104 protein-coding genes and 1 tRNA gene (2 of these 105 running past the window's edge) are annotated in these 113,437 nt (G+C 61.7%); 35 read left to right on the forward strand and 70 right to left on the reverse strand.

Annotated features, from left to right (window positions below):
• Positions 1–602, forward strand: partial view of an urease accessory protein UreG gene (gene ureG, locus BSY240_RS20545; protein WP_069043549.1) — the 3' portion only. 10 nt of this gene lie to the left of the window's left edge; 602 of the gene's 612 nt are visible here — the last part of the coding sequence; the start codon falls outside the window, past its left edge; its stop codon occupies positions 600–602.
• A gap of 32 nt (positions 603–634) precedes the next feature.
• Here ureG and BSY240_RS20550 read toward each other — a convergent pair whose 3' ends face one another.
• The 8 genes from BSY240_RS20550 to BSY240_RS20585 all read right to left on the reverse strand — a co-directional run bounded on the left by BSY240_RS20550 (position 635) and on the right by BSY240_RS20585 (position 10,360).
• Positions 635–1,318 carry a Crp/Fnr family transcriptional regulator gene (locus tag BSY240_RS20550; RefSeq protein ID WP_054148531.1) on the reverse strand — a complete coding sequence of 228 codons (684 nt, stop codon included), beginning with the start codon at positions 1,316–1,318 and terminating at the stop codon, positions 635–637.
• 276 nt (positions 1,319–1,594) lie between these two features.
• Positions 1,595–4,918 carry an efflux RND transporter permease subunit gene (locus BSY240_RS20555; protein ID WP_069043550.1) on the reverse strand — a complete coding sequence of 1,108 codons (3,324 nt, stop codon included), beginning with the start codon at positions 4,916–4,918 and terminating at the stop codon, positions 1,595–1,597.
• Between the two features lie 14 nt (positions 4,919–4,932).
• Positions 4,933–6,117: an efflux RND transporter periplasmic adaptor subunit gene (locus BSY240_RS20560; RefSeq protein ID WP_069043551.1), complete on the reverse strand. Its 1,185-nt coding sequence runs from the start codon at positions 6,115–6,117 to the stop codon at positions 4,933–4,935.
• A gap of 322 nt (positions 6,118–6,439) precedes the next feature.
• Positions 6,440–7,432: an ABC transporter substrate-binding protein gene (locus BSY240_RS20565; protein WP_069043552.1), complete on the reverse strand. Its 993-nt coding sequence runs from the start codon at positions 7,430–7,432 to the stop codon at positions 6,440–6,442.
• A gap of 29 nt (positions 7,433–7,461) precedes the next feature.
• Entirely contained in the window at positions 7,462–8,328 is an 867-nt protein-coding gene (locus BSY240_RS20570) for an ABC transporter permease (RefSeq protein ID WP_069043553.1), read from the reverse strand.
• Positions 8,325–9,212, reverse strand: a complete 888-nt coding sequence (locus BSY240_RS20575) for an ABC transporter permease (RefSeq protein ID WP_069043554.1) — start codon at positions 9,210–9,212, stop codon at positions 8,325–8,327. The genes BSY240_RS20570 and BSY240_RS20575 overlap by 4 nt, the downstream gene beginning before the upstream one ends.
• Positions 9,212–9,547, reverse strand: a complete 336-nt coding sequence (locus tag BSY240_RS20580) for a hypothetical protein (RefSeq protein ID WP_069043555.1) — start codon at positions 9,545–9,547, stop codon at positions 9,212–9,214. Before BSY240_RS20580 ends, BSY240_RS20575 begins: the two co-directional genes overlap by 1 nt.
• A 24-nt stretch (positions 9,548–9,571) precedes the next feature.
• Positions 9,572–10,360, reverse strand: coding sequence for an ABC transporter ATP-binding protein (locus BSY240_RS20585; protein ID WP_054148384.1), 789 nt, complete (start codon positions 10,358–10,360; stop codon positions 9,572–9,574).
• 124 nt (positions 10,361–10,484) lie between these two features.
• Between BSY240_RS20585 and BSY240_RS20590 the strand changes: the two genes are divergently transcribed.
• Positions 10,485–10,898, forward strand: a complete 414-nt coding sequence (locus tag BSY240_RS20590) for a cupin domain-containing protein (protein ID WP_069043556.1) — start codon at positions 10,485–10,487, stop codon at positions 10,896–10,898.
• 8 nt (positions 10,899–10,906) lie between these two features.
• Here the strand turns inward: BSY240_RS20590 and BSY240_RS20595 are convergent, their stop codons facing one another.
• The 3 genes from BSY240_RS20595 to BSY240_RS20605 all read right to left on the reverse strand — a co-directional run bounded on the left by BSY240_RS20595 (position 10,907) and on the right by BSY240_RS20605 (position 14,383).
• On the reverse strand, positions 10,907–11,347 hold the full coding sequence (locus BSY240_RS20595; RefSeq protein ID WP_069043557.1) for a hypothetical protein: 441 nt from the start codon (positions 11,345–11,347) through the stop codon (positions 10,907–10,909).
• A 26-nt stretch (positions 11,348–11,373) separates the two neighbouring features.
• Entirely contained in the window at positions 11,374–12,831 is a 1,458-nt protein-coding gene (gene hydA, locus BSY240_RS20600) for a dihydropyrimidinase (RefSeq protein WP_069043558.1), read from the reverse strand.
• Between the two features lie 298 nt (positions 12,832–13,129).
• A complete protein-coding gene (locus BSY240_RS20605) occupies positions 13,130–14,383 on the reverse strand; it encodes a Zn-dependent hydrolase (RefSeq protein WP_069043559.1) in 1,254 nt (417 codons plus the stop codon).
• Positions 14,384–14,668: 285 nt separating this feature from the next.
• Between BSY240_RS20605 and BSY240_RS20610 the strand changes: the two genes are divergently transcribed.
• Positions 14,669–15,322: a TetR family transcriptional regulator C-terminal domain-containing protein gene (locus BSY240_RS20610; protein ID WP_069043560.1), complete on the forward strand. Its 654-nt coding sequence runs from the start codon at positions 14,669–14,671 to the stop codon at positions 15,320–15,322.
• Here the strand turns inward: BSY240_RS20610 and BSY240_RS20615 are convergent.
• A complete protein-coding gene (locus tag BSY240_RS20615) occupies positions 15,312–16,253 on the reverse strand; it encodes a DMT family transporter (RefSeq protein WP_054148392.1) in 942 nt (313 codons plus the stop codon). The two genes, BSY240_RS20610 and BSY240_RS20615, sit on opposite strands and share 11 nt — an antisense overlap.
• A gap of 139 nt (positions 16,254–16,392) precedes the next feature.
• Between BSY240_RS20615 and BSY240_RS20620 the strand changes: the two genes are divergently transcribed.
• Positions 16,393–17,025 (forward strand): exopolysaccharide biosynthesis protein, encoded by a 633-nt coding sequence (locus BSY240_RS20620; RefSeq protein ID WP_069043561.1) that lies wholly within the window; start codon positions 16,393–16,395, stop codon positions 17,023–17,025.
• Between the two features lie 19 nt (positions 17,026–17,044).
• On the opposite strand, the gene BSY240_RS20625 is transcribed toward BSY240_RS20620, so the two are convergent.
• The 3 genes from BSY240_RS20625 to BSY240_RS20635 all read right to left on the reverse strand — a co-directional run bounded on the left by BSY240_RS20625 (position 17,045) and on the right by BSY240_RS20635 (position 22,608).
• The gene (locus BSY240_RS20625; RefSeq protein WP_083229688.1) at positions 17,045–19,738 is read right to left on the reverse strand and encodes a bifunctional diguanylate cyclase/phosphodiesterase; all 2,694 of its coding nucleotides are present in this window, start codon (positions 19,736–19,738) and stop codon (positions 17,045–17,047) included.
• A gap of 167 nt (positions 19,739–19,905) precedes the next feature.
• Entirely contained in the window at positions 19,906–21,219 is a 1,314-nt protein-coding gene (preA, locus tag BSY240_RS20630) for an NAD-dependent dihydropyrimidine dehydrogenase subunit PreA (RefSeq protein WP_069043562.1), read from the reverse strand.
• 27 nt (positions 21,220–21,246) lie between these two features.
• On the reverse strand, positions 21,247–22,608 hold the full coding sequence (locus BSY240_RS20635; RefSeq protein WP_069043563.1) for an NAD(P)-dependent oxidoreductase: 1,362 nt from the start codon (positions 22,606–22,608) through the stop codon (positions 21,247–21,249).
• Between the two features lie 289 nt (positions 22,609–22,897).
• Here BSY240_RS20635 and BSY240_RS20640 point away from each other — a divergent pair, with 289 nt between their 5' ends.
• Positions 22,898–23,293: a DUF2325 domain-containing protein gene (locus BSY240_RS20640; protein WP_054148397.1), complete on the forward strand. Its 396-nt coding sequence runs from the start codon at positions 22,898–22,900 to the stop codon at positions 23,291–23,293.
• Positions 23,294–23,601: 308 nt separating this feature from the next.
• Positions 23,602–23,997, forward strand: coding sequence for a glyoxalase (locus BSY240_RS20650; protein WP_054148399.1), 396 nt, complete (start codon positions 23,602–23,604; stop codon positions 23,995–23,997).
• A 65-nt stretch (positions 23,998–24,062) separates the two neighbouring features.
• On the opposite strand, the gene BSY240_RS20655 is transcribed toward BSY240_RS20650, so the two are convergent.
• Positions 24,063–24,428: a DUF423 domain-containing protein gene (locus tag BSY240_RS20655; RefSeq protein WP_069043565.1), complete on the reverse strand. Its 366-nt coding sequence runs from the start codon at positions 24,426–24,428 to the stop codon at positions 24,063–24,065.
• A 5-nt stretch (positions 24,429–24,433) separates the two neighbouring features.
• Positions 24,434–24,823 carry a globin domain-containing protein gene (locus BSY240_RS20660; protein WP_069043566.1) on the reverse strand — a complete coding sequence of 130 codons (390 nt, stop codon included), beginning with the start codon at positions 24,821–24,823 and terminating at the stop codon, positions 24,434–24,436.
• 170 nt (positions 24,824–24,993) lie between these two features.
• On the opposite strand from BSY240_RS20660, the gene BSY240_RS20665 reads away from it, so the two are divergent.
• Positions 24,994–26,616 (forward strand): ABC-F family ATP-binding cassette domain-containing protein, encoded by a 1,623-nt coding sequence (locus tag BSY240_RS20665; RefSeq protein ID WP_069043567.1) that lies wholly within the window; start codon positions 24,994–24,996, stop codon positions 26,614–26,616.
• A gap of 27 nt (positions 26,617–26,643) precedes the next feature.
• Here BSY240_RS20665 and BSY240_RS20670 read toward each other — a convergent pair whose 3' ends face one another.
• The 5 genes from BSY240_RS20670 to BSY240_RS20690 all read right to left on the reverse strand — a co-directional run bounded on the left by BSY240_RS20670 (position 26,644) and on the right by BSY240_RS20690 (position 33,188).
• A complete protein-coding gene (locus tag BSY240_RS20670; RefSeq protein ID WP_069043568.1) occupies positions 26,644–27,444 on the reverse strand; it encodes an ion transporter in 801 nt (266 codons plus the stop codon).
• Positions 27,445–27,573: 129 nt separating this feature from the next.
• Positions 27,574–28,563: a UDP-glucose 4-epimerase GalE gene (galE, locus tag BSY240_RS20675; protein ID WP_069044078.1), complete on the reverse strand. Its 990-nt coding sequence runs from the start codon at positions 28,561–28,563 to the stop codon at positions 27,574–27,576.
• 13 nt (positions 28,564–28,576) lie between these two features.
• Entirely contained in the window at positions 28,577–29,734 is a 1,158-nt protein-coding gene (glf, locus tag BSY240_RS20680; protein WP_069043569.1) for a UDP-galactopyranose mutase, read from the reverse strand.
• A 114-nt stretch (positions 29,735–29,848) separates the two neighbouring features.
• The gene (locus BSY240_RS20685; protein ID WP_083229689.1) at positions 29,849–31,057 is read right to left on the reverse strand and encodes a hypothetical protein; all 1,209 of its coding nucleotides are present in this window, start codon (positions 31,055–31,057) and stop codon (positions 29,849–29,851) included.
• A gap of 97 nt (positions 31,058–31,154) precedes the next feature.
• A complete protein-coding gene (locus BSY240_RS20690) occupies positions 31,155–33,188 on the reverse strand; it encodes an O-linked N-acetylglucosamine transferase, SPINDLY family protein (RefSeq protein WP_069044079.1) in 2,034 nt (677 codons plus the stop codon).
• 599 nt (positions 33,189–33,787) lie between these two features.
• Here BSY240_RS20690 and BSY240_RS20695 point away from each other — a divergent pair.
• Positions 33,788–38,923 (forward strand): beta strand repeat-containing protein, encoded by a 5,136-nt coding sequence (locus BSY240_RS20695; RefSeq protein ID WP_069043571.1) that lies wholly within the window; start codon positions 33,788–33,790, stop codon positions 38,921–38,923.
• A gap of 262 nt (positions 38,924–39,185) precedes the next feature.
• On the opposite strand, the gene BSY240_RS20700 is transcribed toward BSY240_RS20695, so the two are convergent.
• From BSY240_RS20700 to BSY240_RS20710, 3 genes are all read right to left on the reverse strand, one after another.
• Positions 39,186–40,085: a bile acid:sodium symporter family protein gene (locus BSY240_RS20700; RefSeq protein WP_069043572.1), complete on the reverse strand. Its 900-nt coding sequence runs from the start codon at positions 40,083–40,085 to the stop codon at positions 39,186–39,188.
• A gap of 12 nt (positions 40,086–40,097) precedes the next feature.
• Complete coding sequence (locus BSY240_RS20705; protein WP_069043573.1) at positions 40,098–41,834, reverse strand: AMP-binding protein; 1,737 nt, start codon at positions 41,832–41,834, stop codon at positions 40,098–40,100.
• 264 nt (positions 41,835–42,098) lie between these two features.
• A tRNA-Arg gene (locus tag BSY240_RS20710) sits at positions 42,099–42,175 on the reverse strand.
• A 398-nt stretch (positions 42,176–42,573) separates the two neighbouring features.
• Between BSY240_RS20710 and BSY240_RS20715 the strand changes: the two genes are divergently transcribed.
• Complete coding sequence (locus tag BSY240_RS20715) at positions 42,574–42,981, forward strand: MarR family winged helix-turn-helix transcriptional regulator (RefSeq protein ID WP_054148408.1); 408 nt, start codon at positions 42,574–42,576, stop codon at positions 42,979–42,981.
• Positions 42,982–42,984: 3 nt separating this feature from the next.
• On the opposite strand, the gene BSY240_RS20720 is transcribed toward BSY240_RS20715, so the two are convergent.
• The 4 genes from BSY240_RS20720 to BSY240_RS20735 form a co-directional block, all read right to left on the reverse strand.
• Positions 42,985–43,485: a J domain-containing protein gene (locus tag BSY240_RS20720; protein ID WP_069043575.1), complete on the reverse strand. Its 501-nt coding sequence runs from the start codon at positions 43,483–43,485 to the stop codon at positions 42,985–42,987.
• A gap of 112 nt (positions 43,486–43,597) precedes the next feature.
• The gene (locus BSY240_RS20725; RefSeq protein WP_069043576.1) at positions 43,598–44,419 is read right to left on the reverse strand and encodes a transglutaminase family protein; all 822 of its coding nucleotides are present in this window, start codon (positions 44,417–44,419) and stop codon (positions 43,598–43,600) included.
• A gap of 14 nt (positions 44,420–44,433) precedes the next feature.
• Positions 44,434–45,375, reverse strand: a complete 942-nt coding sequence (locus BSY240_RS20730; RefSeq protein ID WP_054148535.1) for an alpha-E domain-containing protein — start codon at positions 45,373–45,375, stop codon at positions 44,434–44,436.
• Between the two features lie 7 nt (positions 45,376–45,382).
• On the reverse strand, positions 45,383–46,792 hold the full coding sequence (locus BSY240_RS20735; protein ID WP_054148536.1) for a circularly permuted type 2 ATP-grasp protein: 1,410 nt from the start codon (positions 46,790–46,792) through the stop codon (positions 45,383–45,385).
• Between the two features lie 381 nt (positions 46,793–47,173).
• On the opposite strand from BSY240_RS20735, the gene BSY240_RS20740 reads away from it, so the two are divergent.
• Complete coding sequence (locus BSY240_RS20740) at positions 47,174–48,070, forward strand: DMT family transporter (protein WP_054148411.1); 897 nt, start codon at positions 47,174–47,176, stop codon at positions 48,068–48,070.
• A gap of 64 nt (positions 48,071–48,134) precedes the next feature.
• On the opposite strand, the gene BSY240_RS20745 is transcribed toward BSY240_RS20740, so the two are convergent.
• From BSY240_RS20745 to BSY240_RS20760, 4 genes are all read right to left on the reverse strand, one after another.
• The gene (locus tag BSY240_RS20745) at positions 48,135–49,541 is read right to left on the reverse strand and encodes a DEAD/DEAH box helicase (RefSeq protein WP_083229761.1); all 1,407 of its coding nucleotides are present in this window, start codon (positions 49,539–49,541) and stop codon (positions 48,135–48,137) included.
• 300 nt (positions 49,542–49,841) lie between these two features.
• Positions 49,842–50,144 carry a DUF1905 domain-containing protein gene (locus BSY240_RS20750; RefSeq protein ID WP_054148413.1) on the reverse strand — a complete coding sequence of 101 codons (303 nt, stop codon included), beginning with the start codon at positions 50,142–50,144 and terminating at the stop codon, positions 49,842–49,844.
• Positions 50,141–51,256, reverse strand: a complete 1,116-nt coding sequence (locus tag BSY240_RS20755; protein ID WP_069043577.1) for a DNA alkylation repair protein — start codon at positions 51,254–51,256, stop codon at positions 50,141–50,143. The genes BSY240_RS20750 and BSY240_RS20755 overlap by 4 nt, the downstream gene beginning before the upstream one ends.
• 6 nt (positions 51,257–51,262) lie before the next feature.
• Positions 51,263–51,562, reverse strand: a complete 300-nt coding sequence (locus tag BSY240_RS20760) for a hypothetical protein (RefSeq protein WP_069043578.1) — start codon at positions 51,560–51,562, stop codon at positions 51,263–51,265.
• 85 nt (positions 51,563–51,647) lie between these two features.
• Here BSY240_RS20760 and BSY240_RS20765 point away from each other — a divergent pair, with 85 nt between their 5' ends.
• Positions 51,648–52,325, forward strand: coding sequence for a helix-turn-helix transcriptional regulator (locus BSY240_RS20765; protein WP_069043579.1), 678 nt, complete (start codon positions 51,648–51,650; stop codon positions 52,323–52,325).
• Between the two features lie 107 nt (positions 52,326–52,432).
• Complete coding sequence (locus BSY240_RS20770; RefSeq protein ID WP_069043580.1) at positions 52,433–54,256, forward strand: methyl-accepting chemotaxis protein; 1,824 nt, start codon at positions 52,433–52,435, stop codon at positions 54,254–54,256.
• A gap of 124 nt (positions 54,257–54,380) precedes the next feature.
• Here the strand turns inward: BSY240_RS20770 and BSY240_RS20775 are convergent, their stop codons facing one another.
• Positions 54,381–55,967 (reverse strand): trimethylamine methyltransferase family protein, encoded by a 1,587-nt coding sequence (locus BSY240_RS20775; RefSeq protein WP_069043581.1) that lies wholly within the window; start codon positions 55,965–55,967, stop codon positions 54,381–54,383.
• A 242-nt stretch (positions 55,968–56,209) separates the two neighbouring features.
• Between BSY240_RS20775 and BSY240_RS20780 the strand changes: the two genes are divergently transcribed.
• Positions 56,210–60,196 carry a PAS domain-containing protein gene (locus BSY240_RS20780; RefSeq protein ID WP_171901603.1) on the forward strand — a complete coding sequence of 1,329 codons (3,987 nt, stop codon included), beginning with the start codon at positions 56,210–56,212 and terminating at the stop codon, positions 60,194–60,196.
• Here BSY240_RS20780 and mnmD read toward each other — a convergent pair whose 3' ends face one another.
• Entirely contained in the window at positions 60,197–60,922 is a 726-nt protein-coding gene (gene mnmD, locus BSY240_RS20785; protein WP_069043583.1) for a tRNA (5-methylaminomethyl-2-thiouridine)(34)-methyltransferase MnmD, read from the reverse strand.
• Between mnmD and BSY240_RS20790 the strand changes: the two genes are divergently transcribed.
• From BSY240_RS20790 to puuE, 3 genes are all read left to right on the forward strand, one after another.
• A complete protein-coding gene (locus tag BSY240_RS20790) occupies positions 60,921–62,111 on the forward strand; it encodes an NAD(P)/FAD-dependent oxidoreductase (RefSeq protein ID WP_069043584.1) in 1,191 nt (396 codons plus the stop codon). The two genes, mnmD and BSY240_RS20790, sit on opposite strands and share 2 nt — an antisense overlap.
• A gap of 155 nt (positions 62,112–62,266) precedes the next feature.
• The gene (locus tag BSY240_RS20795) at positions 62,267–62,974 is read left to right on the forward strand and encodes a DUF1045 domain-containing protein (RefSeq protein WP_054148422.1); all 708 of its coding nucleotides are present in this window, start codon (positions 62,267–62,269) and stop codon (positions 62,972–62,974) included.
• A gap of 91 nt (positions 62,975–63,065) precedes the next feature.
• Positions 63,066–63,986, forward strand: a complete 921-nt coding sequence (gene puuE / locus BSY240_RS20800; RefSeq protein ID WP_069043585.1) for an allantoinase PuuE — start codon at positions 63,066–63,068, stop codon at positions 63,984–63,986.
• Positions 63,987–64,076: 90 nt separating this feature from the next.
• On the opposite strand, the gene BSY240_RS20805 is transcribed toward puuE, so the two are convergent.
• Positions 64,077–64,955: a LysR substrate-binding domain-containing protein gene (locus BSY240_RS20805; RefSeq protein WP_069043586.1), complete on the reverse strand. Its 879-nt coding sequence runs from the start codon at positions 64,953–64,955 to the stop codon at positions 64,077–64,079.
• A gap of 117 nt (positions 64,956–65,072) precedes the next feature.
• Here BSY240_RS20805 and BSY240_RS20810 point away from each other — a divergent pair, with 117 nt between their 5' ends.
• The gene (locus tag BSY240_RS20810) at positions 65,073–65,930 is read left to right on the forward strand and encodes an urea carboxylase-associated family protein (RefSeq protein ID WP_069043587.1); all 858 of its coding nucleotides are present in this window, start codon (positions 65,073–65,075) and stop codon (positions 65,928–65,930) included.
• A 207-nt stretch (positions 65,931–66,137) separates the two neighbouring features.
• Here the strand turns inward: BSY240_RS20810 and BSY240_RS20815 are convergent, their stop codons facing one another.
• Positions 66,138–67,184 carry an NAD(P)-dependent alcohol dehydrogenase gene (locus BSY240_RS20815; RefSeq protein WP_069043588.1) on the reverse strand — a complete coding sequence of 349 codons (1,047 nt, stop codon included), beginning with the start codon at positions 67,182–67,184 and terminating at the stop codon, positions 66,138–66,140.
• 233 nt (positions 67,185–67,417) lie between these two features.
• Between BSY240_RS20815 and uraD the strand changes: the two genes are divergently transcribed.
• A complete protein-coding gene (gene uraD, locus BSY240_RS20820) occupies positions 67,418–67,915 on the forward strand; it encodes a 2-oxo-4-hydroxy-4-carboxy-5-ureidoimidazoline decarboxylase (RefSeq protein ID WP_069043589.1) in 498 nt (165 codons plus the stop codon).
• Positions 67,916–68,099: 184 nt separating this feature from the next.
• Here uraD and BSY240_RS20825 read toward each other — a convergent pair whose 3' ends face one another.
• Positions 68,100–68,279, reverse strand: coding sequence for a DUF2735 domain-containing protein (locus BSY240_RS20825; RefSeq protein WP_054148428.1), 180 nt, complete (start codon positions 68,277–68,279; stop codon positions 68,100–68,102).
• 395 nt (positions 68,280–68,674) lie between these two features.
• Between BSY240_RS20825 and BSY240_RS20830 the strand changes: the two genes are divergently transcribed.
• The 6 genes from BSY240_RS20830 (at position 68,675) to BSY240_RS20855 (ending at position 73,341) form a co-directional block, all read left to right on the forward strand.
• A complete protein-coding gene (locus BSY240_RS20830; RefSeq protein WP_054148429.1) occupies positions 68,675–69,715 on the forward strand; it encodes a glutamine synthetase beta-grasp domain-containing protein in 1,041 nt (346 codons plus the stop codon).
• 233 nt (positions 69,716–69,948) lie between these two features.
• Positions 69,949–70,293 carry a MarR family winged helix-turn-helix transcriptional regulator gene (locus BSY240_RS20835; protein WP_197277983.1) on the forward strand — a complete coding sequence of 115 codons (345 nt, stop codon included), beginning with the start codon at positions 69,949–69,951 and terminating at the stop codon, positions 70,291–70,293.
• Positions 70,294–70,312: 19 nt separating this feature from the next.
• Positions 70,313–71,638, forward strand: a complete 1,326-nt coding sequence (locus BSY240_RS20840; RefSeq protein ID WP_069043590.1) for an MATE family efflux transporter — start codon at positions 70,313–70,315, stop codon at positions 71,636–71,638.
• A 97-nt stretch (positions 71,639–71,735) separates the two neighbouring features.
• On the forward strand, positions 71,736–72,245 hold the full coding sequence (locus tag BSY240_RS20845; RefSeq protein ID WP_171901604.1) for an ureidoglycolate lyase: 510 nt from the start codon (positions 71,736–71,738) through the stop codon (positions 72,243–72,245).
• Complete coding sequence (gene uraH / locus BSY240_RS20850) at positions 72,242–72,598, forward strand: hydroxyisourate hydrolase (RefSeq protein ID WP_069043592.1); 357 nt, start codon at positions 72,242–72,244, stop codon at positions 72,596–72,598. Before BSY240_RS20845 ends, uraH begins: the two co-directional genes overlap by 4 nt.
• Before the next feature lie 2 nt (positions 72,599–72,600).
• Positions 72,601–73,341: a metallophosphoesterase family protein gene (locus tag BSY240_RS20855; RefSeq protein ID WP_069043593.1), complete on the forward strand. Its 741-nt coding sequence runs from the start codon at positions 72,601–72,603 to the stop codon at positions 73,339–73,341.
• A 6-nt stretch (positions 73,342–73,347) separates the two neighbouring features.
• Here the strand turns inward: BSY240_RS20855 and BSY240_RS20860 are convergent, their stop codons facing one another.
• From BSY240_RS20860 to xdhC, 6 genes are all read right to left on the reverse strand, one after another.
• Positions 73,348–74,493 carry an alpha-hydroxy acid oxidase gene (locus BSY240_RS20860; RefSeq protein WP_069043594.1) on the reverse strand — a complete coding sequence of 382 codons (1,146 nt, stop codon included), beginning with the start codon at positions 74,491–74,493 and terminating at the stop codon, positions 73,348–73,350.
• 36 nt (positions 74,494–74,529) lie between these two features.
• Entirely contained in the window at positions 74,530–74,964 is a 435-nt protein-coding gene (locus tag BSY240_RS20865; protein WP_069043595.1) for a potassium channel family protein, read from the reverse strand.
• Between the two features lie 27 nt (positions 74,965–74,991).
• Positions 74,992–76,308 (reverse strand): guanine deaminase, encoded by a 1,317-nt coding sequence (guaD, locus tag BSY240_RS20870; RefSeq protein WP_069044080.1) that lies wholly within the window; start codon positions 76,306–76,308, stop codon positions 74,992–74,994.
• On the reverse strand, positions 76,308–77,540 hold the full coding sequence (gene puuD / locus BSY240_RS20875; protein WP_069043596.1) for a urate hydroxylase PuuD: 1,233 nt from the start codon (positions 77,538–77,540) through the stop codon (positions 76,308–76,310). The genes guaD and puuD overlap by 1 nt, the downstream gene beginning before the upstream one ends.
• A 137-nt stretch (positions 77,541–77,677) precedes the next feature.
• Positions 77,678–78,577 (reverse strand): LysR substrate-binding domain-containing protein, encoded by a 900-nt coding sequence (locus BSY240_RS20880; protein WP_069043597.1) that lies wholly within the window; start codon positions 78,575–78,577, stop codon positions 77,678–77,680.
• Between the two features lie 404 nt (positions 78,578–78,981).
• The gene (gene xdhC / locus BSY240_RS20890) at positions 78,982–79,779 is read right to left on the reverse strand and encodes a xanthine dehydrogenase accessory protein XdhC (protein ID WP_069044081.1); all 798 of its coding nucleotides are present in this window, start codon (positions 79,777–79,779) and stop codon (positions 78,982–78,984) included.
• Positions 79,780–79,909: 130 nt separating this feature from the next.
• Here xdhC and BSY240_RS20895 point away from each other — a divergent pair, with 130 nt between their 5' ends.
• The gene (locus tag BSY240_RS20895) at positions 79,910–80,794 is read left to right on the forward strand and encodes a hypothetical protein (protein WP_069043599.1); all 885 of its coding nucleotides are present in this window, start codon (positions 79,910–79,912) and stop codon (positions 80,792–80,794) included.
• 4 nt (positions 80,795–80,798) lie between these two features.
• Here BSY240_RS20895 and xdhB read toward each other — a convergent pair whose 3' ends face one another.
• The 3 genes from xdhB to BSY240_RS20910 form a co-directional block, all read right to left on the reverse strand.
• The gene (xdhB, locus tag BSY240_RS20900) at positions 80,799–83,135 is read right to left on the reverse strand and encodes a xanthine dehydrogenase molybdopterin binding subunit (protein ID WP_069043600.1); all 2,337 of its coding nucleotides are present in this window, start codon (positions 83,133–83,135) and stop codon (positions 80,799–80,801) included.
• 2 nt (positions 83,136–83,137) lie between these two features.
• Positions 83,138–84,610: a xanthine dehydrogenase small subunit gene (gene xdhA, locus BSY240_RS20905; RefSeq protein ID WP_069043601.1), complete on the reverse strand. Its 1,473-nt coding sequence runs from the start codon at positions 84,608–84,610 to the stop codon at positions 83,138–83,140.
• Between the two features lie 98 nt (positions 84,611–84,708).
• Positions 84,709–85,482, reverse strand: a complete 774-nt coding sequence (locus tag BSY240_RS20910; RefSeq protein WP_054148445.1) for a 3-hydroxybutyrate dehydrogenase — start codon at positions 85,480–85,482, stop codon at positions 84,709–84,711.
• Between the two features lie 231 nt (positions 85,483–85,713).
• Here BSY240_RS20910 and BSY240_RS20915 point away from each other — a divergent pair, with 231 nt between their 5' ends.
• Both BSY240_RS20915 and map read left to right on the forward strand, forming a co-directional pair.
• A complete protein-coding gene (locus BSY240_RS20915) occupies positions 85,714–86,760 on the forward strand; it encodes an LLM class flavin-dependent oxidoreductase (protein ID WP_069043602.1) in 1,047 nt (348 codons plus the stop codon).
• Between the two features lie 41 nt (positions 86,761–86,801).
• Positions 86,802–87,554 carry a type I methionyl aminopeptidase gene (map, locus tag BSY240_RS20920; protein ID WP_054148447.1) on the forward strand — a complete coding sequence of 251 codons (753 nt, stop codon included), beginning with the start codon at positions 86,802–86,804 and terminating at the stop codon, positions 87,552–87,554.
• A 27-nt stretch (positions 87,555–87,581) separates the two neighbouring features.
• Here the strand turns inward: map and BSY240_RS20925 are convergent, their stop codons facing one another.
• Positions 87,582–87,818: a hypothetical protein gene (locus BSY240_RS20925; protein ID WP_069043603.1), complete on the reverse strand. Its 237-nt coding sequence runs from the start codon at positions 87,816–87,818 to the stop codon at positions 87,582–87,584.
• Positions 87,819–88,033: 215 nt separating this feature from the next.
• Between BSY240_RS20925 and sbmA the strand changes: the two genes are divergently transcribed.
• On the forward strand, positions 88,034–89,314 hold the full coding sequence (gene sbmA, locus BSY240_RS20930; protein ID WP_054148448.1) for a peptide antibiotic transporter SbmA: 1,281 nt from the start codon (positions 88,034–88,036) through the stop codon (positions 89,312–89,314).
• A gap of 79 nt (positions 89,315–89,393) precedes the next feature.
• Here sbmA and BSY240_RS24230 read toward each other — a convergent pair whose 3' ends face one another.
• Both BSY240_RS24230 and BSY240_RS20935 read right to left on the reverse strand, forming a co-directional pair.
• The gene (locus tag BSY240_RS24230) at positions 89,394–89,549 is read right to left on the reverse strand and encodes a hypothetical protein (protein WP_156322722.1); all 156 of its coding nucleotides are present in this window, start codon (positions 89,547–89,549) and stop codon (positions 89,394–89,396) included.
• A 101-nt stretch (positions 89,550–89,650) separates the two neighbouring features.
• Positions 89,651–90,667, reverse strand: a complete 1,017-nt coding sequence (locus tag BSY240_RS20935; protein ID WP_069043604.1) for a polysaccharide deacetylase family protein — start codon at positions 90,665–90,667, stop codon at positions 89,651–89,653.
• Positions 90,668–90,796: 129 nt separating this feature from the next.
• Between BSY240_RS20935 and BSY240_RS20940 the strand changes: the two genes are divergently transcribed.
• The 3 genes from BSY240_RS20940 to der all read left to right on the forward strand — a co-directional run bounded on the left by BSY240_RS20940 (position 90,797) and on the right by der (position 93,619).
• The gene (locus BSY240_RS20940) at positions 90,797–91,375 is read left to right on the forward strand and encodes an NnrU family protein (protein WP_069043605.1); all 579 of its coding nucleotides are present in this window, start codon (positions 90,797–90,799) and stop codon (positions 91,373–91,375) included.
• Positions 91,376–91,485: 110 nt separating this feature from the next.
• Positions 91,486–92,157 (forward strand): tetratricopeptide repeat protein, encoded by a 672-nt coding sequence (locus BSY240_RS20945; RefSeq protein WP_054148451.1) that lies wholly within the window; start codon positions 91,486–91,488, stop codon positions 92,155–92,157.
• 40 nt (positions 92,158–92,197) lie between these two features.
• Positions 92,198–93,619, forward strand: a complete 1,422-nt coding sequence (gene der, locus BSY240_RS20950; RefSeq protein ID WP_054148452.1) for a ribosome biogenesis GTPase Der — start codon at positions 92,198–92,200, stop codon at positions 93,617–93,619.
• Positions 93,620–93,628: 9 nt separating this feature from the next.
• Here the strand turns inward: der and BSY240_RS20955 are convergent, their stop codons facing one another.
• Positions 93,629–94,723, reverse strand: a complete 1,095-nt coding sequence (locus BSY240_RS20955; protein WP_054148453.1) for a glycosyltransferase family 4 protein — start codon at positions 94,721–94,723, stop codon at positions 93,629–93,631.
• A gap of 180 nt (positions 94,724–94,903) precedes the next feature.
• Here BSY240_RS20955 and bglA point away from each other — a divergent pair, with 180 nt between their 5' ends.
• On the forward strand, positions 94,904–96,565 hold the full coding sequence (gene bglA, locus BSY240_RS20960) for a beta-galactosidase BglA (RefSeq protein WP_069043606.1): 1,662 nt from the start codon (positions 94,904–94,906) through the stop codon (positions 96,563–96,565).
• The gene (aac(6'), locus tag BSY240_RS20965) at positions 96,562–97,014 is read left to right on the forward strand and encodes an aminoglycoside 6'-N-acetyltransferase (RefSeq protein ID WP_069044082.1); all 453 of its coding nucleotides are present in this window, start codon (positions 96,562–96,564) and stop codon (positions 97,012–97,014) included. Before bglA ends, aac(6') begins: the two co-directional genes overlap by 4 nt.
• Before the next feature lie 3 nt (positions 97,015–97,017).
• Here the strand turns inward: aac(6') and BSY240_RS20970 are convergent, their stop codons facing one another.
• The 10 genes from BSY240_RS20970 to BSY240_RS21015 all read right to left on the reverse strand — a co-directional run bounded on the left by BSY240_RS20970 (position 97,018) and on the right by BSY240_RS21015 (position 103,537).
• Positions 97,018–97,809, reverse strand: coding sequence for an ion channel (locus tag BSY240_RS20970; protein ID WP_054148456.1), 792 nt, complete (start codon positions 97,807–97,809; stop codon positions 97,018–97,020).
• 9 nt (positions 97,810–97,818) lie between these two features.
• Positions 97,819–97,923 (reverse strand): type II toxin-antitoxin system YoeB family toxin, encoded by a 105-nt coding sequence (locus BSY240_RS20975; RefSeq protein ID WP_083229690.1) that lies wholly within the window; start codon positions 97,921–97,923, stop codon positions 97,819–97,821.
• 18 nt (positions 97,924–97,941) lie between these two features.
• Complete coding sequence (locus BSY240_RS20980) at positions 97,942–98,187, reverse strand: hypothetical protein (protein WP_069043607.1); 246 nt, start codon at positions 98,185–98,187, stop codon at positions 97,942–97,944.
• On the reverse strand, positions 98,184–98,390 hold the full coding sequence (locus tag BSY240_RS20985) for a hypothetical protein (protein WP_069043608.1): 207 nt from the start codon (positions 98,388–98,390) through the stop codon (positions 98,184–98,186). Before BSY240_RS20985 ends, BSY240_RS20980 begins: the two co-directional genes overlap by 4 nt.
• Before the next feature lie 50 nt (positions 98,391–98,440).
• Complete coding sequence (ade, locus tag BSY240_RS20990; protein WP_069043609.1) at positions 98,441–100,135, reverse strand: adenine deaminase; 1,695 nt, start codon at positions 100,133–100,135, stop codon at positions 98,441–98,443.
• 90 nt (positions 100,136–100,225) lie between these two features.
• Entirely contained in the window at positions 100,226–100,642 is a 417-nt protein-coding gene (locus tag BSY240_RS20995) for a carboxymuconolactone decarboxylase family protein (protein WP_069043610.1), read from the reverse strand.
• A gap of 10 nt (positions 100,643–100,652) precedes the next feature.
• The gene (locus BSY240_RS21000) at positions 100,653–101,465 is read right to left on the reverse strand and encodes a cyclase family protein (RefSeq protein WP_069043611.1); all 813 of its coding nucleotides are present in this window, start codon (positions 101,463–101,465) and stop codon (positions 100,653–100,655) included.
• Positions 101,466–101,639: 174 nt separating this feature from the next.
• Positions 101,640–102,506, reverse strand: coding sequence for an aldose 1-epimerase family protein (locus tag BSY240_RS21005; protein WP_069043612.1), 867 nt, complete (start codon positions 102,504–102,506; stop codon positions 101,640–101,642).
• Positions 102,507–102,636: 130 nt separating this feature from the next.
• The gene (locus BSY240_RS21010) at positions 102,637–102,936 is read right to left on the reverse strand and encodes a hypothetical protein (RefSeq protein WP_069044083.1); all 300 of its coding nucleotides are present in this window, start codon (positions 102,934–102,936) and stop codon (positions 102,637–102,639) included.
• Positions 102,937–103,135: 199 nt separating this feature from the next.
• A complete protein-coding gene (locus tag BSY240_RS21015) occupies positions 103,136–103,537 on the reverse strand; it encodes a rhodanese-like domain-containing protein (RefSeq protein WP_069044084.1) in 402 nt (133 codons plus the stop codon).
• Between the two features lie 140 nt (positions 103,538–103,677).
• Here BSY240_RS21015 and BSY240_RS21020 point away from each other — a divergent pair, with 140 nt between their 5' ends.
• Both BSY240_RS21020 and BSY240_RS21025 read left to right on the forward strand, forming a co-directional pair.
• Entirely contained in the window at positions 103,678–104,088 is a 411-nt protein-coding gene (locus tag BSY240_RS21020; RefSeq protein WP_069043613.1) for a thiol-disulfide oxidoreductase DCC family protein, read from the forward strand.
• Between the two features lie 52 nt (positions 104,089–104,140).
• Positions 104,141–104,818 carry an SDR family oxidoreductase gene (locus tag BSY240_RS21025; RefSeq protein WP_069043614.1) on the forward strand — a complete coding sequence of 226 codons (678 nt, stop codon included), beginning with the start codon at positions 104,141–104,143 and terminating at the stop codon, positions 104,816–104,818.
• A gap of 114 nt (positions 104,819–104,932) precedes the next feature.
• Here BSY240_RS21025 and BSY240_RS21030 read toward each other — a convergent pair whose 3' ends face one another.
• The 9 genes from BSY240_RS21030 to BSY240_RS21070 form a co-directional block, all read right to left on the reverse strand.
• Positions 104,933–106,186, reverse strand: coding sequence for a hypothetical protein (locus tag BSY240_RS21030; RefSeq protein ID WP_069043615.1), 1,254 nt, complete (start codon positions 106,184–106,186; stop codon positions 104,933–104,935).
• Between the two features lie 247 nt (positions 106,187–106,433).
• Positions 106,434–107,540: a branched-chain amino acid ABC transporter substrate-binding protein gene (locus tag BSY240_RS21035; RefSeq protein ID WP_069043616.1), complete on the reverse strand. Its 1,107-nt coding sequence runs from the start codon at positions 107,538–107,540 to the stop codon at positions 106,434–106,436.
• Between the two features lie 181 nt (positions 107,541–107,721).
• Positions 107,722–107,991 (reverse strand): hypothetical protein, encoded by a 270-nt coding sequence (locus BSY240_RS21040; RefSeq protein WP_069043617.1) that lies wholly within the window; start codon positions 107,989–107,991, stop codon positions 107,722–107,724.
• A 255-nt stretch (positions 107,992–108,246) separates the two neighbouring features.
• Positions 108,247–109,575 carry an aspartate aminotransferase family protein gene (locus BSY240_RS21045; protein WP_054148537.1) on the reverse strand — a complete coding sequence of 443 codons (1,329 nt, stop codon included), beginning with the start codon at positions 109,573–109,575 and terminating at the stop codon, positions 108,247–108,249.
• Between the two features lie 351 nt (positions 109,576–109,926).
• Positions 109,927–110,244 carry an ArsR/SmtB family transcription factor gene (locus tag BSY240_RS21050; protein WP_006725707.1) on the reverse strand — a complete coding sequence of 106 codons (318 nt, stop codon included), beginning with the start codon at positions 110,242–110,244 and terminating at the stop codon, positions 109,927–109,929.
• Positions 110,245–110,360: 116 nt separating this feature from the next.
• Positions 110,361–111,107: a HugZ family pyridoxamine 5'-phosphate oxidase gene (locus BSY240_RS21055; RefSeq protein WP_069043618.1), complete on the reverse strand. Its 747-nt coding sequence runs from the start codon at positions 111,105–111,107 to the stop codon at positions 110,361–110,363.
• A 45-nt stretch (positions 111,108–111,152) separates the two neighbouring features.
• Positions 111,153–112,196: a choline ABC transporter ATP-binding protein gene (choV, locus tag BSY240_RS21060; protein ID WP_054148471.1), complete on the reverse strand. Its 1,044-nt coding sequence runs from the start codon at positions 112,194–112,196 to the stop codon at positions 111,153–111,155.
• Positions 112,193–113,062, reverse strand: a complete 870-nt coding sequence (gene choW / locus BSY240_RS21065; RefSeq protein WP_054148472.1) for a choline ABC transporter permease subunit — start codon at positions 113,060–113,062, stop codon at positions 112,193–112,195. The genes choV and choW overlap by 4 nt, the downstream gene beginning before the upstream one ends.
• 94 nt (positions 113,063–113,156) lie before the next feature.
• Positions 113,157–113,437, reverse strand: partial view of a choline ABC transporter substrate-binding protein gene (locus tag BSY240_RS21070; RefSeq protein WP_371418488.1) — the 3' end only. The gene runs 610 nt beyond the window's last position; only the last 281 of its 891 coding nucleotides appear in the window; its start codon lies beyond the right edge, outside the window; the stop codon is at positions 113,157–113,159.

The raw sequence follows: 113,437 nt of genomic DNA on the forward strand, positions 1-113,437 counted from the left end.
AGAATGGTCCTCTCCGCGTCGGTATCGGCGGGCCTGTCGGATCCGGCAAGACGGCGCTCACCGAAAAACTCTGCAAGGCCATGCGTGACGACTATTCGGTCGCGGTGGTGACCAACGATATCTATACGCGCGAGGATGCCGATGCGTTGATCCGCATGCAGGCTCTGAGTTCGGATCGCGTCGTCGGCGTCGAAACCGGGGGATGTCCGCATACGGCAATCCGTGAGGATGCCTCGATCAACCTGAAAGCCATTGCCGATCTCAATGCACGCATCCCGGATCTCGAGGTGGTCTTCATCGAATCGGGCGGCGACAATCTCGCGGCGACTTTCTCCCCTGACCTCGCCGACATCACCCTTTATGTGATCTCGGTCTGCCAGGGCGAGGAAATCCCGCGCAAGGGCGGACCTGGCATCACGCGCTCGGATCTGCTCATCATCAACAAGACGGATCTCGCGCCGCATGTCGGTGTCGATCTCGAGGTGATGGAGCGGGATGCTGGAAAGATGCGCTCTGAGCGCCCCTTCGTCTTCACCGATCTGAAGCGGGGTGCCGGTGTCGAACAGATCGTCAGCTTCCTGCAGCAGAGTGGGGGGCTCTGAGCAGAAGCCAAGGGGCCAGAGTGCCGATGCCCTCAGATCTGTCTGAGGGCGTTGACGTCGCTGATCTGGATCGTGCGTCCGCGCACCACGACGCCGACGCGCTTGAGCGTCGAGAAGGCTCGTGACAGTGCTTCGGGTGCCAGACCGAGCTTGCCCGCGAGCAGGCTCTTCTGGAAGGGCAGGCGAATAGAGGCTGGGCCGCCCTCAGCTTCACAATGGGTCAGGAGATAATGCGCGACGCGCTGCGGGGCGGTCTGCAGGCGGTCATTGGCAATGCAGTCCATTGTCGTGCGCAGATGGTCGGAGAGGCAGCGGATGACCGCCTTTGCGACATCCTTCTCCTGTTCGGAGAGTGCCCGGACGCGCTGCAGGTCGAAGCGTGCGAGCGTCACCGTTTCAGCCGCCTGGGCGTTGTAGAGATACTTGTCGCCGATCGCCAGCAGGCATTCGGCAAAGGTATCTCCGGGACCGCAGATTCGGATATCGGCTTCGCGACCGTCCTTGTTCAGGCGGTAAAGGCGCACATAGCCGCTCAGCACGCTGTAGAAGCTGTCGGCGGGCTCTCCTTCGCGGAACAGGACTTCGCGCGCCTCGTAGGTGGAGATGTTGGCGATTTCCATCATCGAGGCCATCGCCGTGGGGCCCAATTGTGACAAGAACGACGTCCGCAATAGCGTGTTCTTGTCGCGCGGGTTCAGTCTCAGGATCTTGTTCACGGTCTTCACGGCTCCCCATCCATCGCGGTATCAGGGCATGCACCGCTGCCGTCGTCGTGCTCAAGTCCGCCTCGTGGGATGTGCACGCCGCCTGCAGGTCCGGGTGGTCGTGCCCTTTCCATTGGTAGTCACAATATCGCGAGCGGGGGCAGATCCGATTGATTTCGATCAATCGCGCAACGGCAAATCAGGTTTGTCTAATCTGATCCGGCGGCTTGCAAAAACGCGAAAGGCCGGGCGCTGGGCCCGGCCTTTCGTGATCACCCAGCGTCGGTCCTACTCTGCGGCGAGCGGCGGCAGGTTGATGACGTTGCCGTTGCCATCGCCCTTGCGCGTAACCGGCTGGCTGCGTTCGACAGCCGCGACACGGCGATCTATGGCTTCCAGCGCCTGAACGTTCTGACGCGCCAGGAAGGAAAGGACTTCCGGTGTCAACGGCTCTTCCTCTTCTTCCTTCTTGCCGACGAAACGGCTGAAGATCCAGCCCAAGAGGCGGGAGACGTCGTCGAGGATCAGGAAGAAGGCCGGCACAACCACAAGGCTCAATACCGTCGAAACGATGATGCCGCCGATGACGGCGATCGCCATCGGCGCGCGGAACGAGCCGCCTTCGCCGACACCGAGCGCCGAGGGCAACATGCCCGCCGACATGGCGATAGAGGTCATGATGATCGGCCGGGCGCGCTTGCGGCCCGCTTCAACCATGGCCTCAAGCCGGTGCATGCCCTGACGACGCATTTCGATGGCGAAGTCCACGAGCAGGATGGCGTTCTTCGTCACGATGCCCATCAGCATCAGGATGCCGATCAGGACCGGCATGGAGAGCGCGTTGTTGGTGATGATCAGCGCGACCGCCACGCCGCCGATTGCGAGCGGCAGCGAGAACAGGATGGTGAAGGGCTGGATCACGTCCTTGAAGAGCAGGATCAGCACCGTCAGCACCAGCAGCAGGCCGAGGATCATGGCGTTGACGAAGCTCTGCTGCATCTCGGCCTGGATCTTGGCATCACCGCTTTCGGCCAGACGGACGCTTGCGGGGATCTCGGCATTCTCGACCGTCGTGCGGAAAGCGGCCGTCGCGGTATCGAGTGCAACACCCTGAGGCAGGCCGGCACCGATCGAGACGACACGGTTGCGGTCGTTGCGCTTGATCGAAGAGACGCCTTCTGCGTAGTCGATGTCGGCGACGCTGGAGAGCGGAACGGTGGCGCCGCTTGCCGTGCGCACCTTCAGCGACCGGATGGCGGCGAGATCCGTGCGCAGGTCCAGTGAAGCCTGGACGCGGATTGGGATCTGGCGGTTGTCGAGCGAGATCTTCGGCAGGGCTGCATCGACGTCGCCTATGGTGGCGACGCGAACCGTCTGGGCGATCTGCTGCGCGGTGATGCCGAGGCGGGCTGCCTCATCGGCGCGAGGGCGGATCTGCAGCTCCGGACGGGGCAGGGCGCCGTCGGCGCTGACATTGGCGAGTTCCGGCACCTGGCGAAGCTTGGCTTCGAGGATGCCGACAGCCTGGTTCAACTCCTCCTCGTTCTTGGAGAGAAAGTTGAAGGTGATGTCGCGCTCACCCCGGTCATTGAGCTTGGTGACCCGGATATCCGGAATGCCGGCAAGCTTGGCGAAGACCTCTTCCTCGACATCCCATTGCGGACGGATACGGCCGTTTTCGGGAAGCTTCGGCATATATTGGCCGATCAGCGGAATGTTGCCGAGACCGCCATTGACGAGGGTCTTGGCAAGCGAATGCTCGATCCGGTCGAGGTTCATCGTCACGCTGGCACGGCGCAGCTCCAGATCGCCGCGCGGCGAGGAGCCGCCCAGGATGAAGATGCTGGCGACATCGGGCACGTCCTGGATGGCCGCGTAGATCTCGTCCGTCTTGCGTTCTGTTTCGTCGAGCGTCGCATTTGGCGGAAGCTCGACGGAAAGCACGATACGGCCTGCATCTTCCGGCGGAATGAAGCTGCCGGGGACGCCTGCGAGAAGCATGATCGAGCCGATCAGAAAGGCGATGGCAGCAGCCAGCGTGCCAAGGCGCGAATACCAGCGGCGCGTCGTGAAACGCACGAGCTTGGTATACATCTTGAGGGGCAGACTGTCGTTATCGTGATGGTCGTCCATCGCGTCTTCCGGCCGCATGAGATAGGCGGCCATCATCGGCGTGATGAGACGCGCCACAAGCAGCGAGAAGAAGACGGAGAAGGCCACCGTCAGGCCGAACTGGATGAAGTACTGGCCCGGGATGCCCGGCATGAAGGACACCGGCACGAAGACCGCGATGATCGTAAACGTCGTCGCGATGACCGCGAGGCCGATTTCGTCCGCCGCCTCGATGGCCGCGCGATAGGGCGTCTTGCCCATCTTGATGTGGCGGGCGATGTTTTCCACCTCGACGATCGCGTCGTCGACGAGAATGCCGGTGGCCAGCGTCAGCGCCAGGAAGGACACGAGGTTCAGCGAGAAGCCCATCATGTCCATGACCCAGAAGGTCGGGATGGCCGAGAGGGGCAGTGCTACGGCAGAGATCAGTGTTGCACGCCAGTTGCGCAGGAAGAGCAGAACGACGATGACGGCGAGGATTGCACCCTCGACGAGGGTATGCATCGCGGCTTCATAGTTGCCGTAGGTGAAGTAGACCGAGTCGTCGATCATCTCGATCTGGACGTTCGGGTTCTCGGCGCGAACCGTGGCGAGGCTCTCGGCCACGGTTTCTGCCACCGTCACTTCACTCGCCCCCTTGGCGCGGAAGACGGCGAAGGACACGACCGGCTTGCCGTCGTGACGGGCGAAGGATCTCTGTTCCTCGTACGTGTCGTAGACACGACCGAGGTCGGAAAGCTTGACGAAACGGCCGCCGGGGAGCGCGATTGTGGTGTTGGCAAGGCTCTCGACGTCGCGATTGTCACCGAGCGTGCGGATCGACTGCTCGGCGCCGGCCACCTGGCCGCGGCCCGAGCCCAGATCGACGTTCGTGCCCTTCAACTGGCCCGATATGTCGGAGGCGGTGACGCCCAGGGCATCGAGACGGTTGGGATCGAGCTCGACGCGCACCTCGCGATCGGCGCCGCCATAGCGGTCGACGCGACCGATGCCGGGCTGGCCCTGCAGGGCGCGCTTGACGCTGTCATCGACGAACCAGGAAAGTTCGGCAAGGTTCATGTTCGGCGAGGAGACGGCGAAGCTCTGGATTGCCTGACCCTCGACGTCGATCTTGGTGACGATCGGCTCCTCGACGGAGGCCGGAAGATCGCCACGGATCTGATCGATTGCGTCCTTGACGTCCTGCACCGCCTGTTCGGTGGGCACTTCCATGCGGAACATGACGACCGTCTGGGACATCCCGTCGGTGACGGTCGAATTGATTTCGTCGACGCCGGTGATCGAGGCCACCGCGTCTTCGACTTCCTTCGTCACCTGGCTTTCGAGTTCAGCCGGGGAGGCACCACTCTGGCCCACGGTGATTGCCACAAGCGGCACGTCGATGTTCGGGAAGCGGGTGATCGGCAGCGCATAAAACGACTGGATGCCGACGACCATCAGCAGGAAGAAGCCCAGGATCGGCGCAATCGGATTGCGGATGGACCATGCGGAGAAGTTCATGGCGTCGTCGCCTCTCAGTTGGAAACGCTGCTGGTTTCTTCCACGGGATTGATGCGGTCGCCGTCACGGACGAAGACGCCCGCCTTGGCAACCACCTTGTCCCCTTCGCTCAGGCCTTCGGTCACCTCGACATAAGCGCCGTCCTGAATGCCGGTGCGGATCTCCACCATCTGGACGGTGCCATCGGAAACCTTGCGCACCGTCGTCTTGCCGCCTTCGGTGGTGATCGCGGACAGCGGAAGGGCGATCCCCTTTGCTTCGCTGACAATGATCGCCGCACTGCCATACATGCCCGACCGGGCGGCCAGATCGTCGTCGAGTGCGATATGAACCGCGCCCAAACGGGTGACGGGATCAACGACCGGAGAGATCAGGCGCACGGAACCCGTCAGGGGTTCGGTGCTGCCGGCAATCACAACGGCCGCCTTCTGGCCCGGCTTGAGGCGCAGGATATCACTTTCCGTGACATCCGCCACCAGTTCGATCTGCCCATCGCGGATGACCGTGAACAGCGGCTGACCGGCGCCGGATGCGATGGCGCCGATCCGGGCATTGCGAACGGAGATCGTGCCTGTGACGGGCGACTTGATCTCTGTGCGGGCAAGCCGAAGGTCGGTGTCTGCAATCTGGGTGTCGACAACCTTGATGTCGGCTTCCGCCACGGTGATTGCCTGGCGGGCAGTCTCGACCCGGGCCGTGGCGCTGGCGAGCGCTGTTTCCGCCTGCTCTTTTTGTGACGTTGATACGGAACCTGATGAGACCAAGCGCGTTGCACGTTCAAATTGGCGCTGGGCGTCGTTCAGGCTCGCTTCGGCTTCCACCAGCTGCGCCTGATACTGGGCAAGGGCGGCTTCTGCCTTCGCACGGTTGGCGAGAGACTGGCTGCGCTGAAGCAGGAGAATGTCTTCGCTCAGTTTCGCGACGACCGCGTCAGCCTGGACCGTGTCGCCCACATCGACGTTCAGGGACTGGATCTGCAGACCCTCAACCTGAGGCTGGATCTGCACCTCTTCCTCGGCGCGGAGCGTGCCGGTTGAGACGACCCTGTCGACGAGGTCACGGCTCTCAGCCGTCGTGACGATGATGGCAGGAAGGTTCTGCGCTGGTGCTGCTGGCTGTTCCTGGCCAATGGCAACAGAGGCCGCCAATGACAGAGTGGCAGCCATCAGCACGGACTTCGCGCTCGCGTTTCGAAACATGAGACCCTTCCCAGAGGATGATAAAAGCAACTATCAGAGCATTACGTTTTGTCAGCCGGATCGGCTCACAGCGTCGATGCTACCGACATTCATACGCTGTTTTCAACTTTTCGGCATCTGAACCCAGATGAAGAGGTGGGGGATCGCAAAACCCCTTGCAAGAGCCTTAAAGGCCAATTGCGATATGGGCGTGAAAATAGTTCAATATAGAACGATGGTGTTGCCGATTTGCCAGTTTCGGCCGCTGAAATTGATCAGTAAAACCTACAAATAGACACGGGGATTGCTCCCCGTGTCCTTTATTCGCTGTGGTCCGCCAAGACTATTTCAGGGCCGCGTCGGTGATCTCGGTCGTGAAGGCACCGGTCGGTTCCTTGGTGATGACAGGATCCGAGCCGCCACCGAGCAGGGTCTTGACCGTGCGGTCGTAGTCGGCCTGATCGAGCGCGCCGTTGGAGCCGGCCGTCAGCTTGGCGACTTCGCTCATCATGCGCTTCTGATGGGCTTCGGTCTGAGCGCCGGAAGCGTCGTTTTCGAGCACGATTTCAGCCGCTTCGTCGGAGTTCTCCTCGGCATACTTCCAGCCCTTCATCGAAGCGCGGACAAACTTGACCATCTTTTCCTTGAAGGCTGGGTCGGCAAGCTTGTCTTCGAGCACGTAGAGGCCGTCTTCGAGGGTGGCCACGCCTTCGTCTTCATACTTGAAGGTCACCAGCTCCTCCGGCTTGATGCCGGCGTCGATGACCTGCCAGTATTCGTTGTAGGTCATGGTAGAGATGCAGGCGGCCTGCTTCTGGAGCAGCGGGTCGACGTTGAAGCCCTGCTTCAGGACGGTGACGCCACCTTCCGAACCGTCGGTCTTGATGCCGAGCGTGCTCATCCAGGACAGGAACGGGTATTCGTTGCCGAAGAACCAGACGCCGAGCGTCTTGCCCTTGAAATCCTCAGGCTTGGTAATGCCGGTTTCCTTGAGGCAGGTCAGCATCATGCCCGAGGACTTGAAGGGCTGGGCGATGTTGACGAGCGGAACGCCCTTTTCGCGGGTTGCGAGCGCCGACGGCATCCAGTCGACGATCACGTCTGCGCCGCCGCCAGCCAGTACCTGCGGAGGAGCAATATCCGGGCCGCCCGGCTTGATTTCGACGTCGAGGCCTTCTTCTTCGTAGAATCCCTTGTCTTTGGCGACGTAATAGCCGGCGAACTGGGCCTGGGTTACCCATTTCAGCTGGAGGGTCACCTTGTCGGCAGCGGCGGCCTGCATGGCGGTCAGCGAGACCGCAGCAGCCAGCAGCATGGATGCGAGTTTGACAGTCATTTCAGTTCCCTCTTTTTTGTTGGTTCAGTTCACGCCCGTCCACCACGGACGGACGGATGCCAGAAGGTGACCCGGCGTTCTGCCAGTGCCACCAATCCGTAGAAGACCGAGCCGGCGAGTGCGGCAACCGCAATCTCGGCCCAGACCATGTCGACATTCGAGCGTCCGACCTCTGTCGAGATACGGAAGCCCATGCCGACAATCGGGGTGCCGAAGAATTCTGCCACGATCGCACCGATCAGCGCGAGGGTGGAATTGATCTTCAGCGCATTGAAGATGAAAGGCCAGGCGGCGGGAAGCCTGAGCCGCACCAGCGTCTGCCACCAGGAAGCGGCATAGGTGTGCATCAGGTCGCGTTCCATATGGCTGGCGGCGGCCAGTCCCTGCACGGTGTTCACCAGCATCGGGAAGAAGGTCATGATGACGACGACCGCGACCTTGGACTGCCAGTCGAAGCCGAACCACATGACCATGATCGGGGCGATGCCGACAACCGGGAGTGCGGACACGAAATTGCCGATCGGTAGCAGGCCCTTCTGCAGGAAGGGCGAGCGGTCGATCAGGATCGCGACGAGGAAGCCGAGGCCGCAGCCGGCGACATAACCTGTTATCACCGACTTCAGGAAGGTCTGCTGGAAATCCGCCCAGAGGATATGGGTGGAGGTGAGGATACGGGCCCAGATCATCGAGGGGGCTGGGAGCAGGATCGAGGGGATCTCGAAGCCGCGCACCATGCATTCCCAGATGACCAGCAGGGTCACGCCGAAGATCAGGGGTACGGCCAGGCCGATCGCGCGTTTCGTCGTCTGGTCCTTTGGACGGCGGCGGACAAGCCACTCGTTGAGACCCCAGGCGCCGAGCCAGAAGAGGATAGCGAAGACGAGATAACCGTTCATGGCTTGACCCCCATGCGTGCCAGCACCCGTGTGTGGGCCATGCCGACGATCGAGACGAGCAGGGCAGCCAGCCCCGCCGCCATGAAGAGCGCTGCCCAGATCTGGATGGTCTGGCCGTAATAGGAACCAGACAGCAGTCGGGCACCGAGACCGGCGACGGCACCTGTCGGCAGCTCTCCGACGATGGCTCCGACCAGCGAAATGGCGATTGCCACCTTCAGCGAGGTGAAGAGGTAGGGCATCGACGCCGGCCAGCGGAGCTTCCAGAAGGTCTGAGACTGGCTGGCATTATAGGTGTGCATCAGGTCGAGGAGCAGGATGTCCGGACTGCGCAGGCCCTTCACCATGCCGACGACGATCGGGAAGAAGGAAAGATAGGTGGAAATCAGCGCCTTGGGCATGAGGCCTGAGATGCCGATGGAATTCAGAACGACGATAATCATCGGCGCAATGGCGAGGATCGGGATCGTCTGGGAGGCGATGACCCAGGGCATCAGCGACTTGTCCATAGCCCTGTTATGAACGATGGCGATGGCAAGTACGATTCCAAGCACGGTGCCCATGGCAAAGCCGGCAAGCGTCGCCGAAAGCGTGATCCAGGCGTGGTAAACGAGGCTGCGCTTGGAGGTGACGGACTTGTTGAACACCGTATCCCAGAGTTCGGCGACGATCTGGTGCGGAGCCGGCAGGACCGGGCGCTCCTGCGCGAAGGTTCGCTCGACGATCTGGGAGAAGGTTATCGTCTCGCCGGCACGTGCCGCCTGGTCGCGCACGAAGGGCGCGTTCAGATAGACGACGAAGACATGCCAGATCACGAGGATCGCCAGGAGGACCGTCAGGACCGGCAGGATTCGATCTCGGAAGGCGGAAGGAGCCGAGGTCATCAGGCGCCTCCTTTTGCAGGAAAGAGCATCAGGGCCATGGAGACGACACCGAGCGCAACGCCCGCCATCTGAACTGCGCTCAGCCGTTCACCGAAGAGGAGAAAGGCGATGACATTGATGAGTACCAGCTGGGCCACGGCGGACGCGGAGATCGCAAGGCCAAGGCCACCCTCACGCATTAGTTTCACCATCATCAGATTGCCGACGCAGTAGAGGGCGAGAGAGGCCACGAGTACCCAGAGCTTGCCGTTGTCGACATAGGCGCGGCTGACGGCGGCGGCACCCAGGAAGGTCGCCATGGCAGCACCGAGCCAGAGGAGGAAGGTGGGGTTCATGGGGTGTTCCCCTTATTCACGGAACTATTCCTCATAGCTGTGCCCCGCCTTCAGGCCCTCGCGCACCCGGTGCGCGATCTCGAGAAACTCCGGTGTCTCGCGGATGTCGAGCGGGCGTTCCTTGGGCAACGTCGACTCGATGATATCGGTAACCCGGCCAGGCCGCGGGCTCATGACGACGATCTTGGTCGAGAGGTAGACGGCCTCGGGGATCGAATGGGTGACGAAGCATATCGTCTTGTTGGTGCGGTCCCAGAGCTTCAGGAGCTCGGAGTTCAGGTGGTCGCGGACGATTTCGTCGAGCGCGCCAAAGGGTTCGTCCATCAAGAGCAGGTCGGCGTCGAAGGCGAGCGCGCGGGCGATCGAGGCGCGCTGCTGCATCCCGCCTGACAGCTGCCAGGGATATTTCTTGGCAAAGCCCGAGAGGTTGACCAGTTCCAGCGTCTGTTCGATGCGCTTCTTCTTTTCTGCCGCACTGTAGCCCATGATTTCGAGCGGGAGCGCGATGTTGTTTTCGATCGTGCGCCAGGGATAGAGGGCCGCTGCCTGGAAGACATAGCCGTAGGAGCGCGCCTTGCGTGCTTCTTCCGGTGTCATGCCATTGACCGTGATCTCGCCGGCGGTGTGCTTTTCGAGATCGGCGATAACGCGCAGGAAGGTGGTCTTGCCGCAGCCGGAGGGGCCGATGAAGGAGACGAAATCGCCCTTCTTCACCTCGAGATCGACATTCGACAGGGCGTGGACGGGGCCGTCATTGGTCTCGAAGGTGAGGCTCAGGTTCCTGGCCGAGACAACGGAGTAGGGTGCATTCATGCGCTAGGACCAATCGGGTTTGTTGCAAAGGCAGCCTGCCTCTTGCATTCTTTTGACATGCGGCCGCTCGGGAGCAGCGGAGAAGGAGGGGCGGCCTCGCCGCAGAAGGGATGAGGATCAGACCATGGACACATCAGCAAAGCCCACCTGCCGGATCGTGAAGCCCGGCCATACCTATGAGGGCAAGCAGGGACTGAGTTATTTCGAGGGCATTGCCGCCGAGACGGTCGGCGCCAAGGGCATCTGCATGCATGTGCTGACCATGCCGCCCGGCGCGCGCGCCAAGGCGCATCTGCACGAGAGCCACGAGACGGCGATCTATATGCTCTCCGGTCAGGCGCATACCTGGTATGGCGACCGGCTGGAGAACCATGTGGTGGTTCACGCGGGCGAGCTGTTTTACATTCCGGCCGGCGTGCCGCATCTGCCGGCGAACCTGTCGAACGCGCCCTGCACGGCGATCATTGCGCGCACCGACCCGAACGAGCAGGAAAGCGTCGTGCTGCTGCCGGAGCTGGATGGCTTGGTCGAGGTGTAGCGCAGGGTTCATCTGGCCAGACCTTCTGTCTGGGGCCGGGCGATCCACCTGTAGATGATCGCGCAGATCATGCCTGTCGGAGCGAGCGACATCGCCATTGATGCCTCGTTCTGATTGAAGAAGCGGCCCCAGGTTGCCAGTTGCAAAAGGGCGATGCCGGAGAGGGGGCAGGCGGCACCCGCGATGGCGAAATGCCACCAGCGGTTCCAACGCATTCGCAGCAGCACCCAGGTCGCGAGCAAGGTGAAGGGGGCAGCCAGCAACAAGGCAACCGGCAGGATCTCCAGGGTCAGCCTAATGACCGGCAGTATCGAACCCGGAAAGAGCATGAAGCGCGGCAGGCGGCCATAAGTGAACGCATCTGTCACTTCAAATGTTGCCCAGATGCCCATGACGCCGACAAAAACGGCGGCTGCATAGCCTGCGCCGAAGCGGGCAGTCTTAAGCAACCATGTCCTGTTTGCTGGCCTCACCCTCACACCCCCGTCGCCGGAATGCCCGTGCGTTCCACCTTGCGCGGCGCCACGAGTTCCTTCCAGGTCGACAGTGCCTTGGATACGGCGGGGAAGGGCTCGCGTTTGACGAACTTTCCGTGGCCCTCGCGGGTCTTCACTGCATTTTCCTCGATCGCGACATAACCGCGGGTCAGCGTGTAGCGCGGCAGGCCAGTGACGGTCTTGCCCTCGAAGACATTGTAATCGATCGAGGACTGCTGGGTCTTGGCGGAGATGGTTTTGGAGCGCTTGGGATCCCAGACCACGAGGTCGGCATCGGCGCCGACAAGGACGGCGCCCTTCTTCGGGTAGATGTTGAGGATCTTGGCAATGTTGGTCGAGGTGACCGCGACGAATTCGTTCATCGTCAGGCGACCGGTCGCAACACCATAGGTCCAGAGCATCGGCATGCGGTCTTCGAGACCCCCGGTGCCGTTCGGGATCTTGGCGAAGTTGCCGACGCCGAAGCGCTTCTGTTCGCTGGTAAAGGCGCAGTGGTCGGTGGCGACAACCGAGAGCGAACCGGACTGCAGGCCCGCCCAGAGACTGTCCTGGTGCTGCTTGTTGCGGAAGGGGGGCGACATGACGCGGCGGGCGGCGTGGTCCCAGTCCTTGTTGAAGTATTCGCTTTCGTCGAGCGTCAGGTGCTGGATCAGCGGCTCGCCATAGACGCGCATGCCCTTCTGCCGGGCGCGGCGGATGGCCTCATGCGCCTGTTCGCATGACGTGTGCACGACATAAAGGGGAACACCGGCCATGTCGGCCAGCATGATCGCGCGGTTGGTGGCCTCGCCCTCGACCTCAGGCGGACGGGAATAGGCATGGGCCTCGGGACCGTTATTGCCTTCGGCGAGGAGCTTTGCGGTCATCGAGGCGACGACGTCACCGTTCTCGGCATGCACCATCGGCAGGGCGCCAAGCTCGGCGCAGCGCTGGAAGGAGGCGAACATCTCGTCGTCATTCACCATCAGTGCGCCCTTGTAGGCCATGAAGTGCTTGAAGGTGTTGATGCCGCGATCCTGGACGACCGTTTTCATCTCGTCGAAGATACGTTCGTTCCAGCCGGTGATCGCCATGTGGAAAGAATAGTCAGCCGTGGCGCGCGAGGTCTTGTTGTCCCACATCTGGAGCGCTTCGAGCAGCGACTGATCCGGGCCCGGCAGACAGAAATCGACGACCATGGTCGTGCCGCCGGAGAGGCCGGCGCGCGTGCCGCTTTCGAAATCATCCGCCGAGTAGGTGCCCATGAAGGGCATTTCCAGATGCACGTGCGGGTCGATGCCGCCGGGCATAACATAACAGCCGGCCGCATCCAGCACGGTGTCCCCGGAGAGGTTCTGCCCGATCTCGACGATCACGCCCCCCTCGATCTTGACGTCGGCCTTATAGGTCAGATCGGCGGTGACGATCGTGCCGCCCTTGATGACTGTGGTGGTCATTTGCTCTCTCCCCGTGTCGTGTTCTTGATGGTTGTTTCAACGAGCTCTCCGGCAAGCTTGGTTGCCCAGTGCGCTGCGTTCGCCTCCGGCGCCCCCTCATCCGGCGCTACGCGCCACCTTCTCCCCGCTGAGGAGAAGAGGTCACGCTGGCGTTGTGCGCCCTCATTTCCTCTAGCTACGCTGCGGCGACCGGAGTGCTTCCTGTGGTACGGCGAGGTCCCCGCACGCTCCCTCTTCTCCCCAGCGGGGAGACGGTGGCACGAAGGGCCGGATGAGGGGGCGCGGAGCGAGGGCATCATCACCCGACAATCTCCGCCGTCTCCAGAACCGCCCTGAGCAGCACGTCGCAGCCAGCACTTGCCCATTCCTTGGAAATCTCCTCCGCCTCATTGTGGCTCAAGCCGCCGACGCAAGGGCACATGATCATGGTCGAGGGCGCGACCTTCGCCGCCCAGCAGGCATCGTGGCCGGCGCCGGAGATGATGTTCATGTGGGAATAACCGAGATCTTCGGCCGCCTTGCGGACGGAGGCGACGAGTTTCGGATCGAAGGTCACCGGATCGAAATGGCCGACGGCCTCGACCGCGCAGCCGACGCCCAGCGCCGCGCAGATCTCGGCGGCCTTGGCCTCGATCGTCGCGCGCATGCGGTCGAGCTTCTCCTGGCTCGGCGTGCGAATGTCTACGGTGAAGACGACGGTGCCGGGCAGGACGTTGCGGGAATTGGGCGAGAACTTCACCTGGCCGACACCGCCGACGGCACCGGGCTGTTCACTCATCGCGACGTTCTGGACCATCTCCATGATCCGGGCCATGGCAAGGCCGGCATTGACGCGCAGGTTCATCGGTGTGGAGCCGGTATGGGCTTCGCGGCCGGTCAGGGTAAATTCCAGCCACCACAGGCCCTGACAGTGTGTGACGACGCCGATCTGCTTGTCCTCTGCTTCGAGGATGGGACCCTGTTCGATATGGTATTCGAAATAGGCGTGCATCTTTCTGGCGCCGACCACTTCGTCGCCCAGCCAGCCGATGCGCTTCAGCTCGTCGCCGAAGGTCTTGCCGTCCATGTCCTTGCGGGCATAGGCGTAATCCTGGGTGAGCACGCCGGCAAACACGCCGGATGCCAACATGGCGGGAGCGAAGCGGGCGCCTTCCTCGTTCGTCCAGTTGGTAACGACGATGGGGTGCTTCGTCTTGATGTTGAGGTCGTTCATCGACCTGATCACTTCCAGACCGGCGAGGACGCCGAGCACGCCGTCATACTTGCCGCCGGTCGGCTGGGTGTCGAGATGGCTGCCGATATAAACGGGCAGGGCGTCGGCGTCGGTGCCGGGGCGGGTCATGAACATGTTGCCCATGGTATCGACGCCCATGGTGAGGCCAGCGTCTTCGCACCAGCGCTGAAAGAGGCGACGGCCTTCCGCGTCCTCGTCCGTCAGGGTCTGGCGATTGTTGCCGCCGGCAATGCCGGGGCCGATCTTCGCCATCTCCATGAGCATGTCCCACAGACGATCGCCGTTCACGCGAAGGTTGTTGCCGGGTTGCGCCGTCATTGCAGATCCTCACCTGTTTGTCAGAACCGGATCTTCCGCCCGATTCCCATGTTCCCCGGGTCAGCAGCAGCGGCTTGTGTTGTTTTTTCCGCTGTCGTATCGGCAGTTGCCTTTATTTGACATCTGTCCAATAATTTGACCGACTGGTAAAACATTACAACTTCCATCACGGCACTCAAGACGAAATCGGCAAAATTCTGCGACAAAAATTCAAGCAGATGCCCAGATTTTGGGCTTCAATATTGCTGAGTGAGTTCAGTATCTTAGGCGGGGAACAACTCTAAGATGGCAATATCGAGAGCGGCGCAAACCCAGAGGCGGACGCGGATCCAGGAGGAGAAGGAGGAGCTCATCCTGGAGGCGGCGCTGGAGGTGTTCTCGCAGCGGGGATTCCATGGCTCGACGATCGACCAGATCGCCGAGGTCGCGGGCATGTCGAAGCCCAATCTGCTCTACTATTTCCGCACCAAGGAAGCCATGCACCGGGCCTTGATCGACCGAGTGCTGGAGAACTGGCTCGAGCCACTGCAGGCCTTCGACGCGGATGGCGATCCCGAACACGAGATCAGGTCCTACATACGCCGCAAGCTGGAGATGGCGCGGGAGTTTCCGCGCGAAAGCCGGCTGTTTGCCAACGAGATCCTGCAGGGTGCGCCGCATATCGCCGGCGTGCTCGAAGGACCGCTAAAGGAGCTTGTGGACGAGAAGGCCGAGGTCATCAGGGCCTGGATCGCTGCGGCCAAGATCCGGGAATGCGACCCGCATCACATGATCTTCTCGATCTGGTCGACCACACAGCACTATGCCGACTTCGACGTCCAGGTCCGTTCCGTGCTGGGGGCGAGCCGAGAAGGCGAGGATCGCTTCGAGGCGGCCGCGTCCTTCCTCGAAGGTCTTTTCGTGCATGGCCTGATTGTGAAGCCGGTCGTCAGTCCCTGAGCAGACCCATCACCAGAAGACCGGCGGCCGTGACGAGCGCACCGAGAAAAACGGCCGGGCTTGCCCAGCCGTGGCCGAGCATGCCTTCCAGGAGGATGATGAAGGTCGGCGTCAGATAGCCGTAGCCCAGCACCTTGGGTGCTGGCAGGCGCATCGAGGCGTATTGCAGCAACATGAAGGTGAGTGCTGTCGTCACGATCGAGAGATAGGCGATCGTCGCCCAGACCATGGGTGGTAGGCTCGCAAAATCCGTAATCGCGAGCGGGACAGCGCCGGTCGGCAGGAGCCAGGGGATGGTGAAGACCACAACCCAGAAACCGAAGGCGACCGGGTTGTCTCCCTGATTGAACTTGCGGATCAGCGGCACGTAGGCGCCGTGGCAGATGACGCCAATGAAATAGATCAGTTCCCCACGCCCAACGTCGAAGGAGAGGATCGCCTGGATGTCGGCGCGGAAGATGACCCAAATTGCGCCAAGGGCTGCAATCACGAGTGCAATGAACACATCCGGGCGGGTTTTCTGCCCGATGAAGACGAGCGCAAAGCCGGCGCTGATCAATGGCATCAGGGTGAAGACGGCGCCCGTCTGCACAGGGCTGGTGAATTCCAACGCCACGAACATGGTCAGCATGTAGACGGCGATCAGCCCGCCGAGCAGGGCAAAGCGCCAGATCCGCTGGGGAGCCCGGAAAGGAACGCGCAGGATGCCGAAGGTCAGGACACCCATCACGACCACGGTCATCAGGTAGCGCCACAGTGTCAGTGGGCCGGCATCCATGTGCTGTGCCGCCATGCCGCCAAAGGAGAAGGAGCCGGCGATCAGGGCGGCAAAGAGCAGCATTGCCGCATGCGCCTTCAGCTTTTCACGACCCTTGGCATGCACCGTATGCTGATTGACGGGCCTGTCTGCTGTTGACGCTTGCTCTGTCATGGCATGTCTTTCGACCGGAACTGGTCTCTCCGTTCGCGTCACTTGACCCGACCGGCTTTCTCATTCATCTGCGATCCGGGACGCGCGTCACTGCGTCGTCCGAGGACATTCTTCCGGCAGTTAATCGAAAGCGGACCTGATGACAACGACGATCGGCTTCAGTGATACCGACAAGAGCACAAGTGCGGTGCTGCAGGATGTGATCGACTCGATGGATGAGGATCACGTAACGCTGCGGCAGATCCTTCAGAAGATGGGTGAAAGCGGGCTACTGCTGCTTTGCGGCCTGTTGTCTCTACCCTTCCTGGTGCCGGTTTCGATTCCGGGTGTCTCTACCGTCTTCGGTGCCGGCATCGTGCTGATCGGGATTGCGATTACCTTCAACCGCTTTCCGTGGTTGCCGGAGAAGGTGGCCGACCGCAAGCTCGAACGGGCGCGCCTTGTCCCGGTTCTGGAACGAGGTCTCAAGATCCTGAGAAAGGTCGACCGTTATGTCCGTCCCCGCTTGCTGGGCCTGACGCACGGGGCGCTGGTCAACCGTATCAACGGTGTCGTTCTGACGGCCGCCGGCGTGCTCTTGATGATGCCGCTTGGCTTCATTCCGTTCTCGAACACGCTGCCCGGTGTGGCGATCCTGCTTCTGTCGACCGGTATTTCCCAAAGGGACGGCATGGTCGTTGCGATGGGACACCTGATGGTGCTGCTGACGCTCGTCTATTTCTCGGCGCTGGCCTATGCCGGGTTCGCCGCTGGCCAGAGCCTGCTCAGCTGATCCATCTCCGAAGCGCGGTTCAGGCGCTCCGCCGCAGCAGGTCTTCGCGCTGCAAGGCATGTTTCCTTGCAAAATCGATGAAATTGTCCGGGCTCATCGGCCGCGCCAGCGCGTAGCCCTGCAGCGTCTGGCAACCGAGATCGCGCAGGATCGCCGCATGCTCCATGGTTTCCACGCCCTCTGCGACGATGCCGATCCCGTAAGAGCGGCCGATATCGACGATCGAGCTGATCAGCTTGCGCTGAGCAGGGCTTGTGACGATCGGGGCCACCAGTTGCCGATCGATCTTCAAGCGGCTCGGCGATAGCTTGATCAGCGAGAGGATCGAGGCGTAACCGGTGCCGAAATCGTCGATTTCGATGGCAATGCCCTGAGTGCGGATGCGCTCGAGGCTTTCCGCCACGGCATCAGCCTTGTCGTCGAAGGAAATCGATTCCAGCAACTCGAATGAAAGGCTGCCCGGCTTGAAGTCGAGCTTGGCCAGGTGGTCGAGCAGCTTGTCCTCGAACAACCTCTGGGCAGAAATGTTGACTGAGACATGCTCGATGCCGAGACCCTCGGTCTTCCAGCGAGCCAGTTGCTCGAGTGCCTGATCGAGAATGCTCGCGTCGATCTGGGACACGACATTCAGGTTTTCGGCCGTTTCGAGGAATGCGTTGGGTGCGAGGATGCCCTTTTGCGGATGGTGCCAGCGCGCGAGCGCCTCCACACCGTTGATCGCAAGCGTTCGGGCATCGAATTGCGGCTGATACCAGGCGATGAAATCGTCGTCGCCCAAAGACCGAAGAATGGCGTCGGCGGTGCGCTTGATGTTGATCGTGCGAGCGCGCAGCTGGTCGTTGAAACGCTCGACGCGGTTTCGGCCACGGCGTTTTGCCTCGTAGAGGGCGATGTCCGCATTGACGAGGAGCTGTTCGGCGGTCAGTTCGGGCTCGATTCTGTCGGCGATACCGATCGATGCGCCGACACGGCATTCGTGTCCATTGTAGACGATGGGCCGGTTGACGGCCGAGATCAGGTTCGAGCCCATGGCCTCGTAGCCTTCGGAGATATCGCAGCCCTGGCAGACGATGACGAATTCATCGCCGCCGATCCGGGCGACGAAATCGCATTCACCGACCATGCTTTGCAGTTCCTGCGCGACATGGCGAAGAATGGCGTCGCCGGCACCATGGCCAAGCGTGTCGTTGATTTCCTTGAAGCGGTCCAGATCCATGTGGAGTACGGTCAGCCTTGCCTCGGGCCGATCGGGGGCTGCAGCCAGTGCCTCGAGGCGCTGGTCCAGATAGCGGCGATTGGGCAGGCCGGTCAGCGCATCGTGCAGCGAATTGTACTCCATGCGCTGCCGTGCGGTTTCCAGCTCCTCGTTGCGCTGTGCCGTCTCGCGCTGTGCTTGGCTGAGTTCTTCCTGCAGAAGCACGTCAGCGCTGACATCCCAGTTGACGCCGAGCAAGAGCATCTTGTTTTTCTGGTCGCCGAAGGCAGTGCCGACCGTGCGGAAATGCACGATTTTCCCGTCCGGGCGGATGACCCGGAAGCGGCCCGTATAGGAGGATTGGTTTTCGATGGCTTGCCGCATGCCCTCCTCGATGGCATCGACATCTTCGGGATCGACCATTGACCGCCAGGTTTCGCCGGTAATCGGTGTGTCAGGTGTCAGTCCGTAGAGATTATAGAGACGTTCGTCCCAGATGAGGTGATCGCTGCCGACATCCATCTCCCAGACGCCAATGCGGGAGGATTCGAGTGCGACGCCAAGACGATACGACATGGCGAGAAGCTCTTCCTCGCGTTGCCGGAGAGCCGCATAGTTACGCTGCCGCTCCCGCATCAGCCCGGCGACCCAGATGACGCTTCCGGCGATCAGCGCGGACATGGCGGCGATCATGCTGCGGATCAGGACGTCGGGGCGGCTCATCGCGTGCCAGCCACCCTTGGGCACCGCCGAAATGGCCCATTTCTCGTTGCCGAGATCCACAATCATGGTGACCGGGTCGTCGGTCAGGACGTGACTGTCGCCGTAGATCACGGCCTGGTTTCCCGTCTGTTGACTGTCGTCGGTAATGGTGATGGCGAGCGGCGAATCCGGGGCTCGCAGGCCGCTGTCGTCATAGAGCCTCGTGACGTCGACGACCCCCGCCAAGCCACCCCAAAAGACCCGCTTGCCGTCGTCATTGGTCATCTCCACGGGCAGCGTGATGATCAGGCCCATGGCGCCATTCTTGAGCGGCAACGGGCCGCTGATGATTGTCTTGCCCTCTTCGCGCAACTGGCGCACCGCTTCCTCGCCATTCGGTGGCGGGAGTATCCAGTTCCCGATGAAGGACTTGTTGTCCTCGTAGGGGTGGACGAAACTCGTGATGAGATTGGGTGCTGCAACGATGTTGCCGATCTGGGAGGGCGTCGACAGGAGGCTTGATGCCAACGCCTCGAAACGCTTCTGCGTGACATAGGGCTCGGTCCCGATCACCGCGACCATGCCCTGCAAAAGCTTGATATTGGCGTTGATGTTGGCTTCGAGCTTGGTGCGGATCAGGCCAAGGTTTTCCCCGACCGCATTGCGGGCCGCCTCGCGGCTCAATCGTTGCTGCTGAAGGTCGGCATATAAGGCGGAGACGGCAACACCTGCCAGAACGATGGCGCTCGGAATGAGGATCTGCAGGCGCGATCGCAGGCTCGATCCACCATCCGTATTCTTGCTCTTTATCGCCATGGTCTCCTTGCCCGGCTGGCCCGGCCTGACGAAAATGCTGTCAGTCCCGATGGCGGGATGGTGGAGTATAGCGCTGAATAATTTCTGAAGGTGTGGGCGAAAATTCGAGTTTTTCTTGTGCTGCAAGGTATCCGGCCCGCAAGCGGGCCGGACTTGCTTGACCGAGACTATTCTGCCGCCTGCACAGCCATAGGATTGTTCGGATGGGTCGTCCAGTTGGCGTAATTCGGGTCGACAGGCCGGCCGGTCCGCTGGTCGAGAGCGCCGGTTGGCAGTTCGACCATGGTGATGCAGTTCTCGACGGGACAGACGTTGACGCAGAGATTGCAGCCGACGCATTCGTCTTCCATCACCTCGAACTTCCTGATGCCATCGACCATGCTGGTGATCGCCTGGTGGGACGTATCCTCGCAGGCGATGTGGCAGCGACCGCATTTGATGCAAGCATCCTGATCGATATGGGCCTTGGCGATGTAGTTGAGGTTGAGATACTGCCAGTCGGTAACGTTCGGCACCGCGCGACCGCAGATGTCGTCAAGGCTCTGGTGACCCTTGGCATCCATCCAGTCGTTCAGGCCCGAGATCATCTCCTGGACGATCTTGAAGCCATAGGTCATGGCGGCGGTGCATACCTGCACATTGCCGGCCCCGAGTGTCAGGAATTCAGCCGCATCGCGCCAGGTGGTGACACCGCCGATACCGGAGATCGGCAGACCATAGGTTTCCGGATCGCGGGCGATCTCGGCGACCATGTTAAGCGCGATCGGCTTGACGGCCGGGCCGCAATAGCCGCCATGGGTGCCCTTGCCGCCGACGGTGGGCGAGGGGGCAAAGCTGTCCAGATCCACCGAGACTATCGAGTTGATCGTGTTGATCAGCGAGACGGCATCCGTGCCGCCGGCTTTTGCGGCGCGGGCCGGCTTGCGGATGTCGGCGATATTCGGTGTCAGCTTGGTGATGACGGGCATGCGGGTATATTGCTTGCACCAGCGCACGACCATTTCAATGTATTCCGGCACCTGCCCGACGGCAGCCCCCATGCCGCGCTCCGACATGCCGTGCGGACAGCCGAAGTTGAGCTCGATGCCATCAGCCCCGGTTTCTTCGACCAGCGGCAGGATCGCCTTCCACTCTTCCTCGACGCAAGGCACCATGATCGAGGCGACGAGCGCCCGGTCCGGCCAGTTCATCTTGACCTGTTTCATCTCCTGCAGGTTCACCTGCAGAGGACGGTCGGTGATCAGTTCGATGTTGTTGAGGCCCAGAAGCCTGCGGTCGGCGCCCCAGATTGCGCCATAGCGCGGGCCGTTGACGTTGACGACCGGTGGCCCCTCGGAGCCGAGTGTTTTCCAGACAACGCCGCCCCAGCCCGCCTTGAAGGCGCGCTCGACATTGTAGGCCTTGTCGGTCGGCGGGGCAGAGGCCAGCCAGAAGGGGTTGGGCGATTTGATGCCGACGAAGTTATTGCGAAGATCAGCCATGTTTCAAATCCTCTCGAGAGCGGTGCGTCATGCGACTGCGGTTGCGCCCGCCGTCATGACGGCGAGAGAGCGGTTGATGCTTTCGGCCGCGTCGCGGCCCATGGCGACGGCGGAGACCGTCAGGTCCTGGCCACCGAAGGCACAGTCGCCGCCGGCCCAGACACCCGGGATCGTTGTCCGACCCTCGGCGTCAATGGCGATCTTGCCGCCTTCGAGCTTCAGGCCGTCCAGACCCTGGCCATCGAGCTTCTGGCCGATCGCGACGAGGATCTGGTCGGCCCTGATTTCGGTCGTGTGGCCGGTGCCTTTCATCATGCCGTTTTCGAGATGAGTGTATTCGAAGGTGATCGACGAACAGTGACCCGCATGGTGGGCGACTTCCTTCGGCTGGAGCCAGTGGCGGATGTGGACGCCCTTGGAGGTCGCGAGATCCTGCTCGAACACCGAGGCGTTCATGTGCTCCTTGCCGCGGCGGTAGCAGATCGTGACGTTTTCCGCCCCGAGAAGCTTGGCCTGGACGGCAGCATCGATTGCGGTCATGCCGCCACCGATGACGACGATGTCACGGCCGACGGGCACGTCGGCCTTCTCGTCGGCCTGGCGCAGGTTGGCGATGAACTCGACGGCGTCGAGCACACCATTGATCCCTGCGCCGGGGATGTTCAGCCCGTTGACGTTGCCGAGACCGGCACCGAGGAAGACGGCGTCGTGTTTCGCCTGGAGGTCGGCGAGGGTGAAATCGCGGCCCATCATCTGGCCGTCCAGCACATCGATATTGCCGAGCGACAGGATGTAATCGACTTCCTTCTGGGCGAAGTCGTTGGGGGTCTTGTAGGCCGCGATGCCGTATTCGTTCAGACCGCCGGCCTTTTCCTTCGCTTCGTAGATGGTGACCTGGTGGCCCTGCATGGCGAGGCGATGAGCAGCGGCGAGGCCTGCGGGGCCGGCGCCAACGATGCCCACCGTGTGGCCGGAGGACGCTGCCGGGGAATAGAACTGGCGGCCTTCTTCGATCGCGATGTCGGTGGCGTAACGTTGCAGGCGGCCGATTTCGACCGGGCGCTCCTCGGCCGTGTTGCGCACACAGGCTTCCTCGCAGAGCGTTTCGGTGGGACAGACGCGGGCGCACATGCCGCCGAGAATGTTCTGGTCGAAAATGGTCTTGGCGGCGCCAAGCGGATTGCCAGTCGATATCTGCCGGATGAACATCGGGATATCGATGGCGGTGGGACAGGCCGTCATGCACGGCGCGTCGTGACAGAAGTAGCATCTGTCGGAGGCGACGAGTGCCTCATGGCCGCCGAGGCGGGGATGCAGGTCAGAGAAATTCTTTGCATAATCGGCAGCGTCAAGCCGCCCGGCCTTGAGGCCTGGTTCCAGTCTTCGCATCGCAGTTCCCTCTTTTATATTCGAAGCGATGCAGAGAAACGTAACTCAGGATCAAAGTTTTATCAAACGGTAAAAAATTGCTCTTGGCGCCGCGGAGCCCCTGAAAATCAAGGGAAGTTGATCCCTGTCAATCCCGGACGCCATGCCCTGATCAGGTCGGATCTGTCTCCGCGAAAACATGACTGAAAATTTCAACTATATACTTTACTCTTTTTGTCATGTTTTGTATGCCTGTCGTCATGAGGCTCGCAACCGCTGCCTCTGATCGGATTCGAGGAGACAGGACGTCATGGCGAAGAAGAAAAAGCAGGCTGCAAAGAAGCCGGGTGCGGAGGTTTCCGGCACGGCGACCACCGCCAAGACGCAAGCGGAGGTCCGCAGCTTTCTTTACGTCGGCGGCCGTGATTGCCAGGTCGCCCATCTTCGTCAGATCGCCAGCAATTTTGGTGCGGAACTAATTCACCATGATGGGGGTTTACGGGAGGCGGTATCGCGCATCGACACGGTGCTACCCTCCGTCGACTGCGTCTTCTGCCCTATCGACTGTATCAGTCACGATGCGTGTCTGCGCGTGAAGAGCGGTTGCAAGAAGTTCGGCAAGACTTTCATTCCGCTGCGAAATGGCTCGAAATCCAGTCTCGAGCGCGCGTTGCAGACACTGAATGAAAGGAACACCGAAGCATGAGCAGGGACGGATCCGAAAAGGGTGGCATGAGCTCGTTCCACGAGCTTGCACCTCAGCGCGGCGAGGGGCTTTTACCGGAGCTCGCCGATGCAATGTTGCAACGCTCTCGGGAAAGTGAAGTGACGAATTGCGAAATCGTCACTTTGCCGGGCTTGCATGAACGCAAACCTGCTACCATGTACGCACACTTGAACCGGGCCCCCGCCCTCATTATCGATTTTCCCGCGCCGAGATGGCAGCGAAACGCCAACGCCAGATCGTAGCCGTTTCGTCGTCAGTCTCATGTGGGAAGCAGAGGAACTTTCCGCATGAACGCTGAGCAACCTGTTGCGAAGACGATCCTCAACGCAGTGCCTATCCTTCCCTCTCTGAACTTCTCTGAAACACGCAATTTCTATGTCGATACGCTCGGTTTCGAGGATGTCGGCTTTGACGGTCTCGATTATCTCGTGGTCCGTCGTGGTGGCATGGAATTGCATTTCTGGCTGAGCGACGATCCGCTCCAGTGCCAGAACAGTTCTGTGTTCTTCAGGTCCGAGGCACCGACCGAGATGTATCGCGACTTTTGCGATCGCGGCATCGAGGCGATCCGTCCATCGGACACCTCGGGAGAGTGCGGTGAAAGCCTACGGTTTCACATCCGCGACCCGCACGGCAACCTGCTGATGTTCGGCGGTACCGTTTCGGCCTGCATGGCCCATTGAACTTGCCATCAGAGTGACGTCGAGGCGTCGGTGTCGGGGTCTCGTCCTGCAGAGGTTGATCGGCGTCAGTCGCGTCCCGGAAGCAGGGCTCCTGCGCTCAGCAGCAGCCATGACACAATGAGCGTCATCCCGCCCGTCGGGGCCGCCATCGGAAACAGTCCGCTTCCAATGAAGTGCCGGGCAACCAGATCGCCAGCAAACAGCACTGTGCCGAGCATCATGCCGAGCGCTGCCAGTGCCGACAGTCTGATCCGGTCGCCAGCTATGGACAGTGCTGCGAGTGCCGGAGCATGGGCGAGACAAATCGTCGATGCCGGGCGCAGGAGCGCTTCGCCGCCAGCATGGCTTGCGGCCGCGGCAAGCCCGACACCGGCGGCTCCGATCAGTCCCGCCGCGACGGTCGCCCAGCGGTAACTCTGCACGCTTGCCATCCCCGTTATTCCTTGTTCTGCATGTGGAAGGCGAGCTTCTCGATGGGCGGCCAGATGATCTCGCGCAGCTTCGGATGCTCGACTGTTTCATCCAGCGCGCGGCGGAAGCACAGGAGCCATTCGTCCCGTTCCAACGGGCCGATCTCGGCGACGAAATGACGACGCCGCAGCATCGGATGGCCGCGCTTTTGCATGTAGATGGGCGGACCGCCAAGGTAGCCCGTCATATAGTCGTAAAACTTCTCTTCGCTGCCGTTCAAGTCCGGCGGGTGTACCGCCCGGCAATGGGCGGCCTCCGGCAGCGTGTCCATCAACTCATAGAAGCGCCGGGTCAGCGCCTTGACGGTCGCGTCGCCGCCGATGGCTTCGTAAAGGGTAATCGTCTCGTCACTCATGCTGTCGTCCTTGCGTCAGGTCTTTTCGCGCTTTCGGCACCCTCTTGCAACCGGCGTGGCGTTCCCGTGGCAATCCGGCGCATCCGCGATGCCGCCCTGCAACAAAAGCAGGGGACAGGGGGGCTTCGACATGCCATAAGGGCGCCGATTTCCAGCAGGCGCCCTTGTCCATGATCCGTATCGAAAACATCTCCAAGCAGCTCAGCCACCGTATCCTCTTTATCGAGGCCTCCGCCGCGCTCAATCGCGGGGAGAAGATCGGTCTCGTGGGACCGAACGGGGCGGGCAAGACCTCGCTATTCCGGATGATCATCGGGCATGAACAGCCCGACGAAGGCCAGGTCTCCGTCGATAAGGGTGTCTCGATCGGCTATTTCAGCCAGGATGTTGGCGAGATGTCCGGCCGCTCGGCTGTCGCTGAGGTCATGGACGGGGCAGGACCGGTCAGCGAAGTTGCGGCCGAACTGCGCGAACTCGAGGCAGCCATGGTCGATCCTGACCGGATGGACGAGATGGACGCGATCATCGAGCGTTACGGCGAGGTGCAGGCGCGCTACGAGGAGCTTGACGGCTATGCCTTGGATGGCCGCGCCCGCGAGGTGCTGGCCGGTCTCTCCTTCTCGGAAGCCATGATGGACGGCGATGTCGGCGCGCTCTCGGGTGGCTGGAAGATGCGCGTGGCGCTCGCCCGCATTCTGCTGATGCGCCCCGACGTGATGTTGCTCGACGAACCGTCGAACCATCTCGACCTCGAAAGCCTGATCTGGCTCGAGCAGTTCCTTAAAGGTTACGAAGGCGCACTGCTGATGACCTCGCATGACCGCGAGTTCATGAACCGCATCGTCAACAAGATCATCGAGATCGATGCCGGCCAGTTGAACAGCTATTCCGGCGACTATGTCTTCTATGAGGGGCAGCGTGCCTTGAACGAGAAGCATCAGCAGTCGCAGTTCGAGCGCCAGCAGGCGATGCTCGCCAAGGAAATCAAGTTCATCGAGCGCTTCAAGGCGCGGGCGTCTCACGCTTCGCAGGTGCAGAGCCGGGTGAAGAAGCTCGAAAAGATCGACCGTGTCGAGCCGCCGAAGCGCCGCCAGGTCGTGGCCTTCGAATTCCAGCCGGCGCCGCGTTCGGGTGAAGACGTGGTCAGCGTCAAGAACGTCTCCAAGCGCTACGGCGACAAGGTCATCTATGACGGCTTCGATTTCATGGTCCGCCGCCGCGAGCGCTGGTGCATCATGGGCATCAACGGTGCCGGCAAGTCGACACTTCTCAAGCTCGTTGCCGGTGATTCCAAGCCGGATGAGGGCACGGTATCGATCGGTGCCAGCGTCAAGATGGGCTATTTCGCCCAGCATGCGATGGATGTGCTCGACGGTGACATGACGATCTTCGAAATGCTGGAAACGAGTTTCCCGCGCGCTGGTCAGGCACCGCTTAGGGCGCTTGCCGGCTGCTTCGGTTTCTCAGGCGACGATATCGACAAGCGCGTGCGGGTGCTCTCTGGCGGTGAAAAGGCGCGGCTCGTCATGGCGATGATGCTGTTCGATCCGCCGAACCTGCTCGTCCTCGACGAGCCGACCAACCACCTCGACCTGGACACCAAGGAAATGCTGATCAAGGCATTGTCGCAGTTCGAAGGCACCATGCTCTTCGTCAGCCACGACCGCCACTTCCTGGCGGCCCTGTCGAACCGCGTGCTGGAGATCACGCCCGAAGGCGTGTTCCAGTATGGCGGCGGCTATACTGAGTATGTCGAGCGCACGGGCCACGAGGCGCCGGGCCTCAGAAGCTGAAGCCCGGCAACCAATAGCGACTTCGATTTAGGCGCCAGCAGCCGTTCTCTCGGCCCGCAGAGCAGCGATCTCGGATCGCAGCGCCTGCATTTCGCGTAGCAAGTCGCCATTGTCGACATGCAGGCTTTTCAGATCCGCGTCGGTGTCGGCCATGCTCTGCTCCTGCATGGCGGAGACGATGACACCGATGAAGAGGTTCAGGACCGAATAGGTGCTGAGCAGGATGAAGGGCACGAAGAACAGCCAGGCATAGGGATGGACTTCCATCACCGGCCGGACGATGCCCATGGACCAGCTTTCCAGCGTCATGATCTGGAAGAGTGAATAGGTCGACGCACCGAGATTGCCGAACCAATCGGGGAAGGTCGCGCCATAGAGCTTGGTCGCCATGACGGCCGAGACGTAGAACAGCATGAACAAGAGAACGATGATCGAGCCCATGCCGGGAAGGGCGGCAATGAGCCCGCCGATCACCCGCCGCAGCGAGGGCACGACAGAGATCAGTCGCAGGATACGCAGCACGCGCAGGGCGCGCAGCACCTGGAAGGGGCCGGTTGCCGGGATCAGTGCAATGACGACGATGGCGAAGTCGAAAATGCTCCAGGGATCGCGGAAGAACGCAAGCCGGAACGCGTAGAGACGGGCCACGATCTCAATGACGAAAATCGCGAGAATGATGCGGTCGAGTGCATGCAGGAGCGGTCCGATGACCTGCATGACAGTGGGTGACGTCTCGAGACCCAGGGTAACCGAATTGATGAGAATGACGGCTATGATAAACCGCTCCCACGCGCTCGAGGAGAGGATTGTTTTTAGTCTGTCGGCCATGGTTTTGGTTCCTGCAAAATCTGCAGGACGAAAAGCGGAAGGAACAAAGCGCGTCAAGGGGTTCCAAGCTGCAACACTGGCCTTAGACGCGCCTTTTTTAGGGAGAATTTGATCCCGAGGCAGCCGTACTCAATCGGAATGGCCGTTGAAGGTGGAGTGCCATGTCCAGGCCGAGCGGATGATGTCATCGATGCCGTGCTTCGGATCCCAGCCGAGCACCTCGCGGGCAAGCGCGTTGCTGGCGACAAGGCCCGGGGGATCGCCAGGGCGGCGTTCCGTGCGCTTGATAGGCATCGGGCGGCCGGAGACCTTCTCGATCGATGCGATCAGTTCCTTGACGGTCGTGCCATTGCCGGTGCCGAGGTTGATGGCGATCGTCTCGCCGCCGTTCAGCAGATAGTCGACCGCTCGCACATGGGCGTCGGCAAGATCGTTGACGTGGATGTAGTCACGGATGCAGGTGCCGTCGCGGGTGTCGTAGTCTTCGCCGAAGATCGAGAAGAATTCGCGGCGTCCGAGCGCCGTTTCGATTGCGAGCGGGATGGCGTGGGTTTCCGGCGAATGCCATTCGCCAATGCGGCCTTCGAAGTCGGCACCGGCGGCATTGAAATAGCGCAGCATGACGGAGCGCATGCGACCGCAGAGGTTGAGGTCACCCAGCGCCTGTTCGACGATATGCTTGGTTCGGCCGTAGGGGTTGATCGGCTTCTGGCCATGTTTCTCGTCGAGCGGCAGATATTCCGGCGCTCCATAGGTGGCGCAGGTCGAGGAGAAGACGAAGTTGCGGATGTCGGCTTCGCTCAAGCATTGCAGCAGGCTGAGCGTGCCCGAGACGTTGACGTCGTAGAAGTGTTCCGGCTCCTTGAAGGATTGGCCGACCTCGATCAGGCCGGCGAAATGCATGGCGGCCTTCGGCTGGTACTTCGCCAGTACCTCCTTCAGGCGCGTCTTGTCTCGGATGTCGCCCTGTTCGGCAGGGCCCCATTTGACGAATTCCGGATGGCCCGAGGTGAAGTTGTCATACACGACGGGCAGATAGCCGCGCTCGGAGAGCGCGAGGCATGTGTGCGAGCCGATATAGCCGGCACCGCCGACGACGAGGATGGGTGTAGCAGTCATGGTCATTCTCTGATCAGAGCGGGGCATGCACGAAGGCCGGCATCGCTGCCTCATCCTTCGTCTTGGCCAGGAAGAGACGCGCAGTGTCGAGCGCTTCGCGGATCGTCACGTCCATGTCGAGGTAGCGGTAGGTCGCAAGGCGTCCAACGAAGGTGACAGCCTTCTCCTCAATGGCGCGAGCGACGTAGTCCGCGAGCTGCGCCTTCTCCTCGACGAGACGGATCGGATAATAGGGGATGTCGTCCTCGCCGCAGGCGCGCGAGAATTCGCGGTAGCAGACCGATCCCTCATGGCTTTCCCACGGCGAGAAATGCTTGTGCTCGGTGATGCGGGTATAGGGCACGGAGGCATCGCCGTAGTTCATGACGGCGCAGCCCTGATAGTCGCCCTGATAGGTAAAGCGCTCGAAATCCAGCGTGCGATAGCCCAGACGCCCGAACTCATAGCCGAAATAGCCGTCGAGCGGGCCGGAATAGAAGAGGTGGGCATAGTCATGCGGCGCGCGCGGGTCGAAATGCTGACCGAGCGTCACCTTGATCTTCGGATGATCGAAGATCTTTTCGATCATGTCGGTATAGCCGTTTTCCGGCATGCCCTGGAATTTGTGGAAAAAGTAGTTGTCGTCGTAGTTGAAGCGCACGGGCAGGCGCTTCAGGATCGAGGCCGGCAGGTCGGTCGGCGAGCAACCCCACTGCTTTTCGGTATAGCCCTTGAAGAAGGCTTCATAGAGGTCGCGACCGACGAAGCGGAGCGCCTGCTCCTCGAAGGTCTGTGGATCGGTGATCGTCTTGTCGGCCTGTTCCTCGATGAAGGCACGGGCTTCTTCGGGGCGGAAGGTCTTGCCGAAGAACTGGTTTATCGTGTGCAGGTTGACCGGCAGGGAATAGACTTGGCCCTGGCTCGTGGTCTTCACCCGGTTCTTGTAGGGCAGGAAGGTCTGGTAGCTGTTGACGTAGTCCCAGACTTCCGCGTCATCGGTGTGGAAGATGTGCGGGCCGTAGATGTGGACCATGACACCGGTGTCGGCATCACGCTCTGTGTGGCAGTTGCCGCCGATATGCGGACGCGTATCGAATACCTCGACCTCGAAACCGGCTTCTGCCAGTTCGCGTGCAATGACGGCGCCGGACAGGCCCGCGCCGACGATACCGATTTTCTGACCCTGTGCCATCCGGTGGGTGTTCCTCGATTTTCAGGGGCGGTGCGGTTCCAGCCGCAAGGCCTGCCGCATCTCGCCCAATTGCAAAGAGACCGGCGGTTACCCGCCGGTCGAATCATGAAGTGGTCAGGCTGAGAGTTTCTCGCGCATGAGCGTGTCATAAGCGGCGATCAGCCTGTTGACGTCGACGCCGTTCTCCTGCGGTCCGAAGCTCAGATGGCTGACAGTGAAGTCGGAATAGATGCATGTCGGGCGATCCAGGAAGGCTGGCAGGTCGACGGTCAGCATCTTTTCATCGTCGCCCTTGGCGAGCGCCATGTGCTGCAGATCGCGGCCGAGCCAGGCGATGAAGTTGATCGACTGGCGTTCCTGCCAGTCGACCACCTTGGTGGGAAGCGGCAACTCTTTCTTGGGCGATGCCAAGAAGAAGTCATGCAGCTTGTTCGCCTTGTCCGGATCGGTCCAGAGGGTGCCGCCAAAGCCGCCCGGCGGACGCTCGAAATGGCCGAGCGAGGCGGGGAGCGCGCCGGAAACCTGCTGGAAGTAGGCGCAGACACCGTTATTGACGACATTCGCCGAGGTCACGAAGTAATGCGGGTTCTTGCGGCGGTGGTCGATGAAGCCTGCGAGGCCGTCGAGATCCAAGTAGACGATGTCGTCGTCGCATTTCAGGAAGAGTGCGTCAGCGAAATCGGCCAGACGGCGGGCGTAATACTGATATGCCTGGAAATAAGGCATCTGTTCGCCGGGGTTCCCGACGTATCGGCGCACCGGCGCGTCGACATGGCAGAGTTCGAGCGTGGCGCCCCAGCCGCCGCGGGCCATCACGTCGGCCCCAGCAGGCAGTGCGATGTCCGGCCAGCGGCCGAGCACGACGCCATTGACCATCAGTTCGGGTGTGCCGGATTGGTCGATCGAGACGACGACCTCGTTGGCGCGGCCTGGCGATAGCACGCTCGGGGTGAGCTTCGCCCAGACAGTCGGGGCGTCGCTTCGGTCTGCATCATTGAGCCGCGCGCGGGGCGCCTTGCGGATGACGGACTGCTGATTGTTCCAGCCGCCGATAACGACCTCGTAGAAATTGTCCGGGTCATGTTTTGGCAAAATCGCCAGATGCAGGTCGTTGTTGATCCTGGCATCGAGCCGCAGCGTAGACCGGGCGGATGCTGTCCCGCATGCCTGGTAGCCCACTGCGTCGCCCATGAAGCGAAGCGGGCCGAACTCACGCGTGACCCATTCGTGATCGGCAGCCGCGCGGGTGAAGTCCCAGATATGCCATTCGTCGATCAGACCGTCGGCCATGGCCCTGCGGACATAGCTGTTGAGGATCTGCATCCGGTGTTCCCGGCCGGCAAAGGTTACTAGTATTACAGGCGCCACAGTTATCTCCCAGCCCAGTTCGGTCTTTGCCCGCAGTCTTTCGTCACTGCCGTCACGTCCACAGACGTGTGTCGGTCGGGACGGGGTGGAAATCGTGCCAGGCGGAGATGCGGTCGCGATAGCGCTTGCGATAGGCGGCCTCGTCCTCGAACTCGACTTCGGTCATCAGCACTTCCGAGCCGATTTCGTAATACATCTCCATGTTGGAGAGATCCGGAACAGGTGTGTCGCCGCGCTCGCGCTCGCCCTGCATCTGCCAGTAGAGTTCTTCCAGCCGGCGGACGAGGCGGGGGATGTCGCGAAGCGCGCAGGTGTCACGCTGGGCCTGCAGGGTGGAACGGATCCTTGCCAGTTCGGTCTTGTCGTTCGCCAGCGCCACCGCCTTGCGGACGTAGTCCTCAGGGCTTGCGCAGATCAGTTCGGGAATGCCAGCCGACTTGACGATGCTGCTGCAGAAGCGCGAGGCGAAGCCCTTGCCCGGGAGCGTCAGCACGGGCAGGCCCATGGTCAGCGCATCCGACGCCGTCGAATGGGCGCCATAGGGGAAGGTGTCGAGGAAGAGATCGGCGATCGCAATGCGGGCCAGATGGTTCGGATTGGCCACCTTGGAGGCGAAGTAGATGCGGGCCGGGTCAACGCCTGCCGACTTTGCGAGGTCGCGCAGTCGCTGGTTGACGATATCGGAGCCTCCAAGCAGCCAGAGAATGCTGCCGGGGGTGGCCGTCAGGATTGCCATCCAACGGGCGAAGACGGGTGCGGTGATCTTCTGCATGCCGTTGAAGCAGGCGAAGACGAAGGCGTTTTCCGGCAAGCCGGCTTCGGTCCGCGTCGGGCGGGTGCCGATTGCGCGCTTGCGGTCGACCGGCTGGTTGCAGGGAATGTGGAGCACCTTTTCGGTGTAGTAGAGTTCGTTGCCGGGCGGGATGATCTGCTCGTCGGCAATAATGTATTGGTGGACCGGGCTCGCCATGGTGCCGGGATAGCCGCAGAAGTTCACGATGACGGGGGCAGGGCGGTAGGAGAAGATCTTCGTGCGGGCGAGCTTGGTGTAGCCGTTGACGTCGATGAGGATGTCGATCTCGTCGGCCATGATCTGCTTGGCGGCATCGAGGTCCGAAAGCGCGGTGATGTCGCGCCAGACGTCGATGACGGCCTTCATCCGGTTTTGAGTCGCATCATTGGTGCGCGGCTCGCCGATGTAATAGGCATAGACTTCGACGGACGCCTTGTCGTGCAGTTCGAGAACCTCACTCAGGGCGAAGCCGACGGCATGGTCGCGCAGATCCGAGGAGACGTAGCCGATGCGCAGGCGCTGGCCGGTGCCGACCTTCTTGCGCGGGACGGGCTTGTTGAGATGTGCTGCGTCCGGGCGGCCTGCCAGCATCTTGAAGTAACGAAAGGCCTTGGCCATCTGGTAGAGCGGATCGTCCGCATAACAGGCGAGCGGGAGCGGCGAGATCGAGTCCAGCATCTGCCGCTTCGTCACATATTCCGATCCCTGGACGACCGGCCACTTGCACTGGTGCTGGCGGACCGAGATCCAGTGCTGGCCTGCTTCCGGCTTGTCGGGGCGCAGTTCGATTGCCTGCCAGAGAGCGTTCTCGGCATCCTCCAGAAGGCCGGCGCCTTCCATGACACGGCCAATATGCTGCAGGGCCATCAGACGATGAACCGATTTGTCGGGAGTGATTTCGGCGGTCGAGTCCACGTAACTCCGCCACTGCTGGATCGCCTGAGCGCCCAGACCGCTATCCTCATAGGTTCGACCCAGATTGATGTGCGCCTGGCCCATCATGGGTTGAGCCTTCAGCGCCGCCTTCAACGCGTTGACCGCGCCTGCGGTGTCGCCGAGTTGCTTGAGCGTCACAGAATAGTTGAAGAAGGCGAGGTGAAGCAGCGGACTTTGATCGTTGAATGCCGTCCAGGTCTTGTAGAGTTCGGCGGAAAGCGCGAACTGACCCGCTGCCGACCACCGCTCCGCCAGCTGCAGGGCGTCGAGCAGCGAAAGCTGCTGGCGTCTCGATTTCTCCAGAGCTGTTGCGAGCTGGGCGTTCTGCTCCGGGGCGAATGCGGTATGTATCACCATCGACATGATATCTCTCATCGGCCAGGGGCCGGGTTACGTTCCCGCGGAGCGGCGTGTACAAAACTCCTAATCAGCCTAGCTTGCTTTGGGCTTGCGTGGGGGCAGGCCGCCTTATCTTAGGACTTGCCAAATCACTCGCTATTGACGATAGCATCCGAGGTTAAGAGGCGCCGGCTTAGCTTTCTGCCAAGAATAGACAGGTAAGTTCCGGGAACGTCCGTTAATAGAAAATTATAGGGTGCGCCCTAATCATCTGCGCAAGACTCGTCTCATCGTATTTCTGTGTTTGCAGAATGATGAGCCAAGGTCGTCTCCCGGGTACGGGAGTAGACGTTCCAAAAGGTGTGGGAAGCAGAGATTAGCTCTGCTGCATGATGCCCTCTCCAACGCCAGGCTCGCTCGAGCCATGTTTCACCAAAAGACTTTTGTCCGCAAGGACACCGCACGCCAAGCGCGATCGATCTGCGTTTGCGTTCGGATTGTGGCCATTCGGGGTGCAGGATGCTCCCCGGGTCGCGCGGTGAGGCACCCGACGTGCTCCCCCGACCGGTGGCAAAGGAATGCAACGGCCAATCGCTAACGTTGAAGGCGCGCGTCAAATGACCTCGATTATCTCTTCTCTGAGCATCACCCAGATCAAGTCGCTGTCTACGGCGACCATCGCTTCCTTCACGAGCGACGACGTTGCTGCGCTGAGCTCCGCTCAGGTCGCCGCGCTGTCGTCCGGGCAGATTTCAGCCTTCCAGACCGATGACATCGATCAGTTCGACTCCGCTCAGCTCAGTGCGATCTCGAGCGTCGCCATCCGCGGTCTAACAGTGGATCAGCTTTCCGTCATCGACAGTGCCAAGATGACGGCGCTGAGCAGCCGGCAGCTGGGTGCGCTGAACTCTACCCAGATGACGGCCCTGACGTCGGAGCAGTTCGCGGCGCTGACCCCCACGCAGCTCGCTTCGCTGAGCAGCGTCGCCCTTTCCGGCATCCAGACCGACGACGTCGCGACACTGACCTCGGCAGAACTCGCCGTCATCAGCACACGCGCTCTCGGCGGCCTCTCTACCGCCAACTTTGCGACCCTCAGCTCCACCCAGCTTTCCGGCCTGACCACCGGCCAGATCGCCGCGCTGTCGACCGCTGCCATCGCAACGCTGACTTCGGATCAGATCGACGGCCTGGACGCAACGCAGATCTCGGCGCTCAGCTCGCGCCAGGTCACCGCACTCACGACCGATGCGCTCGCTTCGTTCTCGACCGACCAGATCGTTGCCCTGAACAGCCGGGCAGTGGCGGTACTGAAATCGACGCAGGTTGCTGCACTTTCGACCGACCAGATCGATGTCCTGACCACCGGCCAGCTCGCGTCATTGACCTCCGTGGCTGTTGCCGGTCTCGGTACCGACGACGTCGCTGTGCTCTCCTCGGACGGCGTGGCCGCTCTCAGCTCCCGAACCCTGGCCGCCCTTTCTACGGCGAACTTCGCGGCTCTGGGCTCCGGCCAGCTGACCGGCCTGACTTCTGCGAAAATCGCTGGTCTGACGGCAGCACAGATCGGTGTATTGAGCTCGGATCAGGTTGATGGTCTCACTCCCACCCAGATTGCCGGCCTGACCAGCGCCCAGATGAAGTCGTTGACCACGGATACGCTGGCGTCGTTCACGACCGATCAGGTCGGCGCGCTCAGCAGCCGTACAATCGGTGTGCTCGACTCTGCCAAGGTGGCTGCCCTGAGCAGCGACCAGGTGGCGGCTCTCTCGACACAACAGCTCGCTTCGCTCAGCTCGGCCGCCGTAAAGGGTCTGGAGACGGAAGATCTGGCGACATTCACGTCGACGGAACTTGCCGCCCTGAATTCGCGTACGCTTGCAGCCCTCTCCACCGAAAACATCGCGAGCCTCACCTCCGCCCAGCTGACGGCTCTTTCGAGCGGCCAGATCGCCTCGCTGACGACGGCGCAGGTGGCTGCGCTCGACAGCGATCAGATTGACGGCCTTAGCGCCTCCCAGGTCGGAGCTCTGAGCTCTGCACAGGTCATCGCGCTCGGTACGGATAATGTGGTCTCCCTCTCCACCGACCAGGTCGCTGCACTCAGCAGCCGCGCGGTCGGTGCGCTGACGGCAGCCCAGCTCACGGCGATGACGAGTGATCAGATCCAAGCCCTCGGCTCGGCGCAGATTGCCGCCCTTTCGTCGGCCGACCTGCAGGCGCTCTCCTCTGAAGACATCAACACCTTCAGCACGGATGAATTCGCGATCATCAACTCGGCAGCCATCCGCGGCATATCTACCGACGTGATCGGTGAACTGTCGACAGACCTGATCGGTGTCATGAACACCCGCGCCGTGGCCGCACTCTCGTCCGCCCAGGTCGCCGCCATGACCTCGGATCAGATCGCCGCCCTGTCGACCGGGCAGCTCGCATCGCTGACCTCGGTCGCCGTCGCAGCTCTTGAAGCCGAGGACGTGGCCACCTTTACCTCCACCGAAATCGCTGCCCTGCAGTCGCGTTCGTTGGCTGCCCTGTCGAGCGCCAACTTCGCCACCCTCGGATCGGATCAGATCGTCGGTCTGACGAGCGCACAGATCGCTGCCCTGTCGACCGTGCTCGTTGGTTCGCTGACCAGCGACCAGATCGACGGTCTGACAACGGCGCAGGTTGCCACATTCTCCTCCTCGCAGCTCGCCTCCATCAGCACGGCCGGCATCGCGTCGATGACCACCGACCAGATCGGTGCCCTCAGCACCCGCGCCCTCGCTTCGCTCAAGTCGGAACAGCTGAACGTGCTGACCTCCGACCAGTTCGCGGCACTTGGAACCGGACAGTTGGCGGTCCTGTCGTCTGCGGCCATCCGCGGCCTCAACTCCGATGCCATCGGCACCCTGACTTCGGCTGAACTCGCGGTTCTGAACTCCCGTGCGATTTCCGCGCTGTCGACCGACAATCTGGCCCTGATCAGCTCTGACCAGATTGCTGGCCTGACCACCGGACAGATGGCGTCGCTGACCAGCACGCAGGTCGGCAGCCTCTCGACCGGTCAGATCGACGGTCTGACTGCCGGACAGATCGCGACACTGAGCAGTGTACAAATCCGCGCCCTCGATACGGATGCGATTGCTTCCCTCTCCACGGATCAGGTTGGCGCTATCAGCTCACGCGCCATCGCCAGCCTGTCGTCCAGCCAGCTTGGGGCGCTCGACTCCGACCAGTTCGCCGCGCTTGGGACCGGTCAGCTTGCGGCCCTGACGTCTTCGGCCATCGTCGGTCTCGATAGCTCTGCCATCGATACGCTGACATCTGTCGAACTCGCGGCGCTCAACTCCCGAGCTCTGGCGGCGCTGACCACCGACAACTTCGCACTGCTCGACTCGGCTCAGTTGGCTGGCCTCACGACAGGTCAGGTGACGGCTCTTACCACCGCTCAGATCCAGACCCTCGTCAGCGATCAGCTGGATGGTCTGACGAGCGCCCTCATCGGGATGCTCTCCAGCTCGCAGGTCAGGGCGCTGACCACCGATGCCCTCGCCTCGCTTGACACGGACCAGGTGGCTTCGATCAGCAGCCGCGCAATCGGCGCCCTTGGCTCTGGCGCAATCGCTGCCCTGTCCACCGATCAGATCGGTGTGCTGACGACCAACCAGCTTGCGGCCCTGACATCCGCAGCGGTTGCCGGGCTTGCGACCGATGACGTGGCAGTCTTCGAATCGACCGATCTGGCGGCGCTTAACTCTCGCGCTCTGGCTGCACTGTCGACGGACAACATCGCCGCCCTCAACTCGCTCCAGCTGAGCGGTCTGACGACCGGCCAGATCGTCGCCCTGACCACCGGCCAGCTTGGTGTCCTCGACTCGGATCAGATCGATGGTCTCTCGGCGAACCAGGCCGCGGCACTGACATCCGCCCAGATCGTCGCTCTGTCGACCGACAACATCGCATCGTTGTCGACCGATCAGGTTGCTGCGCTGAATTCCAGAGCCATCGGTGCCCTGACATCGGCACAGCTCGCCGCGATGAGCACCGACCAGGTCGAAGCACTGACCTCGGCCCAGATCACCGCGCTGAGCTCGGCCGACCTCGCTGCCCTGTCGTCTGACGATATCGCCACCTTCTCGGCAGCCGAGATCGGGGTGATCAGCTCGGCCGCAATCTCCGGCCTGTCGGCAGATGCGATCGGAGGTCTCGATACGGACCAGGTCGCTGCGATCAACAGCCGCTCGGTCGGCGCCCTCAGCTCGGCCCAGATCGGAGCACTCGATACAGACCAGTTTGCGGCCCTCTCGACGGCCCAGTTGGCCCAGATCAGCTCCGCCGCGGTCGCCGGTCTCGGAACCGATGACCTCGCAACTCTCGACTCCACCGAGCTTGCTGTCCTGCAGAGCCGCACCATTGCAGCTCTCAGCACCGACAACTTCGCGGCTCTCACCTCGACCCAGCTCTCGGGTCTCACGACAGGCCAGATCGCTGCACTTACGACTGCACAGGTTGCTACGCTGAGAAGCGATACGGTAGCTGGCCTGGGTTCGACCCAGCTTGCGGCGCTCAGGTCCACACAGGTTGCGGCTCTGACGACTGCAGCGATTAACGCTCTGACCTCTTTGCAGATCCCAAGCCTGGCCACAGGCGGTATCGCTAGCTGGAGCTCGGACCAGATTATCGCAATGCCCGCGATACCGTTTACCAGTCTTACAACGGCACAGCTTGGCGCCATCAGCTCTCAGGGCATTGCCGGTGTGACCACAACGTCGATCAGCAGTCTGTCGTCGGAGGAGGTCGCGGCACTCAACACCCGAGCCTTGGGCGCAATGTCGACCGATCAGTTCGCTACTCTCAATTCGACGCAGCTCGCCGGGTTGACCACCACTCAGGTTGCCTCCCTGACGACCGCCCAGATCGGTGTGCTGACTACGGATGACATAGACGGTCTGACTGCGGGGCAGGTGGGTGCGTTGACGTCGGCCCAGATCGCTGCCTTGTCCACCGACAATCTGGCCTCCTTCTCGACGGACCAGATTGCGGCACTCTCGAGCCGGGTCTTCGCAAGCCTCAGCTCGGGGCAGGTGACGGCGCTCTCGACCGCCCAGATCGACGTCTTGTCGTCCGGTCAGCTGGCATTGCTGAGCACCGCAGCGATTGGTGGCCTTGAAACGGCAGACATGGCGACCTTCTCGTCGGCTGAACTCGGTGCTCTGAGCACGCGGACCATTGCGGCCCTGTCGACCGACAACTTCGCCGAACTGACCTCGGCTCAACTGACCGGCCTCAGCGCCGCTCAGGTGGCTGCGATTAGCTCCGCTCAAGTGGGTGCCCTGACGTCCGACCAGATCGACGGTCTCTCAACAGGCCAGATCGCCGCGCTGACCTCGAGCCAGATCCGCTCGCTGTCGACCGATAATGTCGCCTCGTTCAGCACCGACCAGGTGGTGGCTCTGAGCACCCGCGCCATTGCGGCCCTCACGACCGACCAACTGGTTGCAATGACGACGGACCAGATCGAAGCTCTGACGTCGACGCAGGTTGCGGCTCTGAACTCGGCGGGTATCAGTGCCCTGGCGAGCGAAGACCTGGCCGAATTCTCGACCGACGACATTGCTGCGATCAGCACCTCGGCGCTGGCCGGTCTGTCCACACAGGACATCGACGATCTGAGCAGCGATCAGTTGCAATCGTTCACCACGGCGCAGATCAACGCGCTGAACGACGAGCAGGTTGTTGCGATCATCGCAGCCTACCAGTCGCTCTGATCGGGGGAGGCGCTCGGCGCCTCTTCTCACAGATAACTTTAGAAAGCCCCACCCATTGCGGTGGGGCTTTTCCTTTGGGCTGCTCTCTCAGATTTGGCCGAGGTGGTCCTTGGGGGGCGCGACCATATCGCCGTGCCTGTGAAGACAGGCGTATTCGCGCGGCACGGAAAAGCCCGCCAACTCGGAAAGCTGGCGGGCGTCACTCTGGATGCTATGGGAAGGTAGTATCCCAGTCGGCGGTATCTCCAGCCGCCCTCCTGCGTCAGACGCGAACCTTTGCGGCATCGCGGGCCAGAGCCTCGGCTGTCGCGCTTCGTCGATACCACATGGTGATGAACGACGAGGTGATGACGATGAACAGGCTGTAGAGGATCGGGATGAACAGAACCTCCTGCTGCTGAATACCGGTGAAGGAGAGTGTCACGATCAGTGCTGCCAGCGGTCCGTTCTGGATACCGGTTTCAAGGCTGATCGTGCGGGCACGGTTGCTGTCCTGGCGGAGCGCCCTGGCCAGCCAGTAGCCGAGCAACATGCCCGTCAGGCCGATCCCGACTGCCGCGATATAGACGGGGAAGGGGGTGTCGAGCAGCATCTGGTAATTGCGCGGCACCCAGGAGCCGATCAGGAAGAAGATGACGACAACGCCGAGCAGCGAGCCGATCATCTCGATCGTGGCGCCGACATTGGCGTTCATCTTGCGCAGGAACATGCCAAGCACGGTCGGCACAAGCAGCACCACGAGTACCTGAGCGACGTTGCCGGCCGGGATCACATAGTCGCCGCCGAGGCCGGCGAGGCCGCTATAGAAGCTGAGCAGGAAGGGGACAGTGACCACGGCAACCAGCGTCGAGACCGTCGTCATCATGATCGAGAGCGCCAGCACGCCCTTGGAGAAATAAGCGAAAATATTGCTGGTGGTGCCGCCCGGCATGCAGGCGATCAGGATCAGGCCCGCCGCCATGCCGGCCGGCAGGCCGAGGGCGAGTGCCAGGGCATAACCCAGGAAGGGCATGATCAGGTATTGGCTGAACAGCCCGACCAGAATGCCCTTGGGCTTGCGAAAGGCGATGAAGAAGTCGCGCCAGGTCATGGAGGCGCCCATGCCGAGCATGATCACCATCATCATGATGCCGAGAAGGGTGGTTTCAAGTTCCGTCAACATGCTGTCTGCCCCTCACTTCTTGAATTCGCTCTGCACTTCGGCCTTGAGATCCTTGCGCAGGATCTTGCCGATCGGCGTCTTTGGCAGCGTGTCCCGGAAGACGATGGATTTCGGCACCTTGTAATCGCTGAGCAGGGTCTTGCAGTGGCTGCGGATCGCCTCCTCTGTGAGCTCGCCGTCGTGATCCGGGTTCTTGACGACATAGGCCCGGACGGCTTCGCCGGTCTTGGTGTCGGGAATGGCGACGACGGCGGCCTCGAGGACCGCATCCATCTTGGCGAGCGCGTCCTCCACCTCGTTGGGGTAGACGTTGAAGCCGGAGACGAGGACCAGATCCTTCTTGCGATCAACGATCTTCAGGAAGCCCTCGTCGTCCATGACGGCGATGTCGCCAGTCGCGAACCAGCCATTCTGGAGCGCCGTCGCCGTTTCGTCCGGACGTTGCCAGTAGCCGAGCATGACCTGGCGGCCGCGAACCAGAAGTTCACCCGGCTCGCCTGATGAAACGAGCTTGCCGTCGCCATCCACCAGAATGACGTCACAGCCTGGTACAGGAATGCCGATGCTGCCGGATTTGGCACGATCATCGAGGGGATTGAAGCTGACCAGCGGCGAGGTTTCGCTGAGCCCGTAGCCTTCGGCGATGGGGGTCCCCGTCATCACCCGCCAGCGGGTTGCGACTGCCTCATGCAGCGCCGTGCCACCGGCGATCGCTGCGCGCAACTTCCTGGGAGGGTAGGCTGCGAACCATTCTTCGTTCATCAGGCCGTTGAACAGCGTGTTGACGCCGGTGATCCAAGTGATCGGATAGTTTTCGATCGCCCGCTGCAGGTTCTGTACCGGGCGGGGCGAGGGGATCAGAATGTTGCGTGCGCCTAGTTCGAAGAAGGTCATCAGGTTCGCGGTGAAGGCGAAGATGTGATAGAGCGGAAGCGCCGTCAGCACCTGATCTTCGCGGGCCATCACGCCGCCCGATACCGCGCGCACCTGGTCGAGATTGGTCAGGATATTGCCATGGGTGAGCATGGCGCCCTTGGCGACGCCGGTGGTGCCTCCCGTATATTGCAGCAGGGCGAGGTCGTCGGGGCCCGACGCGGCCCACATGGCTTTCACGTCTGCGCCGTGAATCCGGCCCTTGGCGAGCGCTTCCTTGATCCGCAAAACGGGAACGCCGATGTTCGGGATAGGCGGGAGAACCTTGTTCCAGACCTTCTGGACACCTCGAATGATGATCTCGGGTAGCTTGGGGAAGAATTCCGGCACGCCGGCGAGAACCACGGTCTTGATACCCGTCTTCGGCACGACTTCCGACAGCTTGTCGGCGAACATGTCGACGATCACCAGCGCCTTGGCCCCGGAATCGTTGAACTGATGGATCATTTCGCTCGGCGTGTAGAGCGGGTTGGTGTTGACCAGAATGCAGCCAGCCTTGAACACACCGAAGGCGACCACGGGATAGGGCAGGCCGTTCGGCAGTTGCACTGCGACCCGGTCGCCGGCGCGCAAGCCGCAATCGTGGTGCAGGAAGGCCGCGAAGGCATCCGACATCTCGCCGACCTGGTCATAGGTCAGGCTGCCATTCATGCCGTTCGGTACAACGCAGGTGAAAGCCTTGCGCGGGCCGTTCTCGGCGCAGGACCGATCCACCAGTTCGGCGATGCTGCGGTAGCGCAAATCGCCCAGTTCCTGCGGGATACCTGTGCCGTAAGCCGCCAGCCACGGTCGTGGCGGCGTGAAAATGTGTTCCATATCGTCTCCCCCCGGAGCGCTCTTCGGCGCTTCACTGTTCGGGGCCGGGTGCATATGCGATTCCGGCTCCCTTTAACGTGTCGAGGATGGATTTCTCCTTGGTCAAAGTCCAGCGTTTTCGGGGGCTTGGCAAAGTAATGGGGCTGGGGAGTGCCGCATGGAACAGGGATTTCCCATCACGTCCGCGTTATTCAGCTGCATGCCGCTGATGAAGCCATGCTTGAAACTGGCTATGCTGACATACTGCTTGCGGCTTGTGGAAAATGGCGCACCCGACAGGATTCGAACCTGTGACCTTTGGAATCGGAATCCAACACTCTATCCAGCTGAGCTACGGGTGCATCCGAAGGCGATGTGACTCGCCGTTCCAGAAGCGGTCATAGCGCAGTCGCTCGCGCGCATCAATCCGAAAAAACAGCCGGCGGTTCAGGGCAAATCAAGACGCGTCGGCTTGAAGGCGGGCGAAATGGGCGAATGCCGGTCAAATGCTCGCCCGAGCCTTTGTGACCGAGACCAAACCTGGGGGGAATGAACGTTAGACGTTCAAAAACTGCTCGTCTCTCCGTTCCGGAGCCGATTGTGCCCTTGTGGCAACGGCTTAAACGGTTAGTATCGTTACAGGAAGGTCGTTGTCGGGGGCAGCGGTCGCCCGAGGGGCAATAATGATAATGGCGGGGAAATGCCTGAAATTACTATGGATGAATTGTTACCCAACACGTCTGGTCTAGACTTTTCAGTCATGGACGATGCTGTTGGGTATCGACTGCGGCGTGCGCAGCTTGCCGTCTTTCAGCATTTCAACGAAGCCTTTTCTTCGAAAGGTCTTCGGCCGACCGATTTTGCAACCCTGCTTCTTCTGACCGACAACCAGGGCGCCAAGCAGAGCGAAGTGGCTGAGGCGCTTGGCATCCAGCGGGCGAACTTCGTCGCGATTGTCGATGGTCTGGAGAACAAGGGCTATATCGAGCGCCGCAAGTCGGAAACCGACCGTCGGGTGCAGTCGCTCTACATGACGCCGGCCGGCGAGGCCTATCTCGAAGAGCTGATGCCGATCTGGATCGATCACGAGCGCTGGGTGCTGGAGCAACTTGGCGGCGTTGCCGAGCGCGATACGGTGAACCGTCTCCTCAGGCGCCTCTACGACTGATAGTCAGCGTCCAAATCCCAGATCATATCGCTTGATCGCCTCGTCGATCAGGCGATTGGCCATTTTCATCCGGATTGTTGCCTGTTCGCGGAAATCTGCGGGCAGACGGTCCGGATGATTGTCGCGGGCGAATGCCCGCCTGCGCTCCTGAAGTCGCTCGCGATCGTCCGATGGCTCGAGGCCGAGATCTTCGACGACCTCCTCGGGAGAAAGCCGATCGAGCCAGACCGGTGGTGGCGGAGGGAGGGTCTCAAGGGGGGCGGCAGGCGGTTCAGGCTCTGCCGGCGGGATCTCATCAGACATCAGGGACAGATAGGCATCGAGCCTGGGATCTGCGCCCGATTCCGACAGAGAAGGGCCCGGGCCCTGCTCGGGCGTTTCGGACAGGAAGCTCGTCGACAGGCCGTTGATCCGGAAGGTGGGTTCGTCTGCCGGCGGCTGCTCCTCGGCTTCCGCGTCGAGCCGGTCAACGACCGACTGGAAGAGCGACTTTCCAAACAGCATGCGTGCCAAGACCTCCGCTGCGGTCACCTCGCCGCGCTTTCTCGGCACAAGAGCAGCCCGACGTGGTGTGGGGCTTGCGTTGCACGTCAGCAGGAACCCGTCAGAGGAAGGATCAGCTTTGAGACTGGTTCTGGCTCTGCGTCGCCTCGACCATCAGCTTGACTGTGAGGTCCTCGCCGGCGAGCCCGATGCGCATGCCGGAGACTGGAGCTGCATCTGCATAAGACAGGCCTGTTGCGATCCGGACGTATCGGGTGTCGGGGCAGTGGTTGTTGGCGGCGTCGAAACCTACCCAGCCGAGGCCCTGTAGATAGACTTCCGCCCAGGCATGGGTTGCGGTCTGCTCCAGCCGGTCGTCCATCAGGAGATAGCCTGAGACATAGCGGGCCGGCAGGCTCAAGGCCCGTGCCGCGCCGATGAAGGCATGGGCATGGTCCTGGCAGACGCCGTGGCCGGCTTCCAGCGCCTGTTCGGCGGTGGTTTCCGTGCCGGTCGATCCGGTTTCATAGGCGATCTGTGCGTTGAGCTTGCCCATCAGGTCATGCATCTTCGCCAGTTCATCGCCGCCCGACAGGCTGCGCGCAAGCTCGCGGATGAGCTTGCCTGGCTTGGTGAGGGGCGTATCACGCAGATAGAGCCAGAGCGGCACATAGCCCTGATGCGGGCCGAAGACTCCGGCCCGGTCTTCCGTCTCGACTTCACCCGAAGCGACGATATGAACGCTGTGGCTATCGCCTTCGGTGGAGACGAGGTGCGTGTGGTTGCCGAACTGATCGTTGAAGCCCGCTTCGACCTTTGCGCCATCGACGACGATGTTCCACGACAGCACTTTCTGGCCCGGGCTATCCTGGGGACTCAGTCGCAGGCGCTGCAGCGAATACTGAACGGGATCGTCGTAGCGATACTCGGTGGTATGGGTAATCCGGAGACGCATGCGCTCAATCCTGCTCAACTGTAGAACCTGTAGCCCTCGGTGATCTCGCTGCCCAGCTTGTTGTTGAGGGCAATGAAATTGTCGAGGAACTCGTGCAGCCCCTGATCCATGATCTGATCGATGCTGGTCGCCCGAAGAGTTGCAAAGACCGTATCGGCGGTTTCGTGTGCGGCGAGGCGCTCGCCGTAGTCCTTGCCGATGTAGCCGAGATTGGAAACGATCTTCTCGTAGCAATAGGCAAGCGAGCGCGGCATCTGACCGCTCAGGATCAGGAAGTCGGCGATGTTGCTCGCCTTGTATTCCCCGTCATACACCCACCGATAGGAGCGATGGGCGGAGACCGAGCGCAGGATCGATTCCCACTGCATGTTGTCGAGCGAGGAGCCGACATGGGTGATCGCCGGCAGGAGCACGTAGTATTTCACATCGAGGATGCGGCTGGTGTTGTCGGCCCGCTCGATGAAGGTGCCGATGCGAGCGAAGTTGTAGAGCTCGTTTCTCAGCATCGAGCCGTGGAAGGCGCCACGGATCAGACCGGCGCGGCGCTTCACGGTGTCGATGACCTCGGGCAGGTCTGCCGACTTCAGCTTGCGGGCGAGCATCTGCTTCAATTCGATCCAGCATTCGTTGGTGGCTTCCCAGGTCTCACGGGTGAGCGCGGTTCGCACCATGCGGGCATTGTTGCGGCCGGCGTCGATGCAGGACATGACGCTCGACGGGTTGGCTGGATCGCGCAGCATGAAGTCGATGGCATCAGAGGCCGTCACCTTGCCGTGCCGTTCGGCAAACAGCGGGCGCACGTCGGCGCTTTTCAGGACGGCGTCCCAATCCTCGTCCGAGGCGCCGGATCGGGTGAGCGACATGCGAAGGCCCGCATCAACGAGACGGGCGATGTTTTCGGCTCTCTCGATGTACCGGAACATCCAAAAGAGGCCGTTGGCAGTTCTTCCGAGCATGACCATGTCAGTCCTCCAGTACCCAGGTGTCCTTGGTGCCGCCGCCCTGGCTGGAATTGACCACCAGCGAACCCTGCTTGAGGGCCACACGGGTCAGGCCGCCGGGAATGATCTGCACCTTGTCGGAGACGAGGACATAGGGACGAAGGTCGACGTGGCGGGGCGCGATCCCCTTGTTGACGAGAATCGGCACCGTCGAGAGCGACAGCGTCGGCTGGGCGATGTAGTTGGAGGGCCGCGCCTTGAGTTTTTCGGCGAAGTCAGCGCGCTCCTTCTTCGTGGCCGTCGGGCCGACCAGCATGCCATAGCCGCCGGAGCCGTGGACTTCCTTGACCACGAGCTCTTCCAGGTGCTCGAGCACGTATTTCAGGCTGTCGGCTTCCGAACAGCGCCAGGTCGGCACGTTCTCGAGCAGCGCCTTGCGGCCGGTATAGAATTCGACGATCTCCGGCATGTAGGAATAGATCGCCTTGTCATCGGAAATGCCGGTGCCCGGCGCATTGGCGATGGTGATGTTGCCGGCGCGGTAGACATCCATGATGCCGGGGATGCCCAGCGCCGAATCGGGGCGGAAGGTGAGGGGATCGAGGAAGTCGTCGTCGACGCGGCGGTAGAGCACGTCGATCGCCTCGTAGCCCCGCGTGGTGCGCATCTTCACCTTGCCGTCGATGACGCGCAGGTCCGAGCCTTCGACCAGTTCGACGCCCATCATGTCGGCGAGGAAGGAGTGTTCGTAATAGGCCGAGTTATAGATGCCGGGCGTCAGTACCGCGACGCGCGGCTTGCCCTTGCAGCCGGGCGGGGCCAGCGAGGCCAGCGACTGGCGCAGCAGATAGGGATAATCCTCGACACGCTGGACCTTGTTGAGCTGGAAGAGTTCCGGGAACATCTGCATCATGGTTTCCCGGTTCTCCAGCATGTAGGAGACGCCGGAGGGGGTGCGGGCATTGTCTTCGAGAACGTAGAACTGGTCCTCGCCTGTTCGCACGATGTCGGTGCCAACGATGTGGGTGTAGACGCCGCCCGGCGGGCGAAAGCCGATCATCTCGGGCAGAAAGGCGACGTTTTTCTCGATCAGCTCGCGGGGAATGCGGCCGGCCTTGATGATTTCCTGCTTGTGATAGATGTCGTCGAGAAAGGCATTGAGGGCCAGCACGCGCTGTTCGATGCCCTGGGCGAGCTTGCGCCACTCACGGCCGGAAATGATCCGCGGAATGATGTCGAAGGGTATCAGCTTTTCGGCGCTGTCGGCATGCCCATAGACGGCGAAGGTGATGCCGGTCTTGCGGAAGATGTTCTCAGCATCTCGCGATTTCGCCAAAAGCCTTGCCGGATCCTGGCTGGAATACCAATCGAAGTAGTTCTGGTACGGTGCACGCGGATCGTTGTCCGCAGTGATCATTTCATCAAATGCCAATGGCGCCATCCCCTTTTTTGTTCATTTGAATACAACCAATTGGGCAATGCAAGCTGGATCACTGGCTTCGGTCGCAGAATTGCAGTCTGCCGAATGTGATTGAAATCAGAGCATTCGCGCAAACTCTGTGCAGAGTGATAGATGTTTTGCAGTTCCAGACGGCTCTACTCCCGCGTGATTTGGCATCTTCTGAAATTCGGCAAGCGTAACCTGGTCGCGATTGCTGAAAAAATGAGCAGATGAGCCTGCGAGATTTTTTGCGGCATGCTTGAATGGAGTTGACGGCAGCCTGCATGAAAACTCTTTTGACCGCCGCCCGGTGCCGCAGTATCGAAGCTTGCTGCCGGCTGCTGCGATCCGGTCCATGAAAGACAGTTCTCCATGACCCTTGCCCGGCTTGCGCCCGTCCTCTTCGTTCTCTTGTGGTCGACCGGCTGGATCTCGGCCAAATACGCGACGTTCTTCGCGGATCCGCTGACCTTCCTCGTGGTGCGCTACGGGACGGCCGTCGTCCTCTTCTATGTCGTCTGTCGGCTGGGCGGCGTTTCCTGGCCGAAGCAGAGATCCGGGTGGCTGCATGCCATCGTATCCGGCATGTTTTTGCACGGGCTTTATCTCGGCATGGTCTGGTGGGCGATCGGGCAGGGAGTGCCGGCCGCCTTGTCCGGAATCATCGCAGGGCTGCAGCCGTTGATGACCGGGATTGCCGCGGCCTATCTGATCGGGGAAAATCTCAATAGCGGACAGCGGGTCGGTCTCGTCATCGGCTTCCTTGGTGTGGCAATCGCCGTGCTGCCGAAGGTGTTGATCATCGATGCCACGAGCATTCCGGCTTATGCGGTTGCGGTGAACGTGCTGGCTATGGCCTGCGTGACCGCCGGCACGCTCTACCAGAAACGTTTCGTCCGCGAGGGCGATCTGAGGGCTGTTGCGACGCTGCAATATGTCGGTGCGCTGATCGTCACCATTCCGGCGGCCGTCGCTCTGGAAAACCTACGAGTCGACTGGAGCCTCGGTTTCTTCGCTACGCTCGCCTGGTCAGTGGTCGGCATCTCGATGGGGGCGGTAGCGCTGCTGCTCTACCTCATCCGCCGCGGGGACGTGTCGAAGGCGGCGTCGCTCATCTATCTCGTGCCGCCGCTCGCGGCGCTCGAAGCGGCGATCGCCTTTGGCGAAGAGCTCACCGTGCCGATGATGGTCGGCACCTGCGTCGTCATGGTCGGGGTCTATCTGATCAACCGCAAGAGTGCGGTCGAGCCGATCATCGTCAAAGACTGACGCTATGAAAAATGGCGCGGTGGGTACCGCGCCATTTCAAATTCAAACAGACTCGAGCCGTGGCTCAGGCTTCGCGACGGCGTCCGCCGGCAGTGCCCGAGCGGGCTGGACGGCCCTGGCCGCTGCCATTGCCCGGACGACCCTGGCCGCCATTGGCGCTGCGGTTCTGACCGCCGCCATTGCCACCCTTGCGGTGACCGGACTTGGCGGGACGACCGTCGGCCTTGGCGCCGCCTTCGGACTTGCCGCGACCCTGGCCCGGGGCCTGGTGGTTTCGGTTGTTGCCGCCGCCACCGCCGCCAGCGCGACGCTGCGGACGGGCCGGGCGTGCGAGGTTTGCCGGCGGTTCGCCAGAGGCGACCGGGATGTCGATGCTCATCAGCTTTTCGATGTCGCGCAGCAGGCGACCTTCATCGGGACCGCAGAATGCGATCGCGATGCCGTCACGGCCGGCACGGGCCGTACGGCCGATGCGGTGAACGTAAGCATCCGGGACTTCCGGCAGGTCGTAGTTGAAGACGTGGGAGACGGCCGGGATGTCGATGCCGCGGGCGGCAACGTCGGTGGCGATCAGCGTCTTGATCTCGCCGTCACGGAAACCCTTCAAGGCGCGCTCTCGCTGGCCCTGGCTCTTGTTGCCGTGGATCGAGGCGACCGAGTAGCCGGTGGCGTCGAGGTGCTTCATCAACTTTTCCGCGCCATGCTTGGTGCGCAGGAAGACGATGGAGCGGCCATCCGGATTGTCGTTGAGGATCTTCTTGAGCATTTCCGTCTTGGCGTTCTGGCCTGCGACGAAATGCACGTGCTGTTCGACCTTGTCGGCAGCCTTGCCGGGAGGGGAGACGGCAACCTTGAGCGGGTCGGTCAGGAAGCTAGATGCGAGATCGGCGATTGCCGATGGCATGGTGGCCGAGAACAGAAGCGTCTGACGCTTCGGCGGGACCATCTTCGAGATCTTGCGCAGGTCATGGATAAAGCCGAGGTCCAGCATCTGGTCGGCTTCGTCGAGAACCAGGTAACGCACGGCGCGCAGCGAGATCGCGTTGCGGGCGATCAGGTCGAGCAGGCGGCCGGGCGTGGCGACGAGGATGTCGGTGCCCTTTTCGAGCTGCAGCTGCTGCTTGCCGATGGAGGCGCCACCGACGACCTGGTTGATCTTCAGCGGCAGGCGGCGCAGGTAGCTGCGCAGGTTGTCGCCGATCTGGTTTACCAGTTCGCGAGTCGGGGCGAGAATGAGGGCACGGGTGGTGCGGTTGTCAGGGCGCTTCTCATCCTTGAGAAGCATCTCGATCATCGGCAGGCCGAAAGCGGCCGTCTTGCCGGTGCCGGTCTGGGCGAGGCCGATCAGGTCGCGGCCGCCGAGAACGACGGGGATGCCCTTTTCCTGGATGGGAGTGGGGGTCGTGAAGCCGAGCGTCGTCAGCGTCGCGACGATATTCTTGGAGAGGCCAAGATCATCGAAAGTTGTCAAAGTCATACCTTTCGGGGCGCCAAATGCACAAACCCCGGAACGCGTTCTTCGCGAGCCGGTTGGCATTGGCGTCAAGAACCCCGCGTGATTTGGGAACTTGTAAGTTGGAAAAAAGCTTTCCAAGCGCATCGGCGGCATGCCCGCCCGGATGTCATGCGCCTTATCCTTCGTCGCGTCTCAGTTGTCGCTGGGCACGCTCACGCGGCGGCCGGAAGGTAAAAGCTGACCTGCAGATGGGCTTATTTGTTCCGAAAGTCAAGGCTTTGTTTGCGGTGCAGCGTCAAGGCGTAGCTGCGCGGTTCAAGTGTCGAGCGTAAGATGAACCAGAATCTGGCTGCCGGCGGCGATCGCCTCGCGGCGCCGCAACTCCGCCTTCAAGGGTAGGAGGAAGCTGTCGCGTCGCTTGTCTGGGAAGAGGGAGGTCTTCACCCGGCTCTCGCCGATCCGTGCCTGGACGGCGATGGCCCCAAGTGCATTGGCACGGCCAAAGAAGCGCGCCTCGGCAGCAGCCTCCGCCGGCAGGAAGACACCGTGCCATCCGCTGGGGCCGTCAAAGCGGACCACCTTAGCCTCGAAGCGAATGGCGTGCCCGTCCTCGCTCATTCTGCCCCATCCCGGGGCATGGCGAGGTCGAAATCGGCACTCGCGGCGCTTGTCCCGTTCACCATGATCTCCAGCCTGTGAGCGCCCGGATGATAGACACGCGTCGTGATTGGCCGAAAGGCATGGCACTTTGCGATGGTCACGCTTTCATCCGGCTTGAGCTGAAGGCTCTTGCCCTTGAAAACCTTCGGTGAGAGCGAGCCATCCTTCTTCTGGTGGTGGATGGCGTAGTCGACCAGGACCGTGCGCATGTCCTTGCCCGTATTGGAGAGAAGAATCTCGAATTCGAGTTCGCCGGGGAAGTCGATCTGTTGGCTCTCCAGCGTGAGCGTCGCCGTCACGTCGTCCAGCGGCGCAAAGCCGAAATTGGCGAGCGCCTTGCCGTGGCCCTTCTTGATCAGCGTGCGCGAGGCGTGCTTGAGCAGCCAGAGCCGGTCTTTCGAAGCGCCCGCGGAATGCCTCTCCACGAAATCAGCGACCAGATCCGGGTGATCCTTGGCAATGTCGTTGAGGCTGTTGGCGACAGAGCGTCGGACGTAGTCCTCGGGGTCGTCGATGAGGGCTTCGAGAATCGGCAGGATCGGTGTCGGGTTCTTCACCAGGGCGGGCAGGCGCATGGCCCAGGGCAGGCGGGGGCGGGTGCCTTCCGAGGCGAGGCGACGGACATGGTGGTTCGGGTCGAGGGCCCAGGATGATATGATGGCAAGTGCTGCATCCTGCTCCTCGGCGATGAACGGGCGTATGCCGAATTCTGCGGTGAAATGCGGCGTCAGCGCCTTCAGGAGCGCGAGTGCTGTCTCCAGTTGGCCACGGCCATGGGCGGCAATGTATTGGTTGAAGGAGAGGAGGGCCCAACCGCTGAGGCCCACGCGATCCGGTGCCGGCAGGCAGGCGTGCAGGATCTGAGCCGTTTGCTCGAAATCGGCAGGCAGGTGTCGATGCAGGGCATCCGCAATGCATTGACCGCGCTGCATCAGCTCCAGCCCGTCGATGACGGGCAGGATGTCCGCGACAAAGGCGGCGTGATCGAAGGTTCCCCAGGCCCGCGCCACGGCATCAGCCGTATCGCGGGCGGTGTGTAGGCCGATCAGGTGTTTCAGTGGCTCGGCCATGATCGCTCAGATCGTTCCGTTGGTTTCGAAGTGCTGCATCAGGGTAACACCCGTGATCGCTGCCATGTAAGGTGCGAAGGCGGGGTCGGCCTGAACTTTCGCGGCTGCTGCGTCGGCGCTTTCCTTGTCTGCCCATTCGACGAGATCGGCGATCATGTCGCCCTGTTCGATGGCGGTCAGCGCCCGCCAGCTGACGAAGCCCGGATAGGTGTTTACCGCCGCCATGGCGGCACGTCGGGCCTGTTCTGCTGCGGGCCTGTCGGTGACGGTGCAGACGGCGAGTTCGAGGACGGTGGTGGTGGTCATGAGGGTCTCCCTTTGCTGTTGACGGCTTGACCTACCACGACCCAACTGACAACCTTGTGGCCATAGCTATTGCCGGAGGTATCGTATGCGCCCCGCAGACCGCCTTTTCCGGATCATCCAGTTGATGCGCTCGACGGGCCGCGCCATGACGGCCGCCGAGATTGCCGAGAAGATGGAGGTTGCGCCGCGGACCATCTACCGCGACATGGATCATCTGATTGCCTCAGGCGCCCCGATCGAAGGAGAGCGCGGCGTCGGCTACATGCTGCGCGAGGCCTTCGATGCCCCGCCACTCACTTTCACCTTCGAGCAGCTGGAGGCGCTCGCCTTCGGGCTTCGCGCCGTCGAGATGCTGGGGGATCCAAGGCTCGGCCAGGCGGCGCGCGAGGCGAAGGACAAGATGCTGGCGATGCTGCCGAAGGATCATGCCGAGCGGCTGATCTCCGCGCCGATCCACGCTTTCCGCTCATCGGCCCAACCGGTCGTGCCGGATTGCCTGGGCGACGTGCGTTCTGCGTTGTCGGCCAAGCGCAAGGTCTGGGTGGCCTATCACTCGCTGCCCGGCGAGCGCAGCCAGCGTGTCGTCTGGCCGCTGGGCTTGGCCGCCTTCGGCGCGATCTGGGTGATGACCGCCTGGTGCGAGATGCGCCAAAGCTTTCGCGACTTCCGTCTCGACCGGGTCGAGGACTGGAAGGTGATGCAGGACCGTTTCGAGCCTCAGCCGCATCAGACCTATCAGGCGTATTTGAAGCAGCTCAGCTGAGTTTTGCTGTGGAGCGGGATTTTTTTATGCCGTTCTCCTAAATTCCATAAATATTAAGGGGTCGAGCGGATAGGTAGAGGTACGAAAGCAACTTCTGAAAGACGCCTATGAAACACCTGAGAGTTTCCCGCAAGCTGACTTTGGCATTCGCCTCTGTCCTGTTCGTTGTCATCGCCTTCTGCTCCGTGGCATTTGTGTCGATGCAGCGGATCCATGAGGCGACGCTGGCCAATCAGCAGACGCAGTCGGTCCTGAAGTTATCAGGTCAGATACTTGCGACGCTGGTCGAGCACCAGAATGCCATGCGAGGCTTTGTCGCCAGTCTGAATGAGGAATTCATCGAGCGCATGGCAAAGTATGGCGATGCCGTGCCGCCGCTCATGAGTGAACTTGAGCAGAAGCTCAGCAAAGCGGAAGCCGAAACCTATCTCCCCCCGGCACGCCAGGCGATACAGACGTTCTACGCTCAGCTCGATGCGACGGTCGCCAACGCACGCGATCCGGCAAAGATTGAAGAGACCCGCAGCAATATTGCGACGACCGCGCGCTTGAGCGATATCCGCAAGGCGCTCACGGCTCTCGACGAAGCGAGCCAGAAAGTTGCCGACGAGCGAACAGCTTTGCAGAACGCGGCGTTCGAGACGGGTACCAAGACCCTGATTGCCGGGGGGCTGACCGCTGCCCTCATCGCCGTTGCCATGGGCATCCTCCTGACACGCAGCCTCGCAGCCCCGCTTCGCGGCATGACGGTCGCCATGCGCAAGCTGGCTGAAGGTGACACCGCCATCGACACTCCTGCGATGGGGCGTCGTGATGAGCTTGGCTCCATGGCCGCCGCAGTGGAAGTCTTCCGGGCCAACGCAATCGCTGCCCGGAAGCTCGAGGCCGACGCGAAGCAACAGCAATCCTTGACCGAGGCCGAACGCGCCGAGCGGGCAAGGCTGGATCGGGCTCGCTCCGAGACGATGACCCAGGCAACCGCAACCTTGGCGGGCGGTCTGGCGGAACTCGCAAAGGGCAATCTCACGGTCCGCCTGGAGCAGCCTTTCGCCGAGGAATTCGAGACATTGCGCAAGGACTTCAATGAAGCTGTCTCGCAGCTTGCCGAGACACTTTCCGCCGTCGCTCACACTACCAACTCGATCGACACTGGTAGCCGCGAGATCAGTGGCAGCACGAATGATCTGTCACGACGCACCGAGCAGCAGGCTGCATCGCTCGAAGAGACAGCTGCAGCGCTCGACGAAATCACGGTCAATGTCCGTCATGCTTCAAACCGCGTGGAGGAGGCGCGCGCCGCTGCATCGGATGCCGCACACAGTGCCGAGACTTCCGGCACCGTCGTTGCCAGCGCCGTTGAAGCCATGGGACGTATTGAGCAGTCGTCTCAGTCGATTTCCAACATCATCGGTGTGATTGACGAGATCGCCTTTCAGACCAACCTCCTGGCCCTCAATGCGGGCGTTGAAGCGGCCCGTGCCGGCGACGCCGGCAAGGGATTTGCGGTTGTCGCCCAGGAAGTCCGCGAACTTGCACAGCGGTCAGCGCAAGCTGCTCGTGAAATCAAGGACCTGATACGGGTTTCGACCGAGGAAGTGTCCAAAGGCGTGAAGCTGGTCAGCGACACCGGTGCCGCGTTGAAGACGATCGAGAGCTTCATCACCACCGTCAACGTCCAGATGAACGCCATTGCCACATCTGCAAAGGAACAGGCGACCGGACTGGCCGAAGTCAACACGGCCGTCAATCAAATGGACCAGTTCACTCAGCAGAACGCGGCCATGGTCGAAGAGACGAGTGCTGCGAGTGCAGGCCTTGCCACTGAAAGTACGCGCCTACGCCAACTGGTTCAGCGTTTCGAGATCAGTTCCGTCAACAGCAATGCCCAAGTCGACAGAGGCTATGCATCCGGGATGCGTCGCTCCGCATAGCGGGCAGGCGACCTCCGTCAGGAGGAAGCCCGTTTTCGAACTTCCAAACCATGCAGCCTCGACCTTAACGGGTCGAGGCTTTTGTCTGTCGGGATCTCCGCGTTTCCTGGTCGGATTCCATTCCTCAGAAATCCGTCGCAACCCCGCCCTCGGCCTTGCGTTTCGCCACGAAGGTGTCGAGTTCTTCCTCGACGGCCGGGTCAATCGGCGGGCGCTCGTAGGAGCCAAGCTTTTCCTTGAAGACGCGATTGGCGTGGTCATAAGTTGTCGGGCGGCCGGCTTCCGTCCAGGTCTCGAAATTGCGCCAGTCGGAGAGGATCGGCGAATAGAAGGCGCTCTCATAGCGGGCGAGCGTATGAGCCGTGCCGAAGAAGTGGCCGCCAGGGCCGACTTCGCGCACGGCATCCAGCGCCAGCGCATCCTGGCTGACGTCGAGGGGCGTCAGGAACTCGGCGACCATCTGCAGCATGTCGACGTCGAGAATGAATTTTTCAAAGGAGGCAGTCAGCCCACCCTCTGACCAGCCGGCCGAATGCATGATGAAATTGCCGCCCCCTTGCGTCAGCGCCCAGAGCGAGAAGGCGCTCTCATAGGCTGCCTGGGCGTCCAGTGTGTTGGCGGCATTGGTGTTCGAGGTACGGTAAGGGATGCCGTAGCGGCGGGCGAGCTGGCCACCGACAATGACGGCTTTCATATATTCGGGCGTGCCGAAGGCAGGCGCACCGGTCTTCATGTCGACATTCGAGGTGAAGCCGCCATAGACGACTGGGGCGCCGCGCTTGACCATCTGGGTAAAGGCGATGCCACACAGCGCTTCGGCATTCTGCTGCACGACCGCACCGGCGATCGTGACGGGCGCCATGGCGCCTGCGAGCGTGAACGGCGTCATGACGACGACCTGGCCGCGCGACGACATTTCGATGATGCCCTGAAGCATCGGCCCATCGAGGCGGAGCGGCGAAGACGAGTTGATGATGGTGAAGAGCGAGGGCTCGCTTTCCATCTGCTCCATGGAGACACCACGGCCGATGCGGGCGATCTCGATCGCGTCGAGATTGCGCTGCTTGCCGAGCGAGTAGCAGTGGAAGACCTTGTCGGTCAGCTTCACCATGTCGGAGAGGCAGTCGAGATGGCGCACCGAGGCGTGGATGTCGATCGGCTCGACCGGATAGCCGCCGGTCGTGTGGATCACGTCGTAGCACTGAGCAAGCTTGACCAGCTTGCGGAAGTCTTCCTGGTTGCCGGCACGGCGGCCGCCCTCGCGGTCTGCGACGAAGGGGGCAGAGGCGATCTGGGCAAATACCAGGTTGTTGCCGCCCATCTTGACGTTGCGCTCGGGATTGCGTGCGAACATCTGGAATTCGCGCGGGGCAGAGGCGATCATGTCCATGATCAGGCCGCGGTCGAAGCGGACGCGGTCGGATCCCTCCGTCACCTCTGCGCCATGCGCCTTCATGATGGCGCGCGCCTCGGGCAGCATGATGTCCATGCCGATCTCTTCGAGAATGGTGAGCGATGCCTCATGCATGTCATCGAGGGCCGACGGGTCGAGAAGCTCGGTCTTGGTCAGGCGATTGACGAGATTGCGATACTTGCCGGCCGCACCCGTGCGGACACGTTCGGCTCCCCGACCGCCCGTGCGCCTGCGGCGTTCACCGCCTGCAGAGAGGGTTTCAGTCTCGGACAAGGCGGAGGTCGTAATGTCGCTCATGGTCGATCCATTGTGTCAATCTCGACATCAAGTCTCGCAGGTTCGGAAGCCAAAAGGCATTGCCGTTTGCGACGAAAAACCGGCTCATCTGGAACAGTGGTGCGGCTGGAGTGATCCGTCAGGGATACGCGTTCATTCTGCTTCGCTTTTAAAGCTTTGGATGGTGCTTCGCTTACCCGCTGTTTACCATTCCGCGTCATTGATCGGAGGAGGGAGAAACTGATTTGATCCGGGGAAGCGACTTGCTGGACTTGGTCTGCGACAAGATCGCGGTGCTCGATCTGCCTTCCTACGTGAAGGACAGCGAGCTTCGTTACGTCGCCGTCAATGCGGCCTTCGCCGACCTGCACAACCTGTCGGCCGAAAGCTTCGTAGGTCGCAGCGATCGCGAAATCCTTGGAAGCGATCTGGACGCCTTGCGCGACGATCGCGAGCGGCGGGTCCTGGTGTTCGGGGAAGAGGAAGCGCTGCAGCTGCGGGCTGAACCCGGCGGACCGACGCGGGTCCTGCATATCGAACGTTTCTTCGACGACGACGACCGGCTCTATCTCTTCGGTTTCATGGAGGAGCAAAGAACGGTAACACCATCCGACCCATCGGTCTTGGGGACGCTGCCCTCTGTTGCCCTCTTCCAGGCCGTGCTCGAGCAATATCCCATTGCGACCTATGTGCGCAGCTCTGACCACCGGCTGCTCTTTGCCAACAGCGTCTATTCGCAGATGGTAGGACGGCCCATCCAGGATCTCCTGGGGCGGACTGAGCAGGAAAATTTCCCCGAGCTCGGCCAGGAGTATTTCGAGGGCAACCAGCGCGTCCTCGAATGCGGCGTGACAGAGGAATTTCAGGACAATTTCATGCGGGCCGATGGCACGCGAATCCCCGTCCTCAGCCGCACCGGGGCCGTCACCGGGCCGGATGGCGAACGCTACATCGTCGGCTCGATCACCGATCTCTCTCCTCTCAGACACGAGCAGGAGAAGCTGGAATCCGTCCGACAGGAATCGGAAGCGCTGCAATTGCAGCTTCACAGCCTGATGGCCTCGCTGCCGGTCGGCATCATCGTTCTCGATCCCGATTTGCAGATCTCTTTTGCCAATGCGGCGGCCATCGAGATGACGGAATTTGATGCCTCGCAGAAGCTGGAGGGCATGTCCTACCGGGACTTTCTGACGCTGGCGATGGTCCGCAGAATGCCCAATCTCTCTGCACAAGAAATCGACGAGCGCGTCGCCTATCGCATCGAACAGGTGCTCAGCCTCGCAGAGGGGCCGCTGATCGACGTGAAGACGCCGTCGGGGCGGGCACTTGCCGGCGCAAGCCGCCGCCTTGAGGGCGGGCGCATTCTTTTGACCTATACCGACGTCTCCGACATTTATCAGCGCGAAGAAGAGACGCTGCTTTATCGCGCAGCGCTCGAGCAGATGCCGGTGCCTGTCTTCATCCGCGATCCGGATCGCCGGATGATCTATGTGAACAAGGCTTATGAGGACCTTCACGGCCAGCGTCGGGAAGACATCTACGGGCTGACCGAAGAAGAACTCTGGCCGGAGAACGGTCAGATCATGAAGGAGGAGAACCTCCGGATCTTCGCGACCGGCGAAATGATCGAGAAGAACCGGGAAGTCGTCGTCCGCGGCGGCGAGGAAATCTCGGTGATCACGCGCCTGAGCCGGATCACCACGGCGCAGAACAAGCATTACCTCGTCGGCTCGGTCAACGACATCTCGATGCTCAAGAAGGGCCAGGAGGCTCTGGTCGCGGCCCAGGCACGCGCCGAGTCGCTCTATGCCGACATCGTCTCGATGTTGCAGGTCATGCCAGTCGGCGTGGTGATCATGAATTCCGACTACATGGTCGAATTCGCCAACGAGAAGTGCCGGGAAATCTGGCGCTGGCCGGCTGACATGCAGCTGAACGGGCTGCCCTTCCGGTCCTATTGCGAGATGAACCACAAGCTCGGCTATGCCTGGCCTGGTATCGAGTTCGAGGAAGGCTATCGCGCCCGTCTAGCGCAGTTCGATGCGCTGGAAGGCTCGCATGTCACCGAACTTGCCTATGACGATGGCAAGTTCGTTCTGGCCACGATCACGCGGTTGCATGACCGCAAGATCCTGCTCACCTATTCCGATCTCACCGAGATGCGGGCGCGCGAACGCGAGATCGACGAGGCGCAGCAAAAGCTGGAGCGGCTCGGGCGCTTCGTCCAGGAATCCATGCGGATGATGACGCAGGGCCTGATGATGATCGAGCAGGGACGGATCGCGGAGGTCAATCCTTCCTTCAGCCGCATCCTGAACCTGCCCGAAAACCTGGTGGCGTCGGGCGAAAGCTGGCGGCCGATATTCGAATATTGCGCGGCGCGTGGCGATTTCGGCGAGGAAGCTCACGACATTCTGCAGCAATGGCAATCGGCCGTGCAGACAGCAAACGCAGTCTCGACCAATTTCCTTGTCGACGGCAAGACCTGGGTCAAGCTGGAAGCGACCTTCGGTGGCGACCGCAGTTGTGTTGTCGTGCTCACCGATTTCACCGAGCTGAAGGAGCGCGAAGCCGAACTGGAAGTGCTCTTGGCGCGCAGCGAGGCGGCGGACAAGGCGAAGTCCGACTTCCTCGCCAATATGAGCCACGAGATCCGCACGCCCATGAATGGCGTTCTCGGCATGGCGGAACTGCTGTCGAAGTCCGAGCTCGACAGCCGTCAGAAGACCTTTGTCGATATCATGGTGAAGTCCGGTAACGCGTTGCTCACCATCATCAACGACATTCTCGACTTCTCGAAGATCGATGCCGGACAGTTGAAGCTGCGCAAGTCGCCCTTCGATCCGGTGGAAGCCATCGAAGATGTGGCGACGCTGCTGTCTGCCGCCGCAGCCGAGAAGGATATCGAACTCGTGGTCTCCGGCGAGCAGAAGGTGCGCCACACCTTCATGGGTGATCCGGGGCGTTTCCGGCAGATCGTCACGAACCTTCTCGGTAATGCGATCAAGTTCACCGAGAAGGGCCACGTGCATGTCGAGGTGTCCGCGGACGCCGTGGCGGAGGGGCAGGCGATCCTGAAGCTGCGGATCGAGGATACCGGCATCGGCATTCCCCAGGACATGCAGGCGAAGATCTTCGAGAAATTCTCCCAGGTCGACACATCTTCGACCCGTCGCCACGAGGGTACCGGTCTCGGGCTCGCGATCACCGGCGGTCTCGTGCGCCTCTTCGGGGGCAAGCTGCAGGTCGAATCCGAGGTCGGGCGCGGCTCAGCCTTCACCGTCGAATTGCCGCTCGCCATCGTTGCCGAGCGCCGCGGCCAGAAGGAACTGCCAGCCACGGTCAAGGATGCGCGGGTGCTGGTCATCGATGACAACGCCGTCAATCGCCGAATCATCACCGAGCAACTGGATATGTGGGGTTTCGACGGGCTCGCGGTTCCGGACGGGCTGACCGGCCTTGATATTCTCGGTGCCGCGCATACGGAAGGGCTCGCGATCGATGTCGTCGTCATCGACTACCAGATGCCCGACATGAACGGCATCGACGTCGCGAAGGCGATCCGCAGCGATCGTCGGTTCGACGATATTGCGCTCGTCTTCCTGACCTCGATGGATATGGTCGGCGATGACAGGCTGTTTGAAAGCCTGAAGATCCAGGCGCATCTGATGAAGCCGGCGCGGGCCAATGTGTTGCGTGGTGCGATCATCGATGTGGTGCGAACGGCGCGCGTTCATGGCGTGAATTCGCCTCGCTTGCGTCCGCTTTCACCAACTGCGCCACTGGCTCCGCGCGCCCCTGTAACCTTGGAGCGAAAGCCGGCTGCTGTCGCCCTTCTCGATGACAGTGCCCTTCGGGTGCTGATCGCCGAGGACAATGCGGTGAACCAGATCGTCTTCCGGCAGATCCTCACCGGAAGCGGCATCGCTTATCGCATTGTTGGCAATGGCGAGGAGGCCGTCGAGGCCTGGCGCAGCGAGCCGCCGGATCTCATTCTGATGGACGTCTCGATGCCGGTCATGAACGGCCACCAGGCGACCGGCGCGATCCGGGCGGAAGAGGCGATGCGCGGCGGAGGACGGATCCCGATCATCGGCGTGACAGCCCATGCGCTCGACAGCGACCGTGAGGCTTGCCTTGCCGCCGGGATGGACGACTATCTTTCCAAGCCGATCTCGCCGGAACTTCTGATGCGCAAGATCGAGCAATGGAGCGGCAGGTCCGTTACCGGGATCGCCGCTGAAGGCTGATCAGGCCGAGCGCCTGACGCCGCACAGCATTTCCCGCTTGCCCGCGAAACCTGGTCGGCGCTCGACGTCAAAACCGGCAGCTCCGAGATTGCGCCTGACGAAACCGGCCGCGGCATAGGTCGCAAAGCTGCCGCCCACCCGTGTCGTGTCGTGGACCCGCTGCATCAATTCCGCCGACCACATGGCGCTGTTGCGCGACGGCGCGAAGCCATCGAGGAACCAGGCATCGAAGGTCAGCATGCTTGCCGTCAGGTTCTCCAGTGCATCGCCGCAGACGACGGACAGACGCGTGTGGTCATCAAGATTGATTTCAACGACGCCTGAAGGATCTGTCGGCCAGAGCGAGACCAGCGCCTGCCGCTCGGCATCGATCTCCGGCCAGTGGGCGAGCGCGCGGTCGATCTCTTCCGCCTGCATGGGGAAGAGCTCGAAGGACACGAAGTGGAGGTAAGCGCCGGGATCACGATGCTCCTTCCACTGCCGCCAGGTCTCGCAGGCATTCAGCCCGGTGCCGAAGCCGAGTTCGCCGATGGTGAAATCGTCTGCATTGCGCCAGCGATCCGGAAGTCCATTGCCGGCCAGGAAGACGTGGCCGCATTCGAGCCGGCCATCGGTCTGGCAATAAAAATGATCGCCAAAGGCGGTGGAAAAGGGCATATCGCCGTCGTGCCAGGCCAACGGTGCCTTGGTGTCGCCGGTGCCTGGCGGATAATTTGAATGGGTCATGGTGATGTCCGATAAAACGGCTGCGATGTCAGGTCAATTGCGCGCCGATCTCGTGATCGTCGGTGGCGGCATCATGGGCCTCTGGGCGGCTCTGAAGGCAGAGCGCCGTGGCATCGATACGATCATGATCGACGGTGACGGTGTTGCGAGCGGTGCGAGCGGCGGCCTGCTCGGCGCTTTGATGGCGCATATGCCCGATCGCTGGAACGAGAAGAAGCAGTTGCAATTCGAGGGGCTGCTGTCGCTCGAGGCAGAGATCGCTCTGCTCGAGGACGAAACCGGGCTCTCGGCTGGCTATCAGCGCTGCGGTCGCCTCATCCCCTTGCCAAAGCCGCATCTGAGACCGATTGCCCAACGCCATTCGGCAGATGCGGCAACGAACTGGAACCAAGAGGGCAGGGCCTTCGACTGGACCGTCCTTGACGAGAGTCCCTTTGCCGACTGGCCCTCGCCGAAGTTTTCGGAGGCTGGCGTCGTGTTCGATCGCCTCGCGGGCCGCGTCTCGCCGCGTGCTTTGACGGCCACGATCCGGGCGCGTCTCGAACGATCGGGGCGTGTGCGGTTGCTGGTCGGGGCCGCCGTGCAATCGATCGATGCGCAGGCAAGCCAGGTGAAGCTCGCCGACGGGACCGTCATCGGTTATGGGGATCTGCTGGTCGCAGCCGGTGTCGGGTCCTTCCCGCTGCTCGAAGCCATCGGACCGGCGCTTCGCAAGCCGCTCGGAAGGGGCGTTAAGGGGCAGGCGGCGCTGCTCAGACTGGACCTTACGGCGGATCTGCCGCTCCTCTATCTCGACGGCCTCTACGTGGTGCCGCATGAAGGCGAGCTGGTCGCCATCGGCAGCACCAGCGAAAACACGTTCGAACATCCGTTTTCCACCGATGGGCAACTCGATGACCTGATTGCCGCCGCACGCGAGCTTGCGCCGATGCTGGGCGGGGCGGAGATTGTCGAGCGTTGGGCGGGTCTCAGACCCAAGGCGGTGGATCGGGATCCGATGGTCGGCCCTCATCCCGATCATCCTCGTGTGCATGCGCTGGCCGGCGGATTCAAGGTGAGCTTCGGCATTGCGCACCGGCTGGCGGATGCAGTTCTCGATTCTATTGCCGGTGGAGCCCTGCAGTTGCCTCACGGTTTTGCCTTTGCCCATCACGTTTCGGTGGCTGCGCGTCGCGCAGGTGATGAGTAATTTACCGAAATACCCTGAAATCACAGGGATTAGCTCGGGGAGCTGCCGCGAAATTGCCTCGCGCGCTTCGTGATACTGTCATGCAAATCACCTATCCACCGGGTTGTAACGGCAACTGCTAAAGTGCCGTCGCGAGCCAGTGTGAGGTGCTCGACATGCGCTATGCCATCTGCTTTACGCCGCCTGCCCGTGATCCGCTTGCCGATGCAGCGGCGCGCTGGCTTGGCCGCAACGTGTTCTCCGGCGAGGCGGAGGAGCATCCGGGGCTGAAAGGCCTTGGCGTGCACGAGATTGCCTTTCACACGGCGCTTCCGCGACGCTTCGGCTTTCATGCGACATTCAAGGCGCCGTTCCGCTTGAGCGAAGGTTCAAACGAGGCCTCTCTCCTGCGCGACCTGATGCATTTCGCCGGCCAGATGGAGCCAGTCGCATTGCGCGGGCTTTCGGTTGGCCGGATCGGCGACGTCTTCGGGCTCATCCTGCAGCGGCCTTGCCCGGAGGTCGATCATCTCGCGGCCTCCGTTGTGCAGGCCTTCGATGGTTTTCGTGCGCCGCTTTCCGAAGTCGAGATCGAACGGCGCAATCCCGACCGCTTGTCTGCGCCGCAGTTCAGCAATCTCAGCCGCTGGGGCCATCCTTATGTGATGGACGAATACCGTTTCCACATGACACTGACGGGGCCGCTTCTGGCGCGAGATTTCCCGCGAATCGAGCAGGGCTTGAAGGCGCATTTCGACCCGGTTCTCGCCGAGCCTGTCGTGGTGACCAATCTCGCGCTGTTTGTCGAGACTGAACGTGGTGCGCCGTTTACCGTACATTCGCTGCATCCGCTGGGCCGGGTTTCGAGCCGCAAGATCGCCTGACACCTGTGCGCTGCAGCAAGATGCGTGTTTTCCATCTCGACAGGCGCCGCCCTCGCCAATAGCCTCGCGTCAAAACACGAGAGGTGAACCGATGACGACTGCTCCTTATCCCCGCGACCTGATAGGCTATGGCCGCGACATTCCCGATCCGAAATGGCCCGGCGATGCGCGGATCGCGGTGCAGTTCGTGGTGAATTACGAGGAGGGTGGCGAGAGCTGTATTCTCGATGGCGACCCGGCGTCTGAAAATCTCCTGTCGGAAATCGTCGGCGCCCAGCCTTGGCCCGGCCAGCGCAATCTCAACATGGAGTCGATCTACGAATACGGCTCGCGCGCCGGCTTCTGGCGGCTTTGGCGGATGTTCACCGAGCGGAAAGTGCCCGTCACCGTCTATGGCGTCACGCTCGCCATGGCGCGCAACCCGGAAGCGGTTGCCGCGATGAAGGAAGCCGACTGGGAGATCGCCAGCCACGGCTATCGCTGGCTCGAATACAAGGATTTCCCAGAAGACGTCGAGCGCGAGCATATCCGCGAGGCGGTTCGCCTGCACAAGGAACTGACCGGCTCGCATCCGCTCGGCATGTATCAGGGCAAGCCTTCTGACAACACGCTGCGCCTCGTGATGGAGGAAGGCGGCTTCACGTACTCCTCCGACAATTATTCCGACGACCTCCCGTTCTGGGTGCCGGATCTCGAAGGCAAGCCCTTCCTGATCATTCCCTATACGCTCGAGACCAATGACATGCGTTTCGCCACGCCGCAGGGCTTCAACACCGGCGACCAGTTCTTCACCTATCTGAAAGACGCCTTCGACGTGCTCTACGAGGAGGGAAAGAACGGCAGCCCGAAAATGATGTCCGTCGGCCTCCACTGCCGCCTCGTCGGTCGTCCGGGGCGCGCGGCGGCCTTGGCGCGGTTCATCGACTATGTGACGAGCCATGAGAAGGTCTGGGTGCCGAAGCGCATTGAGATTGCAGAGCACTGGCACAAGCATCACAAGCCGGCGTGGTGAGGGCCTGATGACGACACTCGGCGACCTCAAGTCCAAGCTCATGGAATCCCCGGCATTCCGTGCCGAGTATGAGAAGGCCTGCGTCGAGTATCAGGCGATCGAAGCCGAACTCGCGGCTTCCGCCAGCAACCAATCCCGCAAGATCGCGGCTGGCTCGGACAGATCCCCGCCTGACAGCAGCCAATAGGCCTTGTCCTCGTCGGCGGCTTCATCGAACAGCACTTTCAAGGTGCCCGCTGCCAGATGGTCGGTGATGAGGGCGGTCGGGCAAAGGCCGATGCCAAGGCCTGACAGCACCGAACTGACCAGCAGGTTGAAATCGGCATAGAGCGGTCCTGCGAGTGTCGGGCCCTCGATCCTGCGTGCCGCCAGCCAGGATTGCCAGGCGGCCTCGGTCGCGTCGTGCAGCAGGTCCTGTTTCAGGAGGTCAGCGGGTGTTGAGATCGGCCCGTGCCGCTCCAGATAAGCGGGCGCACAGGTGGGCCGGGTGGCGGCGTCCAGGATGCGGTCCGCCCGACCCGGCGGGCGGGTCCCGTGTCCGATCAGCAGGTCTGCGCCGGCTTCATCCGGGGTCAATGACCCCAAAGGATAGACGATCGAGACCTGGATTTCGGGATGCGCTGCGCGGAAACGGGGCAGGCGGGGGCCGAGCCAGTGGGTGACGACCGAAGGCATGCAGGCGAGGCTCGCGCGGGCCATGGACTTGCGGGCGGTCAGTCTTTCTGCGGCGCGGGCGATGTGGCCGAGGCCTTCCGAGCAGGCAGCGCCGAGTTCGCGGCCGTCGGCGGTGAGGCGCACGCCGCGCGAGCGGCGTTCGAAGAGGGCGAGACCCAGCCAATCCTCCAGCGCCTTCACATGCTGGCTGACGGCGGCTGCCGTCATGCCGAGTTCGGTTGCGGCCTGCAGGAAGCTTTCGCGGCGAGCCGCGGCCTCGAAGGCGCGGAGTGTGGGGGGTGGTGGCAGTTTCATGGCTTTATGACTAAGTCAGCCTTGGCCATGGGGCAAGAAGAGAGGCGGTTGTCTTGAGGGGGGTAGGTGGGGCACCTTGCGGCAAGCCTCAATCCCATGCCGAACCCCGGAGCCGCCATGTCCGCCTTTAACGCCAACGTCCCCGTTCCCGCCGATGCGGCTGCCCGCCGCGCCGTGAAGCCTGTCGTCTGCTATCCGGTCGAGTCGCTTGTCGCACCCGATATGAGCATTCTGGAGCGGGCGCGGGCGACGATGGAGAAGGTTGGCGAGGTGATCGTTGAGCCGCGCGAGGGCAACACGTTCGAGGTGCCGAAGGGGCATTTCTTCCGCATCGTCAGCGTCGAGGGACCGCAAGTCGGCGATCTCAACCTGTGGAACGCCAACGATCTTTCCGAGCGCTTCTTTTCCGGCAAGACGCGGGCGCTGCATGCGACGCATGTGACGACCGGCAACCGTCTCTGGAGCAATCTGCCGTCGCTGCGGCCCATGGCCACGATCAGCCATGATACGCTCGGCTGGTACGGATTCGACGAATTCGGTGGCGGCGTGCATGACGTGATCGGCACGCGTTGCGATCCCTATACCAACCGGCTGCTCTCAGGCGGCGACTACCATCATTGCTGCCATTCCAACCTCTGCCGGGCGCTGGCGCATCACACGGGTGCTGACATCAAGGTGGTCGAGCCGCATGTGCATGATGTGTTGAACGTCTTCATGTGCACCGGTTTCACCCGCGATACGCAGCAGTATTTCATGAAGGCAAGCCCCGTCCGTCCGGGTGATTTTCTCGAAATGTTTGCGGAGATCGATCTGCTCGGCGCACTCTCGGCCTGCCCGGGCGGCGATTGTAGTACCAGCCATTCGAGCGATGTGGCCAAGTGTTATCCGCTGAAGGTGGAGATTTACAGGCCGGATATGGCGCTTCTCGCCGACTGGCCGTTTCCGGAGCGGAATGGGTATCAGTTGCAGGTTTGATACCGCCAAGGGCCTGGCAAGACGGGCTTGAGCTGTGAGGTCGTCATGCTCGGGCTTGTCCCGAGCATGACGACGTTTCAATTGCATTCGACCGCAGTAGATCCTCGGCACAAGCCGAGGATGACGTCTCGTTTGGGGACAGGCCTCTCCACGAAAAGAGGGACCAGCGCAGACCGGGCCCTTCGCGTTCAGTCAACGCGACCAGCCTCAGTCCTTGTCGAGCGTCGCCATGTCGATGACGAAGCGGTAGCGTACGTCGCTCTTGATGACGCGCTCATAGGCTTCATTCACCTGGGCGATGTCGATGATCTCGATCTCCGGGGTGATGTCGTGCTTGCCGCAGAAGTCCAGCATTTCCTGGGTCTCCTTGATCGAACCGATCATCGAGCCGGCGAGCGAGCGACGGCCGGCGATCAGGGCGAAGGCATGCACGGGAACCGGGTTTTCCGGCACGCCGAGCAGGACCATGGTGCCGTCGACCTTCAGAAGGTTCAGGTAGGCGTTCCAGTCGATCTCGGCGCTGACGGTGCAGAGGATCAGGTCGAAGGCGCCGGCGAGCGTCTTGAAGGTCTCCGGATCCGAGGTGGCATAGTATTCCTTGGCGCCGAAGGCGAGGCCGTCTTCCTTCTTCGACAGGCTCTGGCTGAGCACGGTGACGTCTGCACCCATGGCGGCGCCGATCTTGACGCCCATGTGGCCGAGACCGCCCATGCCGATGACGGCGACCTTCTTGCCGGGGCCAGCCTTCCAGTGGCTGAGCGGCGAATAGAGCGTGATGCCGGCGCAGAGCAGCGGGGCTGCCTTGTCGAGCGGGATGTTCTCGGGGATGGAGAGAACATAGTCTTCCTGCACGACGATGGAATCGGCATAGCCGCCCTGCGTCGGGGTCACGCCGTCGACTTCCGTGGAGTTATAGGTGCCGACGAGGCCGGGCATATACTGTTCGCGGTAGAGGTCGCGTTCGCAATGCAGGCAGGAATTGACGAAGCAGCCGACGCCGACGCGGTCGCCGACCTTGTATTTCGAAACGCTCGAGCCGACTGATGTCACGATGCCGGCGATCTCGTGGCCGGGGACCATGGGGAAGGTCGAGTTGCCCCATTCGTTGCGGGCCTGGTGGATGTCGGAATGGCAGATGCCGGAGAACTTGATCTCTATCACCACGTCGTCCGCGTTCGGTTCGCGACGCTCGAAGGTGAAGGGAACCAATGGCTTGGAGGTATCCGTTGCGGCATAGCCTTTGGCAATCGGCATGGGGTATCCTTTCAAATGTGATGGGGGGAGCGAGCTGTAGATAGGTCGATCCGGGGCTGCTGCAAGCTAAGGACCCTGGGGTTTGCGTTGAAAGTGCCTGTCGCCTTCGGAAACTCGACAAGACCAGGGGGCTCGGCTAATCCTTGTCATCAACTGCTTCGCGGGATGCGCGGGCAGGCCCTCCTTGCCGCTGCTGTCACAGCTGCGGCCTCACATGATACTGGATTGACGGCATGGACAGAGCGGACTTCGTTCAGCGTTTCGGCGGGGTGTTCGAACATTCGCCCTTCATTGCGGAGCGTGCCTTCGATGCAGGCATGATCGAGGCGCCGCTGACGGCGCTCGACGTGCATGATGCTATGGCTGCGATGTTTCGCACGGCAAGCCAGGATGAGCGGCTGGGCGTATTGCGTGCGCATCCTGATCTTGCAGGCAAGCTTGCGATTGCGGGCGAGCTGACGGAAGACAGCAAGCGAGAGCAAGCTGGCGCCGGGCTCGATCGGTTGAGCGCTGACGAACATGCCCGCTTCACCGAGCTGAATACGGCCTATGTCGAGACGTTCGGCTTTCCCTTCATCATCGCGGTCAAAGGGCTGACGAAGGACGACATTCTTGCCGCCTTCGAAACGCGGATTGCCAATGGCCGCGATCAGGAATTCGACGCTGCCTGCCAGCAGGTGGAAAAAATCGCCAGGCTTCGCCTCGAAAGTCTGCTTCCGGAAAGGGACTGACACGCCCTGCAGCTGCAACGTGCGAAATCGCGGCAAGTGCTGTCCAGGCGAGGCTGGTAGCGACGTCCCGTTCGGCGCCTCAGCGTTTCAGAGTATGTGAAACGAAAAGAGCGGGCAATGGCCCGCTCGTCGCATGCTTCAAGCCGTCCGCAATGCGGGCGGCTTTCTTGTTGGGCTTTCGCCCTTACTGCTTCGGCGCCCGTTCGGCTTCGCGGATCGCTTCCTCGTGATACCAGCTTGCCGAACCGCTCTCATAGATCACGGGTTTCGGCGTCTGGCGCTCACGCATGGCGTTGAGGCGGGCCAGGTCACGCACCGGGAATTCGTAGATCTTCGCCGATTCCCGAACCATGTTCGTTGTCATGCTACTACCTCTCGTTTCACCGAGTGTTGTCTCGATGGTTCATGCTTACCACGTCTGAAACTGAAATGCACATGAAAAGTGCAAAATGCCTATTTTGTGGGCAATGTGAAAGCAGAAAAAGTGATGAATTTAAAATAATCACAGCGCTTTCGTGATCTTAGGTGGCCTGACAACACCGGACACGCGCCTCTTGTTCCATGAGTATGCGCTCAATCTGTTAAAGAAAGGCCTGCAATGTTGGCGATTTGGCGGGTCGCCTGCGACAAAATGGCCGCATTTCGCGGTCCGTCTGCAAACTGGCACGCTTCCTGCTTTTTATCTTTCGACTCCCGGGCACCCGGAGAATCACCCCTCTGTTGCGCCGATGAGTGGCGCGAGACTGAAGAGAGAGCACCATGACCAAGTTTAAGCTCGAGTATATCTGGCTCGATGGCTACAAGCCGGTAGCGAACCTGCGTGGCAAGACGCAGATCAAGGAATTCGACAGCTTCCCGACCCTGGAACAGCTGCCGCTCTGGGGCTTTGACGGCTCCTCGACGATGCAGGCCGAAGGCCACTCGTCGGATTGCGTGCTGAAGCCGGTCGCCATCTATCCCGACCCGGCTCGCACCAACGGCGCTCTCGTCATGTGCGAAGTCATGATGCCCGATGGCGTCACCCCGCATCCGTCGAACAGCCGCGCCACGATCCTGGATGACGAAGGCGCCTGGTTCGGCTTCGAACAGGAATACTTCTTCTACGAAAACGGCCGTCCGCTCGGCTTCCCGGAGCAGGGCTATCCGGCTCCGCAGGGCCCTTACTACACCGGCGTCGGCTACAAGAATGTCGGCTCGATCGCCCGTGAAATCGTCGAAGAGCATCTCGACCTCTGCCTCGAAGCCGGCATCAACCACGAAGGCATCAATGCCGAAGTGGCCAAGGGCCAGTGGGAATTCCAGGTATTCGGCAAGGGCTCCAAGAAGGCTGCCGACCAGATCTGGATCGCCCGCTACCTGCTGCTGCGTCTCTGCGAAACCTACGGCATCGACGTCGAATTCCATTGCAAGCCGCTTGGCGACACCGACTGGAACGGCTCGGGCATGCACTGCAACTTCTCGACCACCTTCATGCGCGAGATTGGCGGCAAGGAATACTTCGAAGCCCTCATGGCGGCCTTTGCCAAGAACTGGCAGGAGCACATCGACGTCTACGGTCCGGACAACCATCTGCGCCTGACCGGCAAGCATGAGACGGCTCCGTGGAACAAGTTCTCCTACGGCGTTGCCGACCGTGGTGCCTCGATCCGCGTTCCGCACTCCTTCGTCAACAACGGCTACAAGGGTTACCTGGAAGATCGCCGCCCGAACTCCCAGGGCTGCCCCTACCAGATCGCTTCCGTCGTGCTGAAGACGATCGCCGAAGTGCCGACGGCCGATTACGCCAAGAACGCCGCCTGATTTCAGGCTAAGGTTCAACGATTGCAGCGCCGGTGGAAACACCGGCGCTGTTTTAGTTTGTCGCGCTGGTTCGAGTCCATCCTTGGGGCAGGGGCTTGCAAAACGGATCCGCTCTATATAGTTAGTTAGTCTAACTATATAGAGCGTGCGAAATGGATCTGGAAGAAAGTCTACGCTGCCTGCAGTGGCATATGTGGTTCCGATGGCGGGAGGAGTCGCAGAAAAGCGGCTCCATGGACCTGACCGCGACGGAACTCGACTATCTCTATCTGGTGATTGCTGCCGAGAAGCCGCTGCGGCTTGCGGATCTGGCCGATCAGATGCGGGTGAGCAGGGCTTCCGCATCGGTGATGGTGCGCAAGCTGCATCTCGGCGGCTATCTCGACAAGCTCTCTGACAGTGCCGATGGACGTTCTGTGCTTCTTGCACCGACGGCCAAATGCAGCGCGCTCATTGCAGAAGAAAAATCGATCTATGCCGAAACAGCAGAGCGTATTTCCCGCGCGCTGACCCCCGACGAACTCGAAGACCTTGACCGTCTGCTGAAGAAGGCACGCGGCAGTCTTGAATGTTCCTGAACGTGACGACACAATTCCCATGACCCCCAGCTTTTTGACTGAACTCAAGGATATCGCGCGTCTGGCCGTGCCCATCGTGGTGGGCCTGAGCACCGGTGCCGTGATTACCGTGACGGATTCCCTGATGATTGCGCCGCTTGGGCATGTGCCCCTGGCCGCCGTGGGCCTTGCGGGTGCGGTTGCGACCGTCATGCTGGCGGCGATCTACGGCTTTCTGTCGGTGATTTCTGTCCGCATCGGGATGGCCTTCGGGGCGCGACAGGGTCGTCAGGTGGCGGCCTTCCTGCGGGCCGGTTTGGTGCTGGGGGCCGTGACTGGCGCTGGCGCGGCTTTGTTGATGAGTGCCTCGCTCCTTCTGATGCCCTATTTCGGACAGCCTGCCGATGTGCTCTCGCAGGTCACTGCCTACTGGCATCTGATCGCCGCCTTTCTCATTCCCTATGCGGTCCTCACGATCTTCAAATCGGCCTTCGAGGCCATTGATCGCCCCTGGATGGGGGTGAGTTTCGGAGCGCTCGCCTGTGCTTTGAACATTCCGCTCAACTATTGCCTGATCTACGGCGTTGGACCTCTGCCGGCCTTCGGCCTTGTCGGGGCCGGTATTGCGTCACTGGTCGCCGAGAGCATTGCGCTGCTTGCGGCCTTTGCCTACTGGCGATGGTCGATGTCGACTGTCCGGTTGCGGACGAGAAGCGATCGCACCTCTGTCGATACGGTGTCCCTCGTGCGGGAGGGCGCTCCGCTCGGCCTGATGTATGTCGCGGAAACGGCTGCGATGGCGGTTGCGACCATGCTCATCGGTCTCTTTGGATCGGTTGCGCTCGCTGCCAATCAGGTGGCGCTCTCCGTCGGAACTCTGCTCTACATGGTGCCACTCGGGATTGCCGGAGCCGTGGCCATTCGTGTCGCCCAGGCGGCGGGCGCAAAGCGCGTTGATCGGGTGCGCCGCGTCACCTTTGCGGCGCTCGGCATGGGGACGGTCTGGCTGACCGGAGCGACCTTGGTGCTCGGTCTCTACGGGGCCGAGGTCGCGGCCCTGATCTCGTCAGATCCCGCCGTCATCGAACTGGCTGCCGCACTCTTCTTTGTATTCGCGCTCAGCCAGGTCGTCGACGGTCTTCAGTCGACGCTTGTGGGTGCCCTGCGCGGCATGTCCGATACCGCAATCCCGTCGGTTATCTCCATCCTCGCCTATTGGCCTGTGGCTATCCCGCTTGGCTGGGCTCTTGCCTTTCCGCTCGGCCTCGGGCCGCAAGGTGTCTGGCTCGGCTTCGTATCCGCATTGGCGCTTGCCGCAGCGGCTCTGGTCTGGCGATTCCACAGCCTGACGCGCATAGTCGGTTGACGAAGGTGCGGCGGCGAGTCTTGATCCTCCCATCGTGTGCGATGGCTGGAAAACAGCTCTTGCCGCCGACATGCTGCCACCCGCATCTCCAGGGAGAATGACCCCTTTGCCCATCGAGCTCCCCATCCGTCCCCTGACGGCTCAAAGTTTCGCGTCTTTCGGCGATGTCATCGAAGCCGATCCTTCGACCATGCGGCTGATCAATGGCGGCACGACCGAGCGGTTTCACGGCCTGTTTTCGCCAGAGATCGCGGGCGAGGGTGCCAGGGTGATCGTCAACATCTTCCGTGGACAGCCGCGGGCCTTTCCCTATGAGATCGGCATGATGGAGCGCCATCCCTTCGGCAGCCAGAGCTTTTCTCCGTTGTCCGGTCGACAGTTCCTTGTCGCGGTATCGCCTGACGAGAACGGCAAGCCCGGTGCGCCGCAGGTGTTTCTCGCCGCGCCGCATCAGGGGGTGAACTATCGCCGCAACACCTGGCACCATCCCTTGATGGCGATCGGCGAGGTCAGCGATTTCCTGGTTGTGGATCGCGACGGACCCGGCAACAATCTCGAGGAAGTTTTCTTCGAGACCCCCTTCGTGATTCGGGAGCCCCAGATATGACCGGCCTCACCACCCATGTCCTCGACACGGCCCTCGGCAAGCCCGCCCAGGGACTTCGCATCCAGCTGATGCGGATGAATGGCGAGGAGGCAGAGCTGATCAAGACCGTCTTCACCAATGACGACGGGCGCGTCGATGGCGGGCCGATGCTGATCGGCGAGGAATTCCAGATCGGGCAATACGAGCTGCTCTTTCATGCCGGCGATTATCTGAACGGGACGGGAGCCACGCTCACGGATCCGCCCTTTCTCGACGTGATCCCGATCCGTTTTGGCATCTCCGACACCACGGCGCATTATCACGTGCCACTTCTGCTCTCGCCGTATGGCTATTCCACCTATCGCGGAAGCTGAGTATGCGGTTTGCGGCGATCGCCGACATTCACGGCAATCATCTGGCGCTCGAAGCGGTGCTGGCTGATATCAAGGCTCAAGGGATCGATACGGTCGTCAACCTGGGCGATTGTTTCTCGGGGCCGCTCGAGGCAGGGCTCACCGCCGATCTGCTGATACCGCTGAACGCGCTGACTGTGCGCGGCAATCATGATCGAGCGCTCATCGATCGGCCCTTCGAGGCGATGGGGGACTGGGAGAGGCCGAGCTATCCGCAATTGTCGCCGGCGCATCTCGACTGGATCAGGAGCCTGCCGGAAACGGCGCGCCTCGGCGAGGATGTCTTTCTCTGTCACGCCACGCCTGGGGACGACAACACCTATTGGACCGAGACGCTGTCGGCCGACGGCATCTTCCACCTGAAGCCGCTGGCCGAGATCGAAGCCTTGGCGGACGGTATCGATGCGACGCTTATGCTCTGTGGGCACAGCCACATTCCGCGTGCCGTGCAACTCAGCGACCGCAGGCTGATCGTCAATCCCGGCAGTGTCGGCTGCCCCGGCTTCGACTACGACATACCTGTCTATCACAAGGCTCAGGCGGGTACGCCCTTTGCCAGCTATGCAATCCTGGAGAAGGCGCCGCTTGGCTGGCAGCCGAGCTTTCGGCTGGTGCGCTACGACAATCTCGCCATGGCAGAGCTTGCGCGCCGCCACGGCATGATGGATTGGGTCAGTGCGCTCTCCAGCGGCTGGATCGCCTGAGGTCGCTCAGAACGGGCTTTCCGCGATGATCGACCTGTCGACATCGGCAAGCTGTCGTTTGCCGCAGAGCGCCATGGTCACATCCATCTCCTTGGCAATGATCTCCAGCGCCTTGGTCACACCGTCCTTACCCATGGCGCCAAGGCCATAGAGGAAGGGGCGGCCGATATAGGTGCCCCGTGCTCCAAGCGCTACCGCCTTCAAGACGTCCTGGCCGGAGCGGATGCCGCCATCCATATGCACTTCGATCTTGTGGCCGACGGCGTCGACGATCTTCGGCAGCATTGATATCGAGGAATGCGCCCCGTCAAGCTGGCGCCCGCCATGGTTGGAGACGACGATCGCGTCAGCGCCTGTCTTTGCTGCCATCTTGGCGTCCTCGACGTCGAGAATGCCCTTGATGATCAGCTTGCCACCCCACTGTTTCTTGATCCATTCGACATCCTTCCAGGACAGCTTGGGATCGAACTGCTCGTTGGTCCAGGCGCCGAGCGATGCAAGATCGGAGACATTCTTGGCATGGCCCTGGATGTTGCGGAATGTGCGGCGTTGGGTTTGCAGCATGTTCCAGCACCAGCGCGGGCGCATGGCCATCTGGAAGAGGTGTTTCGGCGTCAGTCGCGGCGGGGCGGACAGGCTGTTCCTGATATCCTTGTGACGCTGGCCGAGCAGCTGCAGGTCGGCGGTGAGAACCAGGGCCGAGCATTTGGCCGCCTTGGCCCGCTCGATCAGGTTCATCACGAAGTCCCGGTCACGCATGACATAGAGCTGGAACCAGAAGGGGCGGGTGGTGACGGAGGCGACGTCCTCGATCGAGCAGATGCTCATGGTCGAGAGCGTGAAGGGCACGCCGAATTCTTCTGCCGCCTTCGCTGCCAGCATCTCGCCATCGGCATGCTGCATGCCGGTGAGGCCGGTCGGGGCTAGCGCCACCGGCATTTTCACCTTCTCGCCGACCATAGTCGTTTCGAGCGTCCGGCCGCTCATGTCGACCAGCACGCGCTGGCGCAGCTTGATCCTGGCAAAGTCGCTCTCATTGGCGCGATAGGTGCTCTCGGTATAGGAGCCGCTGTCGGCATAGTCGAAGAAGAGCTTTGGCACGCGTTTGCGCGCGAGTTCCTTCAGGTCGGAGATTTCGAGAATGGGGGCCATGATTTCATGCCTTTCGGGATTGACGACAGTGGGCCATTAGAAGTGCTCGCCGGATTTGAAGGGGCCGACACGCATGCCGGCTGCGATGAGATAGGCGGTCGACCAGCCGATCAGCAGGAAGCCGTTGACACCTTCGAGAGCTGCCAGCATGCGCCATTCCGGATGCGGGACCACGTCGCCGAAACCGACGGTGGAAAAGGTCGTGGTGGAGAAGTAGAGGGCGGTCTCGAAATCGTCGACGACGCCGAGCAGGCTGTAGGCGGCGGCCCAGAGCCAGACTTCCGCCGTCAAGACGGCAAACACGCCGATGACAACGGTGTTCATGGCGAGCAGGCGGCTTCTGTGGCCATGCAGGCGAATGCGGTCGGTGACCCAGGCCATGACATGTGTGACGCCCATCAGGCCGAAGGTGTGGATGACCACCGTCAGCGAGATCATCAGCGTGCCGAGCGCGAGGTTGGTCAACAGCATGGATCCGTTCCCTCCCTCGGGGCTGCTTCAAAGGCCGGATTGTGGCTTCGAGGCCTTGCCTGCCACATAGGTTTCCACCACCGCGCGATCGTCGCCCAGTGTCTGCAGCAGGAAGAGTTCTTCGGTAAGTGATGTGACGGTTTCCATCCGCAGTCGCATCGCGGGGGTCGCGGCGGCATTGAGCACGACGATATCGGCATCGGTGCCTTCGTCCAGCGTACCGATGCGGTCGGCGGAATCGAGCGCCACGGCGTTGCCGAGGGTCATGTGGTAGAAGCTTTCAAGCGGGTTCAGCCGCTCGCCCAGCAGTTGCTGGATCTTGTAGGCCTCGTCCATGGTCTTCAGCATGGAATAGCTCGAGCCGCCGCCGATGTCGGTTGCGACCGCGACGGTCACAGGCTTTTCGCGCCGCTGGATTGCCTTCAGCGGAAACAGGCCGGAGCCGAGGAAAAGGTTGGAGGTCGGGCAATGGACCGCGACCGCACCGCTCTCCGCCATGGCATCCGCTTCGCGCTCCGATAGGTGGATCGCATGGCCGAAGAGGGCCTTTTTCCGCAGCAGACCATAGCGCGCATAGATGTCGGTATAGTCGGTGGCGTCAGGATAGAGTTCGCAGGTGTAGCGGATCTCGTCGTGATTCTCAGACAGATGCGTCTGGATATGCAGGTCCGGAAATTCTTCCGCCAGCGTCTGCGTCATCGCCATCTGCTCGGGCGTGGACGTAATGGCAAAGCGCGGTGTGATGGCAACGTGATTGCGGCCCTTGCCATGCCATTGTTCGATCACGGCGCGGGTCTCGTCATAACCGAGCTGCGGCGTGTCGAGCAGGCCTTGCGGGGCGTTGCGGTCCATCATCACCTTGCCGCCGATCATCAGCGTGCCGCGACGCAGGCTTTCCGCAAAGAAGGCATCGGCGGACGCCTTGTGCACCGAGCAATAGGCCACCGCTGTGGTCGTGCCCTGGCGCAGGAATTCGTCGAAAAACTGGATGGCAATCCGCTCGGCATGGGCGCTTTCCACGAAGCGGCATTCCTCGGGGAAGGTATAGGTATCAAGCCATTCCAGCAGATTGGCGGCATAGGAGGCGATCACCTGCATCTGCGGGAAATGCACGTGGCAATCGATCAGGCCGGGCAGGATCAGATGCGGGCGATGGTCGATCTCGGTCGCTTCTGCGCTAGTCTTCGACTTCACATCCGTATAGGCACCGACAGCGGCAATCTTGCCATCTCGGACCAGCAGCGCGCCGTCCTCTTCATAGAGATAGCTTTCGCGGTCGCCGGCATGCTCAGGTGCCTGGCGAAAAGAGAGGAGGCGGCCGCGGATCAGGGTCTCAGTTGTCATCATTTACCTTCGACCGTCGTCTCGTACCAGGCGACGAGCAGCTTGCGCTCTTCGCTTGAGAGATCGGTGATGTTTCCGGGCGGCATGGCATCGCTGCGGCCGGCCTGGAGATAGATTTCACGGGCATGGGCGGCGATCTCGCCGTCCGTTTCCAGCTTCACATTCTTCGGTGCCCGCGCAATGCCTTCCCAGACAGGTTCGGCTGCGTGGCACATCGAACAGCGGCCCTGTACGACATCACGCACCGCTTCGAAATGGCCGTTTGCAACAAAGGTCTGTTCACGCGTGGAAAGGCGCGCCTGTTCCTCCTCGCCCGTCAGCACCTTTGGCACCGTCGAGAGCCACATGATGACGATGAAGATCAGCACCGTGACCAGCCAGGTCCAGGTCGGCTTGCCCTTGCGGGCATGGGTGGTGTTGAACCAGTGGCGGATGGTGACGCCCATCAGGAAGACAAGGGCTGCGATGATCCAGTTGAACTCCGTGGCAAAGGCCAGCGGATAGTGGTTCGACAGCATAAAGAAGATGACGGGCAGCGTGAGGTAATTGTTGTGCAGCGAGCGCTGCTTGGCGATCACGCCGTATTTCGGATCGGGTGTGCGGCCGGCGATCAGGTCGGCGACGACGATCTTCTGATTGGGGATGATGATGAAGAAGACATTCGCCGACATGATGGTGGCGGTAAACGCGCCCAGATGCAGGAAGGCGGCGCGACCGGTGAACACTTGCGTATAGCCCCAGGCCATGGCGATCAGCACGACATAAAGGATGGCCATCAGGCCCCAGGTGTTGCGGCCGAGCGGCGACTTGCAAAGGAGGTCATACAGGATCCAGCCGACGGCGAGCGACGCCAGCGACAGGCCAATCGCCTGCCAGGGCTCGATGTCGAGCACCGTGCGGTCGATCAGGAACAGATCGGCGCCGCCGTAATAGACCACGGCCAGCAGGGCAAAGCCCGATAGCCAGGTGGCGTAGCTTTCCCATTTGAACCAGGTCAGGTGCTCCGGCATCGAGGCGGGCGCGACCAGATATTTCTGGATATGGTAGAAGCCGCCGCCATGCACCTGCCATTCCTCGCCATAGGCGCCGACGGGCAGGCCCGGGCGCTTCACCAGGCCGAGATCGAGCGCAATGAAATAGAAGGACGAGCCGATCCAGGCGATGGCCGTGATCACATGCAGCCAGCGGACAGCAAAGTTCAGCCATTCCCAGGCGATCGCGTATTCATACATCAGAGAATTCCCCTTTCGTCCTCCCGGCCGGACAGTGTGGAAAATATTGCGCTGCAAGGGAAGCCCTCGCGAACACGGGGAGGGCCTTGAAGGGCGATTTATGCAGAGATTCTTTTCTTGCCGAGAAGTCTGTGAAATCAGGGCGCTTTTTCGGCTTCGAGCGTGGCCGTGAGCCATGTCTCGAAGGCCTTGATTTTGGGCTGGTTGCCGCGTGTCTGTGGGTAGACGAGCCAATAAGTGTTGTCGTCGGTCCAGCTGATGTCGAAGGGGCGAATCAGACGGCCCGACAACAGATCATCCTGCACATAGAACGGGCTCAGCATTGCCACACCGTGGCCGGCAAGGGCGGCACCTGCTTCGAGATCAAGCACTCCGAGGGCATCGAGCCTGCGCGCGGATTTTGGCGGTGCCTCAAGGCCAGCAAGCTGAAACCAGTAGCGCCAACGCAGATCATCATGACTGATCCATGGCAGTTTTAGAAGGTCTGCAGGCTCGTTGACCCCGCCTATTGTGTCTGCAAGCTTCGGACTGAGTACGGGCGTGTAGGCAAGCCTGATCAATTCGCGACAGGTGAGGCCAGGCCAAGGGCCCCGTCCGACTCTTATGGCGACATCGGCCGTCTGACGGTTGAAGTCCGTGAGGGTTGATCCGCGCAAGAGGCGCACGGCAATGTTGGGATGCTGCAACTGAAAGCCGCCGAGGGTGCGGGCCAGCCATTGCGACGCGAATGTGGGCGAGGAGTGGATTTCAAGGATCTCGTCGTCGCCGCGTGCTGCGCCTGACATCGCTTCCTGGAGCAAGGTGAAGGCCTCGGACACCTTTGGCAGGAGACGTTCGCCGGTGGCGGTCATTTCTATCCGACGTGGCAAACGTAGAAAAAGCCTTTCTCCCAAATGCTCCTCCAGGAGCTTGATCTGGTAGCTGACCGCCGTCTGGGTCATGCCGAGCTCGTCGCCGGCTTTTGTGAAGCTCGACAGGCGCGCCACGGCCTCAAAGACACGAAGGGCATTTAGCGGCAGTTGGCGCGACAGCTTCATGGATCAACTCTCTTTATCCATCGCCAGCGTAATTGAATTGGATCCGGCGGGCAATCGGCGGCACTATCTGCGCATCAGATAGAAACGAATTGATGCGCGTGGAGGCAGAGATGGTGTCCGCGATAGGACGGTTCATGCCCGGATCAGAGGGTATCAAACAATGGCTGCGGGAAACCCTCTCGCGGCGGAAACGGCGTCGGCGGTTCTCCGTAGACGCGTTGCCGGATGACCTGCGACGTGACGTGGGGTTGGAGGCCAAGGGTGACATGCAGCGTCGGCTGGAAGAGTCACATAGGCTGCTGCTCGATCGTATGCGGTCCGGGGCCCTGTGAATGGAAAGTCAATGGATAGAGCAGGTTGGCACGCAATTCTGCAGATGTGATTCCGCTTGTTCGGATATCGCTTCAGGGGAGCAACACAGCAAGCAATTCGGCCGCCACCATCGCTGCAATCACCGCCGGACGCTTGTCTTTCACCGTGCTGCCACCAATCGGCAGGACAAGCCGGTCGATTGCCGCCCGGCCAGTTCCCTCTCGCTCCAGGAAGGAGGCAAAGGTGGCGCGCTTGGTCTTCGAGCCGATCATGCCGACATAGGCAAGGTCGGTACGACCGAGCGCTTCCTTTGCGATCAGGAAATCCAATGCATGGTCGTGGGTGAGGATGACGGCGGCACCGCCCGATTTCAGCTTTGCCACCTCGGCCTCGGGCATCGCGACGCGGCGGAAGGCGATGCCGTCGGGTACCTCTCCGTCGATCTGCGGTCGTGAGTCAATCAGTGTGACGTTCAGCGGGAGAGGGGCGAGTGCCTGGGCTAGCGCGAGGCCGACATGGCCAGCGCCGAAGACCATGACTTCGGGGAAATGCGCCCGCTCTCCGGCGAGGCGTTGCAACAGTGCCTCCCGGACGGCCGGATCAATCCTGCGGAGGGACAGACGTACCCGCCCGCCGCAGCACTGGCCGATTTCAGGGCCGAGCGGCACATCCAGCTCGGTTTGCGCCGTTTCACCCGCCATTATCCTGCGGGCGCAGTCGATGGCCATGAACTCCAGATAGCCGCCTCCGATCGTGCCCCAGAGTGCTGTTTCGGCCACCAGCATCAACGTGCCGGCCTCGCGCGGCGTCGAGCCTTTGGCCTCGACGACTTCGACGAGGATGGCGTCAGGATGGGAAACAAGGAAGGCGGGGAGGGTGGCGACAGTCATCATGGGCTGATCCTAGCACCAGGCAGTGGGAACTGGACAGCGGGGCTTCTGGTTTATTCCACCGAGGTTTAAGCACGCCCGTAACATGTCAGCCGTGTTATGGTTCGGCATGAGAGGCTTGGGAGCGGGAATGACCAGAACCAAAGGCTTGATCGTCTGGCTGCTTGTTGCGGCTTTCGCCGTAGCGCTTTTTCTCGTCAATCCGCTGGCGGATGTCGCCGCTCGGTTCAGCCGCGACGTCACGCTCGGTAGCGGCGCGCTTTACACGACCTTGCGGGTTGCGAACTCGGTGATGAGCGTGGCCCGCGATGCCGATGTTACCGGCGGGGTGGGCGTCGCCTCCGTTACCGCGAGCCCCGGCCAGTTGCTGCAGCCCGTGATCAACACAATCGAGCGGATGGTCGACCTGCTGTTCGGGCTTGCCATCGTCTCCGGCATCCTGTCGTTGGTGCTGGTGCCCGTTGCGAAGGTTGCCTCCATCGGCCTTGCGGCCTGCGCGCTGTTTTGTGCCGGCATGACGCTGACCGCCCGGCGGGTACCGCCGATGCTGGAGCGCCTGACGCGGTCGGTCATGGTGCTTGGTGTCCTCGGCGCCGTTCTGTTGCCGGCATCCTATACAATCGCCTTCTATGCCGGCGATGCGATCACGGATCGGGCCTGGACCCATGCGACCGAGGTTTTCGATCAAATGCGCGGTCAGCATGCAGCGGTGGGCCTTGATGACGAGGCCGCAGGAATGGCTGGCGCCCTTACACCCACCGATCGGATCCCGCCGGCAGAGGACGGCATGTTTGACCGTCTCGGCACGGCATTCACGGGCACCCTGCAGGCCGCTTCCGACATGGCGGCCACGGCGGCAGCGAATGCGCAGATCATCCGCGATGGCGTCGCGATCTCGACGGATCTGTTTGCCGCCTCGATCGGCATTGCAACGGCCTATCTGGTCAAGCTGCTCGTGCTGCCGATCCTGATCCTGGCAGCCATGCTCTACCTGATGCGATCCGCGCTGCGCTGAGCTTTCACGCCCGCTTCAACCTTTCCACGGCCATCAGTACCCGCTCCGGAGTCGCAGGCGCATCCAGCCTCGGGCAAACACGGTAATCCGCAACCGAGGCCACCGCCATCGACAGCGCCTCCAGGACCGAGATCGCCAGCATGAACGGTGGCTCGCCGACGGCCTTGGAGCGTCCGATGGTGGGCTCGGCGTTCTCAGACCAAGGCACCAGCCGCGTGTTGAAGATCTTCGGCCGGTCGGAGGCGAGCGGGATCTTGTAGGTCGAGGGGGCATGGGTCCTCAAGCGTCCCTTGCCGTCCCACCACAACTCTTCCGTCGTCAGCCAACCCATGCCCTGCACGAAGCCACCTTCGATCTGGCCGATGTCGATGATCGGGTTCAGCGACTTGCCGACATCATGCAAAATGTCGGTGCGGTCCATCAGATATTCGCCCGTCAACGTATCGATCGAGACTTCCGTGCAGGCGGCGCCATAGGCGTAGTAGTAGAAGGGCGTGCCGCGACCGGCAGCCCGGTCCCAGTGGATCTTCGGTGTCTTGTAGAAGCCGGCCGCAGACAGCTGGACGCGACCGAAATAGGCCTGCTTGACGAAATCGCCGAAGGTGAAAATCTGGTCGCCAACGCGCACGCGGTTGGGAAGGAACTCGACCTCGGAGGCTGGCACGCCGTATTTCTCAGCGGCGAATGCGACCAGGCGTTCCTTGATCTGGCGGGCGGCGTCCCAGGCTGCCATGCCGTTCAGGTCGGAACCGGACGATGCGGCGGTGGCCGAGGTGTTCGGCACCTTGGCCGTGGTCGTTGCCGTGATCTTCACCGTGTCGACATCGACCTGGAAACAGTCGGCAACGACCTGGGCGACCTTGGTGTAGAGGCCCTGGCCCATCTCCGTGCCGCCATGGTTCAGATGGATCGAGCCGTCCTGATAGATATGGACGAGCGCGCCCGCCTGGTTGAAGGCTGTCATGGTGAAAGAGATGCCGAATTTCACCGGGGTGAGGGCAATGCCCTTCTTGATGACGGGGCCCGTTTTGTTGAAGTCGATGATCGCCTGGCGGCGCGCCTGGTAGTCGCAGGAGTTTTCCAGCTCCTCGACGACCTTCAGGATAATGTTGTCTTCCACCTGCTGGTGGTAGGGGGTCACGTCTCGGCCGGATCCCTTCTCGCCATAGAAATTGGCCTTGCGGACCTCGAGCGGGTCCTTGCCCAGCGCATAGGCGATCTCCTCGATCACCCGTTCGGCCCCCAGCATGCCCTGCGGCCCGCCGAAGCCGCGATAGGCGGTGTTGGAGACAGTGTGGGTCTTCAGTGGCTGCGAGGTCAGCTTCACATGCGGATAGAAATAGCTTGAGTCCGCATGGAAAAGGGCGCGGTCGGTGACCGGGCCGGAGAGGTCGGAGGAGTAACCGCAGCGGGCTGCGAAGTTGGCCTCAATGGCGTGGATCTTTCCGTCATCGTCGAAGGCGACGTCGAAATCCATCTTGAAGTCGTGGCGCTTGCCGGTGACGCCCATGTCCTCGTCGCGGTCGGGGCGGAATTTTACCGCGCGCTTCAGCTTCTTGGCAGCAAGTGCCGCGAGCGCCGCAAACTGGTTGCCTTGCGTTTCCTTGCCACCAAAGCCGCCGCCCATGCGCCGTGTGTTGACGGTCACGGCATTCGAGGGAATGTCGAGCACATGGCCGACAATGTGCTGGATTTCGGAAGGGTGCTGGGTCGACGACCAGACGGTGACATCGTCGTCTTCGCCGGGAATGGCGAGCGCGATATGGCTTTCGAGATAGAAATGCTCCTGGCCGCCGATGCGCATCGAGCTATGGATGCGGTGTGGCGCCTTGTCGAGCTCGGTCTCGGGCGTGCCGCGCTTCAGCGTCATGCCGGGGGTGACGAGCGGGCTGCCATTGTCCAGCGCACCGTCGATATCGGTCCAGAAGGGCAGGTCGCGATACTCGACCTTGGCGAGGCGCGCCGCCTTGCGGGCCGCATCGCGGGTTTCTGCAATGACGGCGAAGATGGTCTGGCCGTGGAATTCGATTTTGTCGGTCGCAATCAGCGGCTCGTCGTGGCGGCCGCCTGAGGAGACATCGTTGACGCCGGTGATGTCGTCGGCTGTCAGCACGCAGACGACGCCGGGATGGGATTTCACCGCCGAAAGATCGATCGACAGGATCTCCGCATGGGCGCGATCCGCCATGCCGAGTGCGCCATGCAGGAGGCCTGATGGTTCGGGAATATCGTCGATATATTCGGCACTTCCGGCGACATGTTTGTGCGCTGAATCATGCCTCAGCGACTGGTGCATCGGCCCCTTGATGTATTTCGTCGTCTCGTAGGTCGCCTTATCCATGATCACGCCTCCTCCGTCGCGAAGCGCTGCAGTTCCTGCGGGGGGCCCGAGACTTCCAGGAAGAAGCGGGTGAGCAGGTTCTTCGCCGTCAGCTGGCGATATTCGGCTGTTGCGCGCCAGTCGGTGAGCGGCTTGTAGTCGACATCGAAGGCATCGCGTGCGGCTTCCACGGTCGCTTGCGTCAAGGGCTTGCCGTAAAGGGCTGCCTCGACGGCGCGGGCGCGCTTCGGCGTTGCCGCCATGCCGCCGAAGGCGATGCGGATATGGGTCACGGTACCGGCCGTATCCGCTTCCACATTGAAGGCGCCGCAGAGGGCCGAGATGTCCTCGTCGCGGCGCTTGGAGATCTTGTAGACGGCGACGTGACTCGAAGCTTTCGGGCGGGGCACAAACATGCTTTCGACGAATTCGCCCGACTGGCGGTCCTGCTTGCCGTAGTCGATGAAATAGTCCTCGAGAGGCATGGTGCGGGTGCCGTAGGCCGAGCGTAGCGTGACGGTGGCGGAAAGCGCGATGAGGGCTGGCGGACTATCGCCGATCGGCGAGCCATTGGCGACATTGCCGCCGATCGTGCCCATGTTGCGCACCTGCTGGCCGCCGATGCGTTCAATCAGACGACCGAATGCGGGGATCTCTTTTCTCAAGACGTCCAAAGCGCTGGAGTAGCTGACGCCGGCGCCCATTGTTATGCCTTCGGGCGTGACGGTGATCTTCTGCAGGTCTTCCAGGTGGTTGATGAAAACGACCGGGTCGAGCACGCGCATCTGCTTGGTCACCCAGAGACCGACATCGGTCGCACCGGCAACCACCGTCGCCTTGGGATGGGCGGTGAGCGTTTCGGCCAGACCTTCGACGCTGCCGGGCACGACGAGGCGCCGGCCATCGGGGCCTGTGATCGCGATCGTCTCGCGGGTCGCAAGTTCTTCCAGCCTCGCGATGATGTTGGCGCGCTCGCGCTCCAGCGGGTCGAAGAGGGCGGACGGGCGGATCTGGCCGACCTGTTCGGCCGCCTTGACGATCGGCTCATAACCCGTGCAGCGACAGAGATTGCCCTGCAGTGCACGTTCGATCTCAGCACGGCTGGGGTTCTCCGAGGTCAGCCAAAGCCCGTAGAGCGACATGACGAAGCCCGGCGTGCAGAAGCCGCATTGCGAGCCATGACAGTCGACCATGGCCTGCTGAACCGGGTGCAGCGTGCCGTCCTTTGCCGCCAAGTGCTCGACCGTCACGACATGGGTGGCGTGCAGCGAGCCGACGAAGCGGATGCAGGCATTGACCGTTTCATACTGAAGCTTGCCGCCCACCAGTCGCCCGACCAGCACCGTGCAGGCGCCGCAGTCGCCCTCGGCGCAGCCTTCCTTGGAGCCGGTCAGCCGGCGTTTCAGGCGCAGGAAATCTAGCAGTGTCTCGGTCGGGTCGAGGCTTGCAAGAGCGATGTCTTCGCCGTTCAGGATGAAACGAATGCGGTCTGCCATGTATGTCTTTTGTCCCCCTCGAGACGTCCATTCTGTGGACGTCGGCGCTGCGCCGACCATGTTGCCAATGGTGGGCGGCGCAGCGTTATCTTTCAAGTCTATTGTGCGGTCCAGCCACCGTCGATGGAGATCGACGTGCCGGTGATCTGGCGGGCAGCGTCGCTGGCCAGGAAGATGGCGGTCTGAGCGACTTCGTCGATCGAAACGAATTCCTTGGTTGCCTGCAGGCGCAGCATGACCTCGGTCTTCACCTGTTCTTCGGAGATGCCGCGAGCCTTGGCCGTGTCTGGGATCTGCTTTTCCACAAGCGGTGTCAGCACGTAACCCGGGCAGATCGCATTGATGGTGATGCCGAACTCGGCGACTTCGAGCGCGACCGACTTCGTCAGCCCAAGAATGCCGTGCTTTGCTGCCACATAAGCGGACTTGTAGGGCGAGGCGACGAGGCCGTGGGCCGAGGCGATGTTGATGATGCGGCCTTTTTTCTTCGCCTTCATGCCGGGGACGACCGCGCGCACCGTGTGGAAGGAACTGGTCAGGTTGATCGCGATGATCTGGTCCCATTTTTCGATTGGAAAATCCTCGACCGGGGAGACATGCTGAATGCCGGCATTGTTGACGAGCACATCGACGCCGCCAAAAGTCTTCTCGGCGGTGGCGATCAGGTCGGCGATCTCGGCCGGCTTGGTCATATCGCCGCCATGGTAGAGCGCATTGCCGCCATGCGCTTCCAGAGACTTGCGGGCCTTCTCGATTTCGGCGGCGTCGCCGAAGCCGTTGATGACGACATTGGCCCCCTCAGCGGCAAAGGCACGGGCGATTCCAAGGCCGATTCCACTGGTGGAGCCGGTAATGACAACAGTTCTTTTCATGTGAATGCTTCCTTCTCGACGGATGCCGATGGATCACGGGCGTGATGTTGCGCCCGCGAAGGGAAAGGTTAGTCCTAAAGGAAGTTCCGGCGCAACGACCTTTTGACGCAACCGACGCCGTTCATCGCTGCAGAGCAATTGCGGGGAGACACACTGTTCGATGGCGGGCCCTTTTGTGTGCAGCCGCAAATCTCTATGTCTGAGCCAACACACGCAATCAGGAGTCTTCCCGTGGAACTCGGACTTTACACCTTTGCCGATGTCGACCCAAATGGCGCCAACAAGGGGGCCGATGCCAAGCGCCGTGTCGACGAGCTTCTGGCGGAAATCCGGCTGGCGGACGAGGTCGGTCTCGATGTCTTTGGCTTGGGCGAACATCACCGCCCGGACTATATGGCGTCCTCGCCGGCGACGATCCTCGCGGCTGCTGCGGTGCAGACAAAGAACATCCGGCTGACCAGCGCCGTCTCGGTTCTCTCCTCGGACGATCCGGTGCGTGTTTTCCAGCAATATGCGACGGTCGATCTGCTCTCCAACGGTCGCACCGAGATGATGGTCGGTCGCGGGTCCTTCATCGAGAGCTTTCCGCTTTTCGGTTACGACCTTGAAGACTACGACCTGCTGTTTGCTGAAAAGCTGCAGCTGCTCATGGAAATCCGTGAAAACGAGGTGGTGAGCTGGGAAGGCCAGACGCGCAAGCCGCTTCAAGCGCGGGGCGTCTATCCCCGTCCGCTGCAGGATCTGCTGCCGCTGTGGATCGCAATCGGCGGCACGCCCCAGTCGGCAGCGCGCGCCGGTTATCTCGGCCTGCCGCTCGCCCTTGCCATCATCGGCGGCGAGCCGCATCGCTTTGCGCCGTTCTTCGATCTCTATCGTCAGAGTGCCGCCAAGGCCGGTGTCGATCCGAAGCAGTTGAAGACCAGCATCAACGTGCATGGTTTCATCCACGACACGACCGAATCTGCGGCCGACATTTTCTACGCGCCGCAGGCGGTGGTGATGGACCGGATCGGCCGCGAGCGTGGCTGGGGACCGACCAACCGGGCGCAGTTCGATGCCTCGCGCGGTCCGCGCGGTGCGCTCTTCGTCGGCGATCCGGAAGCCGTTGCCGAAAAGATCGTCGCCATGCACGGCATCTTCAAGAATGACCGGTTCCTGATGCAGATGGCGATCGGGCCGATGCCGCATAAGGAACTGATGCGCGGGATCGAACTCTTCGGAACAAAAGTCGCACCGCTGGTTCGGAAAGCGTTGACGGAGACAGCCTCTGCCGCCTAAGGCAGCGCTTATCCCCGTCGAAGAGCCGTTGAAGGAACGCCATGATCGTTGAAACCGAAGAGGACCTGTCGCGTCTCAAAGACATCGGATGGATCTGTGCAACGGCAGTCAAGACGATGGCTGCAGCGCTTGAGCCGGGCATCACGACGCGTGAACTCGATCTGATCGGGCGCAAGGTGCTCGAGGACAATGGCGCCCAGTCTGCGCCTGAGCTTTGCTACCAGTTTCCCGGTGCGACCTGCATCTCGGTCAATGAAGAGATCGCCCATGGCATTCCGGGCGACCGGGTGATCAAGGCCGGCGATCTCGTCAACATCGATGTGTCGGGCGAAAAGCTCGGCTATTTCGGCGATACCGGCTCGTCCTTCATCGTGCCGCCAGGCACAGCCAAGCAGGAACGGTTGCTGCGCGACGGAAAGCGGGCGCTTTGGGTGGGCTTGAACCAGGTAAAGACCGGCCGGCCGCTCGCCGATATCGGCAATTCGATCGGCGCCTTTGCCAAGAAGAACCGCTACACGCTGATTACCAATCTTGCGAGCCACGGCGTCGGCCGCTCCCTGCATGAGGAGCCGACCGAGCTTTCGACCTGGCCGGATCCGGATGAGACGCGGATCATGGAGGAGGGGCTGGTCTTTACCGTCGAGCCGTTTCTCTCGCTCGGCGGACAATGGGCCGAGGACGGCGACAAGGACAACTGGACGCTCTACAGCGAGCCACGCGCGCCGACCGTGCAGTTCGAGCACACGATCGTGGTGACCAAGAATGGTCCACTGGTTTTGACGCTCGCCGACTAGGGCGAGCGCCTTGGCTTCTGTTCCGTCTTAATCGGCCTTCGAAAAGGCGACGGCGACGCCCTTCTTCTTGAAATAGGACTGCATGATCTTGCGGCCCTGACGGTTCGACTGCGCGAGCTTGGACGGTTCGAACACGGCTTCCTTGACGCCTTCCTTCGCCATCGCGGCCTTCAGGGCGGCAATGTGAAGATCGATCTCTTCGTTGTCGTTGTTGATCGAGGTGTAGATGTTGTCGATGGCCTGCTGCAGGCTGAGATCGCTCATGTGGCACTCCTGAATAAGCTTTGCGACTTCCCTAGCGATTTTTGGGCAGGAGGCAAGAAAAGCTTGAGACCGCATCACCTAACGCCAACCTTACAGACCCTTAATTTTGGCGGGGGTAATTCTGCCACAATTTGGCGATGCCATTGCTGGGCGGAACCTTCTGCCCTAGGTTCCGCCAGGCTCTACAGGACTTCTCCCACACGAAGGTTTTCCGCGTGTTTCACTCCTTCTTTCCGCAGCCCAAGCTGTTCTTCACCTCAGCCGCTGTCTGGACGCTCGTCTGCATCATCGTCTGGTATACCGTCGGCCCGCAGATCGGCGCCGCGATCGGCTTGCCGCCGCTGGCAGAAGGGCAGCAGCCGCCCGTCGGGCTCGCCTTCTTCTTTACGCCCGACAACCTCTGGTTCTACCTGTACTTCACTATTTTCGTGGTGATGTTCGGTGGTGTCTGGCAGGTCCTCGCCAAGGATCATCCCTGGACGAAATGGTCGATCTGGGGATCGGCCTTCATCATCTTCATTGCCTATTTCAGCGTGCAGATCTCGGTGGCGGTCAACAACTGGCGGGGCCCCTTCTTCGATCTCTTCCAGAAGGCGCTCAACGGCGACGGTACGGTCACTGCCGGCCAGCTCTACGAGTTGCAGCTGCGATTCCTCGAAATCGGCATGGTCGGCGTCACGCTTTCCGTCTTTACCGCCTTCTTCACCAACCATTACGTCTTCCGCTGGCGCAATGCGATGAACGACTATTACCTGTCGAAGTGGGACCAGTTGCGTCACATCGAAGGCGCCTCGCAGCGTGTGCAGGAAGACACGATGCGTTTTGCCAATATCCTGGAAGGCCTCGGTGTTGCGCTGATCAACTCGGTCATGACGCTGGTCGTCTTTCTGCCGATTCTCTTCCGCATGTCGGAGAATGTCACAGAACTGCCGATTATCGGGGCCGTGCCGCATGCGCTGTTCTGGCTGGCGATCTTCTGGTCGCTGTTCGGCACGGTGCTGCTGATGGTGGCCGGCATCAAGCTGCCGGGCCTGCAGTTCCGCAACCAGCGCGTTGAAGCCGCCTTCCGCAAGGAGCTGGTCTATGGCGAGGACAATGCCGAGCGTGCGCAACCTGTCACCGTGCGCGAGCTCTTCACGAACGTGCGGCGCAACTACTTCCGCATGTATTGGCACTACACCTATTTCAACGTCGCACGCTTCACCTATGGTCAGCTCGACGCGATCTTCCTGACCTTCATCCTGATCCCGACCATCGTCGCCGGCAAGATCACCATGGGTGTCTGGCAGCAGATCGCCACCGCCTTCGGTCAGGTCACGGACAGCTTCCAGTATCTGGTCAGCTATTGGTCGACGATCATCGAACTGCTCTCGATCCACAAGCGTCTCGCCGCCTTCGAGGCCGCCATTGATGGTGCTCCGCTGCCGGCGATCGACCAGCGCTACCTTGAGCGCGAGGCAGAAGAGGGCGAGATTGCCGCAGATCGGCCCTACTGAGACCGAGACAACGCGACCAAATGACAAAGGCCGCGCCGGGAAACCGGTGCGGCCTTTGTGTTTGCGATGCAGGAGGTCGTTAGCCGAAGTTCGGCGACACGGAAACCGGCGAGGTGAAGCCCGCAGGCACGGCGGAATAGGCTTCCGGTTGGGTGAACAGCGAAAGACCAATGGCTACAGCGCCGATGGTGGCGGCTATCACGCAGGCGCAGGCAAGGAGGAACAGGATTTTCATGGATTTCCCCGAGATGTTTGCCCCGGCATATCGGGTCTGCCAGCCGCGAAGTAAATGCGTCACGCGATCACATGCCGATCACATGACGATCACGGGGGGTATCACATGGCGCCGGGTGCCGCCGCCGGATTGGTCCGGCCCTCCAGCATGTCGAGCGCTTCGGCATAGGTAACGCAGGCGACATCGGGCAGGGGACAGACCTCCGTTACCAGTTGTTCCATCGCGGACCAGTAGGCGCCACCGTTCATCTCGACGAAATGCAGGCCGATCTGCAGGGGAATGCGCTCGCCGTCATACTGCCGGTCAAAGGCGCCACGGAAGGCCTGGTAGCTGCGCTCGGCGAATTCGTCTGCCTTTGACGGGTGGTCGATTCCGGCGGAATGGCGGATGAAGAGATTGTAGTCCATGGCGATGATGCGTCGCTCCCTCGGACCCTCCGGAATCAACGGCAGGCCGAAACGGGCCAGTCCGCCTTTTTCGACCGGCAGTGTCGGGTCGTGGGTGACTATGCTTGCATCATAACGGAAGCCGTGTTCGCGCTCGGCCTGAAACAGGCTCTCGGGTGCCGAGAGATAGGGTGCGCGGAAACCTGTGATGTCATTGTCAACGAAGTCTGCCCAGCCAGCCGGTTCGCGATCGGCAAAGCCGTTATCCTTCCACGCATTCGCCAGAACCCGGTCGAAGGCGTCGAACTCCGTCAGCCATTCCGCCTTGCTCCAGTCCTTGCCGTCGAAATGGCCGCAGGTATGGCTGGCGATCTCATGGCCTTCGCCGCGCGCTTTCCAGATGTGGTCGAGCCGGTTGCCGACTTCCTCCGCGCTCATGGCAAAGCCGATATTCGAGCGCCCCGCCTTGATGCCTGGCGCCTTGTAGTCGCCGGCACGGGCGCGTGGGATCAGGGTGGTGCAGGAGAGGAAATAGGTGAATTTCGCATTGGCACGCTTTGCGATATCGCGGCTGCGCGCCCAGAGCCTGTTGTCATGCGCACCGTCGAAGGAGACGAGCAGTAGTTGTTTTGGCCTGGGTTTATCCGCGCCTTTTGCCGCAGGGTCAGGCGTTCCGGCGAGCGCGGTGGTCGCCATTGCGGCGAGGGAAATGGCAATCAGGCTACGAAACATCAACAACTACCCGGCAATCAACAGGGTGCGTTGCCTCCCATCCAAATGCGGCGAAGCTTTGAACGCTCTGGAAATTCGATCGCCGGACCATTAAGGCTTTGGGCAACTCGACCTGAAAGGTTCTGACCCATGACGCTTCTCATTCTCGGCATCATCCTGTTTCTGGCTACCCATCTCATCCGCGTCGTCGCGCCCGGTTTCCGGCTGTCGATGATCGACCGCTTCGGCGAGATGGGCTGGCGGGTGATCAATTCGGTGATGAGCCTCGTGTCACTCGTCGTCTTGATCTGGGGCTATGCCACGGCCCCTGTCGTCAATTTGTGGTTCCCGCCGATGGGCATGAACCACCTGACGACGACGCTGATGCTGTTTGCGATGATCTGTCTGGTGGCCGGTTTTCTGCCGGCCGGACATATCGCCACCAAGACCAAGCACCCGATCGTGCTGTCCATCAAGATCTGGGCCGCCGCTCACCTGCTCGCCAATGGCGATCTCGCATCCGTGCTGTTGTTCGTCGCGCTTCTGGCCTGGGGCGTCGTCCTGCGCATCAGCTACAAGCGCCGTGTGCGGGCGGGTGAACTGGTGCTCAAGCCCTTCGTCTCGGCGCGCTTCGATGCGATTGCCGTGGTCGGTGGCATCGTCGCTTGGGCCGTCATCACCATGTGGCTGCACAAACTGTTGATCGGTGTTGCGCCGCTCACCATGTGACGGCTTAAGGCTGTTGGCGGTTTTCCCCTTACAAGCGGGCAAAAATCGGCTAGAAGGCCGCTCACGCATGATAGACTGCATCGAAAGGCCGGCGACGTCCGGGAGTATGAATGGTTGACCAGAACGACAGCTTTATCCGCGAAGTGAACGAGGAGCTTCGCTCCGACCAGGTGCGCAATGCCTGGAAGCGCTACAGCCGCTGGATCATCGGTGTCGCCGTCGTCATCGTGCTTGGCACGGCCGGTCATCGCCTCTGGACGCATTGGGACAGCACCCAGGCCTCGGATGCCGGCGACAAGTTCCTCGCGGCGCTCAATCTGGCTGACCAGGGCAAGCGCGACGAGGCGGAAGCGGCACTCCAGGCGCTGGAGCAGGAGGGCTACGGCGCCTATGGCGTGCTCGCCCGTTTCCGTGGCGCCTCTGTTCTGGCCGAAAAGGGTGACCCGGCCGGCGCCATTGCCTCCTTCAAGACGATTGGCGACGATGCCTCGATCCCGGAGGCCGTGCGCAACACGGCGAAGGTTCGCGCCGCATGGTTGCTAGTGGATACGGGCTCTTACGAGGATGTCTCGGCGGTCGTCGAGGCGATGGCAACGCCGACCAATGCCATGCGCCACGCTGCCCGCGAAGCGCTGGGTCTCGCCGCCTACAAGGCCGGCGACATGGTCCGCGCCCGCGAATGGTTCGAACAGATCAGTGAAGATGCGGAAACCCCGCGCAATGTCGCCAACCGCGCCCAGATGCTGCTCGACAACATCAAGGCCTCCGGCAAGGCGCCGTAACAACGACAAGGCCTCTTAAGGCCGGAAAGCTAGCGTTCCCATGAGTTTCACAGTCGCCATCGTCGGGCGCCCGAATGTCGGCAAGTCCACGCTCTTCAACCGCCTCGTCGGTAAGAAGCTTGCGCTGGTCGACGACACCCCGGGTGTGACCCGCGACCGCCGTCCGGGCGATGCCAAGCTTGTGGATCTGCGCTTCACCATCATCGATACTGCCGGTCTCGAAGAGGCCGGCGCCGACACGCTCGAAGGCCGCATGCGCGCCCAGACGGAAATGGCAATCGACGAGGCGGATCTGTCACTCTTCGTGGTCGACGCCAAGTTCGGCCTGACGCCCGTCGACCAGACGCTCGCCGAAATGCTGCGCCGTCGTGGCAAGCCGGTGGTGCTCGTTGCCAACAAGTCGGAAGCACGCGGATCCGATTCAGGCTTCTATGACGCCTATACGCTCGGCCTCGGCGAACCGGTGCCGATCTCGGCTGAACATGGCCAGGGCATGATCGACCTGCGCGACGCCATCGTCGAAGCGATCGGCGAGGATCGCGCCTTCCCCGAGCCCGACGACGAGGCGGAAACCGATGTCGTCCTGACCGAGGGTGAGGGCGAGGAAGACGAAGAGTTCGAACCCGAATACGACGACACCAAGCCGCTGCGCGTCGCGATCGTCGGTCGTCCGAATGCCGGCAAGTCGACGCTGATCAACCGCTTCCTCGGCGAAGATCGTCTGCTGACCGGGCCTGAGGCCGGCATCACACGCGATTCGATCTCGGTGGAATGGGACTGGCGCGGCCGCACCATCAAGATGTTCGACACCGCCGGCATGCGCAAGAAGGCGCGCGTGCAGGAAAAGCTCGAGAAGCTCTCGGTCGCCGACACGCTGCGCGCCGTCCGTTTCGCCGAGACCGTCGTGATCGTCTTCGATGCGACCATTCCCTTCGAAAAGCAGGACATCCAGATCGTCGATTTCGTGCTCCGCGAAGGTCGTGCCGCCGTGCTTGCCTTCAACAAGTGGGATCTCGTCGAAGATACGCAGGCGGTCCTGGCCGACTTGCGTGAAAAGACCGAGCGGCTTCTGCCGCAGGCCCGCGGCATCCGCGCCGTGCCGATGTCCGGCCAGACCGGCTACGGCCTCGACAAGCTGATGCAGAACATCGTCGACACCGACAAGGTGTGGAACAAGCGCATCTCGACGGCCAAGCTCAATCGCTGGCTGGATAGTGTCACGACCCAGCATCCGCCACCGGCCGTTTCCGGCCGCCGCCTGAAGCTGAAATACATGACGCAGGTCAAGGCTCGTCCGCCGGCGTTCATGATTTCCTGCACGCGCCCCGACGCGCTGCCGGAAAGCTATGTGCGCTATCTGACCAATGGTCTGCGCGCCGATTTCGATATGCCGGGCGTGCCGATCCGCATCCACTTCAAGGCGGGCGAGAACCCGTTCGAGGGCCGTAAGCGGCGCCGCTGATCGGCAGTCTCACTCGGTTGCGGGTGCCTGATAGCTGTCCGCGTCTTGCGGGCGGATCCCGAAGCGCTGCCTGAGACCACGCCTGCGGCGCTGCTCTTTCGCTTCCACGACATTGTCGAAAAACTGCTGAGTGGCCGCTTCCCAGGAATAGGTCTCGGCCAGCCGTCGTGCGGCCTGGGGCGAGGCCTGAAGGGCCGCGATACAGGCGATTTGCAGGTCGCGATCCATGGCGCCGGCATTGGAGCCGGACGGTATGATGTCGACGGGGCCGGTCACGGGATAACCGGCGACGGGGACGCCGGAGGCCAGCGCTTCGAGGATGGTGTTGCCAAAGGTGTCGGTCTTCGAGGGGAAGACGAAGACATCGGCTTCGGCATAGGCTCGGGCGAGATCCTCGCCATGTTTCATGCCGGTGAAATGCACGTCGGGATAGCGCGCCTGAAGGTCGGCACGGGCAGGGCCGTCACCCACCACCACCTTGGATCCCGGCAGGTCGAGATCGAGAAAGGCCGGCAGGTTTTTTTCCACCGCGACGCGACCGACCGTCATGAAGATCGGACGGGGCAGGCCGAAAGGTTTTTCAGATTTTTCGCGGGGGTAAAACAGGCTAGTATCGATGCCACGGCTCCAGAGGCAAAGATTGTTGAGACCCTGTGCTGCCAGTTCCCGTCTGAGGCTTTCGGTCGCCACCATGCAGGCGCCGCCGCGATTGTGAAACCAGCGGACATAGGCATAGAGCCAGGAAAGCGGCACCGGCAGACGGGCCGCTACATATTCCGGAAAGCGCGTGTGATAGGTCGTCGAGAAGGCACGCTTGTGCTTGAGGCACCAGCGACGGGCCATCAGGCCGAGCGGGCCCTCTGTGGCGATGTGAATGTAGTCGGGCTGCTGCTCTTCCAGCATCCGGCCGATGCGGCGCGGTGTGACGAGCGACAGGCGGATCTCAGGATAGGTTGGCATTGGGGCGCTGCGGAAGGGTGCCGGCGTGATCATCGAGACCTCGACGCCCATCTTCTGCAGTTCGCGATTGGTGGTCTCGATCGAGCGGACAACGCCATTGACCTGAGGGTGCCAGGCATCGGTCACGATGGTCAGTCTCGGCATGGCGTGTCCGCCCTCATCCGAACGGCCGCCGGAGCGGCGATTCACCCTCTGAAGCTCTGACCGCCTTATGCGGGTCCAATATTACAGTCTGATGTCAGTCGAAGAAGGGGTGTTTGACATCGGTCTCCGAACCCGATTCCCTAGGCGCGACCTGACGATTCCCGCTCAAAGGATCCGCCCATGACGAAGTCACCCGCTCAATCCCCCCGATCCAATGCGGCCGACTGGTGGCGGGGCGCCGTCATCTACCAGGTCTATCCGCGCTCCTTCCAGGATACGGATGGCGACGGGATCGGTGACATCAAGGGCATCATCGAGCGACTGCCCTACATCGCCTCGCTCGGCGTCGATGCCATCTGGCTCTCGCCTTTCTTCACGTCGCCCCAGGCCGACATGGGATACGACGTGTCGGATTATTGCGACGTCGACCCGATGTTCGGCACGCTTGGCGATTTCGACGCTATGATGAAGGAGGCGAAGCGGCTTGGCCTCAAGGTGATCATCGACCAGGTGATCTCGCACACGTCCGATCAGCACCCCTGGTTCAAGGAAAGCCGCGCGAGCCGGGATAATCCGAAGGCCGACTGGTATGTCTGGGCGGCCGCCAAACCCGATGGTACCGCGCCGAATAACTGGCTCTCGGTCTTCGGTGGCCCCGCCTGGGAGTGGGACGGGGTGCGCAAGCAATATTACATGCACAACTTCCTCGCCTCGCAGCCTGATCTCAACTTCCACAACAAGGCGGTCCAGGATGCCGTGCTCGACGCGGTAAGGTTCTGGCTCGATCGTGGGGTCGACGGCTTCCGGCTCGACACGGTCAATTATTACTTCCACGACAAGGAACTGCGCGACAACCCTCCGCATGTGCCCGACAGCGAGGATGCCGGGCTCGATGCGCCCGACGTCAATCCTTATGGCATGCAGAGCCATCTCTATGACAAGACGCAGCCTGAGAATATCGAGTTCCTCAAGCGCTTCCGGGCATTGCTCGACCAGTATCCGGACCGCACGACCGTGGGCGAGGTTGGCGATGGCGCCCGTTCCCTGAAGACGGTCGCCGCCTACACCTCCGGCGGCGACAAGCTGCACATGTGCTACACCTTCGACCTACTGGGGCCAGACTTCACGCCGAGCCATATCCGCCACTGCGTCGAGAGTTTCCAGAAACAGGTGAAGGACGGCTGGGTCTGCTGGGCCTTTTCCAACCACGACGTTACGCGGCATGTGAGCCGTTTCGTCCAGCAGCCGCAGGAACGGGAGGCTGTGGCGCGGCTCGCCATATCAGTGCTTTCGGCTCTCCGCGGCTCCATCTGCCTCTATCAGGGCGAGGAGCTTGGCCTGCCCGAGGCAGAGCTTGCCTTCGAGGATCTGCGCGATCCCTATGGCATCCGCTTCTGGCCCGCCTTCAAGGGGCGTGACGGGTGCCGTACGCCGATGGTCTGGGAAAAGGGCAAGACGCAGGCCGGCTTTTCCACGGGCAAGCCATGGCTTCCGGTGCCGGTGGAGCATCAGGCGCTTTCGGTCGATGTGCAGGAGAGGAACGGCGGCTCGGTGCTCCCCCACTACCGGGCGACGCTTGCCTTCCGCAAAAGCCATCCGGCGCTGATCGATGGGGACATGGAGTTTCTGGCGACCAATGAGGATGTGCTGGCCTTCATTCGCTCTAAGGGCGACGACCGGCTGCTCTTCGTCTTCAATCTCCGCCGGGGGCCGCAGGAGATCGGCTTGCCTAAGGGGCATGGCGTGCGCGAGGTGTTTCCCATGCCCGGCCTGACCGGCTCGGTAGTCGACGGAGAGATCCGCCTCGGGCCGCTGGATGGCATTTGCGCGCGATTGTCATGACCGGGTTTCGGGTTCGGCGAGCGACAGAAGAGGATCTCGACGCCTGGGCATCCCTTCGCCATCAGCTCTGGCCGCACCTGTCGCTTGAGGGACACCGGACGGAAATCGTCGACGCGCTGGCGCAGCCGGAGAAGCTTGTCGCCTTCCTTTGTGTGAGTGCCACCGGCAACGCGATCGGGCTTGCCGAGGCGAGTGTGCGGTCGGACTATGTCAATGGCTGCGAGACTTCGCCGGTGGCCTTCCTGGAGGGCATTGTGGTGGACCCGTCTTTCCGTCGGCAAGGCGTGGCGGCGAGCCTCGTCGCGGCCGTTACAGATTGGGCGAAGGATGAAGGCCTGAGCGAACTCGCTTCCGATGCCGAGATCCACAATACCGTCTCCCATGCCATGCATGCGGCACTGGGCTTCGAAGAGACCCAGCGGGTCGTCTATTTCCGCAAGTCGCTTTGACGATCAGACGGCGCCGTCATCGGGAATGTTGAGCACATGGCCGCAGGCCTTGCAGTGCACGGCGTCCACGTCGTGTCGCTGAAGCCCGCATTGCGGGCAGGGGAAGGTCACCTTGTTGGGGCGGACGATCGCCTGGGCGAGCCGCACAAAGAGCGAGATACCGATGATCATGGTGACGATCGACGTCAACTTGCCGAAGGTGCCGGGCAGCGTGATGTCGCCGAAACCCGTCGTCGTCACGGTCGCCACGGTGAAATACATCGCATCAATGAAGCCGGTGCCGGGATCTTCGCGATAGAAAAAGAAGGTGTAGACGAAGCCGGTTACCAGAAAGAGGAAGACGAAGAGATTGATGAAGGCGGTGACGACATCCGTCTGCTCCTTCAGCCCAAGCCGGTTCAGCATCAGTTTGAAGACCGGTCGCTGGGCGACGGCCCAGATGCGCGCCACGCGCAGGAAGGCGAAGTTGAACAGCCATTGCGGGAAGAGCAGCGTGCCCAGCACGAAAAGATCGATCCAGGTCATCGGCCGCATCAGGAAGCGGCGCGTCGACCAGGACGCCGACCATTGGGCAATCAGCTCCACCGCGATCCAGGCGGCAATCATGTAGTCGAGGATCAGGTAACTCGGACGATCACGCAGATAGGGTCCGGCGAGGAAGAAGCCGATGATCGCGATGTCGATCACCATCAGCGTGAACTGGAAGCGGATCGCGGCGGTATCGCGGCCGTAGTAGAGGCGAACGAGGCGCTGGCGGAACGGCTTGATTCGATTGCCTTCAGTCTCGGATACCATGGGCCCTCGTCAGTAATGGTAGCGGCATTGCAGGATGACCAGCGTCTGGTCTTCTCCCATGCCGACAACGGCGTAGACGATCCTGTGTTCCTGGGTGATGCGGCGGGACCACATGCCTCCAGCACACAGCGATCATCGAGTGATCAGTTTATCGTAATCCGCATGAGAGCCGATCCAGTCCTCGCTCGACCGGACGGCAAGCGCCCGATGTCCAATGCCGACCCTCGCCGACCAGACCTTGCCGATCTGCTTGAAGTGCAGAGATGGATGCTGGGGATCGACCTTCAGGCGATCGAAGTTACGGTCGACGAGTTTGCGAACCGCTTCTGGAAGTGCGTTGTAACAAGCCCAGAACTCCGGTGTCGTGTGGTGATTCACAGCGGCCGCGTTCGCGCACCCGCGTGAGATGCCAATGCCAACGCGCCCTCGATGAGTTTGTCCAGTTGTCCTGCTGCCGAATCGTGTTCGATCTCTCGATCCCAGCGCTCGGCGCGCAGTTCTTCCACCGAGGCCGCAAAGGTGTCGAACTCCTCAGGCGACAGTTCGCGGACCATTTCTACAAGACGTTCGAGACGGGTCATGGCTTCATCCTCGCTTCAAACATAAGACTTCTATGGTCCGCTGCCAATCCTCACCCGATCAGGCAGAACTTGTCGACATCGACCATGCCCTTGTCGGAAATCTTCAGATGCGGGATCACCGGCAGCGGCAGGAAGGCGACCTGGAGGAAAGGTTCTTCGAGTTGTGTTCCAAGGGCATAGGCGGCTTGTCTCAAGTGGTGCAGCGTGTCGCGCACGCTCTCATAGGGCTCGAGGCTCATCAGGCCGGCGACGGGCAGCGGGATCTCGCCGGTGACCTTGCCGTCTTCCACCACGACGAAGCCGCCCTTGATTTCGCCGAGCCTGTTGGCGGCGAGCGCCATGTCCTCTTCTGAGACGCCGACGACGCAGATATTGTGGCTGTCATGGCCGACGGTCGAGGCGATGGCGCCCTTCTTCAGGCCGAACCCCTGAACGAATCCATTGGCGTGGTTGCCGTTCTTGCCGTGACGCTCGATGACGGCGACCTTGATCACGTCATTTTCGAGATCGACGGAGGTCTGGTTGCCCGAGGTCGGCAGGCGGTAGCGGCGGTGTTCGGTGATGATCTTGCCGGGCATGACGCCGATCACGGGTGTTTCGCCCTCTGCGACCGGCACGCCGAAGTCCGCAGCCTTCACTTCCCGTGCCTTGACGCTGTCGAGCCCGACGGGGGCGACCGGCTTGCGGGTGGCGAAGAGATCGTCGGTCACCCGCCGGCCGCCGGCAAAAACCATATCGGCCTTGCAGTTTTCGAGGCTGTCGATGACCACGAGATCGGCCCGCCAGCCCGGTGCCACGAGGCCTCTATCGCGAAGTCCGAAAGCGCGGGCGGCCGAAATCGAGGCGGCGCGGTAGACGGTGATGGGATCCACGCCGTGTCTGATTGCTTCGCGGATGAGATAGTCGAGATGGCCCTGCTCGGCGATATCGAGCGGGTTGCGGTCGTCGGTGCAGAGCGCGAGGAAGGGCGACAGCCGCTCGGTCAGGATCGGCATCAGCGCGTGCAGGTCTTTCGAGACCGAGCCCTCGCGCACAAGGATATGCATGCCCTTGCGGATCTTCTCCATGGCTTCCGCAGCACTCGTGCATTCGTGGTCGGTGCGGATGCGGGCAGAGAGATAGCCGTTCAGGTCTCGGCCCGACAAGAGCGGTGAATGGCCGTCGATATGGCCGTCCTGGAAGGCTTCGAGCTTTGCCATGCAGATCGGATCCTTGTGGATCACGCCCGGAAAATTCATGAATTCCGCAAGCCCGATCACCTTCGGATGATCGCGGAAGGGCAGGAGCCTTTCGATCGGCAGGTCGGCACCCGACGTTTCCAGATGTGTCGCCGGTACGCAGGACGAAAGCTGGACGCGGATGTCCATGATCGTCTGCTCTGCGGAATCCAGGAAGAACTGGATGCCCTCGGTGCCCAGGACATTGGCGATCTCGTGCGGGTCGCAGATCACGGTCGTCACGCCATAAGGCAGCACGCAACGGTCGAATTCATGCGGGGTCACCAGCGAGCTTTCGATATGCAGATGCGTATCGATGAAGCCGGGCACGACGATCTTATCCGTGATGTCGATGACCTCGCGGCCTTCATAGTCCTCGACGGTTCCAACGATGGTTTCGCCGCAGATCGCGATGTCGGAGGCAACCAGTTCGCCGGTGACCAGATCGAAGAAGCGCCCACCCTTCAACACGAGATCCGCCGGCTCGCGGCCTGTCCCCTGATCGATGCGGCGTTCGAGGTCGGTCATGCGGCGTCTCCGATTCTGTTGTTCCCGGCACTGTAGCGACTGGGACGGGTAGAGGGAAAGGGCCACGATCTCGATCTGCGGTGCAGCTTCTCAAACACCCTTGCTGGCGGGATGAGCCTCAAACCGCTCATCCACCGGCACGCCAAGCGCCAGTGCCAGCGCATTGGTGCGGCTCGCCATGGAGACGACCTGCAAGAGCTCGGCATGCATCTCGGGCGTCATGCCCTTGGCCTTGGCCGAGGCGGTGTGGCTATGAACGCAATAGGCGCAGCCGTTCGTCGCCGACACCGCGATGTAGATCAGCTCCTTCACCAGCGGGTCGAGGGCGCCGGGTGCCATCACGGTCTGCAGACGCTCCCAGACGGATTTGAGTTCGTCCGGATCATGGGCGAGCGCCCGCCAGAAGTTGTTGACGTAGTCGGTGCCGCGTTTGGCGCGGATGTCGTCGAAGACGGCGAGCGCTTCCGCGCTCGCCTGCTCGTCGCTGAGGAGAGGGAGGACAGCCATGTGCTCGTCCTCAAACCAGCGCCAGGACGCGGGCCGGCCCACCGGTGCCGCGCTTGTGCTTCGGGGCGCCGACCATGATCGTCGCTCCGGTGACCGGAAGCTCCTCCAGATTGTTCAGGCATTCGATGCCGTAGCGCCCGCCCGGCAGCCAGCTGTTGTGCACGGCGAAGTCGGCCGAATTGCCCGGATCGAGCGAGAGCGTATCGACGCCGATTGCCGCGACATCGAGGGTGGCGAGTAGGTCGGTCGCCGACTTGGCAAAGCCCGGGAAGGCGAACTTGCCTTCGCCGTCGTTGCGGAAGGCGGGTTCACCCACCTTCTTCGCCCAGCCGGAGCGAAGTGCCACGACCGCGCCCCGAGGGATCTCGCCATTGGCGCTGATCCAGGCCTCGACGTCTGCCGCCTCGACCATCGCATTGGCGTCTTCTTTGGCGCGGTCGGTGATGTCGATGATCGCGAGTGGGGCGACCAGTTGTTGCGGTTCGATCTGGTCGACGCTCTTGCCGTCGGCGCTGAAATGGAAGGGGGCGTCGATATGGGTGCCCGTGTGCTCGAAGATTGTCAGCTTGTGAAGCTGGTAGCCGTTACCCTCAAATTTGACCGCCCATTCATATTCAATGCCGGGGTTGCCGTCGAAGGTCGGGAAGGTCTCGTCATAGGCGTGGGTGAGGTCCACCACCTTGCTCGGGCTCTGCTGCGCCAGAACCGGCTTGGAAACTCCGCCGGCGGCGACGGCCGCGCCCGCAAACGCCATGCCCTTGAACAGCGAGCGCCGCGACAGCATGTTCTGCTTCACATTCTCGATCACGCAATGATTGCACATTGGGGTTGCCCTCTCCACGGTTGGTAACCCGTGGAGAGTAGCCGAAGGATGGCAGCGAGCAAGAGGTGTCTCGAGCGCTAGTCTCGAAGCGCAGTCAAGGGAATTTCCCGGAGAGGACCGCCGCCAGGGATGACCAGGCGCGCTTATGATCCGGGTCGCATGGGACCTTCTTCCTTACCCCCTGATCTCGACTGAAAACCCGAAGCGCATGACATCTCCTGCCGGCAGGGCCACCGTATAGGGCCGTTCAACCAGTTCGGCGGTCCCACCCGCATGGGCCGCCATGCCGTGCCAGGGTTCGACACAGAGGAATGGGGCGCCAGGCTTTTGCCAAAGGGCGATATTGGGCAGGTTCTCGAAAGTGAAATGCATCGAGGGCCCGCTTTCTGCGGCATAGGTGAGCCCCGTGCCCGCATCTTCAGGGAAGACCAGTGCATCATTGGCAAAGAGCGCATGGTTCAGATCGAGCCTTCCGGCCGTGAAGGGGGAGGGTAGGCGCTTGCCGATCAGTCCGGCTTCGAGCTGCACAACGGCAGGTTCGGCGCCATTGTGGAGCTGAACATGATGCGGCTTGCCCTCGGCTCCTGGCAAAGGCCAGAGAAAGGCAGGGTGAAAACCGAGGCCGAAGGGCAATAGCCCGTCGCCGGTGTTCTCGACGGTTGCCGTCACCGACAGGCTGCGTCCGTCGAGGCGGTGCTCCAGCGTCAGGCGAAAATCGAAGGGATAGACCTCGCGCGTTTCGTCGCTCGAGACCAGTTCATGGCGACAGGCCGTCGCCGTCTGCACGACAATTGCAAACTCGCGGCGGCGAGCGATGCCGTGTTGCGCCATGGGATAGGTCTTGCCATCGATCGCCAACCGGTCGTCCGGCGCCTTGCCGACGATCGGGAAGAGGATGGGGGACCGCCCCGTCCACCAGGTGGCATCGCCGTTCCAGAGGAAATCACGGCCATCCGCTGTCTTTAGCGACTGCATTTCTGCGCCGAGCGTCGAGACCTCGACGGCAAGTTCCTGGTTGGCGATGCGAATCGTATGGGGCATTGATGGTCCTCGTCTGTTTGGCCGCACCCTAAAGGGATTGGCGGCAAAGTGCGACGCGGATATGTCGAGCTTCACTCTCGAGCTCTCCAGGGCTGTCTTCGCTGGGGCTTCCTCGAAGAGGTGCTCCTGTTCAGACGATCACGACACGCTCGCCGAACGGGGTGTCTTCATCGAAATTCTGGGTGCCGATGCGCTCGCTCTCGCCGGAGAGACGCTTCTCCTTGGCATCGCCGTCGTCTTCCGCAGCAGCGCCTTCGGAGATCTTCTCGTCTGCATCTTGCTGATGCCGTTCTTCGAGGTCGTGATTGATCTTCGATTGGCGGGCCGCGACCCAGGCGTTTTGCGCGTCGGAACCCAGGTTCAGGGTGTGGCCGCCTTCCGTCTGCGAAGAGGCGGCGCTTGGTGAAGTCCTGCTGATGCGTTCGACCATGATCGTCTCCTCACGAGACTTGGCCCTCACGACACCTGCCATGACCTCCTGTCACGGACAAGGCGAACGCGGGCCGTTGCGGAGCATCGACCCAGCCTCGTCGCCGTCATGCGCGAGGGTTGCGATCGTGCGGCTTTCACGCTTCAAGATAGAGCAAGAGCCCTCGGTATTCAACGTGCGGCCGGTCGCTGGTCGCCCGTCAGCCCTTCGTCTTCACCATGACCGTCTCGACCGGCAGGCCCCGATCTCGCCATGCGGAAAAGCCGCCTTCGAGATGGCAGACGTTTTCCAGCCCCATCTCAAGTGCCGTCTTCGTCGCCAGCGCCGAGCGCCAGCCGCTGGCGCAGAAGAAAAGGAAGAGTTTGCCCTCTGCAAAGACTGGTTTGTGGTAGGGGCTCTCCGGGTCGATCCAGAACTCCAGCATGCCGCGCGGGCAGGAGAAGGCCTCCGGGATCGTGCCTTCCCGTTCGCGCTCGCGCGGGTCGCGCAGGTCGACGAAGACAACATTGCTCGCCGAATGCAGACGCGCTGCCTCCGACGCATCTACCGCCTCGACCAGTGCCTCCGCTTCCGCCAGCAAGTCCTTGTAGCCCTTCTTCATGTCCATCCTCCCGACCTCTTCCCGCCTGTTGCCAGATTTCGCCATCCTAACGCTGTCGCTGCGTCTGTCACGATCTCCGTTGCCGGTAATGACAGCTTGCCGCATTGTCGTTGGTCCTAGAGACGCCTAGATTGCCTCTCATGGACACCATACCCGCCGGCGGCCCAATCATCCTCTTCGATGCCGAATGCATCCTGTGTTCGGCCAATGCGCAATTCGTGCTTTCGCAAGATGGCAAGAAGCGGTTTCGTCTGGCTTCGATGCAGGGCGAGGTGGGCTCGGCGCTCTACCGCCGCTTCGGCATCGATCCTGGCAATCCGGACAGCATTATCGTGGTCGACGGCGAGCACATGCTGCGCGACAGCGATGCCGTGTTGTCGATTTATGCCGGCCTCGGCTGGCCCTGGAAGGTCCTGTCGGTCTTTCGGTTCGTCCCCCGGTTCATCCGCGACCCGCTCTACCTTCTGCTCGCGAGAAACCGCTACCGGCTCTTCGGCAAGCGCGAAAGCTGCTGGCTGCCGGCACCGGAGTATCGCGACCGGCTACTTTAACGCTGGCTGAACTCTAAGCGAAACTTTCCCCGTCTGTCGCCGTTGAGGCTTCATGAAACATGCAATCGTCACAGGCGGCGCCGGCCTTATCGGCGCAGAAGTTTGCACCGCTCTCCAGACCGCCGGTTATGAGGTGGCCTCCTTCGATCTGAAGGCGGGGCCGGCCGGCATCCGGTCGTTTCTCTGTGATGTCTCCGATGAGGCGGCCGTTTCGGCCGCTTTCGCCGAACTCGGCTGGACAAGCCTCGATCTGCTGGTCAACAATTCCGGGATTGCCAGTCCGGAACGGGGACCGATCATCAGCCTCTCGCTCGACGATTGGCGCAAGGTCACGGACAGCCACCTGACGGCGGCCTTTCTGATGACACGTGCTGCCGTGCCCTTGATGGGGGAGGGGGCGTCCATCATCAACATGCTGTCGACGCGTGCCTTCATGTCGGAGAGGAATACGGAAGCCTATGCTGCCTCGAAAGGTGGTCTCTTCGGGTTGACCCACGCCCTTGCAGTCAGTCTCGGCCCGAAGATCAGGGTCAACGGCATTGCGCCCGGCTGGATCTCGGGAGACCACGACTTGCTGCCCGAAGACCATGCCCAACATCCAGCCGGCCGCGTCGGGCGACCGGAGGATGTCGCGAAAGCCGTGCTCTATCTCGCCGACGCCGGCTTCATGACCGGATCGGTGCTGACGCTTGATGGTGGCATGACGCGGAAAATGATCTACGCCGAGTGAGGAGGCGCCAATGCTGAAAAGGGCCGCTGAGCCTCGCAATAGCCTAGGCTGTCGACCCTCGTAAGGCGGCTTTGCGCGGGCTTCAATTTGTTCGAGCCCGCGCCTGGCGCTCGATCACGCCGCCAGTTGCAGCCGCATCAGATCGCCATAAGCCGACACCAGCCGATCGACATGCAGTTCGGCCTCCTGTGGCCCGAAGCTCAAGTGGCTGACGACGAAATCGGAGTAGATCGCCACGGGCCTGTTCAGAATTCGAGGCATGTCGACGGCCAGCGCCTTTTCGTCGCCTAGACGCCGGAAACCGAAGTGCTTCAGATCCTGACCTAGCCATGAGATGAAGTTGATCGAAACCCGTTCCTTCACCTCCACGACCGGTTGGACAAGTGGCATGCGCTTGTCCGGCGTCTGGAGGAAATAGTCATGCAGCGCATTCGCACGGCTTCCGCTTTCCCAGAGGCTGCCGTTGAGGCCACCCGGCGGCATTTCGAAGTGGCCGACTTCGATGGGAAGGGAGCCCGACCTTTGTTGCCAGTGGGCGCAGACACCGTTGTTGACGACGTTGGCCGAAACCAGGAAGGGGGTCGGATTGTCCCGGCGGAAGGCGATGAAATCGCTCAGGCGCTCCAGGTTCATGTAGACGATATCATCGTCGCACTTCATGAAGATGGCGTCCTGGAATCGGTTCGCATGCTTCGAATAATAGGCGTAGGTGTGGTGGTAGGGGTATTTCTCGTTCCGCGGACCGATATAGCGGCGGACCTTATCGTTGACGTTGAGGATCTCGAGGTCTGAACCCCAGCCGCCACGGACCATCACATCGGCGCCGCCGGAAAGATTGATCTCGTTGATCGGACCGATCTTCATGCCGTTGACTGTCAGGACAGGGTGGCCATTGCGGTCGATCGCCAGGGCAACCGGGTTGGGCAGGCTGGGGGAAAGGATGCCCGGTGTCGAGAATTCGGCAATCCGCGGAACCGTGTCACGGTTGAAGGTCGCGAGTTCCGACCGGCCCATCTTGCGAACCGCGCTCAACTGGTTGTCCCAGCCGCCGACCACGAACTCGTAGAAGACGTCCGGATCGTTCTTCGGCAGTAATGCCAGATGCAGATCGCCGCCGATGCCCGCATCCATGCGGAACGGCGACAAGGCGGTCACCTCGCCTGCAGGATTGTAGGGGGTGTCCGGATGCATGAAGCGCGCGGGCCCGAAGTTCTCGGAGACCCAGAGGCGGTCCTCTTCGGAACGGGTGAAGTCCCAGACGTGCCACTCGTCGATGATCCCGGCAGAAAGCGCTGCCTTCACATAATTCGTGAGGATTTCCATCCGATTGCGTCGGCCTGCAAAGGTGATCAGTATAATGGGCGCCATGAGAGTTCCACCGGGTTGAGTTGAGTACTCCTTGCAGCCGAACATTGAGCGAAGCTTTCTGGCACACTTGCCGAACGAGTTTGATCGAGGATATCAAACTATAAATCGGCACGATCATGTGCTGTCCAAGTATCGGGACTTCGCGCGCGCAGTCGTTCGTTTCACTGGTGTGCTCTCCAATCTTCGTTTGCCAACAAAAAAGGCGACCCTCGTGGGCCGCCTTTTCAAGGTCAGATAGCGTGTCAGCTTACTCGGCAGCGACCGTCTTGCCAGCTTCCCACTTGTAGACCGCGAAGCTCTGAGAGGTCAGGTCGCCGGTCTCGCCGTAGGTCAGCTTGCCGATGGCGGTCGGGATTTCCGAGCCGTCCTTCAGTGCTGCGGCCACAGCTTCCGCGTCGTCGGTGCTTCCGGCCTTGGCGATGCCGGCGGCGATGACCTCGACAGCTGCATAGGTGTTCAGCGTGAAGGCTTCTGCGGGGATGTTCTTGGCGGCAAGCGCGTCGACGGCGGCCTTGCTGTCATCGTTCTTCAGCGCGTCGGCCGCATTGGTAAAGATCGTGCCTTCGGCAGCGTCGCCGCCGATGGTGACGAATTCGTTGTTCGACAGGCCGTCACCGGCGATCAGCTGGGCCGAAAGACCGGCATCCTTCATCTGGCGGACCATCAGGCCGGCTTCCGGGTGGTAGCCGCCGAAGTAGATGACCTCGACGCCTTCGGCCTTCAGGCGGGTAATGAGGGCGCCGAAATCCTTTTCGCCTGCTGTCAGCGAATCCTTGAAGACTTCGGTGACGCCGCCGGCGTTCAGGGCTGCCTGGAAGGCATCGGCGAGACCTTTGCCGTACTGGCCCTTGTCATCGAGGATGGCGATCTTCTTGTCCTTGTAGGCGCCGAGAACGAGCTTGGCGGCGACGTCCGCCTGCTGGTCGTCACGGCCGCAGGTGCGAAGCACCGTGGTCAGGCCGCGGGCGGTCAGGTCAGGGGCGGTCGCGGTCGGGGTGACCATGAGCACACCGTTTTCGGCGAGAACGCTGGACGCGGGGACGGCGACACCCGAGGTGACCGGGCCGACGACGAAACGCACGCCTTCACCGACGAGCTGGTTTGCGGCGGAGACGCCCTGCTTCGGCTCACCTGCGTCGTCGGCGATTTTCAGGGTCACCTGTTCGCCGTTGATCCCGCCCTTCTTGTTGATTTCCTCAACGGCGGTTTCGGCGCCATTCTTGATCTGCGCGCCGACGGCTGCCAGCGGGCCGGTCAGCGGCGCCATCAGGCCGAGCACGATTTCGGCACGGGCAGCGGGGGCGCTGGCGATCAGCGCGGCCAAGGCTGCGCCTGCGAAGAGTTGAAATTTCATGTCCTGCTCCTTGGGTCGGCGCGACCGATCTATGTCGGTTTCAGCGCCATTCGGGTTCTTTTGTTGCTCCCCGTGATCGCTTTAGACAAAAACGACGAGCAGCAAAAGACCCGATGCCGTGGTGTGCGATCACGCCACAGCTTTGTCGGGGCAGCCTATGGCCTGACGGTAAGGCCCGTCTTCAGACGGTCAGAATATGGCCGCCAACGCCGTCTTCGGCTTCGAAGCCGGCCTTGGCGGCGGCTGCGTCCTGTTCCTTGCGCAAGGCAAGTTCGGCCATGGCGATTTGCTGAAGTTCGAAGAGATCATTGCTGATCTGCGCCCGGCGAGCGGCAAGGCGGGCTTCGTCGGCGCGCGCTGCGGAGATCGCCTCGGGTTCCGGGGCTGCCCTTGCGGGTGAGTTTGCGAGGGAAACGTCTTTACCGAACATACGCTTGAAGAGGTCAACCACGGATTTCCTCCAGGGACCAGATCCGCTTGCGCCCTTTGCGACGTGATGTCGGTGATGACGATTGCGGATGTGCTGAAGTCGTCGCCCGAGCCTTTCGCGATCATCTGCGCCAGGATCGAACGTGCGATTCCCGACAGAATACGGGATGGTGCGACAAGCGACAAGCGCGAGTGAAATCGATGGTCAGCTTCGCGCAAGCTACAAAAAAAGCGGCCACGCGGGCCGCTTCCTTGCATCTGGTTCCGAGTGCAGGCCTCAGATGTTGTTCATCAGCACCTTGCGCAGCTTGTCGAACAGCTCGTCGATCTGCTCGTGGGTAATGATCAGCGGCGGCGAAAGCGCGATGATATCGCCGGTGGTGCGGATCAGGAGGCCGTCGTTATAGGCGTTGAGGAATGCGTTGAAGGCGCGCTTCGTCGGCTCGCCATCGATCGGCTTCAGCTCGATCGCACCGATCAGGCCGAGATTGCGGATGTCGATGACGTTCGGGCAATCCCTCAGAGAGTGCAGCTTCTCTTCCCAATACGGGGCGATTTCCGAGGCGCGGGTCAGCAGACCCTCTTCCTTGTAGGTGTCGAGTGTGCCGAGCGCGGCTGCAGAGGCGATCGGGTTGCCGGAATAGGTATAGCCATGGAAGAACTCGATCATGTGCTCAGGTCCCTGCATGAAGGCGTCATGGATCTCGGCGGTGACGAAGACCGCGCCCATCGGGATGACGCCGTTGGTCAGGCCCTTGGCGGTGACCATGATATCGGGCTTCACGTCGAAATACTGGGCAGCAAACGGCGCGCCGAGGCGGCCGAAGCCGGTGATGACTTCATCGAAGATCAACAGAATGCCGTGCTTGGTGCAGATCTCGCGAAGGCGCTGCAGATAGCCCTTCGGCGGGATCAGAACGCCGGTCGAACCGGAGACCGGCTCGACGATCACGGCGGCGATGGTTGAGGCGTCATGCAGGGTGACGATGCGCTCCAGTTCATCGGCCAAGTCGCCGCCATGCTCGGGAATGCCCTTGGTGAAGGCGTTCTTGGCCGGCTGGTGGGTGTGCGGCAGGTGGTCAACGCCCGTCAGGAGCGTGCCAAACATCTTGCGGTTGGAGACAATGCCGCCAACCGAAATGCCACCGAAATTGACGCCGTGATAGCCGCGCTCGCGACCGATCAGACGGGTGCGCGATCCCTGTCCCTTCACGCGCTGGTAAGCGAGGGCCACCTTGAGCGCCGTCTCCACAGATTCCGAGCCGGAATTGGTGTAGAGCACATGGGCCATGTTGTCGGGGGCGAGATCGATCAGGCGGTTGGCCAGTTCGAAAGCCTTGGGATGGCCGAGCTGGAAGGCCGGCGCATAGTCGAGTTCGCCGGCCTGCTCGCGGATTGCTTCGGTAATCAGCGGGCGGCAGTGGCCGGCATTCACACACCAGAGGCCCGCGGTGCCGTCGAGCACCTGACGTCCGTCATGGGTGGTGTAGTGCATGTCCTTGGCGCCGACGAAGAGGCGCGGCTCCTTCTTGTACTGGCGGTTCGCGGTGAACGGCATCCAGAAGGCGCGCAGGTCGTTCGGCGTGGAATTGAGGCGGTTAGACATCGTGTTCTCCATGGCCCTTTGGTCGCGGGCGGCCATTCTCCCTGATGTCGGCTGCAAGGGCCGAACTCCGTTGATTGCGCCGTCACGTTATCAGGGCGCATGGCATGGTCAAGCCACCGGCAGGGGCGCATCAACAAAGGTCATGGATCGCTGAATTCGGGTGATGGAAGCGCGATGCATCGACGACCCGTTGCTGAAAAGGCGCGTGCCGTCGGTGCCAAGCAAAAAAGCCCCGGCGGCGATGCCGTCCGGGGCTTTGAAATATCGAATGCCAGAGGCTTCATCCGCGCGAGCGGATGTTCACCTGATCGCCTCCCACCCTCAATCAGTGCGCTTCTGGCAGCGCTGTCATCAAGCGGCGGTCTTGCTCGCTGCCGGGGGGCAATAGATGCTTTCCAGCGTTGCAAGGATCTTGATCACCGATTCCGAGGTCGAGGAGTAGTAGATCGTCTGTGCGTCGCGACGCGTCTTCACCAGCTTCTGTGCGCGAAGCTTGGAGAGGTGCTGGGACAGAGCCGACTGGCTCAGGCCGACCTGGGTCGCCAGAACACCGACGGGAACCTCACCTTCGACGAGGCTGCAGAGGATCATCAGTCGCTTCGGGTTTGCCATGGCGGACAGCAAGCCTGCAGCAACGGTCGATTGTTCGGACAAAGCTTTCGTTTTCATCTCAGTTCAACTTTCTTTGGTCGAGCGCCCTTGGGGGGAGTGGCAGTCGTTGAAAATCCATCACTTAATTGGAGGCTAAACTCTACCAGCATCATCCAATTTGTATATGCCTAAATTTAAGGTACTGCGTATACTGATTTAGGTAACTCTAATAGCAGATGTTGGGCATTTGTGATCGGCGTCACAAACTCGTGGCGAATCAGCAAGTCTTTGAAAACGATGTCTAATCCGTGCGAATCGATGGCGGCAATGCGCCAGTCGCCCCCAGGGGCGCCGTGAATTTTTGTCGCGATGCGCGTTGCGAGCTCCGGATGCCGCCCCCCTAATTCTCGCAGTAAGGCCGCCTCACACTCAAACAAATCATCATTGATTTGCGGGATCGAGAAATCCGCGCTGCTCAAATGATAGGCACGGCCGAATCCGCCATTCAGGCTCGCCCGTTCGGGCCTCAGCCGGAAGAATCGAAAGTCGGGGAAGTCGATGTAAAGCTGCGATTTCGCATGGCGGGCGAGGAAGCGGCTGCGCAGCCTCTGGTGCGTATCGCTGTCGCGCTCGACGGTTTCGGCCTTGCATTGCAGCGTCAGGCGCGGATGGGCAAGCGGGTCGCCCTTGCCTGGTTCGCCTGTCAGAAGAGAGGCACGCGGATCCGCGAGCAGGGCCGTCGTGTGGGCGGACAGGCCGGAGACGAGAATGACCGCGGCGCCGTCGCTGTCCATGCCGAGCAGCACGCGGCTGACGAAAGGAAAGCCGGTCTCCGGATCGATCACGCCGATCGCCGCGAATCGCGCGCCCCGCAGCAAAATGCGCGCCTGGCGGCGCGCATCGTCGTCGGTATCCCTGATTACCTGGGGCTTGTCGTTCATGTCCGTCTCCCGCATGCGCCTGTCATCGATGCGGGGCAGGGCACGTCACGCCTTGCGGCGATGTTTGGTCAACCCGCTCACCACATCCTGAGCGTCGATCGTGCCGATGACGACGCCGTTGTCAACGACCCCGATCGTGCCAGGTTGACGCGACAGCGCATCCAGGATGTCGACGAGCGGTGTTGCCGGCGCCGTGGTGCCGGTAACCTGGCGCTGTTCGCCGGTCACGCCGGAGCGCATCACGTCCGAGGCGACCAGCATGTTGATCGGGTTCATGTTCTGCACGAAATCAGCGACATACTGGTTGGTCGGGTTCTGGACGATTTCCTGCGGCGTGCCGCACTGGATGATGTGGCCGCCTTCCATGATGGCGATGCGGTTGCCGATGCGGAAGGCCTCGTCGAGGTCGTGACTGACGAAGAGGATGGTCTTCTTCAGCCGCGCCTGGAATTCGAGAAGCTCGTCCTGGAGACGGGTGCGGATCAGCGGGTCGAGCGCCGAGAAGGGCTCGTCCATGAGAAGGATCGGGGCACCTGTCGCGAAGGCGCGGGCAAGGCCGACGCGCTGCTGCATGCCGCCGGAGAGTTCGTTGACCTTACGGTCGGCCCAGGTCGAGAGGTTGACGAGCTCGAGCTGAGTCGCGACGCGCTCCTTGCGCTCCGCTTCGGCTACGCCGGCCAGTTCGAGACCGAAGCCGACATTCTCTGCCACTGTGCGCCAGGGCAGGAGTCCGAACTGCTGAAAGACCATGGAGACGGTGTGCATGCGCAGATCGCGCAGTACTTGGGCTGATGCCTTATAGGGGTCGACATAGCCGTTTTCCGTGCGCACGCTGACATTGCCGCGTACCACTGGGGCGAGTGCATTGACGGCGCGCAGCAGTGTCGACTTGCCCGAGCCGGAAAGGCCCATGAGCACGAGGATCTCGCCTTCCTTGACGGTGAGCGAGGCGCCGGCCACGCCGAGCACGAGGCCAGTCTCAGCGCCGATTTCGTCGCGGCTCTTGCCCTGATCGAGCATTTCGAGCGCACGCTGGGGATTGTCGCCAAAGACGATGTCGACATTGTCGAAGATTACGGCGTCGGTCATGTCTCTTCTCCGGGAATGCGGAACATCCGGTCGAGGATGATGGCGAGGATCACGATGCAGAGACCGGCCTCGAAGCCACGCGCGATGTTGACGGTGTTGAGAGCCCGAACGACCGGCACGCCGAGGCCGCTTGCGCCGACGAGCGCGGCGATGACCACCATCGACAGCGACAGCATGATCGTCTGGGTCAGTCCCGCCATGATCTGCGGCATGGCGAAGGGCAGTTCGACCTTGCGGAGCACCTGGGTCGGGGTCGCGCCGAAGGCCACGGCCGCTTCCACCAGAGAGGGCGGGGTGGAGATGATGCCGAGGCGTGTCAGGCGGATCGGGGCGGCGATCGCGAAGATCACGGTCGCGATCAGGCCGGGCACCATGCCGAGGCCGAACAGGATCAGCGCCGGGATGAGATAGACAAAGGTGGGGATCGTCTGCATCAGGTCGAGAATGGGGCGGACCACTGCATAGAGCCAGGGGCGTCTGGCGCAGGCGATGCCGATCGGTACGCCGATGACCATGCACACGCCGGTTGCCGCCAGTACGAGTGCCAGTGTCTCCATGGTCTCCTTCCAGTAGCCCTGATTGAAGATGAGGAGCAGGCCGAAAAAGGTGAAGGCTGTGACACCGAGCGAGCGGCGCATGAACCAGGCGAGCAGCGAAAACAGCGCGATCATGAACAGCGGATAGAAGGCTTCCAGCGCTGTTCCCTTGAGAAAGGGTGCCTGAAGCACGAAGAGCATCGCGTTGATCGACGCGCTGAGGATCGTTGCGATAAAATCAAATACAAAATCGACGTTATCGGTCAGCCAGTCGACGAAGCTCTTCGACCAGGGCCCGATGGGCAGTTTGTTGTCTGTCAGAAAATCCATGTTCGTCCCCGATTGGCCACAGGTTCAATGCCTGGGAGGCCGCGCGGCCGGATCCCCCTTCCTGTCGCGCGGTTCCACGATCGATGGACAGGGCTTAGAGGCCCAGTGCCGTCTTCACGGCCGCGAGGCCGTCGCCGCCATCCTTGGTGGTGACGCCAGCGAGCCAGGGCTCGACAGCCGCCGGATTGGCCTTCAGCCAATCGGACGCAGCGGCTTCTGCATCCTGGCCGTCATTCAGGATCTTGCCCATGATCTCGTTCTCCATCTGGAGCGAGAACTTGAGGTTGGTGACGAACTTGCCGACATTCGGGCATTCGGCCGTGTAACCGGCGCGGGTGTTGGTGAAGATGGTCGCGCCGCCGAAGTCCGGCCCGA

Source organism: Agrobacterium sp. RAC06, assembly GCF_001713475.1.
Taxonomy (GTDB): Bacteria; Pseudomonadota; Alphaproteobacteria; order Rhizobiales; family Rhizobiaceae; genus Allorhizobium.

Excerpts from the sequence above, each read along its gene's own strand:
- BSY240_RS20740 (WP_054148411.1), top strand. The coding sequence starts at position 47,174 with ATGACCCTTGCCCGGCTTGCGCCCGTCCTCTTCGTTCTCTTGTGGTCG.
- BSY240_RS20970 (WP_054148456.1), bottom strand. The coding sequence starts at position 97,809 with ATGGTATCCGAGACTGAAGGCAATCGAATCAAGCCGTTCCGCCAGCGC.
- hydA (WP_069043558.1), bottom strand. The coding sequence starts at position 12,831 with ATGACCACCACAGTCATCAAGGGCGGCACGATCGTCACCGCCGATCTG.
- BSY240_RS20790 (WP_069043584.1), top strand. The coding sequence starts at position 60,921 with ATGGTGATGTCCGATAAAACGGCTGCGATGTCAGGTCAATTGCGCGCC.
- BSY240_RS20765 (WP_069043579.1), top strand. The coding sequence starts at position 51,648 with ATGCGCCCCGCAGACCGCCTTTTCCGGATCATCCAGTTGATGCGCTCG.
- BSY240_RS20570 (WP_069043553.1), bottom strand. The coding sequence starts at position 8,328 with ATGAACGGTTATCTCGTCTTCGCTATCCTCTTCTGGCTCGGCGCCTGG.
- BSY240_RS20700 (WP_069043572.1), bottom strand. The coding sequence starts at position 40,085 with ATGTTGACGGAACTTGAAACCACCCTTCTCGGCATCATGATGATGGTG.
- BSY240_RS20670 (WP_069043568.1), bottom strand. The coding sequence starts at position 27,444 with ATGGCCGACAGACTAAAAACAATCCTCTCCTCGAGCGCGTGGGAGCGG.
- BSY240_RS20855 (WP_069043593.1), top strand. The coding sequence starts at position 72,601 with ATGCGGTTTGCGGCGATCGCCGACATTCACGGCAATCATCTGGCGCTC.
- uraH (WP_069043592.1), top strand. The coding sequence starts at position 72,242 with ATGACCGGCCTCACCACCCATGTCCTCGACACGGCCCTCGGCAAGCCC.
- BSY240_RS21055 (WP_069043618.1), bottom strand. The coding sequence starts at position 111,107 with ATGAACGACAAGCCCCAGGTAATCAGGGATACCGACGACGATGCGCGC.
- BSY240_RS20625 (WP_083229688.1), bottom strand. The coding sequence starts at position 19,738 with ATGGCGATAAAGAGCAAGAATACGGATGGTGGATCGAGCCTGCGATCG.
- BSY240_RS20895 (WP_069043599.1), top strand. The coding sequence starts at position 79,910 with ATGACCAGAACCAAAGGCTTGATCGTCTGGCTGCTTGTTGCGGCTTTC.
- BSY240_RS20720 (WP_069043575.1), bottom strand. The coding sequence starts at position 43,485 with ATGCTGTTTGGAAAGTCGCTCTTCCAGTCGGTCGTTGACCGGCTCGAC.
- BSY240_RS21035 (WP_069043616.1), bottom strand. The coding sequence starts at position 107,540 with ATGAAATTTCAACTCTTCGCAGGCGCAGCCTTGGCCGCGCTGATCGCC.
- BSY240_RS20725 (WP_069043576.1), bottom strand. The coding sequence starts at position 44,419 with ATGCGTCTCCGGATTACCCATACCACCGAGTATCGCTACGACGATCCC.
- BSY240_RS20580 (WP_069043555.1), bottom strand. The coding sequence starts at position 9,547 with ATGAACCCCACCTTCCTCCTCTGGCTCGGTGCTGCCATGGCGACCTTC.
- BSY240_RS21005 (WP_069043612.1), bottom strand. The coding sequence starts at position 102,506 with ATGCCCCATACGATTCGCATCGCCAACCAGGAACTTGCCGTCGAGGTC.
- BSY240_RS20620 (WP_069043561.1), top strand. The coding sequence starts at position 16,393 with ATGACAACGACGATCGGCTTCAGTGATACCGACAAGAGCACAAGTGCG.
- BSY240_RS20770 (WP_069043580.1), top strand. The coding sequence starts at position 52,433 with ATGAAACACCTGAGAGTTTCCCGCAAGCTGACTTTGGCATTCGCCTCT.
- puuD (WP_069043596.1), bottom strand. The coding sequence starts at position 77,540 with ATGTATGAATACGCGATCGCCTGGGAATGGCTGAACTTTGCTGTCCGC.
- BSY240_RS21025 (WP_069043614.1), top strand. The coding sequence starts at position 104,141 with ATGAAACATGCAATCGTCACAGGCGGCGCCGGCCTTATCGGCGCAGAA.
- BSY240_RS20995 (WP_069043610.1), bottom strand. The coding sequence starts at position 100,642 with ATGGCTGTCCTCCCTCTCCTCAGCGACGAGCAGGCGAGCGCGGAAGCG.
- BSY240_RS20985 (WP_069043608.1), bottom strand. The coding sequence starts at position 98,390 with ATGACCCGTCTCGAACGTCTTGTAGAAATGGTCCGCGAACTGTCGCCT.
- BSY240_RS24230 (WP_156322722.1), bottom strand. The coding sequence starts at position 89,549 with ATGAAAATCCTGTTCCTCCTTGCCTGCGCCTGCGTGATAGCCGCCACC.
- galE (WP_069044078.1), bottom strand. The coding sequence starts at position 28,563 with ATGACTGCTACACCCATCCTCGTCGTCGGCGGTGCCGGCTATATCGGC.
- BSY240_RS20835 (WP_197277983.1), top strand. The coding sequence starts at position 69,949 with ATGGACCTGACCGCGACGGAACTCGACTATCTCTATCTGGTGATTGCT.
- BSY240_RS20730 (WP_054148535.1), bottom strand. The coding sequence starts at position 45,375 with ATGCTCGGAAGAACTGCCAACGGCCTCTTTTGGATGTTCCGGTACATC.
- BSY240_RS20975 (WP_083229690.1), bottom strand. The coding sequence starts at position 97,923 with ATGTGGTCCCGCCGCATCACCCAGGAACACAGGATCGTCTACGCCGTT.
- BSY240_RS21050 (WP_006725707.1), bottom strand. The coding sequence starts at position 110,244 with ATGAAAACGAAAGCTTTGTCCGAACAATCGACCGTTGCTGCAGGCTTG.
- BSY240_RS20940 (WP_069043605.1), top strand. The coding sequence starts at position 90,797 with ATGACGCTTCTCATTCTCGGCATCATCCTGTTTCTGGCTACCCATCTC.
- preA (WP_069043562.1), bottom strand. The coding sequence starts at position 21,219 with ATGGCTGATCTTCGCAATAACTTCGTCGGCATCAAATCGCCCAACCCC.
- BSY240_RS20795 (WP_054148422.1), top strand. The coding sequence starts at position 62,267 with ATGCGCTATGCCATCTGCTTTACGCCGCCTGCCCGTGATCCGCTTGCC.
- BSY240_RS20565 (WP_069043552.1), bottom strand. The coding sequence starts at position 7,432 with ATGACTGTCAAACTCGCATCCATGCTGCTGGCTGCTGCGGTCTCGCTG.
- map (WP_054148447.1), top strand. The coding sequence starts at position 86,802 with ATGATCGTTGAAACCGAAGAGGACCTGTCGCGTCTCAAAGACATCGGA.
- BSY240_RS20760 (WP_069043578.1), bottom strand. The coding sequence starts at position 51,562 with ATGACCACCACCACCGTCCTCGAACTCGCCGTCTGCACCGTCACCGAC.
- BSY240_RS20865 (WP_069043595.1), bottom strand. The coding sequence starts at position 74,964 with ATGCTGTTGACCAACCTCGCGCTCGGCACGCTGATGATCTCGCTGACG.
- BSY240_RS20955 (WP_054148453.1), bottom strand. The coding sequence starts at position 94,723 with ATGCCGAGACTGACCATCGTGACCGATGCCTGGCACCCTCAGGTCAAT.
- BSY240_RS20775 (WP_069043581.1), bottom strand. The coding sequence starts at position 55,967 with ATGAGCGACATTACGACCTCCGCCTTGTCCGAGACTGAAACCCTCTCT.
- uraD (WP_069043589.1), top strand. The coding sequence starts at position 67,418 with ATGGACAGAGCGGACTTCGTTCAGCGTTTCGGCGGGGTGTTCGAACAT.
- mnmD (WP_069043583.1), bottom strand. The coding sequence starts at position 60,922 with ATGACCCATTCAAATTATCCGCCAGGCACCGGCGACACCAAGGCACCG.
- BSY240_RS20575 (WP_069043554.1), bottom strand. The coding sequence starts at position 9,212 with ATGACCTCGGCTCCTTCCGCCTTCCGAGATCGAATCCTGCCGGTCCTG.
- xdhC (WP_069044081.1), bottom strand. The coding sequence starts at position 79,779 with ATGACTGTCGCCACCCTCCCCGCCTTCCTTGTTTCCCATCCTGACGCC.
- BSY240_RS20635 (WP_069043563.1), bottom strand. The coding sequence starts at position 22,608 with ATGCGAAGACTGGAACCAGGCCTCAAGGCCGGGCGGCTTGACGCTGCC.
- BSY240_RS20590 (WP_069043556.1), top strand. The coding sequence starts at position 10,485 with ATGGACACATCAGCAAAGCCCACCTGCCGGATCGTGAAGCCCGGCCAT.
- BSY240_RS20860 (WP_069043594.1), bottom strand. The coding sequence starts at position 74,493 with ATGGCCCCCATTCTCGAAATCTCCGACCTGAAGGAACTCGCGCGCAAA.
- BSY240_RS21045 (WP_054148537.1), bottom strand. The coding sequence starts at position 109,575 with ATGTCTAACCGCCTCAATTCCACGCCGAACGACCTGCGCGCCTTCTGG.
- BSY240_RS20615 (WP_054148392.1), bottom strand. The coding sequence starts at position 16,253 with ATGACAGAGCAAGCGTCAACAGCAGACAGGCCCGTCAATCAGCATACG.
- BSY240_RS20685 (WP_083229689.1), bottom strand. The coding sequence starts at position 31,057 with ATGCAGATCCTCAACAGCTATGTCCGCAGGGCCATGGCCGACGGTCTG.
- BSY240_RS20665 (WP_069043567.1), top strand. The coding sequence starts at position 24,994 with ATGATCCGTATCGAAAACATCTCCAAGCAGCTCAGCCACCGTATCCTC.
- BSY240_RS21030 (WP_069043615.1), bottom strand. The coding sequence starts at position 106,186 with ATGGCGCCCATTATACTGATCACCTTTGCAGGCCGACGCAATCGGATG.
- BSY240_RS20610 (WP_069043560.1), top strand. The coding sequence starts at position 14,669 with ATGGCAATATCGAGAGCGGCGCAAACCCAGAGGCGGACGCGGATCCAG.
- BSY240_RS20925 (WP_069043603.1), bottom strand. The coding sequence starts at position 87,818 with ATGAGCGATCTCAGCCTGCAGCAGGCCATCGACAACATCTACACCTCG.
- xdhA (WP_069043601.1), bottom strand. The coding sequence starts at position 84,610 with ATGGCAGACCGCATTCGTTTCATCCTGAACGGCGAAGACATCGCTCTT.
- BSY240_RS20935 (WP_069043604.1), bottom strand. The coding sequence starts at position 90,667 with ATGTTTCGTAGCCTGATTGCCATTTCCCTCGCCGCAATGGCGACCACC.
- BSY240_RS20830 (WP_054148429.1), top strand. The coding sequence starts at position 68,675 with ATGACCAAGTTTAAGCTCGAGTATATCTGGCTCGATGGCTACAAGCCG.
- BSY240_RS20585 (WP_054148384.1), bottom strand. The coding sequence starts at position 10,360 with ATGAATGCACCCTACTCCGTTGTCTCGGCCAGGAACCTGAGCCTCACC.
- ade (WP_069043609.1), bottom strand. The coding sequence starts at position 100,135 with ATGACCGACCTCGAACGCCGCATCGATCAGGGGACAGGCCGCGAGCCG.
- BSY240_RS20640 (WP_054148397.1), top strand. The coding sequence starts at position 22,898 with ATGGCGAAGAAGAAAAAGCAGGCTGCAAAGAAGCCGGGTGCGGAGGTT.
- BSY240_RS20705 (WP_069043573.1), bottom strand. The coding sequence starts at position 41,834 with ATGGAACACATTTTCACGCCGCCACGACCGTGGCTGGCGGCTTACGGC.
- puuE (WP_069043585.1), top strand. The coding sequence starts at position 63,066 with ATGACGACTGCTCCTTATCCCCGCGACCTGATAGGCTATGGCCGCGAC.
- BSY240_RS20880 (WP_069043597.1), bottom strand. The coding sequence starts at position 78,577 with ATGAAGCTGTCGCGCCAACTGCCGCTAAATGCCCTTCGTGTCTTTGAG.
- BSY240_RS20695 (WP_069043571.1), top strand. The coding sequence starts at position 33,788 with ATGACCTCGATTATCTCTTCTCTGAGCATCACCCAGATCAAGTCGCTG.
- glf (WP_069043569.1), bottom strand. The coding sequence starts at position 29,734 with ATGGCACAGGGTCAGAAAATCGGTATCGTCGGCGCGGGCCTGTCCGGC.
- BSY240_RS20945 (WP_054148451.1), top strand. The coding sequence starts at position 91,486 with ATGGTTGACCAGAACGACAGCTTTATCCGCGAAGTGAACGAGGAGCTT.
- BSY240_RS21010 (WP_069044083.1), bottom strand. The coding sequence starts at position 102,936 with ATGGTCGAACGCATCAGCAGGACTTCACCAAGCGCCGCCTCTTCGCAG.
- BSY240_RS20805 (WP_069043586.1), bottom strand. The coding sequence starts at position 64,955 with ATGAAACTGCCACCACCCCCCACACTCCGCGCCTTCGAGGCCGCGGCT.
- der (WP_054148452.1), top strand. The coding sequence starts at position 92,198 with ATGAGTTTCACAGTCGCCATCGTCGGGCGCCCGAATGTCGGCAAGTCC.
- xdhB (WP_069043600.1), bottom strand. The coding sequence starts at position 83,135 with ATGGATAAGGCGACCTACGAGACGACGAAATACATCAAGGGGCCGATG.
- BSY240_RS20660 (WP_069043566.1), bottom strand. The coding sequence starts at position 24,823 with ATGAGTGACGAGACGATTACCCTTTACGAAGCCATCGGCGGCGACGCG.
- BSY240_RS21020 (WP_069043613.1), top strand. The coding sequence starts at position 103,678 with ATGGACACCATACCCGCCGGCGGCCCAATCATCCTCTTCGATGCCGAA.
- guaD (WP_069044080.1), bottom strand. The coding sequence starts at position 76,308 with ATGACAACTGAGACCCTGATCCGCGGCCGCCTCCTCTCTTTTCGCCAG.
- BSY240_RS20815 (WP_069043588.1), bottom strand. The coding sequence starts at position 67,184 with ATGCCGATTGCCAAAGGCTATGCCGCAACGGATACCTCCAAGCCATTG.
- BSY240_RS21015 (WP_069044084.1), bottom strand. The coding sequence starts at position 103,537 with ATGAAGAAGGGCTACAAGGACTTGCTGGCGGAAGCGGAGGCACTGGTC.
- choV (WP_054148471.1), bottom strand. The coding sequence starts at position 112,196 with ATGACCGACGCCGTAATCTTCGACAATGTCGACATCGTCTTTGGCGAC.
- bglA (WP_069043606.1), top strand. The coding sequence starts at position 94,904 with ATGACGAAGTCACCCGCTCAATCCCCCCGATCCAATGCGGCCGACTGG.
- BSY240_RS20655 (WP_069043565.1), bottom strand. The coding sequence starts at position 24,428 with ATGGCAAGCGTGCAGAGTTACCGCTGGGCGACCGTCGCGGCGGGACTG.
- BSY240_RS20755 (WP_069043577.1), bottom strand. The coding sequence starts at position 51,256 with ATGGCCGAGCCACTGAAACACCTGATCGGCCTACACACCGCCCGCGAT.
- BSY240_RS20845 (WP_171901604.1), top strand. The coding sequence starts at position 71,736 with ATGACCCCTTTGCCCATCGAGCTCCCCATCCGTCCCCTGACGGCTCAA.
- BSY240_RS20650 (WP_054148399.1), top strand. The coding sequence starts at position 23,602 with ATGAACGCTGAGCAACCTGTTGCGAAGACGATCCTCAACGCAGTGCCT.
- choW (WP_054148472.1), bottom strand. The coding sequence starts at position 113,062 with ATGGATTTTCTGACAGACAACAAACTGCCCATCGGGCCCTGGTCGAAG.
- BSY240_RS21000 (WP_069043611.1), bottom strand. The coding sequence starts at position 101,465 with ATGTGCAATCATTGCGTGATCGAGAATGTGAAGCAGAACATGCTGTCG.
- BSY240_RS20690 (WP_069044079.1), bottom strand. The coding sequence starts at position 33,188 with ATGGTGATACATACCGCATTCGCCCCGGAGCAGAACGCCCAGCTCGCA.
- BSY240_RS20715 (WP_054148408.1), top strand. The coding sequence starts at position 42,574 with ATGGACGATGCTGTTGGGTATCGACTGCGGCGTGCGCAGCTTGCCGTC.
- BSY240_RS20605 (WP_069043559.1), bottom strand. The coding sequence starts at position 14,383 with ATGACGGCGCAACCCGGCAACAACCTTCGCGTGAACGGCGATCGTCTG.
- BSY240_RS20555 (WP_069043550.1), bottom strand. The coding sequence starts at position 4,918 with ATGAACTTCTCCGCATGGTCCATCCGCAATCCGATTGCGCCGATCCTG.
- BSY240_RS20750 (WP_054148413.1), bottom strand. The coding sequence starts at position 50,144 with ATGAGCGAGGACGGGCACGCCATTCGCTTCGAGGCTAAGGTGGTCCGC.
- BSY240_RS20810 (WP_069043587.1), top strand. The coding sequence starts at position 65,073 with ATGTCCGCCTTTAACGCCAACGTCCCCGTTCCCGCCGATGCGGCTGCC.
- BSY240_RS20910 (WP_054148445.1), bottom strand. The coding sequence starts at position 85,482 with ATGAAAAGAACTGTTGTCATTACCGGCTCCACCAGTGGAATCGGCCTT.
- BSY240_RS20560 (WP_069043551.1), bottom strand. The coding sequence starts at position 6,117 with ATGTTTCGAAACGCGAGCGCGAAGTCCGTGCTGATGGCTGCCACTCTG.
- BSY240_RS20840 (WP_069043590.1), top strand. The coding sequence starts at position 70,313 with ATGACCCCCAGCTTTTTGACTGAACTCAAGGATATCGCGCGTCTGGCC.
- BSY240_RS20825 (WP_054148428.1), bottom strand. The coding sequence starts at position 68,279 with ATGACAACGAACATGGTTCGGGAATCGGCGAAGATCTACGAATTCCCG.